We start from the raw sequence: 96,629 nt of genomic DNA on the forward strand, positions 1-96,629 counted from the left end.
TGCCGATCGTGCTGAGTGCGGCACCATGAAGGCGGACGCGGGGTGCTACCGCCGCCCCATGGCCGAAGTGCCGAACGCGCCGCGACGGGCGCGCGTAGTTCAGACGCTCAGGGAGCCATGGGGCAGGCGCGGTCGGGTCATTTCCGCGCATGGAATCCGGGCCGGGCGGCAATGGGGTCCCGGCGGGCGCGGCACCCGCGTGGACATCATCGTTTCGATGGATGCCAGGTGCGCGCGGGCACACTCAATTACGTCCACTTATTCCCCCTGAGTGCCGCCGGTCCCCCCACTCGGACATGAGCAGTCTAGACGCAAGATCGACGGATTCGGAAGCCCGTTCTGCTATCGCGCCTATCACTTGGCGGGCGGGGGTCCGGGGTGCTGTCGCCGTGCCCGGTGCGGTCCGAAACCGGGCAACTCGCCCCGTACGCGCCGAGTATCAGGGAAATACGCGGCCGCGCAATATGCGCGCGGTGACTTCGTTGAAAGCTGAACGGGCCTCGCCTTCACTCGGCGGGGCCCGTTCAATAGCGCGTCGCTATCACACCTTGCGGTAGTCGTACGCCTCCGAGGCCGCCTGGAGCACCGCCTCCACATCCGCCCCGGTGGAGGCGGTGACGAGCGCCGCGACCGCGCCCTCCACGAGCGGCGCGTCCACCAGCCGGGTGCCCTCCGGCAGTTCGTCGCCCTCGGCCAGCAGCGCCTTGACGGCCAGGACCGCGCTGCCCAGGTCCACCAGGACCGCCACTCCCGCGCCCCGGTCGACCGCGTGGGCCGCCTCCGCTATGAGCTCCGGACTGGTGCCGAACCCGCCGTCCTCGGTGCCGCCCGCGGCGCGCACCGGCGCGGTGCCACCGCCGGACAGCCCCTTCGCCATCTCGGCCACCGAGTCGGCCACCGCCGCGCTGTGCGACACCAGGACTATGCCGACCAGCTTCTTCTCGCCCTCGTCGGTCATCGCGCCGCCTCCGCGAGCGCCGCGATGAGCAGCGCCGACGAGGTGGCGCCCGGGTCCTGATGGCCGACGCTGCGCTCACCCAGATAGCTGGCCCGGCCCTTGCGGGCCAGCATCGGCACGGTGGCCAGCGCCCCCTTCTCGGCGGCCTCGCCCGCGGCCGCGAACGACCCGGCGCCCGCGCCCAGCGCCTCGACGGCGGGGAGCAGCGCGTCCAGCATCGTCTTGTCGCCGGGCGCGGCACCGCCGAGCTGCGCCACCGCGTCCACCCCGGCCCGCAGCGCGTCCGCCAGCTGCTGCGGGGTGATCCGCTCGGCGTCGCCGAGCGCCTTGCCCGCGCGCCGCAGCAGCGTGCCGTACAGCGGTCCGGAGGCCCCGCCCACCTTGGAGATCAGCTGGCGCCCGGCCAGGATGAGCGTGGCCCCGGGCGAGCCCGGGGGCTCCTTCTCCAGCGCCTCGGCCACGGCGGCGAAGCCGCGCTGCATGTTGGTGCCGTGGTCGGCGTCGCCGATCGCGGAGTCCAGATCGGTGAGACGGGCCGCCTCACGGCTCACGGACGCGGCCGCGGCGGTGAGCCATCGGAGGAAGAAAGGGGTGTCGAGCACGTCGTCGACGGCGGGTTCACTGCTGGACACAGACGCCTCCTCGGGGAGTAGCCAACGGCGACAGCGTACGTATCGTGGGCCGCCCGGTCTCAGGCGCCCCAGCGCAGCCCTGCGGTCCGCACGGGCGCGTCCCACAGCCGCAGGAGGTCCTCGTCGACCTGGCACAACGTGATCGAGGCGCCCGCCATGTCGAGTGATGTGACGTAGTTGCCGACGAGCGTACGCGCCACCGCCACCTGCCGCTCGCCGAGCGCCCGGTGCACCTCGGCGGCGAAGCCGTACAGCTCCAGCTGCGGGGTCGCCCCCATGCCGTTGACCAGTAGCAGCACCGGATTGTCCGGGCGCAGGTCCTCGACCACCACCTCCACCGCGTAGTCGGCGATCTCGCGGGAGGTCATCATCGCCCGCCGCTCACGCCCCGGCTCGCCGTGGATGCCCACGCCCAACTCCAGCTCCCCGGCGGGCAGATCGAAGGTGGGGCCGCCCTTGGCCGGGGTGGAGCAGGCGCTGAGCGCGACGCCGAAGCTCCGCGAGACCTCGTTCACCCGCCGGGCGATCGACTCCACCCGCTCCAGCGGCGCGCCCTCTTCGGCCGCCGCGCCCGCGATCTTCTCCACGAACAGGGTGGCGCCGGTGCCGCGCCGGCCGGCCGTGTAGAGGCTGTCGGTGACCGCCGCGTCATCGTTGACCAGGACCTTGGCGACCTGGATGCCCTCGTCCTCGGCGAGCTCGGCGGCCATGTCGAAGTTGAGCACGTCGCCCGTGTAGTTCTTGACGATGAACAGCACGCCCTTGCCGCTGTCCACCGCGGCCGCCGCGCGCACCATCTGATCCGGTACGGGGGAGGTGAACACCTCGCCGGGACAGGCGGCGTCGAGCATGCCGGGCCCCACGAAACCGCCGTGCAGCGGTTCGTGTCCCGACCCGCCACCGGAGATCAGCGCCACCTTGCCCTCGACCGGCGCGTCCCGCCGGACGATCACCCGGTTCTCGATGTCGACGGTCAGCTCGGGGTGGCAGGCGGCCAGTCCGCGCAGCGCGTCGGCGACCACGGTCTCGGGGACGTTGATGAGCATTTTCATAGGTGTGTCCGTCCTCCGCCGGATGGGGGCTGTGCACCGCTGCAACAGCCTACGGATCCGTCACGTCAATGGCACCCCTTGGACACTGAGCCGAATGGCCTAATAGGACGAAAAAGGTACATAGTCATCATATGGTGCGCGCATGGAGAATACTGCCGCACCGGCGGCCGCCGTGCTGCCCCCGCGCCCCCAGCCCCGCCAGCCGCGGCGGTACCGTCGACCGGCCCCCTGGCTCGGCCTGGTCGCCATCGGATACGCCGTGGTCCAGCTCGCCATGGTGATCCCGCACACCGGCCACGCGCTGGGCTGGGACGAGTCCGTGTACGTCTCCCAGGTCGATCCGCGCACCCCGCCCGCGTACTTCAGCGCACCCCGCTCGCGCGGCGTCAGTCTCCTGGTCGCGCCCGTGGTCGCCGCGACCGACTCCATTCCGGTGCTGCGCGTCCTGCTCATGCTGCTGTCCGCGGGCGCGCTCTACGGCGCCTTCCGGGTCTGGGCCCGGCTGCTGCCCCCGCCCCAGGTCGCCCTGGCCGCGCTGCTCTTCTCCGGGCTGTGGATCACCCAGATCAGCGGTCCCGCGGTGATGCCCAACCTCTGGGTGGCCATCGGTGCCGTCGCCGCCGTCGGCTGGTTCCTCCGGGCACCGGACGAGCCCAACGCCCGCTGGTGGCTGGCCGCCGTCCTCGCGGGCGTCACCCTGGTGCGCACCCCCGACGGGGGATGGCTCGCCCTGCCGCTGCTGATCGGCGCCATCGGGGTGCGCACCTGGCGCCCCGCCCTGCCCGCGCTGATCGGCGGGCCGCTGCTCGGCGCCGCCCAGTGGATCGGCGAGGCGTACGACCGCTTCGGCGGCATCGGGGGGCGGCTGAACGTCTCCAGCCATGTCGAGGGAGGTATGGGGCTCCACTTCAGCGTGGGCGCCGCGCTGCGCAGCCTCAACGGACCCCAGCTGTGCCGCCCCTGCGAGGTGCCCCTGCGCCACCCGGAGCTGACCGTGTGGTGGCTGGCGCTGCCCGTGCTGACCCTCCTCGCCGTACACGCCGCCCTGCGCGACCGCCAGGAGCTGCGCCGGGTGCGGGTGGGTCTCGGCCGCCCGGCCGCCCGGCCCCCCGCCGTGCCGCTGACCCTGCTGCCCATCGTCTGCGCGGCCGCACTCGCCCTGCCCTATCTGCTGCTCATCGACTACTCCGCACCCCGCTTCCTGATGCCCTCCTACGCCCTGCTGGCGCTGCCGATCGCCGGGCTGGTGTTCCGCGCCGTACGGGCCGCGCGCTCACCGCAGCATCTGGCGGTGGCCCTCGGGGTGATCGTCACGCTCCATCTGGCCAGCCAGTTCGTCATCCTCGACCACACCGCGAAGCAGTCCGACACCACCACCGAGCGCTACCGCACCGCCGCGCAGGGGCTTCAGCGGCTGGGGCTGCGGCCGCCCTGTCTGGTGACCGGCGACCGCGCCCTGCCCATCGCGTACCACGCGGGCTGCTCCTCCGCCCAGACCAGCGGGAACAACCGGTCCACCACCCTGCCCTCGCTGCTGCGGCGCGCCGCCCGTGAACCCACCGCGCTGCTGCTGCGGCGCGGCCAGGCCCGGCCCCCGTCCTACGCCCGCACCTGGGTCGGCTATCCGCTGCCGGGCACCGAGTGGAACGCGTATCTGCCCCCGGACCAGGCGCGGGAGTCGGAAGCCGCGAAATCCCGACAGGAGACGTCCGGAAACGGCGCGAGCATGGGCGCCATGACGACGACCTACCCGACCACCAGCTGGGCCGGATTCGAGGCGGCCGAGCCCACCTTCGCCGGCTACGCCCAGGACCGCTTCCGGCGCTACCGCCACCATGTGCTCGCCACCCTCCGCCAGGACGGCTCCCCGCGGGTCACCCCGCTCGAAGTGACCTTCCTCTCCGGTGAGTTGTGGCTGGGCATGATGCCGGACTCGCGCAAGGCGCTGGATCTGCGCCGCGATCCGCGGTTCTCGGTGCAGGCCAACCCCGGCCCGGGGGACGGGCTGACCGAGGGAGACGTACGGGTGAGCGGCCGGGCGGTCGAGGTGACCGACCCCGAGGCGGTCGCCCGCTTCGCCGAGGCGGTCCGGCCGCCCGAGCCCTTCCACCTCTTCCGCACCGAGGTGACCGAGGTGGTGCACACGGCCTCGGAGAACGGGGAGATGGTGCTGCGGACCTGGCGCCCCGGCCGGCCGGTACAGGTGGTGCGGCGCGGCTCCGACGACAGCCCGCCCCGGGTGGAGGGCTGAGGCCCGGGCCGTGGACCGGGTCGACGGGCCCGGTCCACGGCCCTTCCGTATTGTTGGAACACGTTCTACCGTGCCCCTCGATCCCAGGACGCTCCCAGCCCGCCGTCACGGCGCACGCGAGACTCCAGGAGGGGCCGTGGACCTCGAATACACCCCTGATCAGCGGCGGTTGCGCGATGAGCTGCGCGCGTACTTCGCCGAACTGGTCCCCGACGACGCCTACGCCCGCTACGCCGATTCCACCGGGCAGAAGCGGTTCTACCGCGCGACCATCCGCCGGCTCGGCTCGGACGGCTGGCTGGGGGTGGGCTGGCCAGAGGAGTACGGCGGGCGCGGGCTCGGCCCGGTCGAGCAGTTCATCTTCTTCGACGAGGCGGCCCAGGCCGGGGTGCCGCTGCCGCTGATGGCGCTCAACACGGTCGGGCCCACGATCATGCGGTTCGGCACCGAGGAGCAGAAGGGGTACTTCCTCCCCAAAGTCCTCTCCGGTGAGATCGACTTCGCCATCGGCTACAGCGAGCCCGACGCCGGTACCGACCTCGCCTCGCTCAAGACCCGCGCGGTGCGCGACGGCGACGACTACATCATCAACGGTCAGAAGACCTGGACGACCAACGGCGACACCGCCGACTGGGTCTGGCTCGCGGTCCGCACCGACCCGGAGGCCAAACCCCACAAGGGCATCAGCATCCTGCTCGTCCCGACCGACGACCCCGGCTACTCCGCCACCCTCATCAGGACCCTCGCCTCGCACGACACCACCGCCAGCTACTACGAGAACATCCGCGTCCCGGCCACCCGCCGCGTCGGCGCCGAGAACGAGGGCTGGCGCATGATCACCACCCAGCTCAACTACGAACGGGTCACCCTCGCCGCCCACGGCACCATGGCCATCCGCGCCCTGCGCGGCGTCCGCCAGTGGGCCGCCGACACCAAGCTCCCCGACGGCCGCCGGGTGATCGACCTGGGTTGGGTGCGCGGCCGGCTGGCCCGTACGCACGCCCGGCTGGACGCCATGAAGCTGCTCAACTGGCAGATGGTGGAGGCCCTCCAGCGCGACGCCCTCACCCCGCAGGACGCCTCCGCCGTCAAGGTGTACGGCTCGGAGGCGCGCCGCGACGCCTACGCCTGGCTGATGGAGATCGTCGGCGCCGCCGGACCGCTGAAGGAGGGCTCGGCGGGCGAGGTCCTCCACGGTGAGCTGGAGCGCGGCTACCGCAGCAGCGTCGTCTTCACCTTCGGCGGCGGCAACAACGAGGTCCAGCGGGAGATCATCTCCTGGATCGGCCTGGGGATGCCACGGGTGCGCCGCTGAGCCGCCGCGACGGCGCTTCCCGCGACGCCCCGGTCGGCCGCCGACGCCTCCGGTCAGCCGCCGACGTACTCCGCCAGGTGCTCGCCGGTGAGGGTGGAGCGGGCGGCGGCGAGGTCGGCGGGTGTGCCCTCGAAGACGACCTCGCCGCCCTCGTGGCCCGCGCCGGGGCCGAGGTCGATGATCCAGTCGGCGTGTGCCATGACGGCCTGGTGGTGCTCGATGACGATGACCGACTTGCCGGAGTCGACCAGCCGGTCGAGCAGCCCGAGCAGCTGCTGCACGTCGGCGAGGTGCAGCCCGGTGGTCGGCTCGTCGAGGATGTAGACACCGCCCTTGTCGGCCATGTGCACGGCCAGCTTGAGCCGCTGCCGCTCACCGCCGGACAGCGTGGTGAGCGGCTGGCCGAGGCGGAGATAGCCGAGGCCGACGTCCGCCATCCGCTGGAGGATCCTGTGGGCGGCCGGTGTGCGCGCCGCACCGCCGCCGAAGAACTCCTCGGCCTCGACCACCGACATCGCGAGCACCTCGCTGATGTCAAGGCCGCCGAGGTGGTACTCGAGCACCGACGCGTCGAATCGCCTGCCGTCGCACTCCTCGCAGGTGGTGGCGGTGCTCTGCATGATCGCCAGGTCGGTGTAGATGACGCCGGCGCCGTTGCAGGTGGGGCAGGCGCCCTCGGAGTTGGCGCTGAACAGCGCCGGTTTGACGCCGTTGGCCTTGGCGAACGCCTTGCGGATCGGGTCGAGCAGCCCGGTGTACGTGGCCGGGTTGCTCCGCCGCGAACCGCGGATCGGGGTCTGGTCCACCGAGACCACACCCTCCGGGACCGGGATGGAACCGTGGATGAGCGAGCTCTTGCCGGAGCCGGCGACGCCGGTGACCACACAGAGCACGCCGAGCGGGACGTCCACGTCGACATCGCGCAGGTTGTTCGCCGTCGCGCCGCGGATCTCCAGCGTGCCGGTGGGCTTGCGCACCGTCTCCTTGAGCACTGCCCGGTCGTCCAGGTGGCGGCCGGTGACGGTGTCGCTGTCGCGCAGCCCCTCGACGGTCCCCTCGAAACAGACGGCGCCGCCCGCCGTACCGGCGCCCGGTCCGAGGTCCACCACATGGTCGGCGATGGCGATCGTCTCCGGTTTGTGCTCCACCACGAGCACCGTGTTGCCCTTGTCCCGCAGCCGCAGCAGCAGGTTGTTCATCCGCTGGATGTCATGGGGGTGCAGACCCGTGGTGGGCTCGTCGAAGACGTAGGTGGCGTCGGTGAGCGAGGAGCCCAGGTGGCGGATCATCTTGACGCGCTGTGCCTCGCCGCCGGAGAGCGTGCCCGAGGCCCGGTCGAGCGAGAGGTAGCCGAGGCCGATCTCCACGAACGAGTCCATGGTGTGCTGGAGCTTGGCGAGCAGCGGCGCCACCGACGGCTCGTCCAGCCCACGGATCCATTCGCTCAGGTCGCGGATCTCCATCGCGCAGGCGTCGGCGATGCTGACCTTGCCGATCCGGGAGGACCGGGCCGCCTCGCTCAGCCGGGTGCCGTCGCATTCGGGACACCGGGCGAAGGTGACCGCCCGGTCCACGAACGCCCGGATATGCGGCTGCATCGACTCGCGGTCCTTGGCGAGGAAGGTCTTCTGGAGCTTCGGGATCAGCCCCTCATAGGTGAGGTTGACGCCGTTGATCTTCACCTTGGTGGGCTCGCGGTGGAGGAAGTCGTGCCGCTCCCTCTTGGTGTACTCACGGATCGGCTTGTCCCTGTCGAAGAAGCCCGACTCGGTGATGACCCGCACGACCCAGCCGTCCCCGGTGTAGGTGGGGATGGTGAATGGACCCTCGGAGAGCGACTTGGAGTCGTCGTAGAGCTGGGTGAGGTCGATGTCGGAGACCGTGCCCCGGCCCTCGCAGTGCGTGCACATGCCACCGGTGCGGCTGAAGGACACCTTCTCGGTCCTGGTCTTCTCGGCGCCGCGGTCGACCGTGAACCCACCGCTCGCGGAGACCGAGGCGGTGTTGAAGGAGTACGCGCCGGGCGGGCCGATATGCGGCTCGCCGAGCCGGCTGAAGAGGATGCGCAGCATCGCGTTGGCGTCGGTGGCGGTGCCGACCGTGGAGCGGGGATCGGCACCCATCCGCTGCTGGTCCACGATGATCGCGGTGGTCAGCCCCTCGAGCACATCGACCTCGGGCCGCGCCAGCGTCGGCATGAAGCCCTGCACAAAGGTGCTGTAGGTCTCGTTGATCAGCCGCTGTGACTCCGCGGCGATCGTGTTGAACACCAGCGAGCTCTTGCCCGAGCCCGAGACGCCGGTGAACACCGTCAGCCGGCGCTTCGGGATCTCGATGCTGACGTCCTTGAGGTTGTTCTCGCGCGCGCCGTGCACCCGGATCAGATCGTGGCTGTCGGCGGCGTGGGGCGCAGGCGACCGCGTGCCCGTCTCCGTGGCCATGCTCATCGTGTCTCCATCTGTTCGGGCGGGGACCGTCTTCGCGGTCCCCACCGGTGTCGCCTGGCTCGACCTGGTCGGCTTCGAACAATACGTCCGGTTCGCGGGTCGTGGCCGCCGTCGCCGGAGGGCTCAACGCAGCTCGTTGATGCGGATCATGTTGCCCGCGGGGTCGCGGAAGGCGCAGTCGCGAATCCCGTACGGCTGCTCGGTCGGCTCCTGGACGACCTCGGCGCCGCTGCCCCGCACCCGGGCGAAGACGCCGTCGAGGTCGGCGGTGGCCAGGGTGAGACGGGCGTAGCTGCCCTTAGCCATCATCTCCACGATGGTGCGGCGCTCGTCGTCTGTGATGCCGGGGTCGAGGGCCGGAGGCTCCAGGACGATGGAGGTTCCGGGCTGGCCGGCGGGGCCGACCGTGAGCCAGCGCATGCCGTCGTACCCGACGTCCTTACGGATCTCGAAGCCGAGGGTGTCGCGGTAGAAGGCCAGGGAGGCGTCCGGGTCGTCATGCGGAAGGAAGGTCCAGTGAATGGTGAGGTCCATGGCGGTCACGCTAGCCGCGCCCTTCTGACCGGGGCTTCTCCATTCCTGACCGGTCCGGTCGCCTCTCGCTCCCAGTCGCGGCCCCTCGTCCGCGCCCCTGGGCGCTGTGCGAAGCTGAGCGGGTGAAACGGCAGGATCTCGATGACCTCGTCCGGCTGCGGCGGGCCCGCGACCGGATGGACCGCGACTACGCCGAGCCGCTCGACGTCCCGGCGCTGGCGCGGGGCGCCCTGATGTCGCCCGGCCATTTCTCCCGCAGCTTCCGCGCCGCCTTCGGCGAGACGCCGTACAGCTACCTCATGACCCGCCGCATCGAGCGGGCCAAGGCGCTGCTGCGGCGCGGCGACCTCTCGGTGACCGAGGTCTGCATCGCGGTGGGCTGTACCTCGCTGGGGTCGTTCAGCTCGCGCTTCACACAGCTGGTCGGCGAGAGCCCGAGCAGCTACCGGGCCCGGAGCCATGACCATGGCGCCGCCATCCCGGCGTGCATGGCCAAGATCCACACGCGGCCGGTCAGGAACGGAGAAGCGCGTCCCGCCGCCCGGCCGTAGCGTGAGCGGCATGGACATCACGCTCTCCCAATGTTTCATCGCCGTCGACGACCACGACAAGGCGATCCCCTTCTACCGCGATGTGCTCGGCCTCGAGGTCCGCAATGACGTGGGGTTCGAGGGGATGCGCTGGGTGACCGTCGGGTCGCCCTCGCAGCCGGATGTGAACATCGTCCTGGAGCCGCCTCTCGCCGACCCGAACGCCTCCCCGGCCGACAGACAGGCCATGGCCGAGCTGATGGCCAAGGGCATGCTGCGCGGAGTCATCTTCGCGACGGACGACTGCGACGCCACCTTCGAGCGCATCAGCGCCGCGGGCGGCGAGGTGCTCCAGGAGCCCATGGACCAGCCTTACGGCGTCCGCGACTGCGCGTTCCGCGACCCCGCCGGAAACCTCTTGCGGTTCACCCAGCCCCTCGCGAAGTGAGCCCCGCACGGGCCGCGCGGTGTCCCGCTCGGGGGTCCGATGGAGCCTGAGCGCCCCGCTGGAAGTGCCCTGACCTGCCGTCGATCGTCCGCGGCGCCGTCGTGGCCGGTCGCGCCGCGCGGCGGAGCCGCACATCGATCGCAGCCCCCGCGCCTTCGGGGCGCCACCGAACCGCGTCCGACGTCCGCCGATCCGCTTAGGCTGGCCGTCGGGAGGTGGTGGCCGTGGTGGTGGCCATACGGCGGCTGGGCGGATCGGAGGCGGACCCTGGGCTCTACGGCCCCCGGTCGGTCACCTGGCAGATGCATGGCGACCCGGTGATGTGGATCGCGGGGGTGCGCGCCCTGTATCTCCAGGCCCTGCATCCGCTCGCGGTGCGCGGCGTCACCCAGAACTCCGACTTTCGCAAGGACGCCTGGGGAAGGCTGCTGCGCACCGCGCGGTTCGTCGCCACCGTCACCTACGGCACCACGGAGGCGGCCGAGCGGGCGGGCGCCCAGGTCCGGGGCATTCACCGCAGGCTCTCCCTGACCGACCCCGTCACCGGTGTCCGGCACGGCGTCGACGAGCCCGAACTGCTGCTGTGGGTGCACTGCGCCGAAATCGACTCCTACCTGCATGTGATGCGGCGCTCCGGCTATCCGCTCACCGACGCCCAGGCGGACGCCTATGTCGCCGAGAACGTGGTGTCCGCCCGGCTGGTCGGCCTCGACCCCGCCGAGGTACCGGCCGATACGGCGGAGCTCGCCGCGTACTTCGAGAAGGTGCGCCCCGAACTCGCCGACACCCCCGAGGCCCGCGAGGTGGACGCCTTTCTGCGGCGGCCGCCGGTCCATGCCCTGCTCGTCCCGGCGCGCGAGGTGTTCTGGGGGCGCTTCGCCGCGCTCGCCTACGGATCCCTGCCCCCGTACGCCCACGAGCTGTACGGGCGCCCCGCGCCCGCCCCCCACGTGGTCACCCGCCGACTGCGGGCGATGGGCAGGGCGCTGCGCTGCATCCCGCCCAAGGCCCGCTGGCAGCTTCCGCCGAAGCACATCCTGCGGGCGGTGGAACGGCTCGGCCCGGGCAGCCGCCCCTCGCCCTACAAACTCCGCAGGAACGCGGCCATACTGGACAGCGGGGATGCGACGGGGGCGTTGCCGCACGCGGCCGGTCTCCACGGGGGCGGCGGGAGCTGACTTCCGCCAAGGCAGGGGGAGCATGGCGGACATCAGGCTGATCCAGGACCGGTACCGGCTGCTGGACCGGATCGGGCGCGGGGGCATGGGCGAGGTGTGGCGGGCGCGCGACGAGTCACTCGGCCGCCGTGTCGCCGTCAAATGCCTCAAGCCCCTGGGGTCGCGGCACGACCCCGCCTTCACCGGGGTGGTGCGGGAGCGCTTCCGCCGGGAAGCGCGGGTGGCCGCCGCGCTCCAGCACCGCGGGGTCACCGTGGTGCATGACTTCGGCGAGCACGAAGGTGTGCTCTACCTGGTCATGGAGCTGCTGGAGGGCCGTAATCTCAGCCAGCTGCTGGACGGCACCGAGCGTCGGCCGCTGCCGGTCCCCGAGGTGCTGGACATCGCGGAGCAGGTCGCCGCCGCCCTCGCCTACACCCATGACCAGGGCGTGGTGCACCGCGATCTGAAGCCGGCCAACATCATGCGGCTCACCGACGGCACCGTGAAGCTGTGCGACTTCGGCATCGCCCGCCTCGCCCACGACGTCGGCTTCACCTCCCGGCTCACCGGCACCGGCGTCGCCATGGGCACCCCGCACTACATGTCGCCCGAGCAGATCGCGGGCAGCCCGGTCGACCACCGCAGCGATCTGTACTCCCTGGGCTGTGTGCTCTACGAACTGGCCACGGGGGCGCCGCCGTTCGCCCTGGACGACACATGGGCGGTGCTCGTCGGCCACCGTCACACCCCGCCCGTCCCGCCGCGCCGCCACCGGCCCGAACTCCCCGAGCGGTTCGAGCGCGCCGTGCTCGATCTGCTGGCCAAGACCCCGGAGGACCGACCGCGCGACGCCGCCGAGTTCGCCGAGCGGATCGCCCCGGCGCGGGTGTCCCGGGGGCCGACGCTCCCCGCACCGCGCGGCGCGCTCCCGGCCGCCGGACCGCCGGCTCCGCTCCCTCCGGCCGCCGGGCCGCTGGCTCGCCTCCTGACCGCGGGGCCGTCGGCTCCCCGCCTCCCGGCCTGGGCCCGGCAGATGACCACCGGGTCCAAGGCGTACACCGGCGGCGTGGGACTGCTCTCGGCAACCCCGCCCGACGCGGCGGCCGCGCTCACCGGCGTCTGGACCGGGGGCCGCGCCACCGCGCGCCCCGCTCTGCCACCCCCGCCCGGGGCGCGGGCCCGGCTCGCCGAGCGGCATCGCGCCGGGCTGGATCTCGGGTGGCTGGGCCGCTGGGCGGAGGCGGTGGAAACACACCGGGCGGTGGCCGCCGAACGCGAGCGCGCCCTGGGCGCCGACCACCCCGACACCCTCGCCAGCCGCTACGAGGTCGCCTTCGCCCTCGGGGTCCTGGGCCGCCCCGGCGACGCGCTGCGCGAGTACGAGCGGGTCGCGGCGGGCCGCCGGCGCGTTCTTGGCCCCGACCATCCGGACACCCTGGCCGCCCGCCAGGAGACCGCGTTCACTCTGGGCCGCCTCGGCCGCTTCGCCGAGGCCCAGCGCCTCTACACGGCCGTGCTCGCCGCCCGCGAGCGCACCATGGGCGCCGACCACCCCGACACCCTGCGCTGCCGTCACAACCTCGCCTTCAACCTGGGCTGTCTGGGGCATCTGGAGGAGGCGTACCGCATGGCCGAGGGGGTGGCCGCCGCCCGCGCCCGGGTGCTGGGCCCCGATCACCCCGACACGCTGGTGACCCGCCACGAGGTGGCGTACGCCCTCGGCCGCCTCGACCGCTGGGGCGAGGCCCTGGGCATCTTCCGCGAGGTGGCCGCCGCCCGCGCCCGCACCCTCGGCCCCGGCCACCCCGACACCCTCGCCGCCCGCTATGAGATCGGCGTCGGCCTGGGGCGGCTGGACCGGGGCGCGGAGGCACTCGCGGTCTACCGTGCCCTTGTCGAGGACCGCGCCCGCGCCCATGGCCCGGCCGATCCGGAGACCCTGCGCGCCCGGCACGGCCTCGGCGTCAGCCTCGGCCGGCTGGGCCGCTGGCAGGAGGCGCTGGTCGAGGCGCGGGAGGTGTGCGCCCTCCGCGAGCGGGTGCTTGGCCCCGACCATCCGGACACCCTGGTCAGCCGTCGTGAGGTGGCCGTCGCCCTGGGCTGGCTCGGCCGCTGGTCCGACGCGCTGGCCGGCTACCGCCGGGTGACCCGCGCCCGCGTCCGCGTCCTGGGCCCGGACCATCCCGACACCCTCGTCAGCCGCGGCGACGAGGCCCACTGCCGGGAGCGGCTGGACAACCGGGCCGAGACGGGCGAGACAGCCGAGGCGCCTGAGATGGCTGAAGCGACCGAGGTGACCGAGGCGGCCGACGCGGATGAGACGGCCGGGGCCGCGGGGAAGGCAGGCGCCGCCACACCGGGACCATCGAGGTGATCAGGCATCTGGACGAGGTCCGCGCGGCCTTGAACCGCGACTCCCACCAATGCCAGGGGGCGGGTCCGCCATCCAGCCGGGCGGCGGACCGGCACCGGAGGCGTACAGGAGGCGATCGGCCGTGATACGGCGCTGCTCGCCCGGGAGTGCGGGCGCGGCAGAGCTGACCCCCGGTGGCCTGGCCCCCGCGATCACCGCGTGCTAACCAGAGGGCATGTCTCACAGCGATGCGTACGACGTCGTCATCGTCGGCGGTGGTCACAACGGCCTGGTGGCCGCCGCGTATCTCGCCCGCGCCGGGCGGAGCGTGCTGGTGCTCGAGCGCCTCGGCCACACCGGTGGCGCCGCCGTGTCCACGCGGCCCTATCCCGGGGTGGACGCACGGCTCTCGCGCTACTCCTACCTGGTCAGCCTGTTGCCGCGGCGGATCGTGGACGACCTCGGACTGCGTTTCGCGGTACGCAAGCGCGCGGTGTCCTCGTACACGCCCGACGTCCGGGGCGGGCGCCCCACCGGGCTGCTGGTGGACACCGGCTCCACCGGCCGGACGCGTGCCGCGTTCGCCCGGCTGACCGGGTCGGAGCGGGAGTACGAGTCCTGGCGGCGTTTCTACGGCATGACCCAGCGGGTGGCCGAGCGCGTCTTCCCCACGCTGACCGAGCCGCTGCCCACCCGGGACGAGCTGCGGGCGCGGATCGGGGACGACGCGGCGTGGCAGGCGCTGTTCGAGCGGCCGCTGGGGGAGGCGATCGAGGCGGCGTTCGACGACGACCTCATCCGGGGCGTGGTCCTCACCGACGCGCTCATCGGCACCTTCGCCCACGCCCATGACCCGTCGCTACGGCAGAACCGCTGCTTCCTCTACCACGTGATCGGCGGTGGCACCGGCGACTGGGACGTCCCCGTCGGCGGCATGGGCGCGCTCACCGACGCCCTCGCCGACGCCGCCCGCGCGGCGGGCGCGCGGATCGCCACCGGGCGCGAGGTCACCTCGATCGCCACCGACGGCACCTCGGCGGAGGTGCGGTACGAGGGCGAGGCGGGGGAGGGCGCCGCGGCCGCCCGGTATGTGCTCGTCGGCGCCGCACCGCGCGAGCTGGCCCGGCTGCTGGGCGAGGAGCCGCCCGCCCCGCCCGCCGAAGGGGCGCAGCTCAAGGTGAACATGCTGCTGCGCAGGCTGCCCGCGCTGCGCGACCGCGAGGTCGACGCGCGCGAGGCGTTCTCCGGGACGTTCCACATCGCCGAGGGGTACGGCGCGCTGGAGGACGCGTACCGCCAGGCGGCCGCGGGGGAGCTGCCGCACCGGCCGCCGTCGGAGATCTACTGCCACTCGCTGACCGATCCATCGATCCTCGGCCCGGAGCTCGCACGCGAGGGCTATCAGACCCTGACCCTGTTCGGACTGCACACCCCCGCCCGGCTGTTCACCGAGGACAACGACGCGGCGCGCACCGCGCTGCTGCGCGCCACCCTCGCGGAGCTGGACGCGTGTCTCACCGAGCCGATCGCCGACTGTCTCGCCCATGACGCCGACGGCCGGCCGTGTATCGAGGCCAAGACCCCGCTGGACCTGGACGCCGAGCTGCGGCTGCCCGGCGGCAACATCTTCCACCGGGACCTGGCCTTCCCGTATGCCCAGGAGGGCACCGGCCGCTGGGGTGTGGAGACCCGCCACGCCAATGTGCTGCTGTGCGGCGCGGGGGCGGTGCGCGGCGGCGGGGTGAGCGGAATCCCCGGGCACAACGCGGCGATGGCGGTGCTCGGCAAGTGACCCCGGACGGCCCTCCGGACGGCTCTCGGGGCAGCCCTCCGGATGACCCGATGTTGCCCTCCGGACGGCCCGTGACGAGCCCTCCGCACGCCCCGGGACGCGATTTTCTCCCGCCGGACCACGATTTTCTGCCGCTGAATCTGACGTAGCGTCAGAAAAACTCTTCCTTCGTCCGCCCCCCTGCGGCATCCTGCCGCCCATGCAGACGGAGCTGAGCGCAAGGCTGGGTGTCGAGCACGCCGTCTTCGGTTTCACGCCGTTTCCCGCCGTGGCCGCGGCGATCAGCCGGGCCGGCGGCCTCGGTGTGCTCGGCGCGGTCCGATACGGCGCGGGCGAGGAGCTGGCCCGTGACCTCGACTGGATGGAGGAGCACACCGACGGAAAGCCCTATGGCCTGGACGTGGTGATGCCCGCGAAGAAGGTGGAAGGGGTCACCGAGGCCGATATCGAGGCGATGATCCCCGAAGGTCACCGCGCCTTCGTCCGCGACACCCTCGCCAAGCACGGCGTCCCCGAGCTCGCCGAGGGTGAGGCGTCCGGCTGGCGGATCACCGGCTGGCTAGAGCAGGTGGCCCGCAGCCAGCTCGACGTCGCCTTCGACTACCCCGTGAAGCTCCTGGCCAACGCCCTGGGCTCACCCCCGGCCGATGTCGTGGCCCGCGCCCATGACCACGGCATCCTCGTGGCCGCCCTCGCGGGCAGCGCCCGCCACGCCCTCCACCACAAGGAGGCGGGGCTCGATGTCATCGTCGCCCAGGGCTATGAGGCGGGCGGCCACACCGGTGAGATCGCCTCCATGGTGCTCACCCCCGAGGTGGTGCGGGCCGTGGACCCGCTGCCCGTGCTCGCCGCGGGCGGTATCGGCAGCGGTGAGCAGATCGCGGCCGGGCTGGCCCTGGGCGCCCAGGGCGTCTGGATCGGCTCCCTCTGGCTCACCACCGAGGAGGCCGAACTCCATTCGGCGGCCCTCACCCGCAAGCTGCTGGCGGCCGGGTCCGGGGACACCGTGCGCTCCCGCGCCCTCACCGGCAAGCCCGCCCGTCAGCTGCGCACCGAGTGGACCGACGCCTGGGAGGACCCGGACGGGCCCGAGCCGCTGCCCATGCCGCTCCAGGGGCTGCTGGTGGCCGAGGCCGTCTCCCGCATCCAGAAGCACGAGGTGGAACCGCTGCTCGGCACGCCGGTCGGCCAGATCGTCGGCCGGATGGACTCCGTCCGTCCGGTCCAGGCCGTCTTCGACGATCTGACCCGTGGCTTCGAGCGCGCCATCGACCGCGTCAACCGCATCGCCCGGCGCGGCTGACCGCGCCGACATCGCGAGCCCCGGGGCCCGGTACCGCATCCCGCCCGACCCGTTCGCACCCGCCCCACACCGCCTGACACCGCCGTCAGAAGGAGGACCGGACCGCCATGTCCCCTACACCCAACGGCTTCTGGGCCCAGGCCGCGCTCGAGCCCGACCGCACCGTGCTCATCGCCCCGGACGGTGCGGAGTGGACCGCCGGGCGGCTGCACAGCGCGTGCAACCGGCTCGTCGCCGGGCTGCGCGCCGCCGGGCTGCGCCGTGGCGACGCCCTGGCGATCGTGCTGCCCAACGGGGTGGAGTTCTTCGTCGCCGCGCTCGCCGCCACCCAGGCCGGGCTCTATCTGGTGCCGGTCAACCACCATCTGGTCGGCCCCGAGATCGCCTGGATCGTCTCCGACTCCGGCGCCAAGGTGCTGATCGCCCACGAGCGTTTCGGCGATCAGGCGGCCGCGGCCGCCGACGAGGCGGGGCTGCCCGCGACCCACCGCTACGCGGTCGGCGCGATCGACGGCTTCCGCCCGTACGCCGAGCTCATCGAGGGGCGGCCGGAGGAGCCGCCCGCCGACCGCGAGCTGGGCTGGGTGATGAACTACACCTCCGGCACCACGGGCCGTCCGCGCGGAATCCGCCGGGCGCTGACCGGAAAGCTCCCCGAGGTGAGCCACCTCGGCGGCTTTCTGCGGTTCTTCGGCATCACCCCGCGTGCCGAGGAGCCCGACCACGTCCATCTGGTGTGCTCACCGCTCTACCACACCGCCGTACTTCAGTTCGCGAGCTCCTCGCTGCACATCGGCCATCCCCTGGTGCTCATGGACAAGTGGACGCCCCAGGAGATGCTGCGCCTCATCGACACCTACCGCTGTACGCACACCCATATGGTGCCGACCCAGTTCCACCGGCTGCTCGCCCTCCCCGACGAGGTCAAGCGGTCCTATGACGTCTCGTCGATGCGTCATGCCATCCACGGTGCCGCGCCCTGCCCCGACCACATCAAGCGCGCGATGATCGACTGGTGGGGCGGCTGTATCGAGGAGTACTACGCGGCCAGCGAGGGCGGCGGCACCTTCGCCACCGCCGAGGGCTGGCTGAAGAAGCCCGGGACCGTCGGCCGCCCCTGGCCCATCAGCGAGATCGCCATCTTCGACGACGAGGGCACCCGGCTCCCGGCCGGTGAACTCGGCACCGTCTACATGAAGATGAGCACCGGGGGTTTCGCGTACCACAAGGACAAGAGCAAGACCGAGAAGAGCCGCATCGGCGACTTCTTCACCGTCGGCGACCTCGGCCTCCTGGACGAGGACGGCTATCTCTACCTCCGCGACCGCAAGATCGACCTGATCATCTCGGGCGGGGTCAACATCTACCCCGCCGAGATCGAGTCGGCGCTGCTCACCCACCCGGCCGTCGCCGACGCCGCCGCCTTCGGGATCCCTCACGCGGACTGGGGCGAGCAGGTCATCGCGGTCGTGGAACCCGCCGAGGGGCATGCGCCGGGCCCCGGTCTGGCCTCGGAGATCCTCGACCACTGCGCCACCCGGCTGGCCGGTTACAAATGCCCCAAGTCGGTGGAGTTCATAGCGGAGATGCCACGCGACCCCAACGGCAAGCTCTACAAGCGGCGGCTGCGCGAGCCGTACTGGAAGGACGCGGGCCAGACCCGGCAGTGAGGGTGCGTTCGCCCATGTGACGCGGTCGCGCTGGGCACGTCGAGCGCCATCCTGATCCGGCCATCGCGCCCGGGGCCGGTTCCGCTTCCCGCGGGACCGGCCCCGTGGCGTGCTCGCGGTGCGGCGACCTATCGTTCCAGAGCCCACCGGGCCGCCCGGACGACCTTACGGGCCCGCCCGCAACACCGAGACGGGCCCGCCCGTACCGCCGAGAGAGGAATCCCCGCCCATGCGACCGCATCTGTCCCCGCGCCATGCGCTGATCGCCGCACTCGCCACCGCCGTGCTGGCCACCGGGGCCACCGCCGCCGTCGCCGCACCGGCAGGTCCGGCCGGTCCGGCCCGTGCCCACGGCACTCTGCGGCCGCTGGTCGAACTGGCCGCGCAGCGGGTGCTGGTGGCCGACGAGGTCGCCGCCGCGAAGTGGGGCACGGACAGCCCGATCGACGATCCGGCGCGGGAGCGGGAGGTGCTGGACGCGGTGGCGCGGCAGGCCGAGGAGCTGGGCGCCGACCCCGCGGCGACGACGAGGATCTTCCGCGACCAGATCGAGGCCAGCAAGGTCGTCCAGCGCGGCCTCTACCACCGCTGGGACGCCGACCCCTCACAGGCGCCCACCGAACGCCCCGACCTCGGGCGGATCCGGCTGGAGATCAACCGGATCAACGGCGAACTCGTACGCGCCATCGCGGACTCGGCGGCCGTGCGCGAGGGCCCCTCCTGCGTGGGGCGGCTCACGGCCGGGACGGTCGCCGTGGTCCACGGGCGCCACCTGGACGTGCTGCACACGGTGGCGCTCGGCCGCTCGCTGCCGTCGGTGTGCGAGCGCTGAGCGCCGTCAAGCCGTGAAAGGGGCGGGTCAGGCCGCGGGGCGGTCGTGGAGGACGCGCTGGAAGAGCAGATGGTCCCGCCAGGCGCCGGCGATGTGCAGATAGTCCGGCGCCATGCCGATCCGGGTGAATCCGCAGCGGAGCAGAACGCCTTGGGATGGGACGTTCTCCACCAGCGTGCTGGCCTCGATCCGGTGCAGTCCGAGGTGCTCGTCGGCCACCCGGCACACGGACCGGACGGCCAGGGAGGCCAGCCCGCGCCCGAGGTGCCCGGCGTCGATCCAGTAGCCGAGATGGCCGTTGCGCCAGGGCCCGAGGACGATATGCGACAGCGTGACCGTGCCCAGGATCCGCTCGCCGCCGGTCAGCACCCAGGGCACCATCCGGCCGGACTCCCACTGCTCCAGCTGGTCCCGCAGCCGGGCGGCCTGGCCGTCGGCGGTGAAGAAGCTCTCGTCCCGCCGCGGGCTGGAGGGGCGCAGATGCTCACGGTTGCGCGTGTACGCGTCCGCGAGCGCCTCGGCGTCGTCCTCGACGGCGGTTCGCATGGTGATCCCGTCGGCCAGGGTCACAGGGGGAAGGGGCACCGCCGCGGCAGGAAGAGTCACCTGGTCAGCCTAAGCGCTCCGCTGGAAGTGCCCTGACCTGCCGTCGATCGTCCGCGGCGCCGTCGTGGCTGGTCGCGCCCACGCGGCGGAGCCGCACATCGACACAGCCCCGCGCCCCTTCGGGGCGCCACCGAACCGCAGCCGACTTCCGCCGATCTGCTGAGTCGGCGCGGCGGGTCAGCCGGGGTGCGGGGCGTCCCGGTCCTGGTGCGGGGTCTCCCCGTCCGTCCCCTGTGCGACCGCCCGCGCCCAGCGGTAGTCGGCCTTGCCGCTGGGGGAGCGCTGGATGTGGTCGGTGAAGACGACCGTACGAGGGATCTTGTAGCCCGCGAGCCGCTCACGGCAGTGGTCGCGGACCGCGTCGGCGGTGAGCCCGGACGCCGGGGTCCGGGGCTGGACGACGGCCGCCACGCGATGGCCCCATCGGGTGTCGGGGACGCCCGCCACCAGCGCGTCGTACACCTCCGGATGGGCCTTCAGTGCCTGCTCGACCTCCTCCGGGTAGACCTTCTCGCCCCCGGTGTTGATGCACTGCGAACCGCGCCCGAGGACGGTGATCACACCCTCCTCGTCCACGGTCGCCATGTCGCCGAGCAGCACCCAGCGCTCCCCGTCCGCCTCGAAGAACGTCTCGGCGGTCTTCTTCGGATCGTTGTAGTAGCCGAGCGGCACATGGCCGCGCTGGGCGATCCGGCCGGGCTCACCGGGCGCCACCGGGGTGAGGGTCGCCGGGTCCACCACCGTCGTACGGGCGTTGACGCGCAGCCGGAAGCCCTTCTCGGGACCGGAGTCGGCGGTGGCCGTGCCGTTGAAACCGGACTCCGAGGAGCCGAAGTTGTTGAGCAGCAGGGTGTGCGGGGCGAGCTCGGCGAACTGGGCGCGTACGGTCTCCGACAGGATCGCGCCCGAGCTGCTGACGCTGAGCAGCGAGGAGAGATCGGTGCCTTCGAGGGGTCCGGTCAGGGCGTCCACCAGGGGCCGCAGCATCGCGTCGCCGACCAGCGAGGCGGCGGTGACCTTCTCCTTCTCGATGGTCCGCAGCACCTCCTCGGGCATGAACTTTCGGTGCAGCACCACCTTCTGACCGAAGTTGAACGCGATGAAGGCCGTAAGGGTGGAGGTGCCGTGCATCAGCGGCGGGGTGGGGAAGAAGGCCAGCCCCTCGCCGCCCGCGGCCACCCGCTCGGCCAGCTCCTCCGGGCGCCCGACCGGCCGGCCGGTCGGGGCGCCACCGCCGAGCCCCGAGAAGAACAGGTCCTCCTGCCGCCACACCACGCCCTTGGGCATACCGGTGGTGCCGCCGGTGTAGATGATGAAGCGGTCGTCGGCGGAGCGCGCCGGGAAGCCGCGCTCGGGCGACCCGGACGCCTCGGCGTCGCCGAACGCCACGGACGCACGGGGGCCGTGCCCGGTGCCGACCCGCACCAGATGGCGCAGGGTGCCGGTGTGGGGCAGCGCGGCGGCCACCCGCTCGCCGAACTCGGCGTCGTAGACCAGCGCGGCCAGGTCCGCGTCGCGGTAGAGGTAGACCAACTCATCTTCGACGTAGCGGTAGTTGACGTTCACCGGCACCGCCCGGATCTTCAGACAGGCCAGCGCGGTCTGGAGGTACTCGACGCCGTTGCACAGATGCAGTCCGACGTGCTCGCCCGGGGCGATCCCGCTGTCGCCGAGATGGTGGGCGAGCCGGTTGGCGGCCGCGTCGAGCTGGGCGTAGCTCAGACGCCGCTCGGCCCCGGTGCCGGGGTGGTCGATGTACACCAGCGCCTCTCTGTCGGGCACCGTGTCGACGATCGACTCGAACAGGTCGGCAAGGTTGTACTCCACGGCTCCTCCTGACCCCTCGATCCGGCGGCTCGGCGCTCATTAGAGCCGCGCCGGGATGAGGTGGGAAGGCCCACGGAACAAGAAATCTGACTGAGCATCAGATTTCTCTTGAAGTCGGCCTGCGGCTGCTGCAACCTGTTCTAGGTCTCGAGACGGGAGGACGTCGTGACAAGCGGGACCGAACACCTCATCGTCGAGCGCGTCGGCGCGACTCTGGTGCTCACCTTGAACCGGCCCGAGGCCAGGAACGCGCTCTCGCTGCCGATGCTGGTCGGGCTGTACGACGGCTGGACCGAGGCCGACGAGGACGACACCGTGCGCTCCGTGGTGCTCACGGGCGCCGGTGGGGCCTTCTGCGCCGGAATGGACCTCAAGGCGCTCGCGGGCGGCGGCCGGATGGCCGGCGAGCATGTCCGCGACCGCCTCGCGGCCGACCCCGATCTGCACTGGAAGGCGATGCTCCGCCACCACCGGCCGCGCAAGCCGGTCATCGCCGCCGTCGAGGGCCCCTGCGTCGCGGGCGGCACCGAGATCCTCCAGGGCACCGATATCCGGGTCGCGGGCCGCGGCGCCACCTTCGGGCTCTTCGAGGTCCGGCGCGGGCTGTTCCCCATCGGCGGCTCCACCGTACGGCTGACCCGCCAGCTGCCCCGCACCCACGCCCTGGAGATGCTGCTGACGGGGCGCCCCTACCCGGCCGAGGAGGCGGCGCGGATCGGGCTCATCGGCCATGTCGTCCCGGACGGCACGGCGCTGGAGAAGGCACTGGAGATCGCGGAGCTGATCAACGCCAACGGCCCGCTCGCCGTCGAGGCGGTCAAGGCGTCCGTCTACGAGACCGCCGAGATGACCGAGACCGACGGCCTGAAGTCAGAACTCGAACGCGGCTGGCCCATCTTCGACACCGCCGACGCCAAGGAGGGCTCGAAAGCCTTCGCGGAGAAACGGCCGCCGGTCTACCGCCGGGCGTGATCCCCCACCACCTCAGGCCGGCGCCCCCACCCGGCGGCCGCGCGGAAGGAGACGCACCCCCATGACCCCGGCTCCCTCGCCCGAGGCGCTCCAGGCGCCTCTGGTCGTCGAGTTCCCGTTCACCCGCTCCCTCGGCCCGGTGCAGAGCGCCTTCCTCACCGGGCTGCGCGAACGCACCGTGCTCGGCGTGCGCACCACCGACGGCCGGGTGCTGATGCCGCCCGTCGAATACGACCCGGTCACCGCCGACGAACTGTCCGACCTCGTCGAAGTCGCCCCCACCGGCACCGTCACCACCTGGGCCTGGAACCCCTCCCCGCGCCGCGGCCAGCCCCTGCCCACCCCCTTCGCCTGGGTGCTGGTGCGGCTGGACGGCGCGGACACCGCACTCCTCCACGCCCTCGACGCGCCCGGCCCCGACGCGGTGCGCACCGGTATGCGGGTGCGGATCCGCTGGGCCGGGGAGCGCGTCGGCGCCATCACCGACATCGCCTGCTTCGAGCCGTACGACGGCAACGCGGGCGGCCGAGCCGTGCCGCACAGGGGCGAGTTCACCGACCTCGTCGACGGCATCGTGGCCCCCGCCCGCCTCGACTACACCTACGCGCCCGGCCGCGCCCAGTCGCGCTATCTGAAGGCCCTCGCCGGCCGCACCATCTACGGGGAGCGCTGCCCGTCCTGCCGCAAGGTGTACGTCCCGCCCCGGGGCGCCTGCCCCACCTGCGGTGTGGCCACCGACGAACAGGTGGAGGTCGGCCCCCGCGGCACGGTCACCACCTTCTGCATCGTCAACATCAAGGCCCGCAACCTCGATATCGAAGTGCCGTACGTCTACGCCCACATCGCCCTGGACGGCGCCGATCTGGCCCTCCACGCACGCATCGGCGACATCCCCTACGACGAGGTGCGGATGGGGCTGCGCGTGGAGCCCGTATGGAGCGAGGACGGCCGCTACCCCGACCACTACCGCCCCACCGGCGAACCCGACGCCGACTACGACACCTACAAGGAGCTGTTGTAGATGCGAGAGGTTGCCATCGTCGCCTTCGGCCAGAGCGACCACCGGCGCGACACCGCGGAGATCTCCGAGGTCGAGATGTTGATGCCCGTCCTCCACCAGGTGCTCGACGCCGTCGGACTCCGGGCCGGCGAGATCGACTTCACCTGCTCCGGCTCCTGCGACTATCTGGCGGGCCGCGCCTTCTCCTTCACCATGACCCTCGACGGCGTCGGCGCCTGGCCGCCCATCTCGGAGTCCCATGTGGAGATGGACGGCGCCTGGGCGCTGTACGAGGCATGGACGAGGCTGCTGACCGGCGAGGCGGAGACCGCGCTCGTCTACTCCTACGGCAAGTCCTCACCCGGCGATCCGCGCGAGGTCCTCACCCGCCAGCTCGACCCGTACTACGTGGCGCCCCTGTGGCCGGACTCGGTCTCCCTGGCCGCCCTCCAGGCCCAGGCGCTGCTGGACGCGGAGGACACCGGTGCCGACGAGCGGGCACTGGCCGGGGTCGCGGCGCGCAGCCGGACCGCGGCCGAGGGCAACCCGCATGCCCAGCTGACCGGTTCACCGCCGCCCGAGGCCCTCCTGGAGGACCCGTATGTGGTGCGGCCGCTGCGCCGCCACGACTGCCCGCCGGTCGGCGACGGCGCGGCCGCCGTCGTGCTCGCCGCCGGGGACACCGCGCGCCGGCTCTGCCGCCGCCCCGCCTGGATCCGCGGTATCGATCACCGGACGGAGGCCCACAGCCTCGGCGTACGGGACCTCACCCGCTCCCCGTCCACCCGGCTCGCCGCCGAGCGCGCGGGCGCCTTCGAGGCCCCCCTGGACCTGGCCGAGCTGCACGCCCCGTTCACCTCACAGGAGCTGATCCTCCGCCGTGAGCTGCGGCTGGGGGAGGGCGTACGGGTCAATCCGTCCGGCGGGGCGCTGGCCGCCAACCCCCTGATGGCCGCCGGGCTGATCCGCCTCGGCGAGGCCGCCGCCGCCATCCACCGCGGCGCCGCGGACCGGGCCCTCGCCCATGCCACCTCGGGCCCTTGTCTCCAGCAGAACCTGGTGGCCGTCCTGGAAGGGGATGACACGTGACGAAGGAGCCGGTGGCCGTCGTCGGGATCGGCCAGACCAAGCACACCGCCGCACGCCGGGACGTCTCCATCGCCGGGCTGGTCCGGGAGGCAGCCGTACGGGCCCTGGACGACGCCCAGCTGGGCTGGGCGGACATCGACGCCGTCGTGATCGGCAAGGCCCCCGACTTCTTCGAGGGCGTCATGATGCCCGAGCTGTACCTCGCCGACGCGCTCGGCGCCGTCGGCAAGCCGATGCTGCGCGTGCACACCGCAGGCTCGGTCGGCGGCTCCACCGCGCTGGTGGCCTCGGGGCTGATCGCCGCCCGGGTCCACCGGACCGTCCTCACCCTCGCCTTCGAGAAGCAGTCGGAGTCGAACGCCATGTGGGGGCTTTCCCTGCCCATCCCCTTCCAGCAGCCGCTGCTGGCCGGGGCGGGCGGCTTCTTCGCACCACACGTACGGGCGTATATGCGGCGCACCGGCGCGCCCCCCGGTATCGGCGCGCTCGTGGCCTACAAGGACCGCCGCAACGCCCTGCGCAACCCCTACGCCCACCTCCACGAGCACGATCTGACCCTGGAACAGGTGCGGTCCTCCCCGATGCTGTGGGACCCCATCCGCTACTCCGAGACCTGCCCCTCCTCGGACGGCGCCTGCGCCATGGTGCTCACCGACCGCGCCGGCGCCGACCGCGCGCCGTATCCGCCCGCCTGGATGCATGGCGGCGCCATGCGCAGCGAGCCGACGCTCTTCGCGGGGAAGGACTTCGTCTCGCCGCGGGCCGGCCGGGACTGCGCTGCCGATGTCTACCGCCAGGCCGGGATCACCGACCCGCGCCGGGAGATCGACGCGGTGGAGATGTATGTGCCCTTCAGCTGGTACGAACCGATGTGGCTGGAGAACCTGGGCTTCGCGGACGAGGGGGCGGGCTGGAAGCTCACCGAGTCGGGGGTGACCGAGATCGACGGCGAGCTCCCGGTCAACCCGTCCGGCGGGGTGCTGTCCACCAACCCGATCGGGGCGTCCGGAATGCTGCGGTTCGCCGAGGCCGCGCTCCAGGTGCGCGGGCGGGCGGGCGAACACCAGGTCGACGGCGCCCGTAAGGCGCTCGGTCACGCCTATGGCGGCGGCTCGCAGTTCTTCTCGATGTGGGTGGTCGCGGACACTCCGCCGGAGAGCTGAGTCTCCTGCTCACTCCTCCTTTCGTGGCCTGTGCGGCACCGGCCGCGATCGCTAGGGTGGGGCGCGGACGACGATCCGGGAGGATGAGCCGACGTGGCCGATACCACCACCACCGAACAGCCACTGACAGGAAGCGGGGAGAAGCCCGAACTCGACCTCTCGGGCGCCCAATGGCGGTCGAGCAGCCAGGGCGTGGGCGATGTGGAGATCGCCTTTGTCGAGGGATTCATCGCGATGCGCCACGGCCGCCGTCCCGAAGACCCGGCGCTGATCTTCACCCCGGGTGAGTGGCGCGCCTTCGTCCTGGGCGCGCGTGAGGGCGAGTTCGACCTCACCTGAACCGGGGCTCCACCGGGGGCGGGCGGGTCCGGCCGGACCGGACAGCCCGCCCCGTGGCATGTCGTCCCCCATCCGTGGCATATCGCCCCTCACTCATGGCATGTCGCGCCGTCAAAAAGGCCCGTCGGCGACCCCGCGGTGCCTGACCCATGGCGATGAGTGCGTTATCGGCCAGAATCGGAGCGCGGCAGAGCGCGGTGGAGCCACACATCGCCGGGCGCGGCCACGAGATCCGTCTTCCCATGGCTTCGCGGCAGGGTCACGAAACCTCCATGCCTTCTGCCGAAACGTGAGCGTGACTCACGGTGACAGCGGCAGGTCGCGACGGGTCTCCGCGATGGGGAACAGGATCGTCCGCGCTCTATGCAGCCCTCGCCTCGAGAGGTAGTTTTCCCTCCCACCTCCCCGTTGTACGGGGCGGCAACTCGGCTGAAAACAGGGGGTGTCGTGCGCGAATTCAGTCTCCCTCGCATGGTGGAAACTCTGCGCGCGGGCGGACTGGCGGACTCGGTGTACGAGCTGGCGGACCGCGAACCGGACCGGATCCAGTTCGCCCGGCGCCACGCCACCGAACCCGGCCGGTGGACTCCGGTGACCGCCGCGGCCTTCCGGGACGAGGTTCTGGCGCTGGCGAAGGGCCTGCTGGCCGAGGGTGTGCGGTTCGGGGACCGGGTGGCCCTGATGGCACGGACGCGGTACGAGTGGACGCTGTTCAGCTATGCCCTGTGGTCCGTCGGCGCCCAGGTGGTGACCGTCTACCCCACCTCCTCGCCGGAACAGGTGCGCTGGATCCTGGCCCAGACGCGGGCCGTGGCCGTGGTGGTCGAGGGCGAGGACGACGCCATGACGGTCGGCGCCGTCTGCGACGCCCTTCCCGGGCTGCGCTCCATCTGGCAGATGGACCAGGGGTGCGTGACGGAGCTGTGGCAGCGCGGCACCGGCGTCCACGACGAACTGGTCGTCGAGCGGCGCTGGCTCGTGGAACCGCGCTCCACGGCGGTCATCTGCTACACCTCGGGCACCACCGGACAGCCCCTCGGGTGCATGATCACCCATGCCAATCTCGCCGCCGAATGCGACACCCTCTTCGCGGGCTGGAACGGGCTGTTCGCCGAGCCCGGGGTGCAGCCCGCCATCCTCGCCTTCCTCCCGCTGGCCCACATCTACGGACTGATGGTCCAGGTGCTCTGCGTACGGGGCGGCATCCTCATGGGACACGAGCCCGAGCTCTCCCCGTCGACCCTGCTGCCGTCCCTCCAGTCCTTCCGCCCGACCTGTGTCTTCGCGGTGCCCTACATCTTCGAGCGGATCCTCGGGGCCGCGCGGAACTCCGCCCAGGACGATGGCAAGCGCGGGGTCTTCGAGAAGGCCATGGACACGGCGGTGCGCTACGCCACGGCGCTGGAGAAGCAGGCACAGGGCGCCGGGAAGGGACCGGGCCCCGGCCTCAGAGCCGCGCACGCCGTCTTCGACCACATGGTCTACCGGCGCATCAGAGCCGTCCTGGGCGGCCGGGTGCGCTACGCGGTCACCGGCGGCTCCCCGTTCAGCCGGGAGCTGGGGCTGGCGTTCGCGGGAGCCGGGATCACCGTCTACAACGGCTACGGCCTCACCGAGACGACGGCGGCGATCACCGCACAGCCGCCCGGCCGCCCCCGGCAGGGCACGGTGGGCCGCCCGATGCCGGGCACGGCGGTGCGCATCGCGCCGGACGGCGAGGTGTGGGTGCGCGGCGGCACCGTCTTCGCGGGCTATGTGGACGAGCCGGCGGCCACCGGGGCAGCGCTGCGCGACGGCTGGCTGCGCACCGGAGACATCGGATTCCTCGACGGCGACGGCTATTTGACCATCACCGGCCGTAAGAAGGACATCATCATCACCAGCGGCGGCAAGAGCGTCTCGCCGCAGCCGCTGGAGGAGCGGCTGCGGGCGCATCCACTGATCTCGCAGTGCGTCCTGGTGGGCGACAACCGCCCCTACGTCGGGGCGCTGATCACCCTGGACGCCGAGATGCTGAGGCGCTGGCACCAGGCGGTCGGCGCGCGGCTGCCCGTCGGCCGGGAGCACGCGGCGGCCAACAAGGCGTTGCACGAGGAGATCCAGCAGGCGGTCTCGGCGGCGAACCGCTCGGTGTCCAGGGCGGAGTCGATCAGGGCCTTCCGTATCCTCCCGAAGGAATTCACCGTGGCGGACGGGCTGTTGACGCCCTCGCTCAAGCTGCGGCGCGACGCGGTCTACAAGGTCTGCGCCGCGCAGATCGAGCAGCTCTACGCGAGCTGAGAGGGCTCCGAGGGCATCGGCTGACGGGTGTCCGGGCCGCTGCCGGGCGGTGGCGGCGGCGCTCCCCTTCCCGCGCGGATCAGGTCCTCCGCGCCGGTCAGCCGGGCCCACGGCCGCTCCCGTCCCCCGCTGACCGCCTCGGTGCCCCGCTCGTCGTACCGGGCCGTCCGCAGTGACCAGCCCAGATTGCCCGTCATCACATGCCGCATGCCGTCCACATAGCGCCCCACCGCGCGATGGGTGCCGGGATCCGCCCCCGCCTCGGCCAGCAGCTCCGGCAGCCTGGCCGCGGTCTCCTCGAACCAGCCGTAGCGGGCGTTGGCGAGGCCGGCGATATGGCGTACCGCGTCCTCCACTCCACCGCCCGCGAGCTTCCACTGGACGATGACGCTGTTGTGGACGTCGCCGACGGCCAGTTCCTTGTCCAGGGAGGCGATGTCATTGGTGAAGACCACCACATCGTCCGTGGCCTCCCGCATCCGGGCCAGCGGGAAGCCGCCGTGCAGCGCGGACGGCAGGGTGTAGCCGCCGAACGGCTCGTTCAGGTCCAGACACGGCTGTACGCCGATCGAGTGGCGCCGCAGGGCCAGCACGTCCTCCACCGAGCGCGGCGCGTCCCCGCCGCCGTCCGCGAGCGGGGCACCGGTCCGCTCCAGGGCCTCGCGGTGGTAGGAGTGCAGATACTCCAGCCAGTGGTGGCGGAAGCGGTCCCGCCACACCCGCGGCCGCCCGGAGTTGATCCGGTGCCACAGATCGCGGAAGCTCTCCAGGAGCGGCCCTTCGCCGCCGCCCGTCCCGCCGGGTGCCGTGTCCTCCTCGGTGATCCGGATGACGTCCGCCACCAGCCGTGCCACCTCCTCCGGGCGGCAGCCCAGTTCCCCGTCGAACTGGTCGTCGAAGACGAAGTACCAGCCCACGAGGTCGCTGCCGAGGTTCAGATCGGCGCCGGTCGCCCGGGGATAGAACAGTCCCGTCAGTACGTCGAAGCGGAGCGCGTCGTACTCCTCGACGGACGCGTGGTTCTCGAAGACCCTGAACCGTGACAGCCATTGGATGGTGTGCTGCCTCGCCGCCCCGGTGTCCGGGCTGAGGTCGGCGGAGGCCGGGAAGTCGAACAGGGCCGCCCGTCGTGGCAGTGCCGACTGCCGGGCGTGTGGTCGCGAAGCGTGCGTGTGCATGAGTCGTCTCCGCCCCCTTCGTCGTCCGGGCGGCCCGAGCCCGCATATACCACAGGCGTACACGGCAACTGGCCAACCCGCTGAATCCGGTCATCCTCGCGTGCGGAACGTGGCATCGATAGAGGAGGCGGTGAATTGGCGCATGCCAGTGGCAAGAGCGGACGGAAATCTCTCCATACGGGAGCTACGGAGCGTGCCATTCACGCTACGCTCGGCGTCACCTGCCGGAGGGGAAGCAACGTGGCGGAGTACATGAGCCAACAGAACCGGACGCACCGGACACTGCTGGAACGGGAGCGGGAGCTGCGCGCGGTGGACGGTGCGCTGACCGAACTGTGCGGAGCGGAACCCGCCGACCGGGACGAGATCCGCGGCGGCGGAGTGATCGCCTTCGAGGGGCCCGGCGGCGTCGGCAAGACCGCACTGCTCGGCGAGGCACGCCGGCGGGCCGTCGCCCGCGGCTGCACCGTGCTCCGCGCCCGTGGCGGCGAGCACGAACAGGGCGCGGCCTTCCACGTGGTGCGCCAGCTCTTCCAGCCGGTGCTCGCGGCGACCGGCGAGGACGAGCACCGCCGCATCCTCGGCGGCTGGTACGACATCGTGGCGCCCGCGGTCGGCCTGGTGGTCTCCGGCAGTGGCGGCGCACCCGATCCACAGGGCGTCCGCGACGGCCTCGACTGGCTGGTGACCCGCTTCACCGTGGAGCACGCCCCGGTCGTCATGATCCTCGACGATGTCCACTGGGCCGACCCCGAATCGCTGGACTGGCTGACCCGGTTCGCCTCGCGCACCGCCGATCTGCCCCTGCTGCTCGCCGTCGGCTACCGCCCCGAGGACCTGACCGCCGACGTCGCCACGATACGAGCCCTGGTCGAGCGCCAGGGAGCACGGCCCCACGTACTGGCCCCGCTCACCCCGGGCGGCGTCGGCAGAATCGTCCGGGAGGTCCTCGGGGACCACGCCGACGAGGCGTTCTGCCGTGAGTGCTGGGCGATGACCGGCGGCAACCCCTGGGAGATCACCGAGCTCACCGCCAAGATCCGCGACCGCGGGCTGAAACCGCAGTCGGAGAACCTGCCCGCACTGCGCGAACTGGTCTCCTCGGCCAGGGACAGCGGGCTCAACGACCGGCTGACCCGCCTCGGCACCGCCGCCGTCCGCCTCGCCTGGGCCGTCGCCGTCCTCGGCATCGAGGCCACCCCGGCGCTCACCGCGAACGTCGCCGGGCTCAGCGAGTCCGAGGCCGCCGAAAAGGTGGCGCGGCTCGTCGACGCGCGGATCCTGGCCCCGCCGCGCTCCGGAAACGGCACCCAGCCCCTGGAGTACCTCCACCCGCTCATCGCCACCGCCGTCTACCAGGCGATCCCCGGCGCCATGAGAGTGGCCATGCACGGCCAGGCCGCCACCGTGGTGCTCGGCGCGGGCCTGGGTTCCGCGGCGGCCGGCCGGCATCTGCTGGAGATGCACCCCGAGGGCGACCCATGGGTGGTGCACCATCTGCGGGAGGCCGCCCGGGAGTATCTGCGCGCCGGGGCACCCGACGCCGGGCGCCGCTGTCTGGCCCGGGCCGTGCGCGAACCGCCCGCCCTGGAGGAGCGCGCCGCCGTGCTGTACGAGCTGGGCTGCGCCGCCCAGCTCACCGAGCCCGATGTCACCGTCAACCATCTGCGGGCCGCCCTCGGGGAGCCCGCGCTCGGCCCCGAACTGCGCGAGGCGATCACCTACCGGCTCGCCCAGGCGTACGGCCACAGCGGCCGTATGGAGGAGGCCGCCCAGGTCTTCGCCGACGAGGTCGGACGCGCCACCAGCGCCCGCACCCGGCTGCGGATGCAGACCGAGCAGCTGATGTGGAACATGTTCCGTGCCGATGAGAAGGAGTCGCCCGCCCGCTCCCGGCGGCTCACCCGGCTCGCGGAGCACCTCACCGGCCGCGGCATGGCCGAGCGCTATCTGATGGGGCTGCGCGCCTGGGACGCGATGACGCGCGGAGAGCCCGTCGCCACCGCGCTGCACTACGCGGAGGAGGCCCTCGGCGACGGCCTCAGCTGGACCGATGACGACTGGGGCTTCGAGGTGCCCATCCTGGTCGCCCTGGTCTTCCTCCACTGCGACCAGCCCGGACGCGCCGAGGAGCTGTTCAACAAGGGCATCGCCGAATGCGAGCGCAAGGGCTGGCGAGGCTCCCACCTGGCGTTCGGCTTCACCCTCCTCGGCTATGCCCGACTGCGCCGCGGCGCCCTCGGCGAGGCGGAGGAGCTGGCCCGTGAGGGGATGCGGATCGCCGATCTGGTGGGCTCCTCGACACCCGCCCACTGGACCGCGGTCGGCACCCTCATCGGAACGCTGATCTGCCGGGGCCGGATCCAGGAGGCGCAGGAGTTCGCGGCCGGGCACCGTGGCGAGACCCTTCCGCAGGCCACGCTCTGCCCCGATGTGCCGGCGGTCCGCGGTGAGCTGCTGCTCGCCGCCAATCTGCACCGCGAGGCCCGGAACCGGCTCACCGAGGTCGGCCGCCGCATGGACGGACGCGGTATGCGCAACCCCGCCTGGTGCCCCTGGCAGCTCCACCTCGCCCAGGCCCTCGCGCTCACCGATCCCCGGCAGGCCGCCGAGGTCGCCGACGACGCGGTGCGCCGCGCCCGCCAGTTCGGCGCCCACTCCGCGATCGGCAAGGCGCTGCACACCGCGGCCACCGTGACCCAGGGGCCGGACCGGATCAAGCTGCTGGCCGAGGCCGTCAGCCATCTGATGCGCTCACCGGCCGCGTACGACCTGGCCCTGGCGCTGGTCGACCACGGCGCCGCGCTGCGCCGCATCGGCCTGCCCCAGGAGGCCGGCGACCGGCTCTACCGCGGTCTGGAGGGAGCGGTGCGCTGCGGGGCCGACGCCCTCGCCGCCCGGGCCCGCGACGAGCTGTCCGCGGCCGGGCTGCGCCCGATGCAGCTGCGGGTGGATCACACCAGCCCGCTGACCTCGCAGGAGCAGGCCATCGCCGAGCGGGCCGCCGAGGGCTGGCCGGACGCCCGGATCAGCGAGACGACCGGGCTCGAGGAGCGCGAGGTCGCCCGGCTGCTCTCCGATGTCTACCGTAAGGTCGGCACCGACCGGGCCGGGCTGGCGAAGCGGCTCATCACGCCCACCGTCGGCCTTCCCCAGCGCCCTGTGCCCGACCCCGAATGAGGGCTGCGGCCCGTCCGCCACCCGGCACGGGAACGGGCGCTCGGCCACGTACCATGTCCGCATGTCCTTCCTCCGCCGCCGCAGCGCCGCCACGCCCACCGGGCCGGACTTCGATGTCCTCGCCATGGACCCGGGAGACTGGCCCGGCGATCTCGGGGCGGGGCTGCTGCCCGCCCCCGACGGCACCTGCCAGGGCGTCTTCCTGCGCTACGACCTGTTCGGCGGGCGCGGCCCGGCCATGATCATCGGCAATCTGCCCGAGGGGTCCCCGGCCAGGGAGGTGGCCGAGGGGCAGCCGCCGTTCGAGGTGACCCAGCTGCTGGCGGCGCTCGGGAACGATGAGCCGGTCCAGGTGGTGGACACCGAGGACAGCCCGGTCATGCATGAGGACAACCTCCTCATCGTCCGCCGGATCAAGCTCTCCGAGGGCCGGATCTCCTGTGCCCAGTTCGATCGCAGCGACGGTGTGCTCGTCACCATCGCCAGCTGGGACCGGCCGATCACCGACGATCTGTACCGGCTGCTCAAGCCGCTGCCCGCGGAGATGTTCCAGCAGCGCTGAGGGGCCGCCGCGAAGGGCCGTGAGACGCCCGGTACGGCACGAGGCCGGTACGGCCGCGCCCACGGCCCCTCTTCTACCGCTCTTCCACGGCGGATTGACGGCCCATCAGGCCCATCGATCCATCAGGCCCACTGACCCATCAGTCTCACTTCCCGGAGCGCCGGACCGTCACATCGGCGGCCCGGACGAACGCCACCCGGTGCCCGAACTGGATCTGGTAGTACACATCCTGGCCGCGCACCACCTTGTGACCGGCCGGATCGAAGGTGGTCGCCCACAGATACTCGCCCCGCGTCCGCAGCCCCAGCGGATAGGACTGCCCGGCGAGCAGCTTGTACGGCAGCGGCGAGACCGCCTGCACCGGCACGCCCGCCGGATACGCCTCCTTCTCCGGATAGGCGCGGCCGTACACCGCGACCTCCGCCGCCCCGCCCTTGGGCGTCACCACAAGTCCCTTGGCGCTCACGGCCGTCGGCCGCCGCTTGGGGTTCTGGAACCAGGCGCGTTGGCCGAGGTACCAGATCGCCGTCCAGTCGCCCTCGTGCCCCGCGACCGCGAACTGCTGCCCGGTGGTGGCACGGGCCCCGGTGTCATTGACACCGGTCGTCGAGTCGGAGCCGTCCGGGCGCAGCCCGATGTCCTTGACCAGCGGGGCGTCCGCGCTCGGCGCGGTGTGCAGCCGCACCGCGGCCGAGCCGTGCGGGGCGCATGCCTGGCCCGCCGTCTCGCAGTCGGTGTAGACGGGCCGGTTGGTGTCGTAGTCGGGGCGGATGGTGACCAGGCCGCCGGAGGAGCCCGCGGTGCGTTGGAAGGGCGCGCCGAGCAGGGTGAAGTAGTGCGCCCAGTCCCAGTAGGGGCCCGGGTCGGTGTGCATGCCCGGGATGGTGCCGGTGGTGGTGCCCGGCACGTTGTCATGACCCAGGATGTGCTGGCGGTCCAGCGGAATGCCGAACCGCTTGGCGAGATAGCGCACCAGCCGCGCCGAGGAGCGGTACATCGCCTCCGTGTACCAGGCGTCCGGGGCGGTGAGGAAACCCTCGTGCTCCAGGCCGATGGACTTGGCGTTGACGTACCAGTTGCCCGCGTGCCAGGCGACGTCCTTCAGCGGCACATGCTGGGCGATATGGCCGTCGGAGGAGCGCAGGGTGTACTGCCAGGACACATAGGTGGGGTCCTGGACCAGCTTGAGGGTGGTGTCCCAGGAGCCCTCGGTGTCATGGATGACGATGTAGTCGATGGACTGCGAGGAGGGGCGCTCGCCCAGGTCGTGGTTGCCGTAGTCGTTGTCCCCGAACTCCTCGTAGGGTGCCGGGAGCCACTCGCAGGACACGTCCTTGGGGGCCTCGACCCGCGGATCCCGGGCGGGGGAGGCCAGACCGAGCGTCCGCAGCTGCCGGGTGTCCGGCGCGACAGCGGGCGCCGCGTCGAGGGAGACCCGCTCGCCGTCGGCGGTCGTCCGCGAGGCACCGCCGCGGATCACCGAGTACACCTCGTCGGCGAAGACGCCCGCGGCCGTGGCGTCATCGGCGCCCGAGTAGGCCGCCACCGCCGCGTACCAGTCGGCGGGGTCCTCGCTCCGCGGCAGCCCCAGCCGCTTCTGGGCGGCGGCCAGCAGGGCCGCGCCACCGCGCACATTGGCGCTCTCATCGCCGCGCAGCGCCTCCGCGGACAGCCCGGTGAGCTCCGCGGCCCGGCCGAGGGTGCGCAGCCGCGCGGGCAGCCGCCGGGGCTCGGGAACGGTGGCCTTGGGGACCCGCAGGGGCCGGGCGAGATCGCCGCGCGCGTCCTCGGTGCCCTGGCTGTGGTGCGGGGCGCCGAGCAGGGCGGTGTGGGCGTCGGTGAGATGCATGGGGCCATAGCCGCCGGTGACGCTCGGCGCACCGCGGTGGCCGTCCCAGCGCGACAGGAGATACGAGACGCCCAGGAGCACGCTCAGCGGAACGCCGTACTCGGCGGCCGCGGCCGCGAAGGCACGCTGCAATGCGCCGCCGTCGGCCGGAGGACCCTCGGCCCCCTCGGCCCGTGACTGGTCGGCATGGGCCGCGGGTGTCGCCGCGACCAACGGGAACAGAAGCGCCGCGGACGCCGCGGCTCCCGCGGTCCGCAGTGTGGTTCGCCGGGTGGGACCGGACGGATCTCTGTTCGCGTCGTGGGCGCTGTCCTGTGCGGATTCTGGCATTGCAGCCTCCTCAAGCGGGCCGGGGCGAGCCGAGCCACTTAGAGATATGCGCTGCCAGGCGTGGCGTCAATCGCCGTCACCCGGACGGACGTTCGGATGTCGGCCCGCCTGCGGCGCGTCACCGGTCCAGACCGGTGACGCGCCCGGACGCCACTCCGCCTCCGCTCAGCGGGTGCCGACCGCCGCCCGCACCGCGCGCCGGGCCAGCGCGCAGTCGTCATGCAGCCGGCGCAGCAGCAGCCGCTGCTCCTCACCGGCCGGAACCGCGCCCGGCACCACCGGGGCGGGGTCGTGCATGGTGCGCTGCACCGCGGTCTCGTACTGGCGGATCTCCCGCGTCAGCACCAGCATCAGATTCACCAGGAAGGAATCCCGCGTGGCCGGGCCCGCGGCCTGCGCCAGCTGGCTGATCTGGCGCCGGGTCACGGGGGCGTCGCCGAGCACCGTCCACAGCGTGGCCAGGTCATAGCCGGGCAGATACCAGCCCGCGTGGTCCCAGTCGAGGAGCACCGGGCCCGCGGGGGAGAGCAGGACATTGTTCAACAGGGCGTCGCCATGGGAGAACTGGGCCGGGGTCTGCCGCCCACAGGTCTGTGAGACGCCGCGCAGCAGCTTCTGTAGATCGCCCATGTCCCGGTCGGTGAGCAGCCCGAGCTCGTGATAGCGGGTCAGCCGGACGGCGTAGTCGATGGGGGCGTCGAACAGACCGGCGGGCGGGCGCCACTGGTTGACCCGGCGGATCGCGCCCAGCACCGCCCCCAGATCGGCGCGCGGCGGAGGTTCGGTGGGGTGGCGCTGCGCGGCCGCGATCCGCCCGGGCATCCGCTCGATGACCAGCGCGCAGTTGTCCGGGTCGGCGGCGATCAGCCTAGGCACCCGCACCGGCGGGCGCTGGCGGACGAACGCCCGGTACATCGCTATTTCCCGGCGGAACCGCTCGGCCCACGCGGGGGAGTGGTCCAGCAGGCACTTGGCCACCGCGGTGCTGCGCCCGGTCGCGCCGATCAGAAGCACGGACCGGCCGCTGCGCCGCAGCACCTGCACCGGGTTGAACTCCGGACAGATGCGATGGACCGAGGTGATCGCGGTGCGCAGCTGCGCACCCTGTGGACCGGACAAATCGAGTCTCCCGCGGGGCGGCACGGGGCCGAGGGCGGCGGTCCGCCGGGTCCGGCCGCCGGGGGCGGGATCGAGGTACGGCCCAGTGCCGGGCAGCTGCCGCCGGTACGGCCGGGGCGGGGCGGACACGGAGGACGATGCTGCGTACATGGGCGATACAGATCCCTTCGTGTGCCGACGAATTGCGTACGCACCCGGCCCCGGGGCGGGGCCGCACCCTGGGGAATGCGGCCGATCCAGCGCGAGCCGCCACCGGGCCGGGTAACGCGCTCCTACATCACACCCGTGTGCGGGTGGCACACCATCTGGCGGACCCTGGCGAACCCTGGCGAATAGTCGCACCGCTCGTGACGGGGCCGTTACTGTCAAGTCAGCCGAGGAACCTGGGGGCTTGACGTGACGAGGGAACCCAACACCCGTCTTGCGGACCTGTTCGGCCTCGCCGGATGGTCCAAGGGGGAACTCGCGAGACTCGTGAACCGGAAGGCGGCGGCCATGGGCCATCCGCAGCTGGCGACCGACACCTCGCGGGTGCGGCGTTGGATCGACACCGGCGAGACGCCGCGCGATCCCGTGCCCAAGGTGCTGGCGGCCCTGTTCACCGAGCGCCTCGGTCGAGTCGTGACCATCGAGGATCTCGGGTTCGGACGCGGGGGGCGCGCGGGAAAGGGGCAGTCCGGCGACGGGCTGTTCTGGCCGCCCGAGTCCACCGCCGCGGTCCTCACCGAATTCACGGGAATGGACCTTATGTTCAACCGACGCGGCTTGGTGGGTGCGGGCGCCGCGCTCGCCGCAGGATCCGCCATCACCGGTGCCATGAGCGACTTTCTGCTCTCCGACCCCACCCTCGCCACCGACGCGCCCCGTACCGACAACCCCCTGTCCGTCGAGCCCGTGGGCTTCGACCGCTATGAGGCCGCCCCCGTGGGCTCCCAGGAGATCGACGCCCTGGAGGGATCGGTCGAGGTCTTCCGCGCCTGGGACGCGGCCCGCGGCGGCGGGCTCCAGCGCAAGGCCGTGGTCGGCCAGCTCAACGAGGTGGGCGGCATGCTCGCCTACCGCCACCCCGAGCACCTTCAGCGCCGACTGTGGGGGGTGGCGGCCAATCTGGCGGTGCTCGCCGGCTGGATGTCCCATGACGTCGGTCTGGAGCCGACCGCCCAGAAGTACTTCGTCATCGCCGCGCACGCGGCCCGCGAGGGCGACGACCGGCCCCGGGCGGGCGAGGCGCTCTCCCGGGCCGCCCGGCAGATGGTGCACCTGGGCCGCCCGGACGACGCGCTGGATCTGATGAAGCTGGCCACGTCCGGTGCGGGCGAGCAGGCGCTGCCGTGCACCCGGGCCATGTTCCGCACCATCGAGGCATGGGCGCAGGCGTCCAAGGGCCACGGCCAGGCGGCGCGGCGCGCCCTGGGCGAGGCGGAGGAGCTGTTCGTCTCCGACGGGGACCACGGACCGGCGCCCAGCTGGATGCAGCTGTTCAACGAGGCTGATCTGCACGGGATGCAGGGGCTGGTCTACCGCACCCTCGCCGAGCACGAGCCGGCGGCGGCCGGGATCGCCCTGAACCATGCGAAGAAGGCGCTGCGGATGCGGGAGGGCGGGCGCCAGCGGTCCCAGATCTTCGACCACATCTCCATCGCCTCGGCCTGTTTCATCGGCGACGACCCCGAGCAGGCCGAGCGCTACGCCCGGACGGCCCTGCTGACGATCGAGCAGAACTCCTCGCACCGCACCTGGGACCGGCTGCGCGAGATGTACCGGCTCACCGCGCGGTACGGCACCTCACCGGCCGTCCGGGAGCTGCGGGAGGAGATCCAGCGGGCACTGCCGAAGGGAGGCGCGGGAAAGGGCGGCGTGGGGCTGAAAGGATCCGGCTCCATCGCCAGGAGCGCGGCCGTCTAGCGTCCGGGCCACGCGTTGCGGGGCTTACGAGGAGCTTGCTCGCGCTACGAGGAGCTTGCCTTACGAGGGGCATGACGAAGGGCCGGAGGGGCCGTACGAAGGGCTTTACGCGGGGCAACGTCTTACGGGGAGTCGACGCCTTACGGGGGTCACGCCTTACGCGGTGCGACGCCTTACGAGGTCGGGCACCGCTTACGAGGGGGCGAGCACCGCGTCATGCCGACGCGGGAAGCCGCGTCATGCGCGGGCGGCGGTGACCCTGGCGATCAGCACACAGGCGTCGTTCGCACGCGGCTCGTCGCCGAACGCCTCGGCCACGGTCCGTACGCACTCCTGGGCGCCATGGGCGGCGGTCAGCCGTGGCGCGAGCGCGAGCAGCCGCTCGGTGGCGCCCTCGGCGTCCCGGGCGAGCCGCCCGGTGTGCAGCACCAGCAGATCGCCCGGCTCCAGCCGCTCCTCGGCCTGGGCGTACGCGGCGCCCGTCGTGGCGCCCAGCAGCACGCCGTCGGGAGAGCGCAGCGGGCGCCCCGTCCCGTCGCGGAAGAGCAGCGGGGCGGGGTGTCCGGCCTGTGCCCAGAGCAGGGTGCGGGTGTCCGGGTCGTACTGTCCGCAGACGGCGCCGACCAGCGCGGGCTGGGAGGAGACGGCGAGCAGTTGGTTGAGCCGACCCATCAGCGGGCCCGGCTCGATCCCGGCCACCGCCATGCCGCGCACCGCGCCGAGCAGCATGGCCATACCGCAGGTCGCGGTCACTCCATGGCCGGTGAGGCCGCCGACGCTCAGCAGGGTCCGGCCGTCCGGCAGTTCCAGCGCGTCGTACCAGTCGCCGCCGATCCGGGCGCTGGACTCGGAGGGCAGGTAGTGGGCGGCGAGGTCGAGGGCGGCGCCGTCATCCGGTGGTTCGGCGCCCGGAAAGCCGTCGCGGGCCGGAAGCCGGAGGGAGCCGCGCCACGGCGGCAGCACGGCCTCCTGCACCTCCACCGCGAGCCGGCGCTCGGTCCGCGCGATCCGCCGCTGGTGGCGCAGGGTGTCCCGGCTTTCGCGCACCGCCCGCTCGCCGCGGCGCAGCTCGCTCACATCCCGGAGCACGGCCCACATGGCGGCGGTGCTGCCGTCGCTGTCGAGCACCGGCTCGCCCGCCATATGGACGGTGCGCACCGCGCCGTCCACACACACGACGCGGAACTCCCCGTCGATCGGCTTTCCGTCCACCAGACAGTCCGTGACCATCGCGGTCAGGATCGGCTGGTCCTCGGAGAAGACCCAGGAGGGCAGCTCGTCGAGGGTGAGCCCGCCGTCCCCGGGGTGCCGGCCGAAGATCCGGCAGAGCTCGTCGGACCAGGTCACCTCGTCGGTGAGGAGGTTCCACTCCGCACTGCCGACCCGGCTCGGCGACGAGCCCCGGCCGTCGGCCGCGCATCCGGCCGCGGCCGTCACCGCAGCGGCCGCCTCCGCCGCGGTCTCGGCGTCCGTCTCGGGGGGATCGGCGGCCAGTCCCTCGCGCAGCTGGTCCAGATGCCGGCCCAGATCGTCCAGCTGATGGACGGCGAGCTCGCACACCGCGCGCTGCCAGCGCAGCTGCGCGTCGTCCGTACCACTCAGGTCCGCTACGGTGTCGCGGCGGACGGCGTCGAGGCCGCCGCGGAGCCGCTGGGTCTGTGAGATGAGGGCGTCCACCGTGTCACGCTGGGGAGGCGATACGGCGGGATGGTCCGCGGAGCGGGGGGACGGCATGACGTTCTCCGATACGGGCGCGGCGCGGCCGGGTCTTGAGGGAGGGACCGGTAACGACTCTTGCACAGGGTGCGACATCCCGTAAGCGGTTTGGCAATACCCGATCCGGTGGTGCTTGCGGCATATGCCGATGGCCTTCCAGGGCTGCGTCTGGCCGGAATCGGCGGAGGGCGCGATTCCGGGTAGGCTGCGGCGCTCGGGAGTCCCGCAGTCTCACGCCGTTCATCAGGCATACGGCGCCAGGACATCGGCAAGAATGCCGATCGACGGAAATCCCGTTGCCAGCGAACCTCCCGCACCGGATGCTGACCTCATGTTCGATCCAGACATAGCGCCCAGCGGCACCCTGCTCGGCCTCCTCCAGCGAGGCCGCGGCGACGGGACCCTGCACGCCCTCGCCGCGCCGCGGGCCGAGGCGCTCGCGGCACTGCACCAGTGTGTGCTGCGCGACCCCCGCCGTGACTGGCAGGTCGAGAACCGCTCGCTCTACTACGCCAGGCTCTGTCTGGACCTCGACGCCGGACTCGACGAGATCGAACAGCATCTGTTCCACCCCGACGACCTGGTCGACGAGGACGAGGCGCGCACCGGGCTCGCCCTGTCCGTCCTGGGCCACCTCGCCGCCTACGGCAGGGCGGACGCCCTGCGGCTGCTGCGCCGCTACGCCGCGGCCGGCAGCAATTGGGAGTGGGCCCTGGACGAGCTGGCTCTGCGCGACGACGACACCGGGCTGCGCGGCCTCGCCCCCGCGATCCTCGTCCGCTTCCCCGAGACCTCCGACGGCGACGCCGAACTGGCCGCCGTCGTGCGTGGTGCCTATGAACCCCGGCCCTGGCGGCTGTGGGCCGACGATCCGCACCACGGGCCGCGGGTGCGCGCGGCGGCCGAGCAGGGCGCCTTCGACCGGTGGCAGCGCCAGCTGCGGCCCTCGGGGCCGCGCCCCGGCTGGAGCGTCCACGACATCCTGCTGTGGGCCCAGCGGGAGCACGATCTGAAGCCGGACGCCCGCCGCCCCGACGCGGCGGCCCGCTGTCTGGCCGCCGTCGCGGGCCCCGAGGACCGGCCCGAGCTCCTCGCCGCCGCCGCGTCGGCCCCCGACGCCGCCCGCGCCGCGGCGCTGCGCCACCTCGCGGAGACCGGCGACCCCGAGGTGCTCGACCTGATCGAGGCCGCCGTGACCGAGCCGGACGCCTCGGAGCTGGTCTCCCAGGCGGCCCTCTCCGCATTCGAACGCATGCGCAGTATCGCCGCCCTCGACCGGGCCCGGGTCTGGGCCCACCGCCCCGACGCCCTCGGCGACGCGGCGGCCGCGATGCTCTCCTGCCGCGGCGGTCAGTACGACACCCCGCTCGTGCTCGCCGCACTCCGCCGCACGGTCCGGGCCGAGGGCCCGGACGCCCAGACCCTGTGGACGCTGGTCGACGGCGCCGGGCGCCTCACGATCTCCTGCGCCGCGCCCGTACTGCGCCATATCTATCGGGAGACCGCCTCCTCCCACCTCCGCGGCCGCGCCGCCCGCGCGCTGGCCGCCACCGATCCGTCCTTCGCGGCGGGCTTCGCGGTCGAATGCCTCTGGGACTGTGAGGAGAGCACCCGCGAACTCGCCGCCCACCACGCCGCCACCGCCGACGCCCGCGTGGTCGAACAACTCCGCCGGCTGGCCGCCGACCCTGCGGAGGAGGCCGAGGTCCAGACGGCGGTCCGCAGCCGTTTCGAGCCCGAGGCGCCGGGCTTCTGATCCCGCCAGGCTTCTGCCGCCCGGCTACTGCCCCTGGCGGGCCTCTGTCCCCGGCTTCCGATTCCGCCGTCCGCCCCGGGGCGCGGCATCGCGCCGGGGCAGGCAACCTCGGGGGCGGCGGGCGCGTCTTCCCCGGCAAGGGTGAAAGGGTCATCACCCTCCGTATTTGCGCTCGGCCCTGAACAGGGCATTCCCGGAGCGGCAGTTTCACGCCGAGTGACCGGCCGCCGTATCGGCTGGTACATACGGGTTTGCGATGGTCTCACCGGGGGCCGGAGCAGGGCCCGGGGAGCGTGAGGGCCAACGCTCATGGGACGTTCTACGGGGCGCAACGTGCACGATGCCGGGGCCACCCTTCGTACGCCGACAACACCGGTATGCGTGTCGCCATCGTGACTGAATCCTTCCCACCCGACATCAACGGCGTCGCTCACTGCACGCTTCAGACCGCCGATCATCTCTACCGGCGCGGTCATCACCCCTTGGTCATCGCACCGGCGGGTCCCCCCGGAGGCCCACCGCCCGCCGCGGCCGGCGGGCCACCCGAGAGCCAAGGGGAGCTCGACCGGTCGCATCCGTACCCGGTCGTGCGGATCCCGTCCCTGCCCCTGCCCGGCTATCCGCAGGTGCGGGTCGCGCTGCCCAGCCGGAAGCTCGCGGCCTCGATCACCTCCCACCACAGCGACGTCATCCACCTCGCCAGCCCCTTCGTGCTGGGCGCGCGCGGGATGACCGCCGCGCTCCGGCTCCGAATACCCGCGGTGGCCGTCTACCAGACCGACCTCGGCTCTTACGCGCGCACCTATCTCGGCGCGGGCGAGAACGCGGCCTGGCGGCGCATCCGCGCCGTGCACACCGCCGCCGACCGCACCCTCGCGCCCTCCACCGCCGCCGCCCGCGACCTCGACGAGCACGGCGTGCCGCGGATCCGGCTGTGGCCGCGCGGGGTCGACACCGAGCGCTTCCACCCCTCGCGCCGCGACCCGGAGCTACGCCGCTCCCTGGCCCCCGGCGGTGAGCTGATCGTCGGATACATCGGCCGCCTCGCCCCGGAGAAGAACGTCGAGCTGCTCGCGCCGCTGAGCAAGCTCCCCGGTGTCCAGGTGGTCGTGGTCGGGGACGGGCCGAGCGACCCCGCGCTGCGGACGGCCATGCCGACGGCCCGCTTCCTCGGCCGCCGCACCGGCAACGACCTGGCCCGCATCTTCGCCTCGCTGGACGTCTTCGCCCACACCGGACCCCAGGAGACCTTCTGCCAGACCGTGCAGGAGGCCCAGGCCAGCGGCGTCCCGGTGATCGCGCCCGCGGCGGGCGGCCCGCTCGACCTCGTCGACCACGGGCGTACCGGGCTGCTGGTGCCGCCCGGGGACGCGACCGAGGTGACCGACGCCGTATCGCTGCTCGCGGCCGACGCGAAGCTGCGCGCGGCCATGGGGCACGCGGGCCGCGAGGCGGTCGAGGGCCGCACCTGGGAGGCGATCGGCGACCAGCTGATCGACCACTACACCGAGGTGCTGGCGGCCCGCACGGCGGTCGCCGCATGAGCGCCGCACGCGCGGCCGCCGGGCCGCGGTTGGGGTTGATGCGTGTGCCGCTGTGCCGCGTGGGCGGGAGAAGCGAATGGAAGGGGCTCGGTATGAGCGCCGCGTGCGCGGTCGCCGGGCCGCGGTGGGGAATGATGCGCGCGCTTCCGCGTCGCGCGGGCGGAATCACTACGGGAAGGGGCACGGCATGAGCGCCGTGGGAGGAGAGCACAGCATGAGCGACGACAAGGGGCTGCGCATCGTCCGGCTGGCCAACTTCGTCACCCCCGCCTCCGGCGGCCTCCGTACCGCGCTGCGCGAGCTCGGGGCCGGTTACCAGGCGGCCGGGCACGAGGCCGTGCTGGTGGTGCCGGGCGAGCGGGTCTCGGACGAGCAGACCCGGCAGGGGCGGGTGATCACGCTGCCCGGGCCGACCATCCCCGGCACCGGCGGCTACCGCGTCCTGACCGACCGGCGGCGGCTGACCCGGCTGCTCGACGGCCTCGCGCCGGACCGGCTCGAGGTGTCGGACCGCACCACCCTCCGCTGGACGGGGGAGTGGGCGCGGCGCGCCCGCGTCCCCGCCGTGATGGTCTCCCACGAGAGCGCGGACGCCGTGCTGCGCGCCTGGGGTGCGCCGGACGGGTTCGCCCGGGGAGCCGCGGACCGGCTCAACCTCCGTACCGCGCGGGCGTATTCGCGGATCGTCTGCACCACCGAATGGGCGGCGCGCGAGTTTGTCCGGATCGGTGCGCGGAATGTCGTACGCGCCCCGCTGGGCGTGGATCTCGGCCACTTCCACCCCTCCCACTACGACGCCGCGCTGCGCGACCACCACCGTGGCGAGGCGGCCGTGCTCCTCGCCATGTGCTCGCGGCTCGCGCCCGAGAAGCGGCCGGGGCGGGCGCTCGACGCGCTCGCCGAGCTGCGGCGGCGGGGCGTCTCCGCGGCGCTCGTGGTCGCCGGGGACGGGCCGCTCCGGCCGCGCCTGGAGGCTCGCGCCCACGCCGAGGGGCTGCCGGCAGTCTTCCTGGGCCATGTGGCGGAGCGGGCGGGGCTCGCCGCCGTCCAGGCGAGCGCCGATGTCGTGCTGGCGCCGGGCCCGGCGGAGACCTTCGGCCTCGCGGCGCTGGAGGCGCTGGCCTGCGGTTCGCCCGTCGTCGTCAGTGCACTCTCCGCGCTGCCGGACATCGTCGGGCCCGCGGGCGAGACCGCCGCGGACAACGGACCGGCCTTCGCGGACGCCGTCGAGCGCGTCCTCGCCCGCTCGGAGTCCCTCCGCCGGGCCGCGGCGCGGGCACGGGCCGAGCGCTATGGCTGGCCCACGGCGGTCGCCTCCTTCCTGACCGCCCATGACGCGTCCACCGAGGGCGTCCGGTGCGCCGACGGCGGCCGGGTCCCGGCCGCCGCGTCGGTCTCCGCGCACCGGGCAGTCGGCGGTGTGCGGTGAGCGCAGCCGGCGCTCATACGGGGGACCGGGCTGGTACGGAGCGGTCTCGTGCGGAGTCGCTTGGTACGGAGCGGTCTCGTGCGGAGTCGCTTGGCACGGTGCCGTCTCATACGGAGCCGCCCGGCACGGAGCCGTCTCATACGGAGGCGGTTCTTACGCGGACGGAGGGTGCGGGGCAGGAATCCACGGTCGCCCCGCACCAGGCGTCCCGGACACACACCACGGCGCTGGGCACGACACCGGGCACGGCACCCGGCACGGGCGAGGGCGCGGAGCCGCGCAGGCTGCGGTTCGCCGCCCTGGGCGACTCGCTCACCGAGGGGCTCGGCGACCCGGTGCCCGGCGGCTGGCGCGGCTGGGCCGCGCTGCTGGCGGCCGCGTGCGGGCCGCACCCCGAGGAGCCCGTGGAGTTCGTCAATGTGTCCCGCAGCGGGGCGCTGGCCGCCGATGTCGCCGACGAACAGCTGACCGCCGCCCGTCGCGCCCGTCCGCATCTGGCGTCGGTCGTGGTCGGCGGGAACGACACGCTGCGCGACTCGTTCGACATCCACCGGGTCGCCGAGGCCCTCGACCGCACGATCGCCGCGCTGCGCGCCGACGGCACCGTGGTGCTCACCGCCTGCCTGCCCGACCCCGGGCGGATGCTGGGGCTCCCGGCCGCGCTGGCGCGCCCGCTGGGGCGCCGGATGCGCGCGGTGAACACCGTGGTGCACGCGTTGTCCCAGCGTTACGAGGCGGTCCATGTGGAGCTGGGCGACCACGCCTGGGTCGCCGACCGGCGGGCGTGGAGCGTGGACCGGCTGCATCCGAGCGAGCTGGGGCACCGGCTGCTGGCCAGGGAGTTCCACAGCGCTCTGCGCGCCCGGTCGATCGCCACCGGCGCCCCGCCGTCCCTGGAGCTCGACGGCCGCGCCCCCTCGCGCACCGCCTCCGCGTGGTGGATGGCGACCCGCGGCACCCGCTGGATAGCGGACCGCTGCACCGACCTCCTGCCCGGCCTGGTCGCGCTGGCGGCACTGGAGTGGAGCCACCGCCTCCGGGGCACCGGACATCTGCTGGAGGACCGGGACCGGCGGGCGACGTTCGCCGCGCTCACCGCGGTGACCCGCGGCCCGGCCCCCGCCCTGCTCCCTCATCCGGCCGCCGATCCGCTGCCCCCTACCTCCACTCCCACCTCCACCCCCACCCCCTCGGCCGCCGATCCGCTCGCCCGGAGGCCCGCGCCCGCCGCCCCGCGCACCCGGCAGGCCGCGCCCGCCGCGCCCCCGCCTCACCCGACCGCCGATCCGCTCATCGCGGACACACCGCCGCCCGCTGCGACAATGGCGGGGTGACGGGTCGCTGGGAATTCTGGATCGACCGGGGCGGAACCTTTACGGACGTCGTCGGCAAGCGTCCTGATCGCCGTCTGGTCACCCGCAAGCTGCTGTCCCACCATCCCGAGCGCTATAGGGACGCCGCAGTCGCCGGGATCCGGCAGACGCTGGGGCTCGGCCCCGGCGAACCTGTCCCGGCCGAACGGATCGGCGTCGTCAAGATGGGCACCACGGTGGCCACCAACGCCCTGCTGGAGCGCACGGGCGAGCCGACCGTCCTCGTCGTCACCGAGGGGTTCCGGGACGCGCTGCGCATCGCGTACCAGAACCGCCCCCGCCTCTTCGACCGCCGGATCCTGCTCCCCGAGGCGCTGTACGACCGGGTGGTGGAGATCCCCGAGCGGGTGGACGCCCATGGCGAGGTCGTCCGCCCCCTGGACCTCGACGCCGCCGCCGAGGCGCTGCGCGCCGCTCACCGCGACGGCTTCCGCAGCGCTGCCGTCGTCCTCCTGCACGGCTACCGGCACGCCGCGCACGAACAGGCGGTCGCCGCGGTGGCCCGCGCCCTCGGCTTCCCGCAGGTGAGCTGCTCCCACGAGGTCAGCCCGCTGATGAAACTGGTCTCCCGCGGCGACACCACCGTGGTCGACGCGTATCTCTCACCCATCCTGCGCCGCTATGTGGAGGACGTGGCCGCCGAACTGCCCGGTATCCGGCTGATGTTCATGCAGTCCAACGGAGGGCTGCGGGAGGCCGCGCACTTCCGGGGCAAGGACGCGGTGCTGTCCGGACCGGCGGGCGGCGTGGTGGGCATGGCGCGCTCCTCCGGCGAGGCCGGACACGACCGTGTCATCGGCTTCGACATGGGCGGCACCTCGACCGATGTCTCGCACTACGCGGGCGAGTTGGAGCGGGTCTTCGGCACCGAGGTGGCGGGGGTGCGGATGCGTGCCCCGATGATGAACATCCACACCGTGGCGGCGGGCGGCGGTTCGGTGCTCCACTTCGACGGCCGACGCTACCGCGTGGGGCCGGACTCGGCCGGTGCCGTCCCCGGCCCCGCCTGCTACCGGCGCGGTGGCCCGCTGACCGTGACCGACGCCAATGTGATGCTCGGCCGGATCCAGCCCGACCACTTCCCGGCGGTCTTCGGCCCGCACGCCGACCAGCCGCTGGACGCGGCGGCGGTCCGGGAGCGCTTCGCCGCCCTCGCCGAGGAGATCGCGCAGGCCACCGGCGACCGGCGCGGACCGGAGGAGGTCGCGGCGGGCTTCCTGGACATCGCCGTGCTCAACATGGCCAACGCGGTCAAGAAGATCTCCGTGCAGCGCGGCCGTGATGTCACCCGCTACGCGCTCACCAGCTTCGGCGGCGCGGGCGGCCAGCACGCGTGCGCCGTCGCCGACGCGCTCGGCATCGGCACGGTGATCGTGCCGCCGCTCGCGGGGGTGCTCTCCGCGTACGGCATCGGGGTGGCCGACGCCACCGCCATGCGTGAGCAGGCCGTCGAGGCGGAGCTGGGCGAGGAGACGCTGGCGCGCGTGCGCGAGCTGTGCGCGCGGCTGGCCGGCCAGACCCGGGACGAACTGCTCGCGGACGGCGTCCCGGAGCACACCCTGGACACCGCCGCACGGGTCCATCTGCGGTACGCGGGAACGGACACCAGCATTCCCGTACCGCTGGGCTCCGCCCCCGCGATGACCGAGGACTTCATCCGCGCGCACCGTGCCCAATACGCCTTCACCATGGACAAGCCACTGGTCGTGGAGGCGGTCTCGGTCGAGGCGGTCGGCGCGTCCGGGCCCACCGGCGGCCATGCCGTGGAACCGCCGCCGAGGGAGGGCGAGCCGGCGCCCGTGGCGACCGTAAGGATGTTCTCGGAAGGGCGATGGCAGCGGACGGCGCTGTACGAACGCGGCCATATGCGCCCGGCGGACCGGGTCACCGGGCCCGCGATCATCGCCGAGGAGGACGCCACCACCGTGGTCGACCCCGGCTGGCAGGCCGCCATGGGCGAACGCGGCCATCTGCTGCTCACCCGGGTCAGGCCGCGGCCGAGCACCACCGCGGTCGGCACCGAGGTGGACCCCGTCATGCTGGAGGTCTTCAACAGCCTCTTCATGGCCATCGCCGAGCAGATGGGTGTGCGCCTGGAGCACACCGCCCACTCCGTCAACATCAAGGAGCGGCTCGACTTCTCCTGCGCCCTCTTCGACGCCGAGGGCAATCTCATCGCCAACGCCCCCCACATCCCGGTCCATCTGGGCTCCATGGGCGAGTCCATCAAGGAGGTGCTGCGGCGCAATGGGGACGCCATGCGGCCAGGCGATGTGTACGCGATCAACGACCCGTACCACGGCGGCACCCATCTGCCGGATGTCACCGTGGTCAGCCCGGTCTTCGACGAGGCGGGGGACCAACTCCTCTTCCTCGTGGCCTCGCGCGGCCACCACGCCGAGATCGGCGGCATCACCCCCGGCTCCATGCCCGCCTTCAGCCGCACCATCCAGGAGGAGGGCGTCCTCTTCGACAACTGGCTGCTGGTACGGGACGGGACGCTGCGTGAGCGGGAGACCCGCGAGCTGCTGACCGGCGGGCCGTATCCGTCCCGCGCCCCGGACGCCAACCTCGCCGATCTGCGCGCCCAGATCGCCGCCAACGAGAAGGGCATCCAGGAACTGCGCCGGATGATCGGGCAGTTCGGACTCGATGTGGTGCACGCCTATATGGGCCACGTCCAGGACAACGCCGAGGAGTCGGTGCGCCGTATCGTGGCCGATCTCCGCGACGGCTCGTACCGCTACGAGACCGACGGCGGGGCGGTCATCCATGTGACCCTTACGGTGGACCGCGCGGCCCGTGGCGCCGTCCTGGACTTCACCGGCACCTCGTCCCAGCGACCGGGCAACGACAACGCGCCCAGCTCGGTGGTGATGGCGGCCGTGCTGTATGTCTTCCGGACGCTGGTCGCCGAGGACATCCCGCTCAACTCCGGCTGTCTGAAGCCCCTCGAGGTCCGCATCCCCGAGGGCTCCATGCTGGCGCCCGTCTTCCCGGCCGCCACGGTCGCCGGGAACGTCGAGACCTCCCAGGCCGTCACGGGCGCCCTGTACGCGGCCCTGGGCGTCCAGGCCGAGGGCTCCGGCACGATGAACAACGTCACCTTCGGCAATGACCGCGTCCAGTACTACGAGACGGTCGCCAGCGGCTCCGGCGCCGGAGCCGGTTTCGACGGCGCGGACGCCGTGCAGACCCATATGACCAACTCCCGGCTGACCGACCCCGAGGTGCTGGAGTGGCGCTACCCGGTGCGGGTGGAGAGCTTCGCGATCCGCCGGGACAGCGGCGGCCGCGGCCGCTGGCGCGGCGGCCACGGCGTCACCCGCCGCATCCGCTTCCTGGAGCCGATGACCGTCGCCCTCCTCACCGGCCACCGCCGGGTGGCCCCGTACGGCATGGCGGGCGGTGAACCGGGCGCGCTGGGCGCGAACCTGATCGAGCGCGCCGACGGCTCGCTCCACCTCCTGGACGGCCGTGACACGGCGGACGTCGGGGTGGGGGACGTCCTGGTCGTCCACACACCGGGCGGCGGCGGTTACGGCCCGGCGGAGGAGGGCGGGGACGGATTGTCGGTGGCGGATGCCAGATTGGACGCATGACCGACTGGCAGGACATCCACGACTGGACGGATCCGCGGGCCGTGCGCGCCGCGCTCGCCGCGGGGGCCGATCCCGACCGTGCCCCCGGCGGCCATATGGCGCCGCTGCACTCCGCGGCCTGTGCGGGAAGCGTCGAGGTGCTGGCCGAACTGCTCACGGTGGCGCGGGAGGTGGACCGGCCGGACTCGGAGGACCGCACCCCGCTGTGGCACGCGGTGCGCAACTGGGACCGGGAGAAGGCGTCGGCGCTCATCTCGGCCGGGGCCGACCCCTGGCGGCCGCGCACGGCCGACGGACGGTGCCCGGGGGAGCTGGCGTGGTGGACACCGCTGGCCGACCTGGTGGCCGGGCTGCCCGGTGCGCGGGAGCCGGCCCCGGAGGAGCGGGCCGCGCAGCGGGCGGCCGATGAGCTGATCGCCGCCTTCGACGGAGGGGGCGGGGAGGGCGGCGAGTATCACGACTGGGGCTGTGTGGCGTTCGTGGCCGGGCGGAGCGTGGCGGAGGTCGTGGCCGAGTTGGGGGGAGACATCGTGGCGACCATCGACGAGGACGAGGGCGGAGACGGAGGCAGGGACGGGGACACCGAGGAGGACGGCGAAGTCGACTACGCGGACGTCCTGTTGGAGGAGGAAGGGCGAGTGCTGGTCGGCGCGGCGCCCGGGGGTGTGGTGCTCCAGCAGTTCGACGGGATCGCCATCCATGAGGAGAGGCTGCTGGGGCCGCTCTCCATAGGCGCCGTGGCCGTCTCGGTTTTCGACCACCCCGACGCGTTCATCCACCCCTCCATAGCCCGCGACGGGGTTATGTGCCCCTCCGAGGAGGTCATGCTCGATCCGGGGCAGGGCGATCCGGAGGAGGCGTGGCGGTACCGCTTCGGGGACGGCGGGCATCCGTCCGGCTGGACGGCGCGGGCGCTGGCGATGGCCGCCGCGGTCACGGGGGTCGCGGTCGACGGCGGGCCGCGGTGGATCGGCCGACCGGGCAGCAGCGTCGTCCGGCTGCCCGGCCATCTGCGGCACTGACGGCCGGGGGAGGGACGCTTCTGGGATCGACGCCTCCGGGATCGACACTTCTGGGATCGATACCTCTGGCGGGACGCCTGGGCAGGGGAACACCCCCCGGGAGGGACGTCTCTCGGAAGGGCCGAGACCGCCCCGGGGCCCCATCGAACAAGTCCGGTGTGCGGCATGGCGTGTTCGGATCAGTTTGCGGCCGCCGCGATCGGAAACCCGAACCTTGTCAAAGCCCGCCCGGACGCCCCCGCATGGTTCCTGGGCGTCCACCCACGAACCATGCGCGTACGCCCGACGGCGGGCACCGTCAGCACCGCCGTTCAGGGAAGGGGCAGCCATGGCCTGGTGGCAGAACGCCGAATGCACGTATGAGGACCCGGAGCTGTTCTTCCCGGTGGGAGTGGCGGGCCCCGCCGCGCAGAAGCAGGAGGCGCGGGCCAAGGAGGTCTGTCGCCGCTGCCCGGTGATCCAGGAGTGCCTGGAGTACGCGCTGGAGAGCGGGATGACCCACGGGGTCTGGGGCGGCACCGGTGAGGAGGAGCGCCGTGCGCTGCGGCGCAAGGCACGGCGCGGGGAGCGGGCCGGCGCACGGCGTGCCCGCTGAGCGGATCGGCGGAAGCGCCGGCCGCGGTTCGCAAGGCGCCCTGAAGGGGCGCGGGGCCGTGTCGATATGCGGCTCCGCCGCGGCTGTGTCGATATGCGGGGTCCGCCGCGTGGGCGATCGGCCACGACGGTGCCGCGGATGATCGGCGGCAGGCAGGGCACTTCCGGCGGAGCGCTCAGCCCGTGGCGTTCCGCCCCGCGGGCGGCCCCCAGGAGGCCCGGCCCAGCGGGGTGAACCGCACCGGAGTGCCGGGGACGGCCTGCGCGGCGGCGGCCAGATACGCCTCCGGCACGACGCCCACCACCGGGTAGCCGCCGGTCGTCGGATGGTCGGCGAGAAAGAGCACCGGCCGTCCGTCCGGCGGCACTTGGAGCGCGCCGAGCGCCATCCCCTCGCTGGCCAGCTCACCGTCCCGGGCCCGCTCCAGCGAGGGGCCCTCGGTGCGCAGGCCGATCCGGTTGCTCGCGGCCGAGACACGGAAGTCCCCGGTGGCCAGGGTGCGCAGCCCCGCCGGGGTGAACCAGTCGTCGCGGGGGCCGAGCACCACGGGGAGCACCAGCTCCGGTGCCACGCCCCGGTGCGGGATCCCGTCCACACCGGGCGCGGGCCCGTGCGGCGTCCCGAGCCGCAGCACCGCGCCGTCCACGAGCGGCGCCGGACCGAGCCCGGAGAGCACATCGGTGGCCCGGCTGCCGAGCACCGGCTCGGCCTCGACACCGCCGTCGAACGCCATATAGCTGCGCACTCCGTGGGCGGCGGCCCCGGCCTCCAGAAGCGCGCCCGCCGGCACCCGTACGGCCGCTCCCCATGCGGCGGGGCGGCCGTCGACCGTGACCGGGCAGGGCGCGCCGGTGACCGCGACCGTCGCCGCGCGGCGCAGCCGCACCGCACAGCCGGTCAGTGTGGTCTCCAGGGTCGCGGCCCCTTCGGCGTTGCCCACCAGGCGGTTGGCGAGCCGGTGGGCGGGCTGGTCGAGCGCGCCCGAGCGGGGCACCCCGAGGTGGGCATGGCCGCCGCGGCCCAGGTCCTGGACGGTGGTCAGTGCTCCCGGCCGTACGACGACGAAGGCGCTGTCGGTCATGGGGCCGCCCCTTCCGATGCCGCCTGCTCCGGGGTGGTCGAGTCCGGTGGTGTGTCCGCCGTATCCCATACCGGAATGAAGCGGACGCGGGTGCCGGGGGTGAAGAGCGCCGCCGGTTCCCGTGCGCTGTCCCACAGCACGGCGTCCGTGGTGCCGATGAGCTGCCAGCCGCCGGGGGAGGCGCGCGGATAGACGCCTGTGTACGCGCCCGCGAGGCCCACCGAACCGACCGGCACCCGGGTCCTGGGCGTCGCCCGGCGCGGCATGTGGAACCGCTCGGGCAGCCCGGTCAGATAGCCGAAACCGGGCGCGAAGCCGCAGAAGGCCACCCGGAACTCGGTGTCCGAGTGGATCCGTACGGCCTCCTCGGGCGGCACCCCCCACCGCCGCGCGACCTCGGCCAGATCGGGCCCGTCGTAGCGCACGGGCACCTCGACGATCTCGCTGTCGCCGCGGTCGAGGGGCGGTATCCGCCAGCCTGGCAGCTCGGCGGCGAGCCGCCCGGGGTCGGCGAGTCCGTCGAGGAACACGGTGCGGGCGGCGGGCACGATCTCGCGGACGGCGGGCAGCAGCCGCGCGGCGGCGCGGCGCAGCAGCTCGGCGTGGAGCGCCTCGGCGGCCTCGCCGCTTTCGAGCTCGACGAGCAGCCCGTGCTCGCCGACGGGCAGGGTCCGCATGGTCATGTGAATGCCGCCACGCGCACCCCCGCGGTCGTCAGCTCGGACCGTACCCGGCGGGCGAGGTCGGCGGCGCCGGGGGTGTCGCCGTGAACGCACAGCGAGCGCACGTCCACCTCGACGCGCTGTCCGTCGATCGAGGTCACCGCGTGGTCGCGGGCGAAGCCGAGGGCGCGCTTGACCACCGTGTCGGGGTCGGAGACCACGGCGCCGGGCTCGCCGCGCGGTACGAGCGTCCCGGCGGCGGTGTAGGCGCGGTCGGCGAACGCCTCGGCGACCACCGGCAGCCCGGCCGCGCGGGCCGCCTCGTGCAGCCGGGAACCGGGCAGCCCCAGCACCGGCAGCGGACCGCCGGCGGCCAGGGTGACGCCCTTGACCACGGCGGCGGCCTGCGCCTCGTCGTGCACGCTGCGGTTGTAGAGCGCCCCATGCGGTTTGACGTAGTGCACCCGCGCCCCGGCGGCACGGGCGAAGATCTCCAACGCGCCGATCTGATAGGCGATCTCGTCGGCCAGCTCCCGCGGCGGGACGTCCATGCTGCGGCGGCCGAAACCGGCCAGGTCCCGGTAGGAGACCTGGGCCCCGATGCGCACCCCGTGCTCGGCGGCCAGCTCGCATACCCGGCGCATGGTCGAGGGGTCCCCGGCGTGGAACCCGCAGGCGACATTGGCGCTGGTGACGATGGACAGCAGGGCCTCGTCGTCGGTGAGCCGCCAGCGGCCGAACCCCTCGCCGAGGTCGGCGTTGAGATCGATGGACAGGTTCGCCAAGGATGCGGTCATATCCGTCCGTTCGGGCGTGGGGGATACGGGAGGGGCTGTGGGTGGCACATCAAGGTAAGCGATCGTTGAACGATCCGACAAGATGGCTGTTGTCCGGTGACGGTTTCTGGGCTTGACTTCTCGCTATACGGGACGAACGAGACACCGAACAGGGGCTGATGTGGCGAACGGGGCAAAAGGTGTAAAGCGCCCATCCGGCGAGACGTCGGACGAGACGGCGGTGACCGCGGAGACGCCGGAGGCGGCCGAGGCGAGGGAGATGGCCGGGTACCCCCGGGCCTCCGATCTCGCCGCCGGACTCGAGGCCGACCGGGCGCTGCTGGGGCGCACCAGCACGGCGGAGCGCGTCGCGGACATCCTGCGCGACCGCATCGCCGAGGGGTTCTTCCCGCCCGGCACCCGGCTGTCCGAGGACAGCGTGGGCGGCGCGCTGGGCGTCTCGCGCAACACCCTCCGGGAGGCGTTCCGCCTGCTGACCCATGAGCGGCTGCTGGTGCACGAGCTGAACCGCGGGGTGTTCGTCCGCGTCGTCACGGTCGACGACCTCAATGACATCTACCGGGTGCGCCGGCTCGTCGAATGCGCGGCGGTGCGCGGCCTGGGCGATCCGCCCTACCAGGTGCGGGCGGTCGAGACGGCGGTCCTGGCGGGCGAGCGCGCCGCGCGGGACCGGGCCTGGCAGGACCTGTCCACCGCCAATATCCGTTTCCATCAGGCGATCGTCTCCCTCGCCGGAAGCCCCCGCGCGGACGAGCTGATGCGCGCGGTGCTGGCCGAGCTCCGGCTGGTCTTCCATGTCATGGCCGACCCCCGCCGCTTCCACGCCCCCTACCTGGTGCGCAACCGTCAGATCCTGGAGGTGCTCCAGAGTGGCGACGCGGTGGAGGCGGAGCGGTTGCTGGCCTCCTATCTGGACGATTCCCAGGGACAGTTGGCCGACGCCTATGGGCGCAAGATGTCCCGGCGATAGAGGTTTCCCAGCGGTAAACGATCCGGCGAGGCAGGAACAAGTTCGTTTCAGGCCCTTGTCGGATCGTTGAACGAACGCCTAGCCTCCGGTGCACCCTCCTCACGCCCCTGTGAGGTCCTTGTGCGCGGAAGGCGGGACGCATGATCGTTCTCCTTGGCGTCCTCGTGGTGGTCCTCGGATTCGCCACACGACGTAACCCGTTGCTGGTGGTGGGGGTCGCCGGCATCGTCACCGGGCTGCTGGCCAAGCTCTCGCCCCAGGAGATCCTGGCGGCCTTCGGCAACGGCTTCGCCTCCAGCCGCTCGGTGACGATCTTCGTCATCACCCTGCCGGTGATCGGTCTCCTGGAGCGCAACGGCCTCCAGGAACAGGCCCGTACCCTCATCGGACGGCTCGGCAAGCTCACCACCGGCCGGTTCCTCGCCCTCTATCTGGCGCTGCGCCAGCTCACCGCCGCCCTCGGCCTCACCAGCATCGGCGGCCCGGCCCAGAGCGTGCGGCCCATGGTGGCCCCGATGGCCGAGGGCGCCGCGGAGCGCCGCCACGGCCCGCTGCCCGACCGGATCCGCGAGCGCGTCCGCTCGTACTCCGCCAGCGCGGACACCGTCGGGCTGTTCTTCGGCGAGGACTGCTTCCTGGCCATCGGCTCGATCCTGCTGATCACCGGATTCGTCAACACCACCTACCACACCCATCTGGAGCCGCTCCAGCTGGCGCTGTGGGCCATTCCCACCGCCGTCTGCGCGTTCCTCATCCACGGCTTCCGGCTGCTGCGCCTCGACCGCTCACTGGACCACGAACTCGCCGCCCAGGGCGGCCGATCCGCTGCCGAGGGCAGCCGCACCGCGGAGGAAGCCAAGTGATCAAGGCGGAGTGGTTCTACTGGCTCGTCGGCGCCGTCTTCCTCGCCATGGCCGCCCAGATGGCCGTCGACCGCAGCAACTCCAAGCGCCTGGGCTCGGCCGCCTTCTGGGGGCTGCTCGGCGGCTGCTTCTTCTACAGCAGCTGGGTGGTGGAGAAGAGGGCCCCGGCCGAACCGCTGGGCGTCGCCGTCCTCGCCATGGTCTGTCTGGGCGGCTTCCAGCTCACCGGGCGCGGGGTGCCGCGCACCACCACCCCCGAGCAGCGCACCGCCACGGCCGCCCGGCTGGGCAGCAAGCTGTTCATCCCGGCGCTCACCATCCCGCTCGTCGCCGTCGTCTGCGCGTCGGCCGTCAAGCACTGGCACATCGGCGGCGAACCGGTCCTGGAGGCCGGCAGCGAGACCATCCTCGGCCTCGGCTTCGGCGCGATCGTCGGGCTGCTGGTCGGCATGGTCGTGGTGCGAGAGCGGCGGCCCACCGTGCCCCTGCACGCCGGGCGGAGCCTGCTGGAGTCCATGGGCTGGGCGCTGCTGCTGCCCCAACTGCTCGCCGTACTCGGCTCCATCTTCCAGGAGGCCGGCGTCGGCACCCAGGTCGGCAAGATCACCGAACAGGTGCTGCCGGAGGGCCAGAAGTACATCGCGGTGGCCGTCTACTGCGTGGGAATGGCCCTGTTCACCGTCATCATGGGCAACGCCTTCGCCGCCTTCCCGGTGATGACCGCCGCCATCGGCTGGCCCGTGCTCATCGAGCAGATGCACGGGAACGCGCCCGCCGTCCTGGCCGTCGGCATGCTGGCCGGTTTCTGCGGCACGCTCGTGACCCCCATGGCCGCCAACTTCAACCTGGTGCCCGCCGCACTGCTGGAGCTCAAGGACCAGTACGGGCCCATCAAGGCGCAGATCCCCACCGCCGGGGCGCTGCTGGTCTGCAACATCGCCATCATCTCGCTCTTCGCCTTCTGAAGGGGGCCGCTGTGACCCGAGTGCTTCTCACCGGTTTCGAGCCCTTCGCGGGCTCGGCCGTCAACCCGTCGTGGCAGGCCGTCTCCCTCGTCGCCGCCGCTCCGCCGCCCGGCACCGAGGTGACGGCCGTACGGCTCGCCTGCGTCTTCGGCACCGCGCTCGAGGAGTTGGCCGCCGCCGTGCGGGAGACGGACCCGGACCTGGTGCTGTGCGTGGGCCAGGCCGGCGGCCGTCACGGCATCGCCGTCGAGCGGGTCGCGATCAACGTGGACGACGCCCGCATACCCGACAACGCCGGACGTCAGCCCATCGACGAACCGGTCGTCGAGGGCGGCCCCGCCGCCTACTTCGCGTCCCTGCCCGTCAAGGCGTGCGTCGCGGCCGTCCGCGAGGCCGGGATCCCGGCCGCCGTCTCGCAGACGGCCGGAACCTTCGTGTGCAACCACGTCTTCTACGGTCTGGCCCATCTCATCGCCACCGAGCGGCCCGCGCTGCGCGGCGGCTTCGTCCACCTCCCGTACGCGCCGGAACAGGTCGTGGACGGCACCGAACCCGCACTGCCCGCCGCCATGGCCGCCGACGCGCTCCGGGCGATCATCGGGGCGGCCCTGACCACCCGCACGGATCTGCGTATCGCCGAGGGGGCAACGCATTGAACGAGCCGAACGACCCGAACGAGCCGCATCAAGTGAGCGAGCCGAACGAGCCAAGTGAGAAGGAGGGCGAATTCGGCCAGTACGCGGCCCGGTTCGCCGCCGTGGCCACCGCCAACGTCACCCGGGCCTACCCCAACTTCCCGGCGCATCTGCTGCGCGGCCCCGAGGACCTGGTGGAGCCGCGCCGCCACCACCCGGCCTTCTACGGCTCCTACGACTGGCACTCCGCGGTCCATATGCACTGGCTGCTGGTCCGGCTGCTGCGCCGCTGCCCCGACCGCATCCGCGCCGACGAGGTCACCGCCGTACTGGATGAGCACCTTACGGCCGACGCCCTCGCCGCCGAGGCCGACTATCTGCGCGCCCATCCCTCGTTCGAGCGCCCTTACGGATGGGCCTGGCTGCTCGCGCTGACCGCCGAGTGCCGGAGCCTGCCGGGGCCCGCGGGCGAGCGCTGGGCCAAGGCCCTGGAACCGGCCGCCGACGCCGTCCGCGCACTGCTGGGCGGATGGCTGGAACGCGCCACCTACCCGGTGCGGCACGGCGTTCACACCAACAGTGCCTTCGCCCTCGGCCTGGTCCTGGACAGCGCGGCCGCGGCGGGTGTCAAGGAGATCGTCGAACCGGTCACCGAGGCCGTGCTCGGCTGGTTCGCCGACGACCGCGACGCCCCCGTCCACTGGGAGCCCTCCGGCCAGGACTTCCTCTCGCCCACGCTCACCGAGGCCGAGGCGATGTGCCGGGTGCTGCCGCAGGAGGAGTTCGCACGCTGGCTGGAACGGTTCCTCCCCGGCGTCGAATGGGGCGCGCCCGTCACCGTGCTCACCCCGCCCGTCGTCTCCGACCCCGCCGATCCGCAGATCGGTCATCTCCTCGGCCTCATCCTCAGCCGGGCCGCCGCGCTCCGCCGCCTGGCCGCCGCCCTGCCGTACGGCGATCCGCGGGCCGACGTGCTGCGGACGGCGGCCCGTGACCATCTGGCCGCCGGGCTCCCGGCCACCGTCTCCGGGGACTTCACCGCCGACCACTGGCTCGCCACCTTCGCGGCGCTCGCCCTGGACGGACCACCGGCCGGGGAGCCGTAGACTGACGGATCGGTGAGGTGCGGGAAACGCGCTGGTGTACACGCGTGCACGCGCGGGGGATCTGGTGCGGCATAGCGGGATCTCCGTGCCGTTTCGTACGTTGTCGGTGCGACCGCCTACTCTGTGCGACGTGACATCTCCACCCCCGGGGGCCGCCGCGCCCCAGCTCAACACCGCTGATGGGGCCGTCCGGCCGGCCCCGGGCCCGGCCGCCGACGAGGGCCTGGCCCGGCGGCTGCGCGCGCTCGCCTGCACCGCGCCGCTGCACGACCTCGACGCGCGCAAGGCCAACCTGGCGGGGGAGTACGGGGTGTACGCGATGGCGGAGGTCGCCCTCGCCGCCATCGACCTCGTCACCCTCCACATGGACTTCGACACCGGTGCCGACCACGAGCAGATAGTGGCCAGGCTGCTGCCCCGGGTGGCGGCCCAGGCCCCCGGGCGCCCCGCGGCCGAGCACGACCGGGTCGCCCGCTGGGTACTGGAGAACCTGATCAACGTGGGCAGCGTGGACCGCGGCTTCCGCGCCGTTTACGGCACCTTCGGGCCCGATGGGGTCTATGTCCGCAGGGACTATGACTTCAAGCTGATCGAGGAGGTGCCCGGCCCCGGCGGCAGCGTCTATCTGCGCACCACCGACGAGGCGGTCAACGTCCTGGTCGGCGCCCTCGACACGGATGTCACCAGCGCCCAGATCGCCGCCGAGGTCAAGCTGGAGGTCCTCATCAGCCGGGGCCGCCTCGCCGACGCCCAACTCGCCGCGGAGCAGGCCCGCTACCGCACCGTGCAGTATTCGGAGACGCTGCGCCGCACCCTCGACGCCACCCGGCGCAACGTCCGCGCCGTCGACTGGCTGAGCACCGTTCCCGAGCTGATCAGCGAGGCGCTCGACCACGTCGCCGACCGCTACCGCCATGAGAACGCGATTCTCACCAACATCCGCAAGGCGCGCGACGAGGCCGAGAGCGCCGAGCACAAGCGGCGCGCCGCCGAGCTCGTCGACATAGTCAAGGACTGCATCCGCCGCCACACCCAGTTGCAGTCCCGGCTGCTGGAGGCCGGACCGCTGTTCCGCGCCGAGCAGGACCGCCAAGCCTTCGCGCCCCCGGCCCCGCGCTCCGGATACGACCTGTACGGACAGCTGCTGGCCCCCGTGCTCCCGCTCCCCGTCGAGCGCGCGGGCCGGGTCACCGACGCGTTCTTCACCCGCGGCACCGGGCTGCGCACCCCGACCTCGGTACGGATGGCCGACCTGGTCGAGATGCTGCTCACCCCGCCCGTGGAGCGCGAGCACCTCGGCGCCGAGATGCCCGAGCCTGACCTCATCGCCACCCCCGACGACAGCCGCTTCAGCGAGGAGCAGCTGGCGGTGGCCATGGAGCTGCTCGAGCTGCCCGCCGACGCCCCGCGCCGGCTGTCCGGGCTGCTCGCCGATGCCCGCCGCCGCGACCCCGATCTGCCGTATCTGATCGCCCTCCTCGCCGTCCACGCCGCCAGCCCCCCGGTCGGCACCGCCTACCGCCAGGGCGAGCAGCGGCTGCTGTTCGCCGTGGACGACGGCACCGAGCTGGACGACCACGAGTTCGGCGGCGCCGACCTGATCGTGGGCACCGCCCTGCTGGACGCGGCCGGTATGGCCGCCGACCGGGCGGAGGTGGCGTGATGGCGATCCGGAGTGCACGCGGCTTCGGCCGCGGCGGTTCGGGCTCCGCCCGGCTCCGCCACGAGGGCTCTCCCCGCGGAGGCCGTCCGCCGCGCGCGGCCGGGCCGCTTCGGCCCGCCGCCCGGTCCGTCCCGCCGTACGGTGGCGGACCGGCGGCCGCCCGCCCAGGCGGGGGCGACGGCCCACGACGGCGAGCGGCCGCGGCCGCGCCGGCCGTTGGCCCCGTATCGGCCCCGGCCCGCCGTATGACCCTGCCGCGCGAGGAGGTTCAGCCGTGACCGAGTACGACATCGACGAGATGACCCCGCCGGACGCGGCCCCCGCCCCGGCGGCGCCCGGGATGACGCCCGCCGACGCGGCCGACGCCGCACGGCTGGTGGCCTTCGGGCTCCAGCCCAAGCTGCTGCCCGCGCGGGACGTCGAATACGCCGAGCTGCTGCGCCGCCACCGTGACGAACCGGCGTTCGCGCGCCTCACCGACGCCGTCGCCGCCGGGCTCGGGCTCATCGTGCTGGAGGTGTCGACCCGCGCCGGAATGGCGGTCACCGCCGCCGAGGACTCCGTCTTCGCCGTCCGCATGGGCGACTACGCCCGCCGGGCCGCCACCGACTCCGCCGACCGCTTTCTGCACGGCCTCGCCCATCTCGCCGTCGCCGCCCTGGCCTTCCCCCGCCCCGAGGACCTCGCCGACGACGGCTATATCGGCCGAGTGACCGTCAACGGCGTCGACGCCTTCGTCCGCCAGGCGTGCCGTCGGCTGGAGGAGCGCGCCGAGGAGCAGGGGGAGAACACCGACCCCACCACCGGCGCGCCCGGTCTGGAGTCCGCCTGGCGGGTGTACGCCCGGCGCAGCGCGACCGGCGCCACCAAGGACGCCCGCAGGCTAGCCGGTTCCACCACCGGCATCGTCGGCAAGGCCGCCGCCTTCCTGGTCGACTCCGGCTTCCTCCAGCGCACCGGGGACGAATCCGGCGGCACCTACCGCACGACCGCCCGCTATCAGCTCCAGGTGCGCGACATGGCGGCCTCCGCCGCCATGGCCGAGCTGCTGGAGCTCGGCGTCGTCCCCGTCAGCGACGGCGGGGCGACCCTGCTGCCCCCCGACGAGAGCGACGACCTCGACCTGGTGGCCGACGCCGGTCTCCCGTTCCACTCCTGAGCGCCGCCCCTGCCCACCCCGCCGACATCACCACCCCTTACGACAACGAGAGTCCGCCGCCATGTACGAGCTGTCCCGGATCCGCCTCTACTCCATCGGGCCGGCCGGTGCGCGCTATGCCGACACCGTGCTGGACCTGCGCGGAGTCGGCGAGCCGGTGCCCAGCCCCGCTCCCACCCAGGCGGAGTTCTTCGAGGAGGAGCCGGTCGGCCCGCCGCGCCGCCCCGCCCCCGCCGGTGTGCTCTTCCTGGAGAACGGCGGCGGTAAGTCCGTCCTGCTCAAGCTGATCTTCTCGGTGATGCTGCCCGGCCATCGCAACACCCTCGGCGGCGCCAGCTCCGGAGTGCTGCGCAAGTTCCTGCTCGCCGACGACTGCGGGCATGTCGCGCTGGAGTGGCAGCACACCGTCACCGGTGAGACCGTCGTCGTCGGCAAGGTCAGCGAATGGCGCGGCCGTCAGGTCTCCAACGACCCGCGGAAGTTCGCCGAAGCGTGGTATTCCTTCCGGCCCGGCCCCGGGATGAGCCTGGACTCCCTGCCGGTCGCCGAATCCGCGGCGGTGCGGCCCGCCGTCGAGGGCGCCTCCACCGCACGCGGCCGCCGCCGCACCATGAAGGGCTTCCGTGACGCCCTTACGGAGGCCGGCAAGGCGTACCCCCATCTGGACGTGGTCTGGGTGGAGATCCACGAGCGCTGGAACGAACACCTCGGCGAGCTCGGCCTCGACCCCGAACTCTTCCGCTACCAGCGGGAGATGAACGCCGACGAGGGCGAGGCGGCCGGGCTCTTCGCGGTCAAGAACGACTCCGACTTCACCGACCTCCTGCTGCGCGCCGTCACCGACACCCGCGACACCGACGGGCTCGCCGACCTCGTCCACGGCTTCGCCCACAAGCTGGGCCGCCGCGCCGAGTTGACCGCCGAGCGGGACTTCACCGCCGGTTCGCTCGATCTGCTCCAGCGCATCGCGGACGCCGCGGAGCGGCGCGAGCAGGCCCGTGGCGTCCACGCGGGCGCCGAGCGCCGCACCCGTACGCTCTCCCGGCGGCTGTCCGCGCGCGGCGCGGAGGAGCGGGCACGCGCCGCCGAACTCGCCGAGCGGGTCGCCTCCGCCGCCCAGGCCGTCACCGACGCCGAGGGCGCGCGCGGGCGCAGCGACCTCGTCGCCGCCGAACTCGCCTACCGCCACGCATCCTTGGCGCTCGCCGCCGCCGAGAAGGGCGCCGCGGCGCAGCGCCGCGAGCTCAATGACGCCCGCACCCTGCACTCCGCCTGGCAGGCCGCCGAGACGGTGCTGCGTCACCGCGCCGCCGCCGACCGCTCCGCGCGGGTGGCCGCCGCCATCCGCGAGGCCGAGCGGGACGCGGCCCCCGCCCTCGCCGCCCGCGCCAAGGCCGCCGCCGACCTCGTCCGCGCCCTGCACGCGGCGGCCGAGGACGGTGAGCGGGTCGCCAACGAGGAGGAGGAGCGCTCCGCCGCCCTCCAGGAGACCGGTGAGGCCGCCCACCGCGACGCCACCTCCGCCGCCACGGCGGCCCAGCGCGCCCGCAGCGACGCCGAGCATCTGCGCCAGCGGCTCGCCGAGGTCGAGCAGGAGACGGCCGAGGCCGTGCGTGCCGGATGGCTCGACGACTCCGCCCCCGACGCCGACCCGGCCCGCGCCGCCCTCGCCGCGAGTGACGCCGAGAAGACCACGGTCGCCGCCTTCGACGAGGCCCGCGAGACCGCCCGGCGCACCGCCGACCACGCGAAGTCGGCCGCCGCCGTGGAGGCCCGCGCCGAACTGGCCGCGGCGCGAGCGGTGGACGCGGCGCGGGCCACGGAGTCCGCCTACGACGCGGAGCGGCGCGCCGCGGAGGCGCTGGGCGCGGAGCAGCGACTGATCGAACTGCTGGGCCTGCCACAGCCCACCGCCGCCGTCCCCGCCCCGCGCGGCGCCGCCCGCCCATCGGCGGCGAATTCGCGCGCGGCGGGCGGGGTGACGGTGCGCATTCCGGACGCGGGCGGGCGGGGGGCGGGCCGACGGGCGGCCCGTACCCTGCCGGCCGACTCCGGCCGGGACGGGTGGATCACGGTCCGGGTGGACGAGGAGGACGCGGACGACATCGGCCTCTCCCAACTCCCGGCCGCCTTCCGCGCGGCCCCTCACGCACCGCCCACGATCCCCCCGGATTCGGAGCCGGAGCCCGCGCCCCACGACCACGACTACGCCCCCGAGGACCCGCCCACCGACACCCGCTCACGCTTCGAGGCAGAGAACCACGCCGCGCCGGGCCCCTCGGCGGCGCGCCCCAGGGGCGGGGGTGCGGTCCCGGGCTCGGTGGTCCGGTCGACGGACGTCCCGGGCATGGAGGGTGGCTCCGCCGTCGTGGGCGACGGATTCCCGGGTACTGGTCCGGTGTCCGGTGGCGGGGTTTCCGCTTCTTGCGCGGTGGGTGGCCCGTGCTCGGGGGGCTCGGCCGCGGGTGGGGTCGAGGAAGACAGTGGGGCGGAGGCCGGTGGAATTTCGGGCCCCTCCGCTGCGCACCTCAGGGGCGGGGACGCCGCCTCCGGCTCGGTGGTCCGGTCGGCGGAGGCCGTCGTGGGCGCGGAGGGCGTTTCCGCCGTCGCGGGCGACAGTCTCTCGGCCACCGGGCCGGTGGGCGAGGCAGGTCGTGCCAGGCGCGTGGAGGGGGACGCCGCTTCCGTGGGCGACCAGTGCCTGGGCACCGGCCCGGTTGACGAATCGGGGGACACCGCTCGCGTCGATGGCGGGGCGGAAGGGGCGCGCCCCGCTCGGCACGGCGCGGCCTCCGCCGAGGTCGCGGAGGCGGGTCCGGGGGAAGCTCACCGGCGCCGTCCGCTCGCGGCGGAGTCCCGGCCCGCGGGGCGGGTGACGGTGCGGATCGACCAGGCGCAGGACGCCGCGTCGGGCGGTGGCGGTCCGCGCCCGGAGGGCCGCCGCGGCGCCGTTCCGGTCGTGCCGGTCGATTCCTACGGTGACGGCGGTCAGGCCGGCACGGAGGCCGCCACGGACACCGCCGACGTCGGCCACGCGGCCCCGTCGGGCGATGGCCCGCGCCCGGACGGCCCGCGCGGCGCCCGGGTCGTGGCGGCTGAATCCCGGCCTCCCGGGGAGGTGTCGGCCCGGGTCGGGGACGTTGACGGTGGTCAGGGCGAACCGGGTGCCGCTGACAGCGGCACCCGGCCCGCCGACGTCACCCCGGCCAACGTCACTCCCGCCGACGCCAACCCCGTCACCCCCGCCGACGCGGATTCCGGCTCCGCCGACGACGACTCCGACTGCTGGAGCCCCGAGCCCGGCGGTGAACCCGACCGCGAGCGCGACCGCGGTCGTCACCCCCGGCCCGCCCCGCGGGCCTTCGCGGACGGGGCGCTGACCGCCGAGGAGTTGGATCGCAACGCCGAGGCGCTGCGCGAACTGCTCGAGGAGAGCGTCGCCTCCGCCGAGCGGCAGCTCTTCGAGCTGCGGACCGCGGCGGCCGAGGACGCGCGCATTCTGGGTGCGCTCGGCGACGGGGGGCTGCTGCCGCCCAGCCCCGATGTGCTGGCGGCCGTCGAGTACCTCGGCGAGCACGGCATCCCGGCCCTCCCCGGCTGGCGTTACCTCGCCCAGGCCGTGGACCCCGTCGACCACGCCGCCGTGCTCGCGGCCCGCCCCGAGCTGGTGGACGGGGTCGTCATCACCGACCCCGGCACCCACGCCCGCGCCCGTGAGGTGCTCGGCCAGGCGTCGCTGCTGCCGCGGTCCGCCGTGGCCGTAGGGACGTCCGCCGCGCTGCTCGCGCCGACGCCCGCGCCCGGCACCGAGGACAGCGGGGTCTTCCTCGTGCCGCCGAACCCGGCGATGCACGACGAGCGCGCCGCCGACGACGAGCGGCGCGGGCTGCGGGCCCGCGCCACCGAGCGGGACGAGGAGATCAGGGCGCTCGCCGCCCGGCTCGCCGGGGACCGGGCGCTGTCCGCGCGGCTCGCCTCATGGCGCACCGGCTGCCCGCCCGGACGGCTCGCCGAGCTCGCGGCGGCGGCGGAGACCGCCCGGGAAGCCGCCGACACCGCACAGCGCGAGCTGGTGGAGGGGCGTACGGCGCGGGCGGAGGCCGACGAGGCCGCCACCGAGGCCGCCCGGGTCCGCGACGAGCGCCAGGAGGCGGCGCAGCGGGCCCGCCGGGTGGCGGACGCGCTGGCCGGTCTGGCGTACCGGCTGCGGGAGCGCGCCACCTGGCAGACCCGGCTGCGCGAACTGGCCGAGGAGGCCGCCGAGTACGAGGAGCGCGCCGCGGGCTGCGTGGACCGGGCCCGCGCCGCCGACGAGGACCGGCGCGCCGCCCAGCGCGCGGCCGACGACGCGCACCGTACGGCCCGCGCCCTGCGCGCCGAGCGCGCGGAGATCGCGGGCGCCCCCGACGACCTCGGCGAGGTCACCGAGCCGCCGTCCGCCTCGCTGCCCGCGCTCCGCGAGGCGTACCGCGCCGCCTCCCAGGTCTACGAGAAAGTCGGCGTCGGCGCCGACCTCCGCGCCGAACAGGCCCGCGCCGAGAGCGACGAGAGCGCGGCCCTCGCCTCCCTCGACCGGCTCACCAACAAGGTCCGCACCCGCGCCGCCCAGCTCCTGGAGGGCACCGACGGCGCCGACGGCCCCTCCCGGCAGGCCGCCGCGGCCCGCGCCGAATCGCTCGTCCAGATGCTGGAGAGCCGCGCGTCGGCGGCGAGCGAGCAGCTCGGACGGCTGCGCGGCGAGACCGAGCGGCTCGCCCCCGCCGACGGCGAGGCCCATACCGAGCTGCCGGAGGAGACGGTCCCGGCCGACGCCGAGCAGGCGAAGGAGCTGCTGCGCACCGCCAACGGCGAACTGGCCGCCCGTACGGACGCCCTGGACACCGCCCGTACCGCCCACGCCGACCTGGTGCGCGCCCACCGCGCCGCCGAGGACGCGGCGGGCGGCTTCGACGAGACCGCCGCCCTGCTGCGGGATCTGCTGCGGGACGGCCCCGGCGCGGAGGACGACGGCGAGCGGCCCGAGCCGTACGCGGGCGGTCTCGCCGAGGCCCGTCAGGCCGCCGCCGAGAGCCGCCGCTCACTGCGCGGCTGCGCCGCCGATCTGTCGGCGGCCGAGTCGGCGGTGCGGGAGGCGTCCGATGTGCTGGTGCGGCACGCCAACTCCACCCGTTACGAGCAGGTGCGCACCCCCGCCCGCCAGCAGATCCGCGAACTCCCCGCGGCCGCCCTGCCCGAGCACGCCGCCGCCTGGGCCGAGGCGTTCGCGCCCCGGCTGCGCGTGCTCACCGACGAGCTGGAGCAGCTGGAGCGCAACCGCGACTCCATCGTGGACCGGCTGCGCGGCCTGGTGGAGTCATGTCTGGCCACCCTGCGCTCCGCGCAGCGGCTCTCCCGGCTCCCCGAGGGGCTCGGCGAGTGGTCGGGGCAGGAGTTCCTGCGGATCCGCTTCGAGGACCCCGACCAGGCCAGCCTCACCGAGCGGCTCGGCGAGGTCATCGACGAGGCCACCCACTCCGCCGTGCGGAAGAACTCCGATCTGCGCCGGGACGGCATGTCCCTGCTGCTGCGCGGGGTCCATGCCGCGCTCCTGCCGCGCGGGGTGGCCGTCGAGATCCTCAAACCGGACGCGGTGCTGCGGGCCGAGCGGGTGCCGGTGAGGCAGATGGGCGATGTGTTCTCCGGTGGCCAGCTGCTGACCGCCGCCATCGCGCTGTACTGCACGATGGCGGCCCTGCGCAGCAACGACCGGGGCCGTGACAAGCACCGCCACGCGGGCACCCTCTTCCTCGACAATCCGATCGGCCGCGCCAACGCCACCTATCTGCTGGAGCTCCAGCGGGCGGTCGCGGACGCGCTGGGTGTGCAGCTGCTCTATACGACGGGGCTGTTCGACACCACGGCGCTGGCCGAGTTCCCGCTGGTGATCCGGTTGCGCAATGACGCGGATCTGCGGGCCGGGCTGAAGTACATCAGCGTCGAGGAGCATCTGCGGCCGGGCCTGCCGGTCCGGGAGCCGGAGGAGGAGCAGCAGGTGCACGGTCAGATCACCGCGACACGGATGTACCGCCGCCCCGAGGCGGACGCGGATGAGCCCGTCGAGGCGGCGGACCGGCCATGAGCCGGACGGGAACCTGAGCCGGGCCGGGCCGTGAGCCCACCGGGGCTGTGAGCCCACCGGGGCTGTGAGCCCACCGGGGTCGTGAGCCCGGGGGCCACACCTGACCCGGCCTCACCGTCCGACTGATGCTCGCGGCGGAGGCCGGGTGACCGATATCGCCCTCGCAGCCCCCAGCCCCCAGCCCCCAGCCCGGGGCGGACTCGGGCGGACCGGACTTCCGTCAGGCGAACCAGCCCTGTGGACGGGGGCGTGTATTGCGCCAGATGTGCTTGGTCTCCCGGTACTCCGCGAGCCCGCTGGGCCCCAGCTCCCGTCCGGTCCCGGACTGTTTGAACCCGCCCCACTCCGCCTGTGGGAGATACGGGTGGTAGTCGTTGATCCATACGGTGCCCAGCCGCAGCCGGGAGGCCACCCGCTCGGCCCGCCCCTCGTCGCCGGACCATACGGCCCCGGCGAGCCCGTACACGGTGTCGTTGGCCAGCCGCACCGCCTCGTCCTCCCCGGCGAAACGTTCCACCGTGAGCACCGGCCCGAAGGACTCATCGGCCAGCACCGACATACCGCTGTGGCAGCGGTCGAGGACGGTCGGCAGGAAGTAGTAGCCGTCGTCCAGGGCCGGATCGTCGGGACGGGCGCCGCCGCAGCGCAGCCGGGCGCCCTCCGCGAGCCCGGTCGCCACATACGCCTCGACCTTGGCCCGGTGCGCGGCGGAGATCAGCGGGCCGGTCTGGGCCCGTTTGTCGAACGGCCCGCCCAGCCGGATCCTACGGGCGCGGCGCACGACCTCCTCGACGAAGGCGTCGTGCACCGGTTCCTCCACCAACAGCCGGGCCCCGGCCGAGCAGACCTGTCCGGAGTGGAGGAAGACCGCGGTGAGCGCGTGGTCCACGGCCGTGTCGAAGTCCGCGTCGGCGAAGACGATGTTGGGGTTCTTGCCGCCCAGCTCCAGCGAGGTCCGCTTGACCGTGCCCGCGGCCGCGGCCATGATCCGGCGCCCGGTCCGCAGGCCCCCGGTGAAGGACACCAGGTCCACATCGGGGTTGTCGGTGAGCGGGGCCCCGGCCTCGGCGCCCGGACCGAGCACCAGATTGGCCACCCCGTCCGGCAGTCCGGCCTCCGCCAGCAGCCGCATCAGCGCGATCGCCGTACTGGGGGTCAGCTCACTGGGTTTCAGTACGAAGGTATTGCCCGCGGCGAGCGCGGGCGCGACCTTCCACGAGGTCTGGAGCAGCGGATAGTTCCACGGGGTGATGAGCGCGCAGACCCCGACCGGTTCATAGACCACCCGGCTGACGGTGTGCTCGGTGCCGGTGTCCACGATCCGGTCCGCCTCGGTGCGCACCAGTTGTCCGTAGTAGCGGAAGCACGCCACCACACCGTCGAGGTCGAGCTCGCTCTCGGCCAGGCGCTTCCCGGTGTCCAGGGATTCCGCGTGGGCGAGCCCGGCCTTGTCGCGCTCCACCAGATCGGCGACGCGCAGCAGCAGATCGCCGCGCGCCCCGACCGGAGTACGGGGCCAGGGCCCCTGGTCGAACGCCTGCCGGGCGGCGGCCACCGCCTCGGCCGCGTCCTTCCCGCCGCCCTCGTCCACGACCGCCACCAGCGATCCGTCGGCCGGGCAGCGGATCTCCCGGGTCCGTTCGTCGATCGCGCCGGTCCACTGGCCACCGATGAAGAGGTCCGTCACGGGCATTCCTCCGCTTCCGGGGTCGGGACATGGTCGGTCACCCATCGGTGAAAGGCGCCGATGTGGTGTTCGCTGGGGACGAGCACCCCGCCGGCGCGGTAGGCGCGGGAGTCCATGGCGGGCTGGGTGCGCTCACAGGCGTCGAAGTCCTGGGCGTTGACCCGGTGGAACAGCTCCACCGACTTCGACACGTCCCGGTCGGACGCCACCACTTCGGGTGCGTAGAGCCAGTCGCATTCGACCAGGGTGTGATCGGGGGCGAGCGGGAACATCCGGTGGATGATCACATGGTCGGGGACCAGGTTGAGGAAGACCTGCGGCCGCACCGTGATCGCGTAGTAGCGGCGGTCCTGCTCCTCGGCGATCCCCGCGAAGCGGCCGAACCCTTCGCTGCCGTCCACCGTGAACCCCTGGGCCTCCTCGGCGAACTCCGCGCCGTGCCCGACGAAGTACTGCGCCGCGAGGCCGTCGGCGAACTCCGGCAGCACCTCGGTGAGTTCGGGGTGGATCGTCGCGCAGTGGTAGCACTCCATGAAGTTCTCGACGATCAGCTTCCAGTTGGCCCGTACGTCATAGGAGATCCGGCGGCCCAGCGCAAGACCGGCCACGTCGTAGCGCTCCACGGACTCCGCGTCGCCGAGCCGCTCGGCCACCGCCCCGATCACCGTCTCCTCGAAGGATGGTGGATCCTCGGCCAGGCAGACCCAGACATAGCCGAGCCATTCGCGAAGCCGTACCGGCACCAGTCCGCGCTCGACCCGGTCGATATCGGGCATCCGCTGAAGGTTGGGGGCGGCGGTGAGCCTGCCGTCCAGATCGTAGGTCCAGGCGTGGTACGGGCACTGCAACGAGCGGCGCACCGTACCGGACTCCTCGGTGCACAGCCGGGCGCCGCGGTGCCGGCAGACATTGAGGAACGCCCGTGGCTCACCGCGCCGGTTGCGGGTGATCAGCACGCTCTCCCGGCCGATCCGCACGGTGCGGAAGGCGCCCGGCCGGTCCAGATCGGCCCCGCGCACCGCGCAGAACCACATGGCCTCGAACAGGTGCTCCTGCTCCTGCCGGAAGATACCGGGAGCGGTGTACCAGTGGCCGGGAAGGGTGGCGAGCAGACTGGAGGTCGTGGCGGCGGGGGATTCGGGAGCCATGGTCATGGGATTCTCCTCAAGCGGAGCCGGCGGGGGTCGAAGAGCTCGATGGGGTGGGCGGCGGTGCCGGTGAGTGCCAGATCGGCCAGGAGCTCCCCGACCACCGGCACGAGGGTGAACCCGTGCCCGGGGGGGCTTCCAGGCGGTCGATTCCCGTGGTCGCGGGGCGTGCGCGTGGCACACGCGCGTGTCAGCGGCGGATGCGCTCCATGCGCGGGTCGAAGAGCGGCTCGGCGGCGACGGTCGCGGGGACCTTCTCGCCGAAGTACTCGATGTGGACGGCGGTTCCGGGCACGGCGGTCGCGGCGGGCAGCCAGGCGTAGGCGACGGTCCGGCCGATGGTGTAGCCGTAGGACGCGCTGGTCACATAGCCGACCGCGACGCCGTCGGCGTACACCGGCTCCTTGCCCATGACGACCGCGGCCGGGTCGTCCAGGGTGAGACAGGTCAGTCTGCGCGCCGCCGTCTCCTCGGAGCGGGCCTCGAGCGCAGCACGCCCGATGAAGTCGCCCTTGTTCATCCGGACGGCGAAGCCGACCCCGGCCTCGTAGGGGTCATGCTCGGTGGTCATGTCATGGCCCCAGGCGCGATAGCCCTTCTCCAGCCGCAGGCTGTTGAAGGCCGAGCGCCCGGCGGCGACCACCCCGTGGCGCTGCCCCGCCTCCCACAGGGTGTCCCACAGCCGCAGGCCCATATCGGCGGTGGTGTACAGCTCCCAGCCCAGTTCGCCGACGTAGGACAGCCGCATCGCGGTCACCGGGACATGGCCGATATAGGTCTGCCTGGCCTTGAAGTAGCCGAACGCCTCGTGTGAGAAGTCGTCGCGGGTCAGCGGCTGGACCAGCTCCCGGGCGAGCGGGCCCCAGACGCCGATACAGCAGGTGCCCGGCGTGATGTCCTCGATATGGACTGCCCCGGTCCGCGACCCGGAGGTGCTCCCCTCGGACGCGTGGCGCAGCAGCCAGTCCAGGTCGAGTCCGCCGTTGGCGCCCACCTGGAAGCGGTCCTCCGACAGCCGGGCGACGGTGAGATCGCTGCGGATCCCCCCGGCCTCGTCCAGCAGCAGGGTGTAGGTGACCGCGCCGGGCTTCTTGGCCAGCTGATTGGTGGTCATGCGCTGGAGGAAGTCCAGCGCTCCGGGCCCGCTCACCGACAGCCGCTTGAGCGGGGTCATGTCGTACAGCGCGACCCGCTCCCGGGTGGCCCTGGCCTCGGCGGCGGCGATCGGCGACCAGTAGCGGGCCGACCAGGCGTCGCGCGGGGGCAGGTCGACGGACTCGGCGAGCGGGGCGTTCGCCTCGTACCAGTGCGGCCGCTCCCAGCCCGCGGCCTCCAGGAAGTATCCGCCCAGCTCCCGCTGCCGGATGTGGAAGGGGCTGACCCGCAGCGGACGGGGCTGCTCCATCGGCTGGAGCGGATGGATGACGTCGTAGACCTCGACGAAGTTCTGCTTCCCGCGCTCGGCGACGTAGGCGGGGGAGCGCTGGGCGTCCTCGAAGCGGTACAGATCGCATTCATGGACGTCCATGCCCGGCCGCCCGTCCGTCATCCACTCGGCCACGGCCCGGGCGACGCCCGCGGAGTGGGTCACCCACACCGCCTCGGCCAGCCAGAAGCCGCGCACCTCGCGGGATTCGCCGATGACCGGCATACCGTCGGGGGTGAAGGAGAAGACCCCGTTGAAGCCCTCCTCGACCCGGCCGGCGCCGAGCGCGGGGAGCAGCTTGACGCTCTCCTCCCAGCTGGGGGCGAAGTCCTCGGCGGTGAACGGCAGCGAGGACGGCATCACCGGGGCGTCGTCGTACGCGGGAAGCCGGGCCGGGTCGACGGGCAGCGGGCGGTGGGCGTAGCTGCCGATGCCGATGCGGTCGGTGTGCTCGCGGTAGTAGAGATCGCGGTCCTGGAAGCGCAGGATCGGTTTGCTCGCCTCCGTACGGGGGTCGTTCACCCCCGCGAGCTCGGGCAGCGGCCCGGTCCTGGCGTACTGGTGGGCCAGCGGCTGCAAGGGGACGGGAACCCCCGCCATCGCGCCGATCAGCGGGCCCCAGAACCCGGCGGCGGAGACCACGATGTCGGCGGGGAAGGTGCCCCGGTCGGTGACCACCGCGGTGACCCGGCCGCCCTCCCGCTCGATGGCGGTGACGGTGTGCCGGTCCAGGAAGCGGGCGCCGTGCGCGGTGGCCCGCTCCATCTGGGCGCGGGAGGCGAGCAGCGCGCGGGCCAGCCCGTCGTCCGGGGTGTGGAAGCCGCCGACGATCCGGTCCGGGTCCAGCATCGGCCACATCTCGGCGCACCGGGCCGGGCCGAGCAGCTCGCCCCGTACGCCCCAGGAGGCCGCGAGCCCGGCCTTGCGGTGCAGATCCGCCCAGCGCTCCTCGCTGGTGGCGATCTCCAGACCGCCCACCGGGTTGAAGCAGGACAGCCCGTCGACCTCGAGCGAGGAGAACTTCTCCACGGTGTACTTGGCGAAGTCGGTCAGGGTCTTGGAGGGGCTGGTCCGGAAGACCAGGCCGGGGGCGTGCGAGGTCGAACCGCCGGGAGCGAGCAGCGGGCCCTGCTCCAGGACGGTGACGTCCCGCCAGCCGCGGGCGGTCAGCTCGTCGGCGAGTGAGCAGCCGACGATCCCGGCCCCGACGATCACGACTCGGCAGGCCGACGCACTCACAGGACCACCACCGATCGCAGCACCTCGCCGCGCTGCATCTTGGCGAACGCGGTCTCGACCTCGTCCAGCGTGATCGTCTCGCTGACGAACGCCTCCAGATCCAGCTTGCGGCTGAGGTGGAGGTCGACCAGGACCGGGAAGTCACGGCTGGGCAGGCAGTCGCCGTACCAGGACGACTTGAGCGCACCGCCCCGCGAGAACAGATCGATCAGCGGCAGATCGATGCGCATCTCCGGATCCGGCACCCCGACCTGCACCAGCACCCCGGCCAGGTCGCGCATGTAGAAGCCCTGGGTGTAGGTCTCGGGGCGGCCCACCGCGTCGATGACCACATTCGCGCCGAAGCCGCCGGTCAGCTCGCGGACCGCCTCGACCGGGTCGGTGCCGCGGGAGTTGACGGTGTCGGTGGCGCCGAAGCGGGTCGCCGCGTCCAGCTTGGCGTCGTCGATGTCCACGGCGATCACCCGGCGCGCCCCGGACAGCGCGGCCCCGGCGATCGCGGCGTTGCCGACCCCGCCGCAGCCAATGACCGCGACCGTATCGCCGTTGGACACCCCTCCGGTGTGCACGGCCGCGCCGTAGCCGGCCATCACCCCACAGCCGATCAGCCCCGCCGCCTCGGGGCGCGCCGAGGGGTCGATCTTCACCGCCTGCCCCGCCGCGACCAGCGTCTTCTCGGCGAACGCGCCGATGCCCAGGGCCGGGCTGAGCGGGGTGCCGTCGGTCAGGGTCATCGGCTGGGCGGCATTGCGGCTGTCGAAGCAGTACCACGGGCGGCCCCGGCGGCAGGAGCGGCAGCCGCCGCACGGCGCCCGCCAGGCCAGGACCACATAGTCACCGGGTGCGAGTCCGGTGACGCCGGGGCCCACGGCCTCGACCATGCCGGCCGCCTCATGCCCGAGCAGATACGGAAATTGGTCACCGATCGCGCCGTCCCGGTAGTGCAGGTCGGTGTGGCACACCCCGCACGCCTGGACTCCCACCAGCACCTCGCCGGCGCCGGGTTCGGGCACGAGAACGGGCAGCACCTCCACGGGGGCGCCCTTTTTGACCGCGACGACGGCGCGGGCTTCTTGCGGCATGGCTCACTCCTCTGTTCTCCTGCGATCGCAGGGACCGGTGCGCGGGAGCTGGCATGACTGCCTCGAAGGAGGGCGAGGCCGAGGCCGTTCAACGGCCGTCGGTTACCCTCCAGTTGCGTATAGCGCGACGTGTTGCGCGATGGGGAACATCCTGAAAGTCGCCGCCCCGTGCGGTCAAGAGGTGCGCGTAAACCGCCTGTAAACCAGCGCTGACGCGGGATTTCGCGTAGCCCGCACACCCCTCGGAGGGCCTGGCCGCGGACGCGACGAGGGGGCCGGAGTCATCCGGCCCCCTCGTCGGGTGGGTGGTGTGGTGATGTGGTGGTCAGCCGGGGAAGCCCATCCGGCGGGACAGCTCCTCGGCGGTCTTCACGGCGTATTCGGCCAGGTCGGGCAGTCGGCTCTGGGCCATCCGGTACGCCGGTCCCGAGACGCCGATCGCCCCGATGACCGCGCCGTCATGGCCGCGCACCGGCGATGCCACCGCGTTCAGCCCGATCTCCAGCTCCTCGCAGGAGTAGGCGAAACCGCGCTCGGCCGCCGTCTCCAGCTGCTGCCGCAGCTCGGCGGAGGTGGTGATGGTGTGCTCGGTGAACCGTGGCAGCTTCCGTGTCACCAGCCGCTCCCGGCGTTCGCCCGACAGATGCGCGAGCAGCACCTTGCCGCTCGCGGTGGCGTGCAGCGCGGTGCGCCGCCCCAGCCAGTTGAAGGCGGTCACCGCCGCGGCGCCGCGCGCCTGCATGATGTTGACCGCCGCGTCCGCGTCCAGTACGGCGATATTGGCCGTTTCACCGGTCTCGTCGGCCAGCGCCCGGCAGACCGGGGCGCCCTCCTGCGAGATGTCCAGGCGGATGGCGGCGGCGCCCGCGAGTCTGAGCACCCCGGCGCCCAGGTAGTACTTCCCCCGGTCCCGTTCCTGCCCGACCAGTCCGCGGTTCTCCAGTACGCCGAGCAGCCGGAAGGCGGTCGACTTGTGGACCCCCAGTTCGTCGGCGATCTCGGTCACTCCGGCCTCGCCGAGCCTGGCAAGGATCTCCAGGACGCTGACCGCTCTGTCCACCGACTGCACCGCCCCGGCGGCCCCCCGCTTCTCCTCGGCCCGTTCCTCGGTCGTGTTCGTCATGGTTCTGATCTCACCATCCGGCGGCTCTGAGTGGGCCCCCTCGGGCCGGGGAACTCTTGACGGCTGCCTTCCCGATCTGGATTCTGTTGCGCATCGCGCTTTTCAGTGCACTATCCACAACGCATGATACCGATCAACGTGAGGGGGGCCAATGATTCCCGTCTGCCGTATCGAGGACCTGCCGGAGGGTGAGTCGGTGCGTGTCGAGGCCGGCGACGTCACCGCGGCGATCGCGGTGTTCCACACCGACGGAGCGTTCTACGCCATCGACGACATGTGCAGCCACCAGGACGCCTCCCTCTCCGAAGGGTGGCTGGAAGGCTGCTACGTGGAATGCCCGCTGCACGCCGCGCTGTTCGACCTGCGTTCCGGCGAGCCCACCTGTCTGCCCGCCCGTAAGCCCGTACGGACCCACGCAGTCACGGTCGTGGACGGAATGCTGTATGTCCACCCCGTGGTGCGCTCCGTTCCCGGCGAGCCCGTGCACGCGGCGCCGGAAGAAGCCGTCGCATGACGGCGATCGCGACGGTCACGGTGGTCGGGGCCTCGCTCGCGGGTCTGCACGCGGCGCGGGGCCTGCGCGCCCGGGGATACGACGGACGGCTGGTCGTCGTCGGCGAGGAGTACCACCGTCCCTACGACCGCCCGCCGCTGTCCAAGGAGTTCCTGACCGGGGACGGCGATCCGGGCGAGGGGCTGGGCACCCTCGCCCTGACCGACCCGGAGGAGGAGGCCGAACTGGACGCCGAATGGCTGCTCGGCGTCCGGGCCGAGGCGCTGGACACCGCCGCCGGGGAGATCCGGCTCAGCGGTGGCCGCGCCCTGCGCACCGACGGCGTCGTCATCGCCACCGGCGCCACCCCCAGAACGCTGCCCCTTCCCCATCCGGCCGGGGTGCACACCCTGCGCACCCTCGACGACGCGACCCGGCTCCGCGCCGCGCTGCGCACCGGTGCCGAGCGGGTGGTGGTGATCGGCGCCGGCTTCATCGGCGCCGAAGTGGCCTCCTCCTGTGCCGCACTCGGACTCGACGTCACCGTGGTGGAGGCCGCGCCGCTGCCGCTGGTGCCCCAACTCGGCGAGGAGATGGCCCGGGTGTGCGCCGGGCTGCACGCACGGGGCGGGACCACGCTGCTGTGCGGCACCGGCGTCGCCGCTCTGCGCGGCGGCGACCGGGTCACCGGAGTGGAGCTCGCCGACGGGCGGGTGCTGCCCGCCGATGTGGTGGTCGTCGGCGTCGGGGTGCGCCCCGTCACCGGCTGGCTGGAAGGCTCCGGTCTGGCCCTGGACGACGGGGTGCGGTGCGACGAGGGCTGTGTCACCGCGCTGCCCAACGTCGTGGCCGTCGGGGACGTGGCCCGGCTGGCCCGGCCGGGCACCGCGCGCACCGTCCGGGCCGAGCACTGGACCAGCGGCATGCTCCAGGGCGCCGTGGCCGCCCGCAATCTGCTCGCCGGATCCACCGTCGAGCCCTTCGACGCGCTGCCCTACTTCTGGTCCGATCAGTACGGCGCGCGCATCCAGTACGCCGGGCGGCGCGAACCCGGGGACAGGGTCCGGATCCTCGAGGGGGACCCCGCCGACGGCGGCGGCTTCCTCGCCGTCTACGAACGTGACGGGATTTCCACCGCCGCCCTCGGCGTGGACCGGCCCCGGCCCTTCATGCGGCTGCGCCGCGAGCTGGCCCGCGCTCCGCAGCCGGCGGGGAGGTGACCGGCTCCGCCTTACGGGCCCGGCGGCGCTGCCGGCGCTGCTCGCGGGCCGTACTGCTGGGCCGGGACACCACCCCGTAGCGCTGGCGCCAGACCTGACGGGTCACCCAGACGTCCAGCACCCCCCAGGTCGCCACCACCGTGCTCGCCACCGTGGCGAGCACGACGGGGAAGGCGGACCATGAGCCCGCCAGGGTGCACAGCAGGGCGACCATCACCTGAACCAGCGTCAGCGCGATTATGATCACCGCGCGCACCGCCGATGTGCGGACGGGATCGGGCAGCCGCCGCCTGCGCGCCGGCTCCTCGGTCCACAGCGGCCGGACCCCGTGCGCCGGGATGTCGCGATCCTTGTCCATCGCGTCCATGACGCTCCCACCCCTTTCCATGGCTGCCCCGGTGCGGCCGAGTCAGATAGCGGGACTTGGGTCGTATGCCCCCCCAGTGTGCCCCTTTGGATCACGAATGGCACCGACCGGTGGTTCCCCTGGGGAGGGGAAAACAAGCCAAGCGCGGCCGAATGGCGGCATGCGATGGCCGGTGGACGGATGCCGAGCGGCGGGGGGTAAGTCGGGGAATCGCCTGACAACTCCTGATCACGGAGTGTAAGGGCTTCCCTGCATCAAGTGGACATGCCTTCGATATGTCCAACTGGCAGTAGTAGGCTCGCGCCGCTCGTTGTCGGAACTCGGAACACCGCCCCCGGAATTCGGGGTTTGACGTTAGGGAGGCCATGCGCTTTCGCGGTAAGTCCATCCGCAGGAAGATCGTGGCGCTGTTGCTGGTGCCGCTGGTGTCATTGACGGCGATCTGGGCGTTCGCCACGGTGATCACCGGTCGCGAGGCGAAGCAACTGCTCGACGCGTCGGACATCATCGACAAGGCGGGCCAGCCGGCCGAGGACGCGGTGCACGCCGTCCAGAAGGAACGCCGGCAGACGCTCATCCTGCTGGCCGATCCGCGGCAGTCGGACGCCCTGCCGGTGCTCCACTCCCTCCAGCGCAAAACCGACGAGGCCATCGGCCAGTTGCGGGCCGCCGAGTCGGACGGCGATGTGCACGACAAGATGAACGGCGACTCCGAGGAGCAGCTCGACAACATCCTCAAGGCCGCCGACGGGCTGGACAGTCTGCGCCGCAAGGTCGAGGACGACGGCATATCCCCGGCTCAGGCATATGAGTACTACAACAAGCTCGTCGACCTCTGCTACACCTTCCGCAGCTCCCTCCACGCGGTGCCCGACACCGACCTCGACAAACAGGGCCGTGCGCTGGTCGCCATGATCCGCGCCCGGGAGGCGCTCTCGCGCGAGGACGCGCTGTACGTCTCGGCGCTGACGGCGCGCAAGATGACGCTGAGGGACCTCCAGTCCATCTCCGACCTCATCGCCGAGCGCACCCTGCTCTACGACATCAACCTCCCGATCCTCCCCGACTCCGAGCAGAAGGTCTTCGCCGACTACCGGCGCACCAACGCGGCCCCCGCCGCACTGCGCGTGGCCGAGGGCAAGATCCTCTCCTCGATGGACCCCGCCACCGCCATCACTTCGCTGGACCAGGAGCACTGGGAGGCCGCGGCCCAACCCGTCCTCAACGACTACGACCGGCTGGGCGACGAGGCCACCGACCGGCTCCAGAAGCGCATCGACCCGGTGGCCAGCAGTGTGATGCTCAAGGCGGGGATCGCCGGCATCCTCGGCCTGGTCGCCCTCATCGTCTCCATCCTCGTCTCCTTCCGCATCGGCCGCAGCCTGGTCCGCGATCTGTCCCGGCTGCGCAGGGACGCCCAGGAGGTCGCCAGCGTCCGGCTGCCGAGCGTGATGCGCCGCCTCGGCGCGGGTGAGCAGATCGACGTGGAGACCGAGGCGCCCCGGCTGGACTACGGCCCCGATGAGATGGGCCAGGTCGGCCAGGCCCTCAACACCCTCCAGCGGGCCGCCGTCGAGGCCGCGGTCAAACAGGCCGAACTCCGCCAGGGCGTCTCCGATGTCTTCGTCAACCTCGCCCGCCGCAGCCAGGTGCTGCTGCACCGTCAGCTGACCCTCCTCGACACCATGGAGCGGCGCACCGAGGACACCGACGAACTCGCCGACCTGTTCCGGCTGGACCATATGACCACCCGTATGCGGCGGCACGCCGAGGGTCTGGTCATCCTCTCCGGTGCCGCCCCCTCCCGGCAGTGGCGCAAGCCGATCCAGCTGATGGACGTCGTGCGCGCGGCCGTCGCCGAGGTGGAGGACTACGAGCGGATCGAGATCCGCCGGCTGCCCCGGATCGCGCTCGTCGGCCCGGCCGTCGGCGACCTCACCCACCTGGTCGCCGAACTCCTGGAGAACGCCACCGTCTTCTCGCCGCCGCACACCGCCGTCCAGGTGCACGGCGAGCGGGTCGCCAAGGGCTTCACCCTGGAGATCCACGACCGCGGTCTCGGTATGACGCCCGACGCGCTGCTGGAGGCCAATCTCCGGCTCGCCGAGACCCCCGAGTTCGAGCTGTCCGATACCGACCGGCTCGGGCTGTTCGTGGTCAGCCGGCTCGCCCAGCGGCAGGGGGTGCGGGTCTCGCTCCAGCCCTCCCCGTACGGCGGCACCACGGCCATCGTGCTCATCCCGTCCAAGCTGCTCACCGACGAGGGCACCCGGGGAGACGCCGCCGGGGACGACACCGGCGGCCGTCACGCCGACACCGCGCGCGGTGTCGGCGACGTCCGGCTGGGGCCCGCCGACGAGACCGGGTCGGCCTCCCCGATCGCCTCCCTGACCACGTCCTTCGCGCACGAGAACCACAAGGACCGCGAGAACCACGAGAACCACGAGGACGTGGACGAGGACGAGGAAGTGGGCGGGATCTTCCGGGCCCGCGGGCTGAAGACGCGGCAGTCCGGGCGCACCGGGCCGGCCCCGTCCACCGTGGAGCACCAGCAGGCCGCGGACGGCCCGGCCACCGCACCGGGCGGCGGCCCCGCGCCGCTGCCCCGACGTGTCCCACCGGTACTGGTCGCCGACCACGGCCGGCCGGTCGAGGGCACGTCGAGCGGACGGCACGGCCGTTCGCAGGGCCCGGGGCAGCCGTCCTGGGCCGAACAGCGCTCCGATCGCCAGGGCCAGGACCAGGCCCAGGGCCGGCAACAGGGCCCGCGGCGCACGGGGCCGGAGCGCGGGGGCCCGGAACAGCGCCCGGCGCCCACCCAGCGGGCGGCCTCCGGCCTCCCCAAGCGGGTACGGCAGGCCAGCCTGGCCCCGCAGCTGAAGAACGATCCCGCACCCCCGACCGAGGCGGACCCAACCCCTGCCGAGACCGATCCCGAGCGCGAAGCCGAGCAGGCGAGGGCCACCATGGCCTCGCTGCAACGAGGTTGGCAGCGCGGTCGGCGGCAGTCGGCCACCGGATCCGGAGGTGCGGACACAGCACCGGGAACGACACATGAGGGGGACGGTCGATGACCGCATCGAACGCCGCAGCGCCCAATGAATCGCCCAACGCGTCGGGCGAACTGAGCTGGCTGCTGGACGAACTGGTCGGACGAGTGGGCAGCATCCGCAAGGCGCTGGTGCTCTCCGGGGACGGGCTCCCCAGCGGCGGCTCACGCGATCTGTCCCGGGAGGACGGTGAGCATCTGGCCGCCGTGGCCTCCGGTTTCCACAGCCTCGCCAAGGGCGTCGGCCGTCACTTCGACGTCGGCCGGGTCCGGCAGACCATCGTGGAACTCGACGACGCCTTCCTGTTCGTCACCGCGGCGGGCGACGGCAGCTGTCTGGCCGTGCTGGCCGACGCCGACTCCGATGTGGGCCAGATAGCGTACGAGATGACGCTGCTGGTCAAGCGGGTGGGCGTGCATCTGGGCTCGGCTCCGCGCTCCAGCGGGTGACGGAGGCCGGGCGAGATGAGCGGAGACCCGGAGAGCGCCGCCCGGTGGTTCGACGACGCGGCGGGACCGGTGGTCAGACCGTATGCGATGACGCGGGGACGCACCCGCAGCGCCGCTGAGGAGAAGCTGGACCTGATCGCGGTCGTGGTCGCCGACAGCGCGACCCACCGGACCGTCGCCGACCAGACGCTGTCCCCGGAACACCTCGACATCGTCGAGCTGAGCCGGGACAGCCCGCAGTCCGTCGCCGAACTGGCGGCCGAGCTCGACCTTCCGATCGGCGTGATCCGTGTACTCATCGGCGATCTGCTCCACGCCGCACTCGTCCGAGTGTCCCGGCCCGTACCTCCGGCGGAACTGCCGGACGAGAGTATTCTGCGCGAGGTGATCAATGGTCTACGGGCACTCTGACCCGGGCCGCCCTCATATCGTCGAACCCGTCACACTGAAGATACTGGTGGCGGGCGGCTTCGGGGCAGGCAAGACGACCCTGGTGGGCGCGGTCAGCGAGATCAGACCGCTGCGCACCGAGGAACTGCTCACCGAGGCCGGCCGGCCGGTCGACGACATCGCGGGGGTGGAGTCCAAGACGACCACCACCGTCGCCATGGACTTCGGGCGCATCACGCTCCGCGAGGACCTGGTGCTCTATCTCTTCGGCACACCGGGCCAGGACCGCTTCTGGTTCCTGTGGGACGAGCTGGCCACCGGCGCGCTGGGCGCGGTGGTGCTGGCCGACACCCGCCGGCTCGAGGACTGCTTCGCCGCCATCGACTACTTCGAGCGGCGGGACATCTCCTTCACCGTGGCCGTCAACTGCTTCGAGGGAGCCGACCGCTTTCCGGAGGACTCGGTGCGCGATGCGCTGGACCTCGACCCGGGCACCCCGGTCGTCCTGTGCGACGCCCGCGAGCGCGAATCGGTCAAGCATGTGCTGATCTCGGTCGTGGAGCACGCGATGCTGGCCTCCGCGCCCCAGGGCTGAACGGCACGGCCCGCACCCCGCCGTCCAGGGTACGGGCCGTGCCGTTCGCGCCGGTGCCGGACGGGGCTCAGGAGCCCTCGGCCCGCCGTTCCTCCTGGTGCCAGCCGAAGCTGCGCTCCACCGCCCTGCGCCAGTTGCCGTACTCGCGCGTCCGCTCCTCCTCGTCCATCCGCGGGGTCCACTCGGTGTCCCGCTTCCAGTGGGCCCGCAACTCGTCGAGGTCCTGCCACGCGCCGGTGGCGAGCCCGGCCGCGTACGCCGCGCCCAGGCAGGTGGTCTCGGCGACCACCGGACGGATCACCGGGACGCCCAGCACATCGGCCTGATGCTGCATCAGCAGCCCGTTCGCGGTCATTCCGCCGTCGACCCTGAGCGAGCTGATCCGCACCCCGGAGTCCTGGTACATCGCGTCGACCACCTCGCGCGTCTGCCAGCTGGTCGCTTCCAGGACGGCACGGGCCAGATGTGCCTTGGTGACATAGCGGGTGAGGCCGGTGATCACACCGCGGGCGTCCGAGCGCCAGTACGGGGCGAACAGCCCCGAGAAGGCCGGGACGATATACGCCCCGCCGTTGTCGGCCACGCTCGCGGCCAGTGGTTCGATCTCGTCGGCGGAGCGGATGATGCCCAGCTGATCGCGGAACCACTGCACCAGCGCGCCGGTGATCGCGATCGATCCCTCCAGGCAGTAGACGGGCCGCTCACCGCCGAGCCGGTAGCCCATCGTGGTCAGCAGCCCGCTCTTGGACGGCACCGGGCGGTCGCCGGTGTTCAGCAGCAGGAAGCTGCCGGTGCCATAGGTGTTCTTGGCCTCGCCGACGCCGTAGCAGGTCTGGCCGAAGACGGCGGCCTGCTGATCGCCGAGCGCGGAGGCCACCGGCACACCGGCCAGCTGCCCGACCGCCGTGCCGTAGACCTCGGCGGAGGAGCGGATCTCCGGGAGCATCGCCTCGGGCAGGCCCATGGCGGAGAGGATCGAGCTGTCCCACTGGAGGGTCCGCAGATCCATCAGCAGTGTGCGCCCGGCGTTGGTCACATCGGTGACATGCACCCCGCCGTCGGTGCCGCCGGTGAGGTTCCAGATCAGCCAGGAGTCGATGGTGCCGAAGGCGATCTCGCCCATCTCGGCACGGCGGCGCAGCCCGGGGACGTGCTCCAGCAGCCAGGCGGCCTTGGGCCCGGAGAAATAGCTGGCGAGCGGCAGTCCGGTGGTGTCCCGGAAGCGGTCCTGCCCCACCTCGCCACCGAGTTCGGCGCACAGACCGGAGGTGCGGGTGTCCTGCCAGACGATCGCGTTGTGCACCGGTTTGCCGGTGCGGCGGTCCCACAGGACCGTCGTCTCGCGCTGGTTGGTGATGCCCAGCGCGGTCAGCTGGTCGGCCCGCAGCCCCGCCTTGGCCAGCGCACCGGCCACCACGGCCTGCACCTTGGCCCAGATCTCGGTGGCGTCGTGCTCGACCCAGCCGGGCTTGGGGAAGATCTGACGGTGCTCGCGCTGATCGACGGCGACGATCGCGCCGTTCCGGTCGAAGATGATGCAGCGGCTGGAGGTGGTGCCCTGGTCGATCGCGGCGACGTGGATATCCGTCGGTTGGGGCATGGCGTCTCCTTCGGTCAGAAGGCTGCGTTGAAGACGAGACCCGCCAGCACGGCCCCGATCAGCGGGCCCACCACCGGTATCCAGGCGTAACCCCAGTCCGAGGTCCCCTTGTTGGGGATGGGCAGCAGGGCGTGGGCGAGGCGCGGACCGAGGTCGCGCGCCGGGTTGATGGCGTAGCCGGTGGGCCCGCCCAGGGAGAGGCCGATGCCGACCACCAGGAAGGCGACGAGCAGGACCGAGATGCCCGAGCCGAAGATCACGGTGCCGCCGCCGTCGCTGACCGGGCCGATCCCGATGCCGTCGACCTGGCCGAACGCGAGCAGCGGCAGCACCAGCGCGGCGGTCGCGATGATCTCGGTGACGAGGTTGGCCACCGGGTTCCGGATCTCCGGGACGGTGGAGAAGATCCCCAGTGTGGGAAGGGCGTTCTTCTCGTCGGCGTTGGCCGCGAACTGCGCGTAGTACAGCGCCCAGGTCAGCACCGCGCCGATCGCGGCGCCGATCAGCTGCGCGACGATGTAGAGCGGCACCTTGTCCCAGTCGCCGGTGTCCACGGCGACGCCCACGGTCACCGCCGGGTTGAGATGGGCGCCGGACAGCGGGGCGGCGGTGTACGCACCGGCCATCACGCCGAAGCCCCAGCCGAAGGCGATGACGATCCAGCCGGCCGACTTGGCCTTGGAATGGTTCAGGGTGACGGCGGCGCAGACGCCCGCCCCGAAGAGAATCAGTATCGCGGTGCCGATGACCTCACCGGTGAAGATGTCCCCATTGCTCATAGCGGCTCCTAGGACCTCACCCGGGGCGGGCCGCCCCGGTCCTCCGTGCTGGGTCTTTTCGAGCGTGCGGATGCATCGGAATCGCCCATGGGGGGTGAGCGTCGAGAAAGCCTGCGCGCGGCGACGCCGACTGACACCGCAGCAGTGTTCACCGGGGGTCAGGGGGCGTCAAGGTGATGGACGGCAACGGTGTTCGTGACGACCGTAAGGACGTCGCGCCGGTATCGGGGCACGCGCGGGCACCGTCCGAGCCCCCCTCAACGGACCGCGATGACCGACGAACCGTGCCCGAACAGCCCCTGGTTGACGGTGATTCCGGTGCTCGCCCCCGCCACCTGCCGCTCGCCCGCCTGCCCGCGCAGCTGCCAGGTCAGCTCGCAGACCTGGGCGATGGCCTGCGCCGGGACCGCCTCCCCGAAGGACGCGAGCCCCCCGCTCGGATTGACCGGGATCCGCCCGCCCAGCGAAGTGGCCCCCTCGCGCAGCAGCTTCGCCGCCTCCCCGGGCCCGCACAGCCCCATGTCCTCGTACCACTCCAACTCCAGGGCGGTGGACAGGTCGTACACCTCGGCCAGCGACAGATCCTCCGGCCCGAGACCCGCCTCCTCGTACGCGGCCCGCGCGATGGAGGGCCGGAACGGGTCGGCGGCGGGGGAGCCCGGCGGGGCGGAGTCGGTGGCGATGTCCGGCAGATCCAGCGCGGTGCGCGGATGGGTGGGGGAGACCGACGAGACGGCGCGGATCCGGACCGGGCGGCTCATCCCGAGCCGCCGCGCCGTCGCCATGCTGCCGAGCACCAGCGCCGCAGCCCCGTCGGAGGTCGCGCAGATGTCCAGCAGCCGCAGCGGATCGGCGACCACCGGGGACGCGGCGACCTCCTCGGCGGTGACGGGGGAGCGGTAGCGGGCGTACGGATTGGCGGCGCCGGCCGCCGCGTTCTTGACCTTCACCCGTGCGAAGTCCTCGGCCGTGTCCCCGTACATCGCCATCCGGCGGCGCGCCCAGAGCGCGAAATAGGCGGGGTTGGTGGCGCCCAGCACCCGGAAGCGCAGCCAGTCGGGATCGTCCGGCCGCTCACCGCCCGCGGGGGCGAAGAAGCCCTTGGGCGCCGCGTCGGAGCCCACCACCAACACGGTGTCCGCCATCCCGGACAGAATCTGGGCGCGGGCGGTGTCGATGGCTCGCGCACCGGACGCACAGGCCGCGTACACGCTGGTGACGCGGGCGCCCTGCCAGCCCAGCGCCCGGGCGAAGGTCGCGCCCGCGACCTGCCCGGGATAGCCGCAGCGCACGGTGTTGGCGCCCACCACGGACTGGATCGCGGACCATTCGAGCCCGGCGTCCGCGAGCGCGGCGCGCGCCGCCTTCGTGCCGTACTCCACGAAGCCGCGGCCCCATTTCCCCCAGGGGTGCATCCCGGCGCCGAGCACCGCCACCTCACCGGTCATGACGCCTCCCCGGGGACGGGCCGCCAGTGCCAGGTGGTGAGGGTGCGCCCGCCCTCCTCGGCCAGCACCCCGGGCACCACCTCGACCTCCATGCCGACGGCCAGATCGGCCACCGTGACCCCGGGGGCGCCCTGCCCCAGCACCACCATCCGCTCGGCGGCCAGCTCCACGGCGATCAGGGTGTACGGCTGCCAGGCGCGCTCGGGGTCGGACGGATAGGGGGCGGGCGGCCGGTAGCGGCCGTCGGTGAAGGACCACACCCGGCCGCGCCGGGACAGCGGCACCTCTTCCAGTTCGGCGCCCGCGCAGCCCGGGGCGCGGCAGAAGGCGTCCTCGCGCGGGAAGTACACCGCGCCACAGCCCCGGCAGCACGTCCCCAGCAGCCGGAACTCCCCGCCCTCGCCGGAGAACCACCCGTCGACCACGGGCACTCGTGTGGGGGACACGGCCCCTCCCGATACCTCGTAACTGACGATGTGTCAGAAGTGTGGCACGGGGACCGTATCGCGCGTAACCCCGGTACAGTGACCGCGATCACGGGCCGCGATCACGGGCCTGATCAGCCGAAGGGCGAGGGGAGCGGTCGATGGCGGAGACGGAGACCAGGACGCGGACCGGGACCACGACGCGCACGGCCGTCCGGCTCGAGGCCGTCACCAAGGACTTCGGGGCGGTGCGCGCGGTGGACGCCGTCGATCTCACCGTCCACGAGGGCGAGTTCTTCACCCTGCTCGGCCCCTCGGGCTCGGGCAAGACCACTCTGCTGCGCCTGGTCGCGGGCTTCGAGCAGCCCACCGCCGGCCGTATCGAACTCGCCGGACAGGACGTCACCGCGACGCCCCCCAACCGCCGCGATGTGCACACCGTCTTCCAGGACTACGCGCTCTTCCCGCATATGAGCGTCGAGGAGAACGTCGCCTATGCCCTGACCGTGCGCGGTGTCCGCAAGGCCGAGCGGCTCGCCCGCGCCCGCGAGGCGCTGACCACTGTACGGCTGGACGGCTTCGCCGCCCGCGGCCCCGCCGAGCTCTCCGGCGGCCAGCGCCAGCGCGTCGCCCTCGCCCGCGCCCTCGTCGACCGGCCCGCCGTGCTGCTGCTCGACGAACCGCTCGGCGCGCTCGACCTCGCGCTCCGGCAGGAGATGCAGACCGAGCTCAAGGAGCTCCAGCGGACCACCGGTATCACCTTCCTCCTGGTCACCCATGACCAGGACGAGGCGCTGACCATGAGCGACCGCATCGCCGTGGTCCGGGACGGCCGCATCGAGCAGACCGGCCCGCCGGTCGAGGTCTACGAACGCCCCGCCACCGCCTTCGTCGCGGGCTTCGTCGGCACCACCAACCTGCTGCGCGGCGAGGCCGCGGTCCGCGTCGTGGGCCGCCCCGGCACCTACTCCATCCGGCCCGAGCGGATCCTGCTCACCGATCCGGCCGAACCGACCGCCGCGGCCTCGGCCGACGGCCGGCGCACCGTCACGGGGCGCATCACCGATATCGTGCACGCCGGGGCGCACACCCGCTTCACCATCGCGCTTCCGCACGGCGACCGGCTCACCGTGCACCGCCAGAACCTGACCGGACTGCCCCAATCCGCCCGCCCGGACGGCGAGATCGGGCTCTCCTGGGACGAGCGGGACGCCTTCCCCGTACCGAGTTGACCTTGTCATTGCCGACGGCACCCTGGCGGGGGGATACCACCCGCCCGATACTGGCCGAGCCTCAAGTGCCTAGTGGGACGAGGAGGACCGGATGCGGAAACGGAAGACGTCTGCCTGGAGGTCCGCGGCCGCCGTCTGCGCGCTGCTGCTGACCGCCGCCGGGTGCGGCTCCGGCGACGACGACGGCAAGGGCGGCCACGCACCCGACAAGCTCGGCAAGGGCGAAGGCGAGGTCAACATCATCGCCTGGGCCGGCTACGCCGAGGACGGCTCCAACGACCCCGAGGTCGACTGGGTCCACCCGTTCGAGAAGAAGACCGGCTGCAAGGTGAACACCAAGACGGCCGGCACGTCCGACGAGATGGTCTCGCTGATGAAGACCGGGCAGTACGACACGGTCTCCGCCTCGGGCGACGCCACCCTGCGCCTCATCGCCTCCGGCGACGCGGCCCCCGTCAACACCAAGCTGGTCCCCAACTACAAGGACATCTTCCCGGCCCTCAAAAACCAGCCGTTCAACTCCAAGGACGGCCGGATGTACGGCATTCCGCACGGCCGGGGCGCCAACCTCCTGATGTACCGCACCGACAAGGTCACCCCCGCCCCCGACTCCTGGCGCGCCGTCTTCGACGACTCCGCGCGCCACGCGGGACACGTCACCGCCTACGACTCGCCCATCTACATCGCCGACGCCGCGCTCTATCTGATGCGCGCCAAGCCCTCGCTCGGCATCAAGAACCCCTACGCCCTCGACCAGAAGCAACTCGACGCCGTCGTCGCCCTGCTGAAGAAGCAGCACAAGGCGGTGGGGGAGTACTGGAGCGACTACCAGAAGGAGATCACCGCCTTCAAGGGCGGCGACAGCGTCATCGGCACCACCTGGCAGGTCATCGCCAACCTCACCAAGGCCGAGAAGGCCCCGGTCAAGGCGGTGCTCCCCAAGGAGGGCGCCACCGGCTGGTCCGACACCTGGATGGTGTCGGCCAAGGCCGAGCACCCCAACTGCGCCTACAAGTGGCTCGACTGGATCGTCTCGCCCAAGGTCAACGCCCAGGTCGCCGAGTACTTCGGCGAGGCTCCGTCCAACCGTAAGGCGTGCGCCGAGACCTCCGCCCCCGACCACTGCGCGATCTTCCACGCCGACGACGAGAAGTACTTCCAGCGGGTCCACTTCTGGACCACGCCCATCAAGGAGTGCCTCGACGGCCGTAAGGACACCACCTGCACCGACTACGCCCAGTGGACCAGGGCCTGGACGGAGGTCAAGGGCTGAGATGCCCGCCGCGCCCACCCCAGGCTCGCGGCTGCGCCTCACCGCGCTCCTCGCACCGCCCCTGCTCTGGCTGACCCTGGCCTATCTGGGCTCGCTCGCCATCCTGCTGCTGTCGGCCTTCTGGGCCACCGACTCCTTCACCTCCGACGTCGTCCACACCTGGAACACCGACAACTTCCACGAGCTGCTGACCACCCCCGTCTACCGCACCATCGCCCTGCGCACGCTGTCCATCGCGGTCGTCGTCACCGTCATCGACGCGCTCCTCGCCCTGCCCATGGCCTTCGTCATGGCGCGGATCGCGGGCCGGCGCTGGCGGCGGCCGCTGCTGGTCGCCGTGCTCACCCCGCTGTGGGCCGGCTATCTGGTCAAGGCGTACGCCTGGCGGGTCATGCTCGGCGAGGACGGCGTCGTGGGCGCCGCCCTCGCCCCGTTGGGGCTGCACGGACCGGGCTACGGCACCACCGCCGTCATCATCGTGCTCGCCTACCTCTGGCTGCCCTACATGATCCTGCCGGTGTACGCGGCCCTCGAACGGCTCCCCGAGCGGATGCTGGAGGCATCCGCCGACCTCGGTGCCAGCGCCTGGCGGACCCTGCGCTCCGTCGTCCTGCCCGCCGTGCGCCCCGCCGTACTCGCCGGATCCGTCTTCACCTTCTCGCTCAGCCTGGGCGACTACCTCACCGTGCAGATCGTCGGCGGAAAGACCCAGCTGCTGGGCAATGTCATCGCCTCACAGGTCACCCTGGACCTGCCGATGGCCGCCGGGCTCTCCGCCGTACCCGTGGTCCTCATCGTCTGCTATCTGGCCGCCGTACGCCGTGCGGGCGCCCTCGACTCGCTCTAGCCGCTCAGTCGCTCCCGTCGTTCCAGTCGTTCCCGTCGCTCCAGTCGCTTCAGGAGGTGGTTGCGTTGCGCGTGTCGCGCACCGCCCGAGTGATCCTCGGCTGTGTCACCGCGGCCGGTCTCGCGATCGTCTACGTCCCGCTGCTGCTGGTCCTGCTCAACTCCTTCAACGCCGACCGCTCCTTCGGCTGGCCGCCCAGCGGCCTCACCGGCCGCTGGTGGCGGGCCGCCCTGCACAGCGACGGCGCCCGCGAGGCCCTGCTCACCTCGCTCAAGGCCGGACTCGCCGCCACCGCGATCGCCCTGGTGCTCGGCACCCTCGCCGCGTACGCCGTCCACCGCCACCGCTTCTTCGGGCGGCGGACCGTGTCCTTCCTGCTCGTCCTGCCGATCGCGCTGCCCGGCATCGTCAGCGGCATCGCCCTCAACGCCGCCTTCCGCACCGTCCTCGACCCGATCGGCGTCGGCTTCGGCCTGTTCACGGTGGTCGTCGGGCACGCCACCTTCTGCGTCGTCATCGTCTTCAACAACATCGGCGCCCGGCTGCGCCGGATCGCGCCCTCCCTGGCCGAGGCGTCCGCGGACCTCGGGGCGCGCTCCTGGCAGACCTTCCGGTACGTCACCTTCCCCGCGATGCGCTCCGCGCTGTTCGCGGGCGGGCTGCTGGCCTTCGCGCTCTCCTTCGACGAGATCGTCGTCACGACCTTCACCGCCGGGCCCGGCACCCGCACCCTGCCCATCTGGATCTACGAGAACCTGGCCCGCCCCCACCAGGCCCCCGTCGTCAACGTGGTCGCCGCGCTGCTCATCGTGGTGTCCGTGGTGCCCGTGTACATCGCCCAGCGGCTGTCCTCGGACCCCGCGGGCGGACGGCTGTGAAGCCCGCTCAGCCGGTCAGCGAGCGGCGCGAGACCGGAAAGTCGAAGTAGGTGTCCGGGAACAGCTCCGGCTTGTAGGTGTAGTGCCACCACTCCTCGGCCAGATTGACGAACCCCAGCTTCTCCAACGTCCCCTTGAGTAGCAGCCGGTTGGCCCGCTGCGCGCCCTTGATCCGCGGATCGAGCGTATGCGAGAGCGTGTCGAAGCAGTCGTATCCGGTGCCCATGTCCACGGAGTTGTCCGGGAAGCGGTCCTTCTTGGCCGCGTAGCACGGCACCAGCTTCTCGCCCGGCACATAGGGGCGGGTGGGCAGCGCGGGCAGCCGCACGATCGTCAGATCCATGGTGCTGCCCCGGCTGTGCCCCGACTTCTCGGCGATATAGCCGTCCTCGAACAGCCGGGTCTTGTCGACCTCCGGGTAGAACTCGCTCTTCATCCGTTGGTCGCCCAGGTCCTTGGCCCACTCCACGAAGTCGTTCACCGCGCGCTGCGGCCGGTAGCAGTCGTACACCTTCAAGGTGTAGCCCTGCCACAGCAGTTGACGCTGTGCCTGGTGCAGCGCCTCGGCGGCCGGGCGGGTCAGAAGGCACATCGGCCGGCGGTAGCCGTCCACCGGATCGCCGGTGAAGTTGTGCGGTGTGAAGTAGCGGATCTCCTCCAGGATCGTCGGATCGACGTCCCTGAGAGCCACGAACTCCTTCGGGGCCTTCGGCTCCGGCTTCGCCTGCGCCGGGGCGGACGGGGCGACGGCCAGCAGAGCGGCGACGGGCAGGGCGAGCGAACGCAGCGCGGCGGCGAGTCTTGGCATGCCCATCACTTATCCCACCCCCGGAAGCGAAAACAAGCCCGTGGACACGAGCCCGCGTCGCGGGGCATCCGCCGACGCCCGCACCGTGGGGCATCCGCTGATGCCCGTGGTGCGGGGCCTCCGCGCGGATCGCCCGCCCCCGCCCGACCGGCCCGCCCCCGCACGTCCCGTCGGCGCCCACTTTGGCGCCGGGGCGCGCCGTTTCCGCCGTGACCCCCTTCCGCCCTCGCCCGCGTCCGCCGGGGCGCGCGGGCCGGACGGGCCGTAGCGGGCACGGACCCGCCCGGCGGGCTCGGGGGAGGCGGCCATACGGCGGCTCACCCGGCTTTCGCAGGGCGGATCCGGCAAGGCACCCACATGGCGGCGGGTCCGGCAAGGCGCGTTCACCCCGCTCGGGCCCGCGCCGCTCCCGCCAGGCCGCTGCAAGGCGAGCGGCATCCGGCGCGACGGGACCCTCAACTCGTGCGCCGCGGCGGCTTGCCGTCCTCCGGCGGGGCCTCGCCCCGCACCCGCACCGGGTACCCCACCTCGCCGCCGTCCTCGCGCTCGATCGTCACCGCGCCGTCCCGCAGCCGGGTGGCGAACCGCAGCAGCTCCGGCTTCTTCCAGCCGTCGCCGGTGTCCACGGCCAGCGTGCCCGCGCCCGCGCCCTTGCGCCCCTGGCACGGTGTCCACACCTCCAGCTGCACCCCGCCGTCCGGTCCCGTCACCGGCACCACAGAACCGGCCCGGGCCAGCACCGGGATCCCCGAGAGCGGGGCGTCCAGGACCACCTTGCCGGGGCCGTGGTACGCCCGGCCGGTCACCGTGTCGTACCAGCGGCCGCGCGGCAGCCGGACCGGCCGCTTGCGGGCGCCCTCCTCCAGCACCGGCGCCACCAGCAGCGCGTCCCCCAGCAGAAAGGCGTCCTCGCAGTCGCGCAGCGCCCGGTCCTTGGGCGTCCGCCACCACACGGGCCGCACATACGGGGCGCCGGTGCGCGCGGCCAGCTGCGCCAGCGTCGTGAAGTACGGCAGCAGCCGCTGCCGTTCGCGCAGCGCCGCCGCCGCGTGCTCCAGCACCTCCGCCCCGAACTCCCACGGCTCCCGCCGCCCCGCCGAGATCGCCGAATGGGTGCGGAACAGCGGCAGATACGCGCCCAGCTGGAACCAGCGCAGATACAACTCGGGCGACGGAAAGCCGGTGAAGCCGCCGATGTCGGGCCCCGAATACGGCACCCCGGACAGCCCCAGCCCTATCACCAGCGAAAGCGAGGCACGCAGCCCCGCCCAGCCCGTGGCCACATCGCCGGACCAGCTGCCCCCGTACCGCTGAAGCCCCGCCCACCCCGAGCGGGAGAAGAGAAACGGCCGCTCGTCGGGGCGCAGCTCGCGCAGGGCCTCGTAGCCGGCCCGCGCCATCGCCAGCCCGTAGACGTTGTGCGCCTCGCGGTGGTCGCCGCCCCGGCCCTCCAGGGCGTGCCGGGCCGAGCGCGGCAGCGTGGTCTCGCCGAAGGCGGCGAACGACACCGGCTCGTTCATGTCGTGCCACACCCCGGAGAAGCCCTGCGCCAACCGCTCCGCGTACAGCCCGCCCCACCACTTGCGCGCCCGCGGATCGGTGAAGTCGGGGAAGACCGATTCGCCCGCCCACACCACCCCGCGCACCTCACGGCCCCGGGCGTCGCGTACGAAGACGTCCTCCGCCGCCCCGCCCTCGTACACCGCGTTGCCCGGCTCGGCCTTCACCGCGGGGTCGACGATCGACACCAGCCGCACCCCGTCCTCCAGCAGCTCGGCCGCGAGCCCCGGCAGATCGGGAAACCGCGCGCCGTCCACCGTGAACACCCGGTGGCCGACGAAGTGGTCGATGTCCAGATGCAGCGCGGACAGCGGCAGCTCGCGCTCCCGGTAGCCCGCCGCCACCCGCCGGACCTCCTCCGCGTCGCGGAACCCCCAGCGCGCGTGGTGATGGCCGAGCGCCCACCGCGGCGGCACCGCCGGGGCGCCGGTCAGCGCCGTCCAGCCGTGCAGCACCCGCGCCGGGGTGCCCACGATCACCCAGTAGCGCAGCGGGCCACCCTCCATCCGCGTCCGGCAGCCACCGGGCCGGTCGTGGCCCGAGCCCGCGCCCTCCTCGCCCTCCCGCAGGGTGATCGTGCCGTCCCAGGAGTTGTCGTGGAACACCAGATGGGTGCCCGCGTCGGCCACCACCAGCTGCACCGGCATGGTCAGATACAGCGGATCGTCGCCCGGCTCGAAGCTGCCGCCCGGATCGGTGTTCCACAGCCGGTACACCCCGTCCCGCAGCCGGGGCCCCGACGCCCGTCCACCGAGCCCGAAGAACCGCGCGTCCGCGGCCACTTCGGACCGCTGGAGCCAGCGCGCGCCGTCCCCGCCCAGCCCCGGCTCCGCCGGACCCGGCGCCCCGGCCGGCTCCCACCAGCGCGGCGGCAGATCCCGCCGCAGCACCACCCCGCCCGGGGTGCGCACCTCCACCGTGCCGTTCCGCGACACCGTCACCGTGACCCGCTCGGACACCACCCGCCAGCCGCCACCGGTGTCCGGCTCCAGCTCCGCCCGCTCGTCCGCCTCCGGACAGGGCCCGTCCAGCGCGTACGACGGCTCCGGCTCGGCCCCGTCCCAGCCGCAGAACACCGCCCCACCCGCGGTCACCCGCACCCGCAGCGAGGACCGGGCGAACCGCACCACCCCACCCCCCGGCTCCGGCTCCGCCCCTTGCACCTCACCCGGCACCCGGGCAAGCTCGGTACCCCGGCGGGGCAGCCCGACCGCGTCGGCACGCCGACGCCGCCACGCCGAACGCAGTGACCGCAGCCCCCGCGCCGTGCAGACCACCTTCACCGACCGCACCAGCTTCTCCGACCGCACCAGGTCACGCGCATCCATACTGATCAGCCTGCCATTGCCGACGCCCGGCGGGGACATGGTTCAACTGCCGTTCACCTGTGGTCCCCGCACATGATCCCGGCCTGTGATGTGGAGTGGCGCCCCTGGTGCGGGAGTCGATCACATGGCATCGTCCTGACCGGACGCATACGAGACGGATGTGCGACCCACGGACACACACGGACACATCCGACGCGGACAGCCGGGAGCCGAGACCCATGACCACCGCAGCGCAGCCCGACCACCGGCCACACCCCCTGTGGCAGCCCGGCACGGACCGGATCGCCAGGTCCCGGCTGACCGCCTTCCACGCCTGGGCGGCCGAGCGCCACGGCGCGCCCGCGCCCGGCCCGGACGACCCGACCGCGAGCTACGCCGCGCTGCACCGCTGGTCGGTGGAGGAGCTGGAGACCTTCTGGCAGGCGGTCGCCGAATGGTTCGAGGTGCGCTTCGCCACCCCGTACGAGCGGGTGCTCGCCGACGCCGCCATGCCCGGCGCCCGCTGGTTCCCCGGCGCCACTCTCAACTACGCCGAGCACGCCCTGCGCGCCGCCGAGGACCCCGCACGCGCCGACGAGCCCGCGCTGCTGTACGTCGACGAGATCCATGAGCCCCGCCCGGTCAGCCGGGCCGAACTGCGCGGCCAGGTCGGCGCGGTCGCCGCCGAGCTGCGCCGTCTCGGCGTCCGCCCCGGCGACCGGGTCAGCGGCTATGTCCCCAACATCCCGCAGGCCACCGTCGCCCTCCTGGCCACCGCCGCCGTCGGCGCCGTCTGGACCTCCTGCGCCCCCGACTTCGGCGCCCGCAGCGTCCTGGACCGCTTCCAGCAGGTCGAACCGGTGGTGCTCTTCACCATCGACGGCTACCGCTACGGCGGAAAGACCCACGACCGCACCGCGACCGTGTCCGAGCTGCGCGCCGAGCTGCCGAGCCTGCGCGCGGTCGTCCACATTCCGCTGCTGGGCACCCCGGCCCCTGAGTCCGCACTGGCCTGGGACGACATCGTCCGCGACGCGATCGATCCGGTCTTCGAACAACTCCCCTTCGACCACCCCCTATGGGTGCTCTACTCCTCGGGCACCACCGGCCTGCCCAAGGCGATCGTCCAGTCCCAGGGCGGCATCCTGCTCGAACACCTCAAGCAGCTCGGCCTCCACTGCGACCTCGGCCCCGACGACCGCTTCTTCTGGTACACCTCCACCGGCTGGATGATGTGGAACTTCCTGGTGTCCGGGCTGCTGGTCGGCGCCACCGTGGTCCTCTACGACGGCAGCCCCGGCCATCCGGACACCGCCGCCCAGTGGCGGGTCGCCGAGCGCACCGGCACCACGCTCTACGGCACCTCCGCCGCGTACGTCATGGCCTGCCGCAAGGCCGATATCCACCCGGGCCGCGACTTCGATCTCTCCCGGGTCAAGTGCGTCGCCACCACCGGCTCCCCGCTGCCGCCCGACGGCTTCCGGTGGATCCACGACGAGGTGGCCGAGGACATGTGGATCGCCTCCGTCAGCGGTGGCACCGATGTGTGCAGCTGCTTCGCCGGCGCCGTGCCCACCCTCCCCGTCTACATCGGCGAACTCCAGGCCCCCGGCCTCGGCACCGACCTCCAGGCGTGGGACCCGCAGGGCCATCCGGTGATCGACGAGGTCGGCGAGCTGATCGTCGCCCAGCCCATGCCCTCGATGCCGGTCCGCTTCTGGAACGACCCCGACGGCAGCCGCTACCGCGACAGCTACTTCGAGATGTTCCCCGGCGCCTGGCGCCACGGCGACTGGATCACCCTGACCTCCCGCGGCACCGTCGTCATCCACGGCCGCTCCGACTCCACCCTCAACCGTCAGGGCGTCCGCATGGGCTCCGCCGACATCTACGAGGCGGTCGAACGACTCCCGGAGATCCGCGAATCCCTCGTCATCGGCGTAGAACAACCCGACGGCGGCTACTGGATGCCCCTCTTCGTCCACCTGGCCCCCGGCGCCACACTCGACGAAGCCCTCCTGACCCGCATCAAGACCACCATCCGCACCCAACTCTCCCCCCGCCACGTCCCCGACGAAGTCATCGAGGTCCCCGGCGTCCCCCACACCCTGACCGGCAAACGCATCGAGGTCCCCGTCAAACGCCTCCTCCAGGGCACCTCCCTGAACAAGGCGGTCAACCCGGGCTCGGTGGACAACGTGGAACTGCTGCGCTATTACGAACGCCTGGCCAGGGAGAGGGGCGGGACGGGGGCGTAAATTTCCGGCCCTTTGGGCGTTTGAGAGCCGCCGGGGCGGGCCCTACCCTGCGCTCTCGGCCGTTTGAGGAAGGATACTTTCCAGCCCCTCCGGCGATTGAGGAGCGGGGTCCAGGGGTGGAGCCCCGGCGGGGGTTCGGGGGCGGAGCCCCCGGAACGGGGTCTGGGGCGCAGCCCCAGCGGGGCCCGGGGCGGAGCCCCGGTTCGGGAAGGG

At 72.9% G+C, this 96,629-nt stretch carries 71 protein-coding genes and 1 pseudogene; 45 read left to right on the top strand and 27 right to left on the bottom strand.

All coding sequences use genetic code 11. The features are described 5' to 3' along the window. Positions 1-541: 541 nt before the first annotated feature. From dhaM to dhaK, 3 genes are all read right to left on the bottom strand, one after another. Complete coding sequence (gene dhaM / locus AB0E24_RS33145) at positions 542-958, bottom strand: dihydroxyacetone kinase phosphoryl donor subunit DhaM (RefSeq protein ID WP_069871352.1); 417 nt, start codon at positions 956-958, stop codon at positions 542-544. After that, the gene (gene dhaL, locus AB0E24_RS33150; protein WP_069871533.1) at positions 955-1,560 is read right to left on the bottom strand and encodes a dihydroxyacetone kinase subunit DhaL; all 606 of its coding nucleotides are present in this window, start codon (positions 1,558-1,560) and stop codon (positions 955-957) included. Before dhaL ends, dhaM begins: the two co-directional genes overlap by 4 nt. Before the next feature lie 89 nt (positions 1,561-1,649). Further along, positions 1,650-2,642, bottom strand: a complete 993-nt coding sequence (gene dhaK / locus AB0E24_RS33155; protein WP_069871354.1) for a dihydroxyacetone kinase subunit DhaK — start codon at positions 2,640-2,642, stop codon at positions 1,650-1,652. A 142-nt stretch (positions 2,643-2,784) separates the two neighbouring features. Between dhaK and AB0E24_RS33160 the strand changes: the two genes are divergently transcribed. Both AB0E24_RS33160 and AB0E24_RS33165 read left to right on the top strand, forming a co-directional pair. Next, entirely contained in the window at positions 2,785-4,893 is a 2,109-nt protein-coding gene (locus tag AB0E24_RS33160) for a pyridoxamine 5'-phosphate oxidase family protein (protein WP_359382548.1), read from the top strand. A 136-nt stretch (positions 4,894-5,029) separates the two neighbouring features. Next, positions 5,030-6,208 carry an acyl-CoA dehydrogenase family protein gene (locus tag AB0E24_RS33165; RefSeq protein ID WP_069871358.1) on the top strand — a complete coding sequence of 393 codons (1,179 nt, stop codon included), beginning with the start codon at positions 5,030-5,032 and terminating at the stop codon, positions 6,206-6,208. Between the two features lie 53 nt (positions 6,209-6,261). Here the strand turns inward: AB0E24_RS33165 and AB0E24_RS33170 are convergent, their stop codons facing one another. Both AB0E24_RS33170 and AB0E24_RS33175 read right to left on the bottom strand, forming a co-directional pair. Then, complete coding sequence (locus AB0E24_RS33170) at positions 6,262-8,655, bottom strand: ATP-binding cassette domain-containing protein (RefSeq protein WP_147966516.1); 2,394 nt, start codon at positions 8,653-8,655, stop codon at positions 6,262-6,264. A 123-nt stretch (positions 8,656-8,778) separates the two neighbouring features. Next, positions 8,779-9,189, bottom strand: a complete 411-nt coding sequence (locus AB0E24_RS33175; protein ID WP_093700613.1) for a VOC family protein — start codon at positions 9,187-9,189, stop codon at positions 8,779-8,781. Positions 9,190-9,311: 122 nt separating this feature from the next. Here AB0E24_RS33175 and AB0E24_RS33180 point away from each other — a divergent pair, with 122 nt between their 5' ends. The 8 genes from AB0E24_RS33180 to AB0E24_RS33215 all read left to right on the top strand — a co-directional run bounded on the left by AB0E24_RS33180 (position 9,312) and on the right by AB0E24_RS33215 (position 19,277). After that, on the top strand, positions 9,312-9,740 hold the full coding sequence (locus AB0E24_RS33180; protein ID WP_069871363.1) for a helix-turn-helix transcriptional regulator: 429 nt from the start codon (positions 9,312-9,314) through the stop codon (positions 9,738-9,740). 10 nt (positions 9,741-9,750) lie between these two features. After that, positions 9,751-10,167 carry a VOC family protein gene (locus tag AB0E24_RS33185; RefSeq protein WP_069871537.1) on the top strand — a complete coding sequence of 139 codons (417 nt, stop codon included), beginning with the start codon at positions 9,751-9,753 and terminating at the stop codon, positions 10,165-10,167. A gap of 302 nt (positions 10,168-10,469) precedes the next feature. After that, a complete protein-coding gene (locus tag AB0E24_RS33190; RefSeq protein WP_251772973.1) occupies positions 10,470-11,345 on the top strand; it encodes an oxygenase MpaB family protein in 876 nt (291 codons plus the stop codon). 22 nt (positions 11,346-11,367) lie between these two features. Then, complete coding sequence (locus AB0E24_RS33195; protein ID WP_359382552.1) at positions 11,368-13,701, top strand: serine/threonine-protein kinase; 2,334 nt, start codon at positions 11,368-11,370, stop codon at positions 13,699-13,701. A gap of 214 nt (positions 13,702-13,915) precedes the next feature. After that, complete coding sequence (locus tag AB0E24_RS33200) at positions 13,916-15,472, top strand: phytoene desaturase family protein (protein WP_359382555.1); 1,557 nt, start codon at positions 13,916-13,918, stop codon at positions 15,470-15,472. A 199-nt stretch (positions 15,473-15,671) separates the two neighbouring features. Further along, the gene (locus AB0E24_RS33205; RefSeq protein WP_069871370.1) at positions 15,672-16,775 is read left to right on the top strand and encodes an NAD(P)H-dependent flavin oxidoreductase; all 1,104 of its coding nucleotides are present in this window, start codon (positions 15,672-15,674) and stop codon (positions 16,773-16,775) included. A 107-nt stretch (positions 16,776-16,882) separates the two neighbouring features. Continuing rightward, positions 16,883-18,445, top strand: coding sequence for an acyl-CoA synthetase (locus AB0E24_RS33210; protein WP_093701424.1), 1,563 nt, complete (start codon positions 16,883-16,885; stop codon positions 18,443-18,445). A gap of 229 nt (positions 18,446-18,674) precedes the next feature. Beyond that, entirely contained in the window at positions 18,675-19,277 is a 603-nt protein-coding gene (locus tag AB0E24_RS33215) for a chorismate mutase (RefSeq protein ID WP_069871375.1), read from the top strand. A 27-nt stretch (positions 19,278-19,304) separates the two neighbouring features. Here AB0E24_RS33215 and AB0E24_RS33220 read toward each other — a convergent pair whose 3' ends face one another. Then, a complete protein-coding gene (locus tag AB0E24_RS33220; RefSeq protein ID WP_359382559.1) occupies positions 19,305-19,883 on the bottom strand; it encodes a GNAT family N-acetyltransferase in 579 nt (192 codons plus the stop codon). Between the two features lie 177 nt (positions 19,884-20,060). Then, the gene (locus AB0E24_RS33225; protein WP_359382561.1) at positions 20,061-21,710 is read right to left on the bottom strand and encodes an acyl-CoA synthetase; all 1,650 of its coding nucleotides are present in this window, start codon (positions 21,708-21,710) and stop codon (positions 20,061-20,063) included. 165 nt (positions 21,711-21,875) lie between these two features. Between AB0E24_RS33225 and AB0E24_RS33230 the strand changes: the two genes are divergently transcribed. From AB0E24_RS33230 to AB0E24_RS33255, 6 genes are all read left to right on the top strand, one after another. Then, positions 21,876-22,682, top strand: a complete 807-nt coding sequence (locus AB0E24_RS33230) for a crotonase/enoyl-CoA hydratase family protein (RefSeq protein WP_069871380.1) — start codon at positions 21,876-21,878, stop codon at positions 22,680-22,682. 61 nt (positions 22,683-22,743) lie between these two features. Next, positions 22,744-23,703 (top strand): Zn-ribbon domain-containing OB-fold protein, encoded by a 960-nt coding sequence (locus tag AB0E24_RS33235; RefSeq protein WP_359382564.1) that lies wholly within the window; start codon positions 22,744-22,746, stop codon positions 23,701-23,703. Next, on the top strand, positions 23,704-24,771 hold the full coding sequence (locus AB0E24_RS33240; protein ID WP_167500265.1) for a thiolase family protein: 1,068 nt from the start codon (positions 23,704-23,706) through the stop codon (positions 24,769-24,771). After that, positions 24,768-25,934: a thiolase family protein gene (locus AB0E24_RS33245; RefSeq protein ID WP_174886037.1), complete on the top strand. Its 1,167-nt coding sequence runs from the start codon at positions 24,768-24,770 to the stop codon at positions 25,932-25,934. The genes AB0E24_RS33240 and AB0E24_RS33245 overlap by 4 nt, the downstream gene beginning before the upstream one ends. 93 nt (positions 25,935-26,027) lie before the next feature. Next, complete coding sequence (locus tag AB0E24_RS33250) at positions 26,028-26,273, top strand: DUF397 domain-containing protein (RefSeq protein ID WP_069871390.1); 246 nt, start codon at positions 26,028-26,030, stop codon at positions 26,271-26,273. 447 nt (positions 26,274-26,720) lie between these two features. Next, positions 26,721-28,553: an AMP-dependent synthetase/ligase gene (locus tag AB0E24_RS33255; protein WP_100808093.1), complete on the top strand. Its 1,833-nt coding sequence runs from the start codon at positions 26,721-26,723 to the stop codon at positions 28,551-28,553. Here AB0E24_RS33255 and AB0E24_RS33260 read toward each other — a convergent pair. Then, positions 28,541-29,731, bottom strand: a complete 1,191-nt coding sequence (locus tag AB0E24_RS33260; RefSeq protein WP_359382568.1) for an isoafricanol synthase — start codon at positions 29,729-29,731, stop codon at positions 28,541-28,543. The genes AB0E24_RS33255 and AB0E24_RS33260 overlap by 13 nt on opposite strands. A 252-nt stretch (positions 29,732-29,983) precedes the next feature. Between AB0E24_RS33260 and AB0E24_RS33265 the strand changes: the two genes are divergently transcribed. Next, on the top strand, positions 29,984-32,911 hold the full coding sequence (locus AB0E24_RS33265; RefSeq protein WP_359382570.1) for an ATP-binding protein: 2,928 nt from the start codon (positions 29,984-29,986) through the stop codon (positions 32,909-32,911). A 61-nt stretch (positions 32,912-32,972) separates the two neighbouring features. After that, the gene (locus tag AB0E24_RS33270) at positions 32,973-33,473 is read left to right on the top strand and encodes a hypothetical protein (protein ID WP_020873536.1); all 501 of its coding nucleotides are present in this window, start codon (positions 32,973-32,975) and stop codon (positions 33,471-33,473) included. Between the two features lie 145 nt (positions 33,474-33,618). Here AB0E24_RS33270 and AB0E24_RS33275 read toward each other — a convergent pair whose 3' ends face one another. Together AB0E24_RS33275 and AB0E24_RS33280 are read right to left on the bottom strand one after the other, a co-directional pair. Next, positions 33,619-35,652: an N-acetylmuramoyl-L-alanine amidase gene (locus AB0E24_RS33275; RefSeq protein WP_359382574.1), complete on the bottom strand. Its 2,034-nt coding sequence runs from the start codon at positions 35,650-35,652 to the stop codon at positions 33,619-33,621. Positions 35,653-35,817: 165 nt separating this feature from the next. Continuing rightward, the gene (locus AB0E24_RS33280; RefSeq protein ID WP_093699875.1) at positions 35,818-36,921 is read right to left on the bottom strand and encodes an aminoglycoside phosphotransferase family protein; all 1,104 of its coding nucleotides are present in this window, start codon (positions 36,919-36,921) and stop codon (positions 35,818-35,820) included. A 246-nt stretch (positions 36,922-37,167) separates the two neighbouring features. Here AB0E24_RS33280 and AB0E24_RS33285 point away from each other — a divergent pair, with 246 nt between their 5' ends. Then, a complete protein-coding gene (locus AB0E24_RS33285; protein WP_069871400.1) occupies positions 37,168-38,676 on the top strand; it encodes a DNA-binding protein NsdB in 1,509 nt (502 codons plus the stop codon). Positions 38,677-38,913: 237 nt separating this feature from the next. On the opposite strand, the gene AB0E24_RS33290 is transcribed toward AB0E24_RS33285, so the two are convergent. Then, positions 38,914-40,410 carry a PP2C family protein-serine/threonine phosphatase gene (locus tag AB0E24_RS33290; protein ID WP_359382577.1) on the bottom strand — a complete coding sequence of 499 codons (1,497 nt, stop codon included), beginning with the start codon at positions 40,408-40,410 and terminating at the stop codon, positions 38,914-38,916. A 313-nt stretch (positions 40,411-40,723) separates the two neighbouring features. Between AB0E24_RS33290 and AB0E24_RS33295 the strand changes: the two genes are divergently transcribed. The 7 genes from AB0E24_RS33295 (at position 40,724) to AB0E24_RS33325 (ending at position 51,713) form a co-directional block, all read left to right on the top strand. Continuing rightward, the gene (locus tag AB0E24_RS33295) at positions 40,724-42,148 is read left to right on the top strand and encodes a hypothetical protein (protein WP_069871404.1); all 1,425 of its coding nucleotides are present in this window, start codon (positions 40,724-40,726) and stop codon (positions 42,146-42,148) included. A gap of 377 nt (positions 42,149-42,525) precedes the next feature. After that, positions 42,526-43,692, top strand: a complete 1,167-nt coding sequence (locus AB0E24_RS33300; RefSeq protein ID WP_069871407.1) for a glycosyltransferase family 4 protein — start codon at positions 42,526-42,528, stop codon at positions 43,690-43,692. A gap of 214 nt (positions 43,693-43,906) precedes the next feature. Continuing rightward, positions 43,907-45,121 (top strand): glycosyltransferase, encoded by a 1,215-nt coding sequence (locus tag AB0E24_RS33305; RefSeq protein WP_102933743.1) that lies wholly within the window; start codon positions 43,907-43,909, stop codon positions 45,119-45,121. Between the two features lie 98 nt (positions 45,122-45,219). Then, positions 45,220-46,455 carry an SGNH/GDSL hydrolase family protein gene (locus AB0E24_RS33310; RefSeq protein ID WP_359382582.1) on the top strand — a complete coding sequence of 412 codons (1,236 nt, stop codon included), beginning with the start codon at positions 45,220-45,222 and terminating at the stop codon, positions 46,453-46,455. Beyond that, on the top strand, positions 46,452-50,096 hold the full coding sequence (locus tag AB0E24_RS33315; RefSeq protein ID WP_359382585.1) for a hydantoinase B/oxoprolinase family protein: 3,645 nt from the start codon (positions 46,452-46,454) through the stop codon (positions 50,094-50,096). Before AB0E24_RS33310 ends, AB0E24_RS33315 begins: the two co-directional genes overlap by 4 nt. Beyond that, positions 50,093-51,118, top strand: a complete 1,026-nt coding sequence (locus tag AB0E24_RS33320; protein ID WP_359382588.1) for an ankyrin repeat domain-containing protein — start codon at positions 50,093-50,095, stop codon at positions 51,116-51,118. Before AB0E24_RS33315 ends, AB0E24_RS33320 begins: the two co-directional genes overlap by 4 nt. Positions 51,119-51,446: 328 nt before the next feature. Then, a complete protein-coding gene (locus AB0E24_RS33325) occupies positions 51,447-51,713 on the top strand; it encodes a WhiB family transcriptional regulator (protein WP_069871415.1) in 267 nt (88 codons plus the stop codon). 175 nt (positions 51,714-51,888) lie between these two features. Here AB0E24_RS33325 and AB0E24_RS33330 read toward each other — a convergent pair whose 3' ends face one another. From AB0E24_RS33330 to AB0E24_RS33340, 3 genes are read right to left on the bottom strand one after another with little or no spacing between them, the layout of a single operon-like run. Then, positions 51,889-52,794 (bottom strand): 5-oxoprolinase subunit C family protein, encoded by a 906-nt coding sequence (locus AB0E24_RS33330; protein WP_079256548.1) that lies wholly within the window; start codon positions 52,792-52,794, stop codon positions 51,889-51,891. Continuing rightward, a complete protein-coding gene (pxpB, locus tag AB0E24_RS33335) occupies positions 52,791-53,477 on the bottom strand; it encodes a 5-oxoprolinase subunit PxpB (protein ID WP_359382591.1) in 687 nt (228 codons plus the stop codon). Before pxpB ends, AB0E24_RS33330 begins: the two co-directional genes overlap by 4 nt. Continuing rightward, positions 53,474-54,253 carry a LamB/YcsF family protein gene (locus AB0E24_RS33340; protein ID WP_079256546.1) on the bottom strand — a complete coding sequence of 260 codons (780 nt, stop codon included), beginning with the start codon at positions 54,251-54,253 and terminating at the stop codon, positions 53,474-53,476. The genes pxpB and AB0E24_RS33340 overlap by 4 nt, the downstream gene beginning before the upstream one ends. Positions 54,254-54,512: 259 nt before the next feature. Between AB0E24_RS33340 and AB0E24_RS33345 the strand changes: the two genes are divergently transcribed. The 8 genes from AB0E24_RS33345 (at position 54,513) to AB0E24_RS33380 (ending at position 67,732) form a co-directional block, all read left to right on the top strand. Continuing rightward, a complete protein-coding gene (locus AB0E24_RS33345; protein ID WP_069871543.1) occupies positions 54,513-55,223 on the top strand; it encodes a GntR family transcriptional regulator in 711 nt (236 codons plus the stop codon). A 140-nt stretch (positions 55,224-55,363) separates the two neighbouring features. Then, the gene (locus tag AB0E24_RS33350; RefSeq protein WP_069871424.1) at positions 55,364-56,086 is read left to right on the top strand and encodes a DUF969 domain-containing protein; all 723 of its coding nucleotides are present in this window, start codon (positions 55,364-55,366) and stop codon (positions 56,084-56,086) included. Further along, the gene (locus AB0E24_RS33355) at positions 56,083-57,051 is read left to right on the top strand and encodes a DUF979 domain-containing protein (protein WP_359382595.1); all 969 of its coding nucleotides are present in this window, start codon (positions 56,083-56,085) and stop codon (positions 57,049-57,051) included. Before AB0E24_RS33350 ends, AB0E24_RS33355 begins: the two co-directional genes overlap by 4 nt. Before the next feature lie 11 nt (positions 57,052-57,062). Next, complete coding sequence (gene pcp / locus AB0E24_RS33360; protein ID WP_079256544.1) at positions 57,063-57,707, top strand: pyroglutamyl-peptidase I; 645 nt, start codon at positions 57,063-57,065, stop codon at positions 57,705-57,707. 32 nt (positions 57,708-57,739) lie between these two features. Further along, positions 57,740-58,792 carry a DUF2891 domain-containing protein gene (locus tag AB0E24_RS33365; protein ID WP_251772959.1) on the top strand — a complete coding sequence of 351 codons (1,053 nt, stop codon included), beginning with the start codon at positions 57,740-57,742 and terminating at the stop codon, positions 58,790-58,792. Positions 58,793-58,922: 130 nt separating this feature from the next. Then, a complete protein-coding gene (locus AB0E24_RS33370; protein WP_093705035.1) occupies positions 58,923-60,455 on the top strand; it encodes a hypothetical protein in 1,533 nt (510 codons plus the stop codon). 298 nt (positions 60,456-60,753) lie between these two features. Next, positions 60,754-61,614, top strand: a complete 861-nt coding sequence (locus tag AB0E24_RS33375) for a hypothetical protein (RefSeq protein WP_147968323.1) — start codon at positions 60,754-60,756, stop codon at positions 61,612-61,614. A gap of 61 nt (positions 61,615-61,675) precedes the next feature. Then, positions 61,676-67,732: a hypothetical protein gene (locus AB0E24_RS33380; protein ID WP_359382600.1), complete on the top strand. Its 6,057-nt coding sequence runs from the start codon at positions 61,676-61,678 to the stop codon at positions 67,730-67,732. A gap of 220 nt (positions 67,733-67,952) precedes the next feature. Here AB0E24_RS33380 and AB0E24_RS33385 read toward each other — a convergent pair whose 3' ends face one another. The 6 genes and pseudogenes from AB0E24_RS33385 to AB0E24_RS33410 form a co-directional block, all read right to left on the bottom strand. Further along, complete coding sequence (locus tag AB0E24_RS33385) at positions 67,953-69,419, bottom strand: aldehyde dehydrogenase family protein (protein WP_359382603.1); 1,467 nt, start codon at positions 69,417-69,419, stop codon at positions 67,953-67,955. Further along, positions 69,416-70,573, bottom strand: a complete 1,158-nt coding sequence (locus AB0E24_RS33390; RefSeq protein WP_079256540.1) for an aromatic ring-hydroxylating oxygenase subunit alpha — start codon at positions 70,571-70,573, stop codon at positions 69,416-69,418. Before AB0E24_RS33390 ends, AB0E24_RS33385 begins: the two co-directional genes overlap by 4 nt. Beyond that, positions 70,570-70,695, bottom strand: a pseudogene (locus AB0E24_RS33395) (N-methyl-L-tryptophan oxidase); the annotation flags it as partial. The pseudogene AB0E24_RS33395 and the gene AB0E24_RS33390, both read right to left, overlap by 4 nt. A gap of 62 nt (positions 70,696-70,757) precedes the next feature. After that, entirely contained in the window at positions 70,758-73,232 is a 2,475-nt protein-coding gene (locus AB0E24_RS33400) for a GcvT family protein (RefSeq protein ID WP_359382607.1), read from the bottom strand. Next, positions 73,229-74,314, bottom strand: a complete 1,086-nt coding sequence (locus AB0E24_RS33405) for an S-(hydroxymethyl)mycothiol dehydrogenase (protein ID WP_069871443.1) — start codon at positions 74,312-74,314, stop codon at positions 73,229-73,231. Before AB0E24_RS33405 ends, AB0E24_RS33400 begins: the two co-directional genes overlap by 4 nt. Positions 74,315-74,639: 325 nt before the next feature. Continuing rightward, complete coding sequence (locus tag AB0E24_RS33410) at positions 74,640-75,437, bottom strand: IclR family transcriptional regulator (protein WP_069871446.1); 798 nt, start codon at positions 75,435-75,437, stop codon at positions 74,640-74,642. A 151-nt stretch (positions 75,438-75,588) separates the two neighbouring features. On the opposite strand from AB0E24_RS33410, the gene AB0E24_RS33415 reads away from it, so the two are divergent. Both AB0E24_RS33415 and AB0E24_RS33420 read left to right on the top strand, forming a co-directional pair. Continuing rightward, entirely contained in the window at positions 75,589-75,951 is a 363-nt protein-coding gene (locus AB0E24_RS33415) for a bifunctional 3-phenylpropionate/cinnamic acid dioxygenase ferredoxin subunit (protein WP_079256538.1), read from the top strand. Next, complete coding sequence (locus AB0E24_RS33420; RefSeq protein WP_147966988.1) at positions 75,948-77,150, top strand: NAD(P)/FAD-dependent oxidoreductase; 1,203 nt, start codon at positions 75,948-75,950, stop codon at positions 77,148-77,150. The genes AB0E24_RS33415 and AB0E24_RS33420 overlap by 4 nt, the downstream gene beginning before the upstream one ends. On the opposite strand, the gene AB0E24_RS33425 is transcribed toward AB0E24_RS33420, so the two are convergent. Beyond that, positions 77,098-77,517 carry a hypothetical protein gene (locus AB0E24_RS33425; RefSeq protein ID WP_069871450.1) on the bottom strand — a complete coding sequence of 140 codons (420 nt, stop codon included), beginning with the start codon at positions 77,515-77,517 and terminating at the stop codon, positions 77,098-77,100. The genes AB0E24_RS33420 and AB0E24_RS33425 overlap by 53 nt on opposite strands. Positions 77,518-77,882: 365 nt before the next feature. On the opposite strand from AB0E24_RS33425, the gene AB0E24_RS33430 reads away from it, so the two are divergent. The 4 genes from AB0E24_RS33430 to AB0E24_RS33445 are packed head-to-tail and all read left to right on the top strand — an operon-like array spanning position 77,883 to position 82,001. Further along, complete coding sequence (locus AB0E24_RS33430; protein ID WP_147966989.1) at positions 77,883-80,591, top strand: nitrate- and nitrite sensing domain-containing protein; 2,709 nt, start codon at positions 77,883-77,885, stop codon at positions 80,589-80,591. Beyond that, positions 80,588-81,016 carry a roadblock/LC7 domain-containing protein gene (locus tag AB0E24_RS33435; protein WP_069871455.1) on the top strand — a complete coding sequence of 143 codons (429 nt, stop codon included), beginning with the start codon at positions 80,588-80,590 and terminating at the stop codon, positions 81,014-81,016. The genes AB0E24_RS33430 and AB0E24_RS33435 overlap by 4 nt, the downstream gene beginning before the upstream one ends. 15 nt (positions 81,017-81,031) lie before the next feature. After that, positions 81,032-81,427 (top strand): DUF742 domain-containing protein, encoded by a 396-nt coding sequence (locus tag AB0E24_RS33440; RefSeq protein WP_069871458.1) that lies wholly within the window; start codon positions 81,032-81,034, stop codon positions 81,425-81,427. Further along, positions 81,408-82,001 (top strand): GTP-binding protein, encoded by a 594-nt coding sequence (locus AB0E24_RS33445; RefSeq protein WP_069871460.1) that lies wholly within the window; start codon positions 81,408-81,410, stop codon positions 81,999-82,001. Before AB0E24_RS33440 ends, AB0E24_RS33445 begins: the two co-directional genes overlap by 20 nt. Before the next feature lie 67 nt (positions 82,002-82,068). Here AB0E24_RS33445 and glpK read toward each other — a convergent pair whose 3' ends face one another. The 4 genes from glpK to AB0E24_RS33465 form a co-directional block, all read right to left on the bottom strand. Continuing rightward, positions 82,069-83,601, bottom strand: a complete 1,533-nt coding sequence (gene glpK, locus AB0E24_RS33450; RefSeq protein WP_147966990.1) for a glycerol kinase GlpK — start codon at positions 83,599-83,601, stop codon at positions 82,069-82,071. Positions 83,602-83,615: 14 nt separating this feature from the next. Then, complete coding sequence (locus AB0E24_RS33455) at positions 83,616-84,380, bottom strand: MIP/aquaporin family protein (RefSeq protein ID WP_079256535.1); 765 nt, start codon at positions 84,378-84,380, stop codon at positions 83,616-83,618. Between the two features lie 257 nt (positions 84,381-84,637). Then, the gene (locus AB0E24_RS33460; protein ID WP_147966991.1) at positions 84,638-85,828 is read right to left on the bottom strand and encodes a lipid-transfer protein; all 1,191 of its coding nucleotides are present in this window, start codon (positions 85,826-85,828) and stop codon (positions 84,638-84,640) included. Further along, positions 85,825-86,274, bottom strand: coding sequence for a Zn-ribbon domain-containing OB-fold protein (locus tag AB0E24_RS33465; RefSeq protein ID WP_102933730.1), 450 nt, complete (start codon positions 86,272-86,274; stop codon positions 85,825-85,827). The genes AB0E24_RS33460 and AB0E24_RS33465 overlap by 4 nt, the downstream gene beginning before the upstream one ends. A gap of 140 nt (positions 86,275-86,414) precedes the next feature. Between AB0E24_RS33465 and AB0E24_RS33470 the strand changes: the two genes are divergently transcribed. From AB0E24_RS33470 to AB0E24_RS33485, 4 genes are all read left to right on the top strand, one after another. Next, a complete protein-coding gene (locus AB0E24_RS33470) occupies positions 86,415-87,485 on the top strand; it encodes an ABC transporter ATP-binding protein (RefSeq protein ID WP_359382620.1) in 1,071 nt (356 codons plus the stop codon). A gap of 91 nt (positions 87,486-87,576) precedes the next feature. Further along, the gene (locus tag AB0E24_RS33475) at positions 87,577-88,758 is read left to right on the top strand and encodes an ABC transporter substrate-binding protein (RefSeq protein ID WP_359382623.1); all 1,182 of its coding nucleotides are present in this window, start codon (positions 87,577-87,579) and stop codon (positions 88,756-88,758) included. 1 nt (position 88,759) lies between these two features. Beyond that, complete coding sequence (locus tag AB0E24_RS33480) at positions 88,760-89,605, top strand: ABC transporter permease (protein ID WP_359382626.1); 846 nt, start codon at positions 88,760-88,762, stop codon at positions 89,603-89,605. Between the two features lie 65 nt (positions 89,606-89,670). After that, complete coding sequence (locus tag AB0E24_RS33485; protein ID WP_069871476.1) at positions 89,671-90,483, top strand: ABC transporter permease; 813 nt, start codon at positions 89,671-89,673, stop codon at positions 90,481-90,483. Positions 90,484-90,490: 7 nt separating this feature from the next. On the opposite strand, the gene AB0E24_RS33490 is transcribed toward AB0E24_RS33485, so the two are convergent. Together AB0E24_RS33490 and AB0E24_RS33495 are read right to left on the bottom strand one after the other, a co-directional pair. Next, entirely contained in the window at positions 90,491-91,291 is an 801-nt protein-coding gene (locus AB0E24_RS33490; protein ID WP_359382659.1) for a M15 family metallopeptidase, read from the bottom strand. A gap of 455 nt (positions 91,292-91,746) precedes the next feature. Then, a complete protein-coding gene (locus tag AB0E24_RS33495; RefSeq protein ID WP_359382629.1) occupies positions 91,747-94,179 on the bottom strand; it encodes a glycoside hydrolase family 31 protein in 2,433 nt (810 codons plus the stop codon). 218 nt (positions 94,180-94,397) lie between these two features. Between AB0E24_RS33495 and AB0E24_RS33500 the strand changes: the two genes are divergently transcribed. Next, entirely contained in the window at positions 94,398-96,416 is a 2,019-nt protein-coding gene (locus AB0E24_RS33500; RefSeq protein ID WP_359382632.1) for an acetoacetate--CoA ligase, read from the top strand. Positions 96,417-96,629: the final 213 nt, after the last annotated feature.

This window comes from Streptomyces malaysiensis subsp. malaysiensis, assembly GCF_040653035.1.
In the GTDB taxonomy this organism is placed as follows: domain Bacteria; phylum Actinomycetota; class Actinomycetes; order Streptomycetales; family Streptomycetaceae; genus Streptomyces; species Streptomyces malaysiensis.

What these genes read in the sequence shown, in the direction of transcription:
- dhaM (WP_069871352.1), bottom strand. Translation starts at nt 958, where the DNA reads ATGACCGACGAGGGCGAGAAGAAGCTGGTCGGCATAGTCCTGGTGTCG.
- dhaK (WP_069871354.1), bottom strand. Translation starts at nt 2,642, where the DNA reads ATGAAAATGCTCATCAACGTCCCCGAGACCGTGGTCGCCGACGCGCTG.
- AB0E24_RS33160 (WP_359382548.1), top strand. Translation starts at nt 2,785, where the DNA reads ATGGAGAATACTGCCGCACCGGCGGCCGCCGTGCTGCCCCCGCGCCCC.
- AB0E24_RS33170 (WP_147966516.1), bottom strand. Translation starts at nt 8,655, where the DNA reads ATGAGCATGGCCACGGAGACGGGCACGCGGTCGCCTGCGCCCCACGCC.
- AB0E24_RS33175 (WP_093700613.1), bottom strand. Translation starts at nt 9,189, where the DNA reads ATGGACCTCACCATTCACTGGACCTTCCTTCCGCATGACGACCCGGAC.
- AB0E24_RS33185 (WP_069871537.1), top strand. Translation starts at nt 9,751, where the DNA reads ATGGACATCACGCTCTCCCAATGTTTCATCGCCGTCGACGACCACGAC.
- AB0E24_RS33190 (WP_251772973.1), top strand. Translation starts at nt 10,470, where the DNA reads ATGCATGGCGACCCGGTGATGTGGATCGCGGGGGTGCGCGCCCTGTAT.
- AB0E24_RS33195 (WP_359382552.1), top strand. Translation starts at nt 11,368, where the DNA reads ATGGCGGACATCAGGCTGATCCAGGACCGGTACCGGCTGCTGGACCGG.
- AB0E24_RS33200 (WP_359382555.1), top strand. Translation starts at nt 13,916, where the DNA reads ATGTCTCACAGCGATGCGTACGACGTCGTCATCGTCGGCGGTGGTCAC.
- AB0E24_RS33205 (WP_069871370.1), top strand. Translation starts at nt 15,672, where the DNA reads ATGCAGACGGAGCTGAGCGCAAGGCTGGGTGTCGAGCACGCCGTCTTC.
- AB0E24_RS33210 (WP_093701424.1), top strand. Translation starts at nt 16,883, where the DNA reads ATGTCCCCTACACCCAACGGCTTCTGGGCCCAGGCCGCGCTCGAGCCC.
- AB0E24_RS33215 (WP_069871375.1), top strand. Translation starts at nt 18,675, where the DNA reads ATGCGACCGCATCTGTCCCCGCGCCATGCGCTGATCGCCGCACTCGCC.
- AB0E24_RS33235 (WP_359382564.1), top strand. Translation starts at nt 22,744, where the DNA reads ATGACCCCGGCTCCCTCGCCCGAGGCGCTCCAGGCGCCTCTGGTCGTC.
- AB0E24_RS33240 (WP_167500265.1), top strand. Translation starts at nt 23,704, where the DNA reads ATGCGAGAGGTTGCCATCGTCGCCTTCGGCCAGAGCGACCACCGGCGC.
- AB0E24_RS33260 (WP_359382568.1), bottom strand. Translation starts at nt 29,731, where the DNA reads ATGCACACGCACGCTTCGCGACCACACGCCCGGCAGTCGGCACTGCCA.
- AB0E24_RS33265 (WP_359382570.1), top strand. Translation starts at nt 29,984, where the DNA reads ATGAGCCAACAGAACCGGACGCACCGGACACTGCTGGAACGGGAGCGG.
- AB0E24_RS33270 (WP_020873536.1), top strand. Translation starts at nt 32,973, where the DNA reads ATGTCCTTCCTCCGCCGCCGCAGCGCCGCCACGCCCACCGGGCCGGAC.
- AB0E24_RS33275 (WP_359382574.1), bottom strand. Translation starts at nt 35,652, where the DNA reads ATGCCAGAATCCGCACAGGACAGCGCCCACGACGCGAACAGAGATCCG.
- AB0E24_RS33280 (WP_093699875.1), bottom strand. Translation starts at nt 36,921, where the DNA reads ATGTACGCAGCATCGTCCTCCGTGTCCGCCCCGCCCCGGCCGTACCGG.
- AB0E24_RS33290 (WP_359382577.1), bottom strand. Translation starts at nt 40,410, where the DNA reads ATGCCGTCCCCCCGCTCCGCGGACCATCCCGCCGTATCGCCTCCCCAG.
- AB0E24_RS33295 (WP_069871404.1), top strand. Translation starts at nt 40,724, where the DNA reads ATGTTCGATCCAGACATAGCGCCCAGCGGCACCCTGCTCGGCCTCCTC.
- AB0E24_RS33300 (WP_069871407.1), top strand. Translation starts at nt 42,526, where the DNA reads ATGCGTGTCGCCATCGTGACTGAATCCTTCCCACCCGACATCAACGGC.
- AB0E24_RS33305 (WP_102933743.1), top strand. Translation starts at nt 43,907, where the DNA reads ATGAGCGACGACAAGGGGCTGCGCATCGTCCGGCTGGCCAACTTCGTC.
- AB0E24_RS33320 (WP_359382588.1), top strand. Translation starts at nt 50,093, where the DNA reads ATGACCGACTGGCAGGACATCCACGACTGGACGGATCCGCGGGCCGTG.
- AB0E24_RS33325 (WP_069871415.1), top strand. Translation starts at nt 51,447, where the DNA reads ATGGCCTGGTGGCAGAACGCCGAATGCACGTATGAGGACCCGGAGCTG.
- AB0E24_RS33330 (WP_079256548.1), bottom strand. Translation starts at nt 52,794, where the DNA reads ATGACCGACAGCGCCTTCGTCGTCGTACGGCCGGGAGCACTGACCACC.
- pxpB (WP_359382591.1), bottom strand. Translation starts at nt 53,477, where the DNA reads ATGACCATGCGGACCCTGCCCGTCGGCGAGCACGGGCTGCTCGTCGAG.
- AB0E24_RS33340 (WP_079256546.1), bottom strand. Translation starts at nt 54,253, where the DNA reads ATGACCGCATCCTTGGCGAACCTGTCCATCGATCTCAACGCCGACCTC.
- AB0E24_RS33345 (WP_069871543.1), top strand. Translation starts at nt 54,513, where the DNA reads ATGGCCGGGTACCCCCGGGCCTCCGATCTCGCCGCCGGACTCGAGGCC.
- AB0E24_RS33350 (WP_069871424.1), top strand. Translation starts at nt 55,364, where the DNA reads ATGATCGTTCTCCTTGGCGTCCTCGTGGTGGTCCTCGGATTCGCCACA.
- AB0E24_RS33375 (WP_147968323.1), top strand. Translation starts at nt 60,754, where the DNA reads ATGACCCCGCCGGACGCGGCCCCCGCCCCGGCGGCGCCCGGGATGACG.
- AB0E24_RS33380 (WP_359382600.1), top strand. Translation starts at nt 61,676, where the DNA reads ATGTACGAGCTGTCCCGGATCCGCCTCTACTCCATCGGGCCGGCCGGT.
- AB0E24_RS33390 (WP_079256540.1), bottom strand. Translation starts at nt 70,573, where the DNA reads ATGACCATGGCTCCCGAATCCCCCGCCGCCACGACCTCCAGTCTGCTC.
- AB0E24_RS33405 (WP_069871443.1), bottom strand. Translation starts at nt 74,314, where the DNA reads ATGCCGCAAGAAGCCCGCGCCGTCGTCGCGGTCAAAAAGGGCGCCCCC.
- AB0E24_RS33410 (WP_069871446.1), bottom strand. Translation starts at nt 75,437, where the DNA reads ATGACGAACACGACCGAGGAACGGGCCGAGGAGAAGCGGGGGGCCGCC.
- AB0E24_RS33415 (WP_079256538.1), top strand. Translation starts at nt 75,589, where the DNA reads ATGATTCCCGTCTGCCGTATCGAGGACCTGCCGGAGGGTGAGTCGGTG.
- AB0E24_RS33420 (WP_147966988.1), top strand. Translation starts at nt 75,948, where the DNA reads ATGACGGCGATCGCGACGGTCACGGTGGTCGGGGCCTCGCTCGCGGGT.
- AB0E24_RS33425 (WP_069871450.1), bottom strand. Translation starts at nt 77,517, where the DNA reads ATGGACGCGATGGACAAGGATCGCGACATCCCGGCGCACGGGGTCCGG.
- AB0E24_RS33430 (WP_147966989.1), top strand. Translation starts at nt 77,883, where the DNA reads ATGCGCTTTCGCGGTAAGTCCATCCGCAGGAAGATCGTGGCGCTGTTG.
- AB0E24_RS33435 (WP_069871455.1), top strand. Translation starts at nt 80,588, where the DNA reads ATGACCGCATCGAACGCCGCAGCGCCCAATGAATCGCCCAACGCGTCG.
- AB0E24_RS33440 (WP_069871458.1), top strand. Translation starts at nt 81,032, where the DNA reads ATGAGCGGAGACCCGGAGAGCGCCGCCCGGTGGTTCGACGACGCGGCG.
- AB0E24_RS33445 (WP_069871460.1), top strand. Translation starts at nt 81,408, where the DNA reads ATGGTCTACGGGCACTCTGACCCGGGCCGCCCTCATATCGTCGAACCC.
- glpK (WP_147966990.1), bottom strand. Translation starts at nt 83,601, where the DNA reads ATGCCCCAACCGACGGATATCCACGTCGCCGCGATCGACCAGGGCACC.
- AB0E24_RS33455 (WP_079256535.1), bottom strand. Translation starts at nt 84,380, where the DNA reads ATGAGCAATGGGGACATCTTCACCGGTGAGGTCATCGGCACCGCGATA.
- AB0E24_RS33460 (WP_147966991.1), bottom strand. Translation starts at nt 85,828, where the DNA reads ATGACCGGTGAGGTGGCGGTGCTCGGCGCCGGGATGCACCCCTGGGGG.
- AB0E24_RS33470 (WP_359382620.1), top strand. Translation starts at nt 86,415, where the DNA reads ATGGCGGAGACGGAGACCAGGACGCGGACCGGGACCACGACGCGCACG.
- AB0E24_RS33475 (WP_359382623.1), top strand. Translation starts at nt 87,577, where the DNA reads ATGCGGAAACGGAAGACGTCTGCCTGGAGGTCCGCGGCCGCCGTCTGC.
- AB0E24_RS33480 (WP_359382626.1), top strand. Translation starts at nt 88,760, where the DNA reads ATGCCCGCCGCGCCCACCCCAGGCTCGCGGCTGCGCCTCACCGCGCTC.
- AB0E24_RS33490 (WP_359382659.1), bottom strand. Translation starts at nt 91,291, where the DNA reads ATGCCAAGACTCGCCGCCGCGCTGCGTTCGCTCGCCCTGCCCGTCGCC.
- AB0E24_RS33495 (WP_359382629.1), bottom strand. Translation starts at nt 94,179, where the DNA reads ATGGATGCGCGTGACCTGGTGCGGTCGGAGAAGCTGGTGCGGTCGGTG.
- AB0E24_RS33500 (WP_359382632.1), top strand. Translation starts at nt 94,398, where the DNA reads ATGACCACCGCAGCGCAGCCCGACCACCGGCCACACCCCCTGTGGCAG.